This is a genomic window from Hyunsoonleella sp. 2307UL5-6, assembly GCF_047345485.1.
Taxonomy (GTDB): domain Bacteria; phylum Bacteroidota; class Bacteroidia; order Flavobacteriales; family Flavobacteriaceae; genus Jejuia.
Window position 1 is genome coordinate 1 of record NZ_JBLFEN010000004.1, and the last position, 115,343, is coordinate 115,343.

Below are 115,343 nucleotides of genomic sequence, written 5' to 3' on the forward strand. Positions count from 1 at the left end.
AACATTCCCAGGTGGCCCAACAAGTGATCCAAACGATCCATGTAGTCCAATCGGAATAGATACAACAGATACAGATGGTGACGGACTAACAGATTGTGAAGAAACCACAGGAATTGACGATCCGAGTACACCAGACGATCCAACAACATTCCCAGGCGGCCCAACAAGTGATCCAAACGATGCTTGTAGTCCAATCGGAATAGATACCACGGATACAGATGGTGACGGACTTACAGATTGTGAAGAAACCACAGGAATCGACGATCCAAGTACACCAGACGATCCAACAACATTCCCAGGCGGCCCAACAAGTGATCCAAACGATGCTTGTAGTCCAATCGGAATAGATACAACGGATACAGATGGTGACGGACTTACAGATTGTGAAGAAACCACAGGAATCGACGATCCAAGTACACCAGCAGATCCAACAACGTTCCCAGGCGGCCCAACAAGTGATCCAAATAATCCATGTAGTCCAATATCTAATGATTGTGAAGCTTCTATTAGAGTTATTAAGTTAGCTGATGTTAGAGGTACAACATTAGGCAGTTTAATAATCTATACAATTGAAGTAGAGAATACAGGTGATTTTGACTTAACGGGAATAGCATTAGTTGATAACTTTACTGATGCTAACGGAAATACTATCTCATTAACTGATGAACCTACATTTGTTGATGCAACACTGGGTAGTCCAGATGGAACATTATTAGTAGGCGAAATAGCAACATATCAGGCTAGCTTTATTATAAATCAAGAAGCTATTAATGCTGGAGGTGTAAGCAATAGTGTTCAGGTTACAGGAACTAATACAAGTGTTGGTACTGTATCTGATATAAGTGATGATGGTGATGATTTGGATGGTAATAGCACCGACGATCCTACATTCACAGAACTTGGTTGTTTAGTAGTATTTAACGAATTCTCACCTAATGGAGATGGTGTTAATGACACTTTAATTATAAACTGTATAGAGAATTTCCCTAACAATAAGATAGAAGTATACAACAGATGGGGTAATATAGTTTATCAGGAACGTAACTATAACAATGATTGGGATGGAACATCTAACGGAAGAGCTACTGTAAATACAGATGACAAATTACCACCAGGTACATATTATTATGTGTTGGATTTCGGTGATGGTTCAGAACCAAAAGTAGGATGGTTATATATAAATAGATAATAAGTAAACGAGCTAATAAAAATTAAAAAGATGATACAGAATACATCATTAATTAAAAGTTTAATTTTAGTAGTGTTTACTGCACTATTAAGTATAAAAACTAACGCACAACAAGACCCACAGTATACACAATATATGTATAATACTATGAGTGTTAATGCAGCTTATGCAGGACAAAGAGATGTTTTAAGCGCCACTGCACTTTATAGAACACAATGGGTTGGTATAGATGGAGCTCCAAAAACTGTAACATTTGGAATTCACTCACCATTGAGAAATGAAAGACTAGGTTTAGGACTAAATATTGTTAGTGACCAACTAGGACCAGCAGAAGAAACCAGTATAGATGTAAATTTTTCATATACTATACCAGTTAATGCTTCTGGAGATTTAGAGTTGTCTTTTGGTTTAAAAGGTGGTTTGCATTTATTGGATACCGATTGGAGTAAAGGTTTGTTTCAAAATCCCGATAGATTATTTAATGAGAATATCAATTTAATCTCACCAACTTTAGGGGCTGCATTGTATTTGCATTCTGATAGGTGGTATTTGGGGCTATCAGTACCTAATATGTTTACTACAGAGCACTATGATGATTTTCAAGAATCAATCGCAACAGAGCGTTTACACTATTTCTTGATAGGTGGTTATGTTTTTGATTTAAGTGCAAGCACTAAATTAAAGCCAGCGTTTCTTGTAAAAGGCGTTTCAGGAGCACCTTTAATTGCAGATTTATCTGTTAATGCTCTTTTTAATGATAAATTTACTTTAGGTTTAGCCTACAGATGGGATGACTCCGTAAGTGGCTTATTAGGTTTTCAAATTACACCAGGGTTATTTGCAGGGTATGCTTATGATGCTACAACAACAGCATTGAATAATTATAATAGTGGAACACATGAAATTATGTTAAGATTTGAATTACAGCAAATAGGTAAAATTTTATCACCAAGATTCTTCTAAAAAGCCAACTGATATGAAAAAAAGAATATATATACTATCTATAATTACTGTTTTTGTATTTGCAACGTCTTATGCTCAAAAGGGTAAAGTTTCAAATGCTATAAAAAAGTATGAAAAACTGTCTTACGTAGAGTCAAGAAATGATCTTTTAAAGTTAGCGAATAACGAGGGCGCATCTCCTGAAGTTCTAGAGAAGTTAGCTAATGCTTTTTACTTTAATGGTGAAATGAATGATGCTATAAATTGGTATAGCAAATTGATTGCTTTAAACCCACAAACAAACCCTGAAAATTATTTTAGGTATGCTCAGGCGCTTAAAGCAGAAAAAAACTATAAGGCTGCAGATGATGCTCTTAGAACGTTTGCGTCATTAAGACCAGACGACTCTAGAGGTTTAAAGTTTTTAAATAATTCAAATTATTTAGATGTAGTGGAAACCATGTCTCAAAATTTCACATTGCAGAATTTAGATATTAATACTGCATTTTCAGATTTTGGAGCTTCTTTGCACAATGGTAATCTTGTGTTTGCATCTTCAAGAGATCAAGATGGAAAAATTTACAGTTGGAATGCTCAACCGTTTTTAGATTTATTTGAATTGGATGCCGAAGGTAATGTTCAAGAAATCGTAGGCGATATCAATACAAAATATCACGAATCTTCCACTTCCTATACAAAAGATAGCACTACAGTTTATTTTACACGAAATAATTATTATAACGGTAAGTTTAAAAAGAATAGCGAAAATACGCATGCTTTAAAAATTTACAAAGCAACTTTAGTTGATGGAGCGTGGACTAACGTAGAGTCTATGCCATTTAATAATGACGAGTATAGTGTAGCACACCCAGCTTTAAGTGTAGATGAAAAGCATTTGTATTTTGCTTCAGATATGCCAGGAACTAAGGGTATGTCAGATATTTTTGTTGTTGATATAAATGATGACGGTACTTATGGAGCGCCATTAAACCTAGGGCCAAAAATTAATACAGAGGGTAGAGAAAACTTTCCTTTTATAAGTGATAAAGGTGTTTTATATTTTTCATCAGATGGACATTTAGGTTTAGGTGGTTTAGATGTTTTTATGATAGAAGCAGAAAATATCAAATCTGGTGTATTAAAAAACATTGGAAAACCTATCAATAGCCCAAAAGACGACTTTGCTTATATTATAGATGAAGCTACAAAAAAAGGATATATTTCTTCAAATAGACAAGGAGGAAAGGGTGATGATGATATTTATAGTTTTCAAATACCTGAATGCGAATATGATATAGAAGGTACAGTAGTAAATAAACGAACAAATGAGATTTTGCCTAATGCAATAGTCACTTTAAAAGATGAAAATAATAATATTTTAAAAACTTTAAATAGTGATGATAAAGGTAAATTTCAATTTAATTTAAGTTGTAAAGCGCAAACCTATATAGTTGAAGCACAAAAAGAAAAGTTTGAAGATGATTTTACAGATTTTATTGTAGATGCTAGCTCAACGGACGATTTAAAATTAAAATTATCATTAGAGCCTAGTGCTGCTAAAATTGGAACAGATTTAGCACTTTTATTAAATTTAAATCCAATTTATTTTGATTATGATAAATCATTTATTCGACCTGATGCAGAAATAGAATTAGCTAAGGTTATCAAATATATGCAAGAGTATCCTAGCGTAAAAATAGATGTAAGGTCTCATACCGATTCAAGAGGGCGAGATGCTTATAATTTATCATTATCTCAACGAAGAAACGCATCCACAAAGGCATATATCATAAATAAAGGCGGTATCTCTACTAACAGAATATCAGGAAAAGGCTATGGGGAAACGCGATTAACTAATCGTTGTTCCAACGGTGTAAAGTGTTCTAAAGAAGAACACCAAAATAACCGAAGAAGTGAATTTATTGTTGTAGAAAATTAATAATATTAACCATCAATTTATAAAGCACCTAAATATATTTTAGGTGCTTTTTTATTTATAACAGGGCGAAACAAGTAATATTTTGTTCGTATTTTTGTAAATTATGATATGAGTATAAATTGAGTTTAATTTACCAGTTTCACTATCAAATGATATCTTACCTCACTACTCATAAAAATTGACAGATGAAAGAAGAAAAAGTAATTCTTGTTAACGAACAAGATGAACAAATTGGTTTAATGCCTAAGCTTGAAGCTCATAAAAAAGCATTATTACATCGTGCATTTTCTGTATTTATATTTAATGATGATAATCACTTAATGTTGCAACAACGCGCTTTGTCTAAATATCACTCTCCAGGACTTTGGACTAATACATGTTGTAGTCATCAAAGAGATGGAGAAACTAATATTGCTGCAGGAAAACGACGATTGATGGAAGAAATGGGTTTTGTAGTAGATTTAAAAGAATCTATATCGTTTATATACAAAGCACCTTTTGATAATGGCCTAACAGAGCACGAATACGATCATGTTTTATTGGGAAAATATACTGAAGCTCCAAAAATTAATAAAGAAGAGGTTGCAGATTGGAAATGGATGCCTTTAGAAGAAGTTAAAACAGATATTTCACTAAATCCCGAACTATATACGGCGTGGTTTAAAGTCATTTTTGATAAATTTTACAAACATATAAATATAAATTCATGAGAGTAACAGTTAGTAGAAAGGCACACTTTAACGCGGCTCATAGACTATACAAGAAAGATTGGAATTTTGAAAAAAACGATGAAATATTCGGTAAATGTAATAACCCTAATTTTCATGGTCATAATTATGAGTTAATCGTTAGTGTCAACGGAGAAATAGATCCAGAAACTGGTTACGTAATAGATATGAAAGTTTTAAAAGATATTATTAAAAGTGAAGTAGAAGACGCTTTTGATCATAAAAACTTAAATATTGAAGTTCCAGAATTTAAAGATTTAAATCCTACAGCCGAAAATATTGCAGTAGTCATTTACGATAAAATGAAATCTAAATTAGATGGTGATTTAAAATTAGAAATTACACTCTATGAAACACCTCGTAATTTTGTTACTTATTCTGGAAACTAAATTATTTGGGCTATCCAAAAGTTAATAATATATATTTACAATAAATTAAAAATAGAATTATGGCAAGTATTAGGAATTTAAAAAAAGATATAAACTACGTGTTTGGAGATATTATTGAAGCGGTTTATGTTTGGGAATACGAAAATACAGATAAGGGCACTAAAAAAAGTGAAGCAATAATAGACGAAGCTATTGAAACATTTGATGAATTAATTGCTAAGGTAAATGATAGAAATGTTGATAATAAAAAATCACAATTAAAAACAGTAAATAAAGAATTGGAAGAAAAAGGAAGAGCATTAATTGAAAAAATTAACAATTTAGGTTAATTTTTATTGGAGATTAATTGCATAATATATAATACAAATTATATTTGCATCCATGAAAAAACGCCGATGTAGCTCAGCTGGCTAGAGCAGCTGATTTGTAATCAGCAGGTCGTGGGTTCGAGTCCCTCCATCGGCTCAAAAAAAAAGCCTCAAAACTAAGTTTTGAGGCTTTTTTTATTACTCTTCGTCTGCTCTTCGTAGTTCAATAAAATTATGTAATTCTTTACCGTATTTAGATGCTTTAATTTTGGGAGTAAGAGATTTATGTATAGTATCTAATAAATTTAAATTAGCATCATAAATTTCTGAAAGTGCCAGGTAAGGAGCTACTTCACTGTCTTTATTATTTAATGCAAAATTTACTGTTTGTAAATATTTACTTTTAAAAACACTTAATTCTTTTTTCTGAATAGACCTAAGTAAGGTTGTGTCTCCCACCTTTCCTGCTTCAAAACGTTCTTTAATTAAATCTAAATTTCTATTATTTAAACGCGATATTAGTTTTTGATAATCTTCTAAAACCTTTTGTTGTTCAGATCCTTTTATTTCAGCATCAGTTACAAAACGTTTTAAAGTGGTGTTAATTTCTATGATACCTTTATCTGCAAAAAAACTAATTCTTTCATCTTCCTTAGAATTTTTATCAAGATCTAAAATAAACAAATCAGGTTCATCTAAGTCGGCATATAATTCAAATTCAGAATTACCATTTACCAATACAGAATCTACAGTAACTAGAGTAGAATCAACAACCCGTTTAAGATAAACAGTTCCCTTCTTTAAATCTTTAATATTTGTTTTTACAACTAAGTCTTTAGAGGTATTTGAGCAAGAAAAGATAACTCCGATAAGGAATAGAATACTGTATGTTTTCATATTAATAAACGTATAATTAGGTGCGCAAATATCTTATAATTATTAAATATAAACTAACCGCCTGCAGCAATTTTCATTAGTTCTGCACATAACATGGCGCCGTATGTACCTACAACGTAACCAAAAACGGCTAATAATACACCAACTGTTGCTAGTGATGGATGAAATGCAGCCGCTACAACTGGAGCTGATGCAGCACCACCAATATTAGCTTTACTTCCAACTGCGAGAAAAAAGTAAGGTGCTTTAATAATTTTAGCTACTAAAAATAATAGAACAACGTGAATAAGCATCCAAACAATACCTACAAAAATAAGCCCTGGATTTTCTGCTATTTTAGTCAAATCCATTTTCATTCCTATGCTTGCTACAAGTATATAAATAAAAACGCTACCAATTTTACTGGCACCTGCACCTTCATAGGTTTTAAGTTTTGTAAAAGATGCTAATATTCCAATTATAGTGGCAATTGTAATCATCCAGAAAAATTGAGAACCAAAAGACGACATTGCAGAAGATGTATCTCTTACCGATTCAAAATTAGTAGTTAAAAATTTAGATATAGTATTAGCTCCAAAATGTGCAATACCAACAATAGTAAACGCAATACCTAAAATAATCATTAAATCGCTTAGCGTTGGCGTTCGAGAAATTTTATCTGTATACGTGGAAACACGATCCTTTAACTCTTCTATAGCACTTTTGTCTGCTTTTAACCATTTATCAATTTTTTCAGATTTACCAATACCTAATAGTAAGATTGCCATCCAAATATTTGCTACAACGATATCTACAATCACCATTCCTGCGTAGTTGTCTGTATTAAATTTATAAATTTCTAACATAGCAGCTTGGTTTGCACCTCCACCAATCCAACTACCAGCTAATGTAGCTAAACCTCTCCAAACTGCATCTGGTCCTGCACCACCCACAGTTTCTGGTGATATTATAGATATTAGTAAAATAGCTAGTGGTCCTCCAATAATTACGCCTACTGTGCCAGTTAAAAACATAATCAAAGCTTTTGGACCTAAATTATAGATAGCCTTTAAATCAATACTTAGCGTCATTAATACCAAAGCAGCTGGAAGTAAATATCGGCTAGCTATATAGTATATTTGAGATTTATGTTTAATTACCTCTCCAGCTTCGTTGGTTACCGACCATTCTGGAGAAATAATGCCCAAAGTGGTAAACGCTCCTGGAAGCATATACGCCATTAGTAATGCAGGAATGTACTTGTAGAATTTTTTCCAGAATCTATTAGAGCTTGTTGATGTATAAAAAACAAATCCTAGAGCTAGCATCAATAACCCGAATACAATAGTATCTTGTGTGAATATTGGTTGGTTTAACATTTAAAAATCTTTTTAAGATTCTAAGATAAATAAAATATAATGAGTAAGTGTTTTAGTTTGGCATAGTAGTTGTTTATATTAAATCGATTACAGTTCGAATACTAGTTTATTGAGTGGTTACTTTAAACTTTAGAAATGTAATTTCATATTTTGGTTGGTTAGTTTAGAAAAAAAGCATCCTTTTAAAAGGATGCTTTTTTCATGTAAACCATTAACAAAATACGTATTTCGTCGATGATTTTAGTTATATCGACGAAGTGTGTTAAAGAAATGTGTATTTTATCGATTAATTATGTTTTTAATCTTGATATTTCAATTCGGTTTATATATTTGAAGTGTACTAAATAATATACTTTTTAGTTCAATGGATTAATTAATTAATATTTGCATTATGATGTTGATGTGGAGACCCCAAATCTAGCACATAATATAAAAAGCAAATTAAGAAGAAACCGAGTTTGAGGGAACTCGGTTTTTTTGTGGAATAATCCGAAATGTTAGGTTAATTCTAGAGCCTATTTTTCTAGTTGTTTTTGGTATTTGATGTAACCATTTATCTTGTGTTAGCCCTTGCATTAATAGTAAACTACCGTGTTTTAATATTATTTTATGTTTTAAAGATTTGTCATCTTTATGTTTAAAATGAAACGGGCGTTCCTCACCAAAAGTAAGAGACGCAATTATTGGGTTTTTACCAAGCGATTTCTCGTTATCTGCGTGCCACCCATTGCTATCTTTACCATCACGATATAAGTTTGCTAAACAGCTAGTAAAAAAGACGTTTAATTGTAATTCTATACTATTTTTAATATCTAGAATAGCACCATCAAAGCGATTTGGATACATAGTGATATTACTATACGTATACGGTTCATTATTAACACCAAAAAAAGCAGTTAATCTAGGTTGATTATAAGTTTTTCCAAAAACTTTTATTTCATCTTGTTGCCATTTAATTTCAGACTTTAATTTTTTGAAATATGTATCTGCTTTATTTTTATCAAAAAAGTTAGGATAGTAGACAACATCTGCATCTTTCATATTTAAATTCTGAACGTCTAATAGTGCCATAGTTTTTATTTTCTAAATTAGCATAAATCATTTTTTTAATGAAATATAGTTTTACATTTTTATTACTGTTATTTACTTTTTTAAGTTATGCTCAATTACCAGAGGGTTTTAATTACGCTAAAAATGTTATTCCTGATATAGAGGTGGAATTAAGATATTTTGGAACTCATAATTTTGTAGGTCAACAAATAGATGGGTATACAAATAACTGCTTAATATTAACAGAGGAAACTTTAAGTGCTCTAAAAAAAGTTCAAAAAGATTTAAAAGGTAAAAACCTAGGGCTTAAAGTGTATGACGGTTACCGACCACAACGCGCTGTTAATCATTTTATACGTTGGGCTAAAAACTTAAGTGATACTATTAATAAAGCTGAGTTTTACCCAAATATTAAAAAAAAGAATTTATTTAAAGAAGAATATATAGCCTCAAGATCTGGACATACAAAAGGAAGTACCGTTGATATTACAATTATAGACTTAAGTACTAATAAGGAACTCGATATGGGTAGTATCTATGATTTTTTTGGTATGGAGTCTTGGGTGAATTTTAAGGGTGTCACTAAAAAACAAAAAGAAAATAGGGTGTTATTGCAAACTGTAATGTTAAAATATGGTTTTAGAAACTACGCAAAAGAGTGGTGGCATTTTACCCTAAAAGGCGAACCTTATCGCAATACATATTTTGATTTTATAATTGAATAAATTTTTTAAGCAATTTTAGTGGTATTTTAATCGTCAATCCTATTCTCATCAAATGCTGATGGTAAAAGCTTTGGTATAAATTTTACAACTAGTGGTAGCAGTAATGCGCCACCAGGCAGTAAAAAAATAGCTAAACTTGGTATAGATTTAAAAATATCTAATAGTTGTTCTTGTACTTTTTGTTGTTCTTCTTTATTTAAATCCCTCAAGGTTGATTGAGAAAGTAAAACCATGAGTTCTTTACTGTCTTTTAATTCTTGATATAACCTTTTACTATTTCTAGAAATTAATTTTGTAACTATTTTGCTAGAATTGTTGTAAAAACTTTGTACCATGTTTTTAGAGCTTAATAAAGCAATATCATTTTTATGTAATGTGTAAAATTGATTTACTGTTTTTATAGCTTGGTTTATTCTAGAAATACTCAAATTTAAATCATTACCTAATTTTTCTAAAAAATGTTGCTCTTCAACATCAATAGTTTGATCACTCCAAGTTGCCATACATGCTAAATCTAAAATGTAATAACGTTCTTCATTTGTAGATAGAAATAATATGGCTTTTTTATAATTTAAGTGTTTATGCTCGTTAAACCGAAGTGATGATTGAAATAATTTTATCAAACTCTCATCATAGTCGTTTTTTTCTTCCTTAGAGTTTAAAACATCTAACGAAATTGTAATAATAGAAGCTTCTAATTTCTTTATATAATTAATAGAAAATTTATGTTTCGCTAGATACCTTTTGTATGCCAATACATCTACATAAAGTAGTGCATTTATAATAAAGTAATTGAAGTTTTTAGTAAGAACATTTGCATCAATTTGAATGCGCTTATGTATAACATTTTCTAGTTGTTCGTGATTTTTTTTTCCTATTAACAAATCTTTAAAAAAAGAAGATTTTATATCACTTATTTCAGAATAAAATCCGATTATGCTATCTACAAAAGGTGTTCTGCTGTCAGAATTATAATGTGTGTAATATAAGGATGTGCAAAGATTTATTTTACAAATTTCTTCCTCAGTAAGATATCCTTTAGGTATTATTTGAGCAATACTATTTTGATTACTACCGTAAATAAACCCACAAGATCTTAAAGCATCATAAAATAGTTCTTCACTAAAATCTAAGAAGATATTATTTAAAGCTACTTCGCTTTCAAGTTTTTTTATCCAACCAGTTGCTGATGGGTTCATATACTTTATTAGGGAAATGTAAAAGTAAGCTTTTACTGGAAAATAATGCACGTTTTGTTCTTTAACATAATTTTAACAAAACCGCTAAAACCTTTTTTCCGTAAGTAGATTGAGAGTCAAAAATTAATAATATAAAATCTCAAAAAATCATGAAAAATTTAAAAACAGTTTTAGGAGTTGGAGTTTTAGCAATAGCTAGTTTCTTCGTAATTGCAGCAGATCATATCGATGCGCCTGCAGTAAGTGGTGGTACAAGTGATATCACCGATTTTTATGCCTTTCAAGGCGAAGACACTGATAATTTAGTATTTGTAGCTAACATTCAAGGTTTAATTAGTCCAGCAAACACAGCAAATGCGTCTTTTGACGAAAATGTTTTGGTGGAGTTTAATATTGATAACACAGGTGATAATGTTGAAGACCTAGTAATACAAGCCATTGCAAGAGATGGGCAAATGTACTTTTTTGGCCCGATAGCACCATCTCAAACAGGTTTAAATAGTACAATTGAAACTAACGCTACAGTTGGTGGTGTTGTAGATATTACTGCTTATGGTTCTAGTGCTACAATAGCAACAAATAACGGTATGAGCTTTTTTGCAGGACCAAGAGATGATCCATTCTTTATGGATTTTGCACAATATTCTGCAATTATTGGTGGTACTGCAACAGGGTTTAATGATCCAGGAGCTGATACATTTGCTGGATCTAATGTAATGTCAATTGTTGTAGAAGTGCCTAAATCTATGATAGGCGGTTCTGGAACTATTAATACTTGGGTAGAAAGTAAAACAAAATAATAATAGTTATAAATCTTATTAAAATATAAATTATGAAAACTTTAAAAATATATACACTAGCACTAACACTTTCATTTTTAGCATTTAATTGCTCAAATAATGATGACGATGCACCTACACAACCAGCAGGTCCTGATTTTTCTGGTACATATTCTCAAGAAGATCAAATGGGTAGACCAGCTGTTAACACAGTATTTGTGTCTCCTGCAAATAAAGATATGTATAATGTAACTGTTCCTTCTGAACAAAATGCTGCATTTCAGGGTATGTTTGAAGCTAATTTATTAGCCTTAAGTCCTGCTTATGCTAATGGTGGTACTAACGCTCTTGGGCAAGATGCTGCAACATTTACAGGTTTATTGGCAACTGATGTTTTAAATGTATCACTAGATGGCACTACAACATTTTTTGATGGCGAAAATGTCCTTACTGGTCGTGCGTTAGCTGATGATGTAATAACTGTAGAGCTACTACTAATTTTTGGTGGTGAAGATTTTAGTGAGAACCCAACATTATCTGATGACAATGTAGATGCTAACGATAAAACCTTTTTGAGCTCATTCCCTTACTTAGCCTCACCTTGGTAGTATACATTTCCGAGTATGCTGTATAAGCATACTCGGATTATTTTTTATTTCAAACATAAAACAAAATAACATGAAAACTTTAAACCTAATATTTTTTACACTGATATTATTTGTCTTTGGTTGTAAAACCAACACAAATACACCAGAATTAGTCTCAAATGTTGAAGACTATAAGCATTACTTACAAGTTAATGAAGATAAGATTTTGGGTGCTGCACAGCAAGATTATATGTTTTGGGAAAAAAAGCTAGAAAAAGAGCCAAATCAATTCCCTTATTTGGGAAAAGCTGCAGCATCTCAATCTCTTTTATTTAATAAAACAGGTAAAATTGAATATTTAATAACTGCTGAAAAAAAATTAATTGCCTTAAATAAAGCTACTAACTATAACAATTCTGGTTATTTAAGAGCTTTAGCTAGAAATTATATTTCTCAGCATAAATTTAAGGATGCCTTGGCATTATTAGAAAAAGCCGAAATTAATGGTGATAGATTAAAATCTACTCAAAAAATGTTATTTGATGTGTATTTAGAACTAGGTAATGTATCTGAAGCTAAAGTATACTTAGATAAAATTGAAAATTTTTCAGATTTCGATTTTTTAATTAGAAAGTCAAAATGGAGCGATCATAATGGAGATTTAGATAAAGCCATTCTTTATTTGGAAAAAGCTACTGAAATGGTAGAGGTTTCAAAAAACAAGGGCTTAATGCAATGGGCATACACTAATTTAGCTGATTATTATGGACACGCAGGACAAATAAAGGCGTCTTATAATAATTATTTGAAAGCTTTAAATTTAGATCCTAATGATGCTTATGCTAAAAAGGGAATAGCTTGGATTATATACTCGTATGAGAAAAATGCAGATGAAGCTTTACGTATTTTAAATGCAACTACAGCTAATTATTTTGCACCTGATTATCACCTACTAAAAGCAGAAATAGCAGAATTTAAGGGTGATACTGTATTAAAACAAAAAGAAATTGCAGCTTATAGAAAAGCAGTAGAAAATGACTTATATGGCGATATGTATAATAAATACAACGTATTGCTTTTTGCTGAAAATAAAACAAAAACGGCTACAGCTTTAAAAATTGCCAATAAAGAAATAAATAATAGACCTACAGCTCAATCCTACGATTTATTAGCCTGGACACATTTTAATCAAGGAGAAACTGCTGATGCTTTAGAGGTTATTGAAAATCACGTAGCAGGAAAAACTTTTGAGCCAGAAGTGTTATACCACATGGCCGAAATATATAAAGCAAACGGAAAATTAGATGTAGCGCAAGTATTGAAGAACGAACTTTTGGAAAGTAGTTTTGAATTAGGGCCAATAATCATTGAACATATTAAAAACATATAAAGCATTGATTAATAATCGATTGAGGGATTGGTTGTTATCATTTTAAACCTTCTTAAATGTTCGGTTTAAGTTTTTTGTTTGATTGGAACCTCCATTTGTAGAAATACATTTGGGGGTTTTTTTATTACTGTAATTGTTTGATATTTTTTTTTTTTTTTTTGATGTAGATTTCAAATGAATTTGGCAGTACTTTAAGAAAATTTATTTGTTGCAGAGTATCAAATAACTTATTTTTCTCTAGCGGGTGCAAGTTTATCTATTATAGGGTGATGTTCATTACTAGGATTATGAAATAAAAGGAATTTTATTTAAGATAATGTCACTGTATGTGGCTCCTAGTATATAATTTAAAATTTGGTAACTTCCCAAATAGGCTATAAATGCGATTTATCAACTAATTAGTTGTTAGTTATATAACTAGTCGTAAAACGTATTTATTTATTCATAATTTGAGTTGCCTTCCAAACATATTCTTTTCCAAATTCGCCAAAATAACTAATATAGTTTCCGTCTTTTGAAATTACCACAAAACTGCTACAAGGATAATGATATTGAAAAAAAAGTCTTTCAACAGTTTCTTCTGGGTCTTTATACCAAGTCAAAACTCCATTATATTTTTCTAAACCGTCATTATCTTTATAAAGATAAATCGGTTTAGTTTGAGCAACTTGATTTATTCCGTCTTCTAATTGTTTAAACCAAATTTTTCTTGATTCTTTAATAGTTGAGCCACTTGAATTACAATGGTCTTTTCCTGGATAATAAATTATAACTATTGGTTTAGTTGCATCTAATTCTTGATTTGTTTCTTTCTCAAGTAGAGATTCCAATAAAACTCTATTTGTTATTTTACCACGTTTTTCCCTTAAAGTCAGTTTTTTATGATGAATAGAATCTCCGGGAATATCTAATAATTTATTTGTAGAAAGAATTCGTTGAAACTTTGATTTGCTTATTTTTAAATTGTTTTCGTCGAAGTATTTAGTTTTAATATTAACAACTTTCGAGGAAGAACAGGAATAAATTAAAATTCCAAAAGTTAATATGTGTAGAATTTTTCTCATACATTTTGCAGTTCTAATAATTTACCCAAATCTGTAATATTCTAGAATAATTATGATGTGCTAACCACGCCTAAAGTATACAGTTGTTCCATAGTAGGAGTAGGGCTTCCACCAGCAGGTTCTAAAGTAATACCAAAAGCCTCACTTGTATTTACGTTTTTAATTTCAAAGATTTTGTTAGCATCTGTTTTAAAGTCGTCAATAGTACCTAAACTTGTAGGGGTAAGCGGGTTTAGTGTTAAAGACCATACTTGATACACCTTACCCTCTGGAGGATCTGGTAAACCTTCAACATCTAAAAAAATACGTTTTTCATCTTTATCCCAATATACTTTAGCATAAGTATCCGCAAAATTTCCTTGACCTGCCAAAGGTGTTTTTAAAATAGTATCATCTCGTAAAACAGAAATTAAAGTTTGTGCTTCTTCTAGGTTGTTTTTAGAAAACTCGATTTGTGTTTCTAACAAGGACTGTTGCGTTTCTGTAACCTGAATATCAGATTTTAATTGCTTATTTTGATTTAAAGACCAAAATAAACCTGCTGCTAAAACAATAGAAGCTGCCCAACCGGTATATGCAATCCAATTATATTTAGGTTTAGTAATAGGGATAACTTTAGTATCGTCTCTATCATTATCAATACCTAATTCTTGCTTAACTGTATTTAAAATGTGATTATTGTTGCGTTGAGATGTAGATGCTGTTAATGTAACAATTGCAGTTTCTATCTCTAAAACTTCTTGTAAAATTTCTGGGTGCTTTTGCATAAGCGTATACACTTCTGCATTTTCTTTTTCAGAAAGCGAACCAGCTACGTAGAGCTCTAAAATCCCAGATGATATGTACGCGTTAATATCCATTTTACTAGTTTAAAACTATATTTCTCAATTCTTTAATACAATTTCTATTGCGAGTTTTAATAGTTCCAATAGGCATATCTAATGCTTCAGAAGCCTCGCTTTGTGTGTATCCTTTAAAATATAATAACTCAATAACTTGCTTACACTTTTCAGCTAGTTTACTAACAAAAGTTTTTATACCTATAGCGTCAGTTGTGTTATCAAGATTATCATTGCTTTCAATTATATCTACGAAAAAAGTGGCATCTAGGTTTTGTTTTGTTTTTTTAAAGTTTTTAGAGCGGGTTTTATCAATAGCTGCGTTACGGGCAATATTTAGAATCCATGTAAAGAAGCGCCCCTTCTTTTTAGTATAACTATCAGATTTTTGCCAAATCTTAACAAATACATCCTGCATCACCTCTTCTGCTACATTATGGTCTCTTACAATATTGTATATCACACCGTGCATACTGTCACTATACATAGCATATAATTTTTCAAACGCTTTTACGTCTTTTTGTTGAAATTTGTTAACAAGCTGGTCTAAATTCATGTATAGTTTGTAATTATCACTAAAGTAACAAATAAAATACGAATATTAAGCTACAGGTTTTGCTAAATATTAAATTATAAATTATTCATTATAAAGCATACCTCTATGCGGTTTTAGGGCATCGCGCACAGGTTTCATTTGGTGTTCTAAAACAACCATAAACGCAATAGTGTGCATGTTATTAATTATTTCAAAACCTGTAATATTTAACTCTAGTTTTTCAATCTTGATATATTCTTTTAGATGAAACTCATGATGTTCCGCAATTTTTGTAGCATCAGGTCCTCTAAAATCCCATATTAGCTTTAGTTTTCGCATGTACTTTTTTTAGTTTTCAGAGAAATAAAAATAGTGTTTATCTCATAAACGAAATAAAATAAACTTAGTTTATTTACGTTTATTAAAACAACTTGTTTTAAAGCTATATATTAGTATTTTTGTATCTGTTTAAAAGTAAAATTTTATTATGACATTGAAGTATAACTCCTTAGTTTTTATATTATTTTTTTCTGTGTTTGCACTTGCCCAAACATCAAAAAAGCAGGTGCTATTTACTGTTGCTGATGATCCTGTTTATGTTTCAGAATTTTTAAGAGTTTACAATAAAAATTTAAATTTGGTTCAAGACGAGTCTCAAAAAGATGTTGATGAGTACTTAAAATTATTTACCAACTATAAATTAAAACTCAACGAAGCTAAAGCTTTGGGTTTACACGAAAAAGCATCATACAAAAGAGAGTTAGATACATATAAAAAACAATTAGCTAAAAATTATATAACTGATGCAAAAGTTACTGATGCACTAGTTAAAGAGGCTTATGCTAATATTTCTAATACTATTAAGGCTAATCATATCTTGGTGCGTGTTGTAGAAGGTGCTACACCACAAGATACTTTAAAAGCCTTTAACAAAATAAATGAATTGCGTGAACGGTCTATTAAGAATGGTTTTGAAAATGTTAGAAAAGAAGTACATAATGGCAAAACACTTTTTGGTGAAGAATTAGGTTGGTTTTCTGGTTTTAGAATGGTTTATAAGTTTGAGAAAGTGGCATTTAATACTCCTGTTGGAGACATATCTCAACCATTTAGAACGCGTTTTGGCTATCATATAGTTAAGGTTTTTGATAAGCGTAAAGCTAGAGGTGAGCGTACGGTAAAACACATTATGATAAAGACTAAACCAAAGGATACATTATCTGATGCTGAGACTAGAATAAGAGAAATATATAAAAAAATTGAACAAGGAGAAACTTTTGAAGATTTAGCAAAAGAATTTTCAGATGATACAAATTCCGCCCCAAGCGGCGGTTTATTAAAATCATTTTCTAGTGGGCAGTTAAGCGTACCAGAATTTGAAGAAGTAGCTTTTGCACTCGAAAATGAAGGGGATATGTCTAAACCTGTAAAAACTAATTTTGGGTGGCATATTATTAAATTAGTAAATAAAAAGCCAATAGGTTCTTTTGACGAATTAAAATCAGAATTAGAAGAAAAGGTAAGGCGTGATACGCGATCAAAATTAATAGATGACGCTTTAATTACTAAGCTTAAGGAAAAGTATAATATTACAAATCAAGATGTAGATTTAAAGTATTTTACATCTATTTTAAATGAAGATTTTTATCAGCGTACATGGAAATTGCCAGAGGGCTTTAAGAAAGAAACACAATTTTTAAAGATTGGTAATAAAATAGTAACAAATGAAGACTTTGGTAATTTTTTACTATCTCAACAAAAACGTACTAGAAGTAAAAAAGGGTTTGAAGAAATAATAAATACTGCTTACAATTCATTTTTAAGCTCTAACTTAAAAACCTATCAAGAAGAGAATTTAGAGTATGAAAATGAAGAATTTGCCCATGTTTTAGGAGAATATAGGGACGGATTATTATTGTTTGATTTAATGGAAACCACTATATGGCAATCTGCTAAAACAGATTCTGTAGCTATTAAAAATTTCTATAAAAATCATAAGCAAAACTATTTTTGGCCAATACGCATTAATGCAACGGTAGCCTCATCTTCAAATAAAAAAGTGATTAAAAAAGTAGCTAAATTGATGAGAGAAAAAATGGATATTGAAAATATTAAATCGTTGGTAAATACTAATGGCGAAGTTAATGTAATTTTCACTGTTGATACCATGGATGTAAATCATCAAGCACTACCTAAAAATTTCGATATACAGCAAAAAGGAGTTTCTAAAGTGTATAAACACAATAATGGTTTTATTGTTGCAAATGTTATGGAAGTATTACCAAAAACAGAAAAATCTTATGATGAGGTAAAAGGTTTGGTATTGAGTGATTATCAAACTCAAAAAGAAAATTTATGGCTCGAAGAACTTAGAGCAAAATATAAAGTGATTATTAATGAAGATGTCTTGAAGAAAGTTAAAGAAGAAATTAAAGGTTAACAGTGCGAATAAAATCCCTCTCAATACTATCAATTTTAATTGTTTGTGTAACATCTTGTAATTTTTATAAAGAAACAGATGAGCGTAAACCTATTGCAAGAGTTGGTGATAACTATCTATATCAGGATGATTTAGTGAGTGTATTATCAGATGCAGTTTCAGGACAGGATAGTACATTAATTGTTCAAAATTTTATTAAAGAATGGGCTACAGAGCAGCTATTAGTCGATGGCGCTCAGATTAATTTAAGTGAAAAGAAACAAAAACATTTCAATAAACTTATAGACCAATATAAAAATGATCTTTTTAGTAAAGCTTATTTAGAGGCACTTGTTAAGCGTAATTTAGATACAGCAGTAAGTAAAGCCGAGGCTGCTACTTATTATGAAGGAAATAAAGAAGCATTTAAATTAAATGAGGAGCTTATAAAATTTAGATACATTCATGTTGATAAAAATATAATAGACCTAAAAGGCATTAAAAAACGCTTTCAAGAATTTAATAGCAGCGATAAAATAGCTCTAGATTCTATGGCTATACAATTTAAATCTTACTCACTAAATGATTCCATTTGGGTTAAAATGAGTCAAGTTATTTCTAAAATACCAGGTGTTAATTCAGAAAATAAAAATCAACTGTTAAAAAAATCTAATTTTGTGCAACTCACAGACTCATTAGGAGTATATTTGATGCAAGTAAATCAGGTGTTGTTGCGTAATGATACTGCACCACTTGAGTATGTTAAGCCAATAATAAACCAAATAGTTATTAATAGGCGTAAGCTAGAACTTATTAAAAAATTAGAAAAAGATATTACAAAAGATGCGATTAAAAACAAGGAATTTGAAATCTACAATTAATAAAAAGTTAATATTCCTATTAATGCTTGTAACTGTATTTTCGATACAAGCACAAGAAATTATAGAAGATACACCAAGTGTTGATGCAAATGCGGAACAGCAAAATAAAGACATAGATTCTACGGGTGCATTTAAGGCTATAAAAATTGATGCTGTAGAAGGTGTTGTGGGAGATTATATTGTTTTAAACTCTGATATTGATAAGGAATTTTTACAACTACAAGCATCAGGTGTAGACACCAAAGAAATAACACGATGTCAAATTTTCGGTAAGCTTTTAGAGAATAAATTATACGCACACCAAGCTATACAAGATAGTATCATAGTTTCTGATGCTGAAATAAGAAATAGTGTAGATTATCAAGTACAACAGTTTTTGCAACAGGTAAATGGAGATATGGATCGTTTGTTAAGTCTCTACAATAAGGAAAATGAAGAAAGTTTGAGAGATGAAATGTATAAGGCGAATAAAGATATGATGTTGTCGCAACGCATGCAATCTAAAGTGATACAAGACATTGAAATAACACCAGAAGAAGTACGACAGTTTTTTAATAAAATACCTAAAGAAGAGCGCCCAAGTTTTGGTACAGAGTTAAAAGTATCCCAAATAGTAGTAGAGCCTAAAGTATCTTTAGAAGAAAAACAAAGAATATTAAACCAGCTAAAACAATTTAAAGCAGATGTTGAGGAAAACGGTGCAAGTTTTAGATCTAAGGTTATCCTGTATGGTCAAGATCCAGGTATAAAACAATCAGGATATAAATATACGTTGAATAGAAAAAAACCTAGAATGGTTAAAGAGTTTAGAGAAGCTGCATTTGCCTTACAAGAAGGCGAAGTGTCTGAACCTTTTGAATCAGATTTTGGATTCCATATCGTATATTGTGAAAAAATCAGAGGTCAAGAATACGATGTTAGTCACGTGCTTTTAATCCCCAAAGTTTCAGATGATGCTGTTATAGAAGCAAAGGAAAAATTAGAAAAAGTAAGACAGCAAATTGTTAGTGGCGAAATTACTTTTGAGAATGCCGCTAAAGAAATCAGTGATGATGAGACTACAAAATTTGATGGTGGTAAACTAATAAATCCAGAAACTCAAGATTATAATTTTGAATTAACGCGAATGGATCCTGAGTTTTACTCGCAAATTCAAGATTTAAAAGAAGGTGAAATAAGCGAGGTAGTAGGAGAAACAGATAGGTCTAATAAATTAAAGTTTAAGATTTTAACAGTATTTGATAGAACAGAAGACCACGATGCAGATTATGCGTCAGATTTTTTGAAAATTAAAGAACTAGCCTTAAACGAGAAAAAAATTAAAGCTATTGAGGATTGGCAAACTGAAAAAATTGATGCTACCTATATTAAGATAACTGGTAGTATGAGAGGTTGTGAATTTTCTAGTAATTGGTTAAAAAAATAATAGCCTATGTCTGATGTTGCTGCAGTACAACAATTTGTAAAAAAGTATAAGGATTTAAAACAAGAAGTAGCCAAAGTAATAGTAGGGCAGGATGATGTTGTAAATCAAATTTTAATTTCTGTTTTTTCTGGGGGGCATTCATTACTTGTTGGTGTACCAGGCTTAGCAAAAACCTTGATGGTTAATACTATTGCAAAAGCATTAGGATTAGATTTTAAGCGTATTCAATTTACACCAGATTTAATGCCTAGTGATATTTTAGGTAGTGAAATTTTAGACGAAGACCGTAACTTTAAGTTTATAAAAGGCCCAATATTTGCCAATATTATTTTAGCCGATGAAATAAATAGAACACCTCCTAAAACTCAAGCAGCTTTATTAGAAGCAATGCAAGAACGTGCAGTAACAGTTGCGGGACACCACTATAAATTAGATTTACCATATTTTGTATTAGCAACACAAAACCCTATTGAGCAAGAAGGTACATATCCTTTACCCGAAGCTCAACTAGACCGTTTTATGTTTGCAATTAATTTAGAATACCCTTCTTTCGATGAAGAGGTTAAAGTAGTAAAAGCCACAACCACTGATGTTAAGGTTGAAGTGAATGCTTTATTCTCAACTGCTGAGATTATAGAATTTCAAAATGTTATTAGAAGAATACCTGTAGCTGATAATGTTATTGAATATGCAGTTTCTATGGTAGGGAAAACTAGACCAAATAGTACTTCGGCGCCAGATATTATAAAACAATATATAGATTGGGGAGCAGGCCCTAGAGCATCACAAAACCTAATTTTAGCGGCTAAAACACATGCTGTTATAAACGGTAAATTTTCTCCAGATAACGAAGATGTTCAAGCTGTGGCAACCAGTATATTGAGACATCGTATTATAAAAAACTATAAAGCTGAAGCTGAAGGTATATCAGAAAAGCAAATTATTAAGAGTTTATTCTAGTGCAAACAAAATCATTTTGTTTTAGAGGGTTTAGAAATAAATCCATCTTTTAAATTATTACCCCTTAGTTGCGGTGTGTAATAGTAATAATCTTTAATATAGTCTACTTGTTGTTTGTTAACACACGGTAAATCACCATTGCCTGTTCCCCAAAAAAACACGTCTATATCTGGAGAATTATACTTAAAACCATCAATATTTTCTTTAGAGAAAGTTGTTGCAGTTTTAGTGCTTTCTTCTGGAATTAAAATATTTTTAAACTTAAAGTTGCTCGTTAAAATTAAATATTTATTAGAAGTAAAATTCTTTAAGTTTAAAGGAACTAGGATAGGAATAGCACTTAAAACTAAAGACGTATAAATAAGTATAGTACCTATTCGTCTTGATTTAAATATTCTTATAAATATCTGAAGTGATATTATAATAATAAAGACTATAAAAAATCGGTATTGTGGTGAATTTAACCACGCTAGCGTAAATTGTAAAACGGCTAATAGGTAGATAAGAAGTAACGGTTTCTTTGCTTTACTTTTCAGAATAAAAAATGGAAAAATAATCAGTAATAATAAAAACAACTTATTAAATACCCCATCTAGTTTAGGTATTTGCAACCAATATTTCAATTTTTCAAAAAAACTAAACTGAGATACGTCACTATCATTCATACCAGATTGATAGGTTCCTGTTTTATATAGCTGTAATAGCTCAGGAGGTAATTTCCAGTCTATACTTAAAAGATCAAAAGCTGCAGTTGGGTAAAATAAATGTCCAGATATAATGAGGTTTTTAAGTAAAAATAATCCTAAAACAGATGTAGAAAGTATGATATAGCGAGTAATATTCTCTTTTAAAATCTTAAAGTTTTTAATGAAAAGTATCAAAATTAAAAGCGCGAATACTATCGTTGTTACTTTAACAAAACATAAAAAAAGCACACTACTGAATAGGATATTGAATTTAGAAGCAGACATATTATCACCATTTACAAGATATTCATAAACAATGTAAGGTGCCATTAAAAAAATGATTAAATCCGGTGAAGGCGCATTAACAAACTGCATAAAAAATAAGCTGAATACTAGTATTAGGCCTATAAAAAAATCCTGTTTGTGTGATGCATTGCTAAGTTTTTCTACAAATAAAAATCCTAAAGTGATATAAATAAACCCGTTAATATCATTAAAAATATTTGCTATAAACGGGAAGTTAAAACCAGCTTGTAACGTATGCCATGACGAATTTTGCCCTAAGAATAAATGCAAATTTGCTAACCCTTTTACATAACCAAATTCATTAATCCATTTTATGGTTTGTATGTAATAAGATTCATTATCAATTAAATAGGGTTTTGTGGCGCTTTGTGTTAATACAATTATAAATAGTAAAACATATAATACCTTAAGTTTTTTATTAAACGTTTTTAATGTATTGTATACATCAATAAAATATGTGATAATTTGTATTCTAAAAATAAAAGTAAGTACACAATTCAATATTAAAATACTGATATAATATTCAATATTAATTCTAATAAAAAAAGCTGTTGTAGTAGTAATTAAGGTATATAGAAAAAGCCCTAAAACTTGATGAATAGAAAAATGACAGTCCTTTATATTTAGAAATTTTCTAAAAACAAACCCAAAATTAAGGCATGTTATCGTAATATAAATCCAGCTTAAAACTATAAAAAGCATTTTTATGTTTGGTTTGTTTCAAAGGTATCGATAAATCTTAAATTATTAATTTATTATAAATGTTCTCCTATTATTAAATAAAGAGCAATCATATTACGTAATTATGATACAATAGTAATTACGTATTATTACTTAGTTTTTATATGGTCTTTCCTTTTTCATCTATATATTAAATTTGTATTTTGCGTCGCTTTTTGAAGTAAAATTTAACATTGAAATCATCTTTTTATGAACTATAACGATTACATCAAGGAAATCGAAGAAAGAAAAGCTCTTAGCTTGCACCCTAAGCCAATTGACGGAGCTGAATTATTAAGCGAAATTATTTCGCAAATTAAGGATTCAGATCATCCACATAGAGCAGATTCTTTAAACTTTTTTATCTATAATGTTTTACCTGGTACCACAAGTGCTGCTGGTGTAAAAGCTGCTTTTTTAAAAGAGATTATTCTTGGAACATCTGTAGTTGAAGAAATTACGCCAACCTTTGCGTTTGAGCAATTATCGCATATGAAAGGTGGTCCTTCTGTAGACGTGTTGTTAGATTTAGCTTTAGGTGATGATGCAACAATAGCAGCAGAAGCAGCAAAAGTATTGAAAACACAAGTGTTTTTATACGAAGCAGATACTGAAAAATTAGAAAATGCTTATAAAGCTGGTAACGCAATAGCTAAAGAATTATTAGAAAGCTATGCAAAAGCAGAATTCTTTACAAAACTTCCAGAGGTTGAAGAAGAGATTGAAATAGTTACCTACATTGCTGGAGTGGGCGATATATCTACAGATTTATTGTCTCCAGGTGCTGATGCACATTCCAGATCAGATCGTGAGCTACATGGGCAATGTATGTTTGAGCATAATAAAGACATGCAAAATGAATTATTAGCGTTAAAAGAACAACATCCTAATAAACGTGTGATGTTAGTTGCCGAAAAAGGAACCATGGGTGTTGGGTCTTCAAGAATGTCTGGTGTAAACAACGTTGCATTATGGACGGGTATTTCATCTAGTCCCTACGTACCATTTATTAATATAGCGCCTGTAATTGCAGGTACTAACGGTATTGCTCCAATATTTTTAACAACTGTTGGTGTAACTGGTGGTATAGGTATAGATTTAAAAAATTGGGTAAAGCAAAAAGATGCAGATGGTAATACCATTGTTGATGCAGATGGCGAACCTATATTAAAAGAAGTGTACTCTGTAGCTACTGGCACAGTACTTACTATTAATACTAAAACGAAAAAATTATATAACGGCGATAAAGAATTAAAAGACATCTCTACTGCATTAACACCACAAAAAATGGAGTTTATTAAAGCAGGAGGGTCTTACGCAGTTGTTTTTGGTAAAAAACTACAAACTATTGCGTGTAAAATATTAGGTATAGAAATTCCACAAGTGTATGCGGCTTCTAAAGAAATTTCTATAGAAGGACAAGGATTGACGGCTGTAGAAAAAATATTCAATAAAAATGCTGTTGGCACTACACCAGGAAAAACATTACATGCGGGTTCTAATGTACGCGTTGAAGTAAATATTGTAGGTTCTCAAGATACTACAGGATTAATGACGTCTCAAGAGTTAGAAATGATGGCTGCAACTATTATTTCGCCAATTGTAGATGCAGGTTACCAATCAGGTTGTCATACGGCGTCTGTTTGGGATGATAAATCTAAAGCAAATATTCCAAGGTTAATGACTTTTATGAATGACTTTGGATTAATTACAGCACGTGATCCTGAAGGACAATACCACGCCATGACAGATGTTATCCACAAAGTGTTAAATGACATCACTGTTGATGATTGGGATATTATTATTGGTGGAGATTCTCACACACGTATGTCTAAAGGTGTTGCTTTTGGAGCAGATTCTGGTACAGTTGCTCTAGCATTAGCTACAGGCGAAGCTACTATGCCAATTCCAGAATCGGTTAAAGTTACCTTTAAAGGAAATATGAAATCTTTTATGGATTTCCGAGATGTAGTTCACGCTACTCAAGAGCAAATGTTAAATCAATTTGGAGGAGATAATGTGTTCCAAGGAAGAATAATTGAGGTTCATATCGGGACATTAACCTCAGATCAAGCATTTACATTTACAGATTGGACTGCAGAAATGAAAGCGAAAGCATCTATATGTATTTCTGAAGAAGAAACACTAGTAGAATCCTTAGAAATTGCAAGAGATCGTATCCAAATTATGATTGATAAAGGAATGGATAATGAAAAGCAAATGCTTAAAGGGTTGGTAGATAAAGCAAATACAAGAATTAAAGAGTTACAGTCAGGTTCTAAACCAGCTTTAAAACCAGATGCAGATGCGAAGTATTTTGCTGAGGTTGTTGTAGATTTAGATGAGATTGCTGAACCTATGATTGCTGATCCTGATGTAAATAACGAAGATGTTTCTAAGCGTTATACACACGATAATATCAGACCACTATCATATTATGGCGGTACTAAAAAGGTAGATTTAGGTTTCGTAGGGTCTTGTATGATTCATAAAGGCGATATGCAAATTTTAGCGCAAATGTTAAAGAATATTGAAACGCAACATGGTAAGGTAGAATTTAAAGCACCATTAGTTGTAGCACCTCCAACCTATAATATTGTTGATGAGTTAAAAGCTGAAGGCGATTGGGATGTATTACAAAAATACTCAGGTTTTGAGTTTGATGATAGTGCACCAAAAGGATTAGCACGTACTAAGTATGAAAATTTATTATACTTAGAGCGTCCGGGTTGTAACCTTTGTATGGGTAACCAAGAAAAGGCAGAACCTGGAGACACCGTAATGGCAACTTCTACACGTTTATTCCAAGGACGGGTTGTTAAAGATACAGGTGAGAAAAAAGGAGAATCGTTATTATCTTCTACACCAGTAGTTGTTTTATCTACTATTTTAGGAAGAACACCAACTATGGAAGAATACGAAAAAGCTGTTGAAGGTATTGTATTAACTAAATTAAAACCTTCTAAAAAGAAATTAGTAATGGCTTAATTCTACATCAAATTATATTACAAAAGCCCGAGTTTTTTATCCTCGGGTTTTTTTTATGGATTTAAAGTATCTGTTTTTAGTGTATTTTTATACCAATATGTTTGTAACATAATATAATAAGAAACGTCTATGTATAAGGTTTTAAAAAGGTAGTCTAATTTCGTATCTTAGTACACAGAAAATAAGAGTAATAACAACTAAAAATTTAAATCTATGGCATTTGATATTGACATGATAAAAGGAGTTTATTCCAAAATGGCTGAGAACGTTGATAAAGCGCGCAAAGTTGTTGGAAAGCCACTAACGCTTTCTGAAAAAATATTATATAATCACTTATGGGATGGAAATCCAACAACAGCGTTTGTAAGAGGAAAAGATTATGTAGATTTTGCTCCTGATAGAATTGCATGTCAAGATGCTACAGCTCAAATGGCACTATTGCAATTTATGCAAGCTGGAAAAGATAAGGTTGCTGTACCAACTACGGTGCATTGCGATCACCTAATCCAAGCCAAAGAAGGTGCAGCTACAGATTTAAAACACGCCAATACGGTGAGTAGTGAGGTGTTTAATTTCTTAGAATCTGTATCTAATAAATATGGTATTGGATTTTGGAAACCTGGCGCGGGTATAATTCATCAAGTAGTTTTAGAAAATTATGCATTCCCTGGTGGGATGATGATTGGTACAGATTCTCACACAGTAAACGCTGGTGGCTTAGGTATGGTTGCTATTGGTGTTGGTGGTGCAGATGCTGTTGATGTTATGGCTGGTATGGCGTGGGAATTAAAATTCCCTAAACTAATAGGAGTGAAGTTAACAGGTAAATTATCTGGTTGGACAGCTCCAAAAGATGTAATTTTAAAAGTAGCAGAAATTCTAACTGTAAAAGGTGGTACAGGTGCTATTGTAGAATATTTTGGCCCTGGCGCAACAGCGATGTCGTGTACAGGAAAAGGCACCATTTGTAATATGGGTGCTGAGATTGGTGCTACTACATCAACATTTGGTTATGATGAATCTATGGAGCGTTATTTAAAAGCCACTGATAGAGCAGATGTTGCTGAGGCTGCAAATGCAGTAGCGGCACATTTAACAGCAGATCCTGAAGTTTATGCGAACCCAGAAGCTTATTTTGATCAAGTTATAGAAATTAACCTATCAGAATTAGGACCATTATTAAACGGACCGTTTACCCCAGATTTATCTACAGAAGTAGGATCGGATATGACGGAGAAAGCTAAAGCAAACGACTGGCCAATAAAAGTAGAATGGGGATTAATTGGGTCTTGTACCAATTCTTCTTACGAAGATTTATCTAGAGCATCATCTATAGCGCAACAAGCCATAGATAAAGGTTTAAAAATGAAAGCAGAATTAGGCATTAATCCAGGATCAGAGCAAGTGCGTTTTACAGCAGAACGCGATGGTATCTTAGGTATTTTTGAAAATTTAGATGCTAAAATATTTACTAATGCGTGTGGACCATGTATCGGACAATGGGCACGATATTCAGATCCTAAAAATGCACCAAAAAATAGTATAGTACATTCTTTCAATAGAAACTTTGCTAAACGAGCTGATGGCAATCCAAATACACACGCTTTTGTAGCATCTCCAGAATTAACAGCTGCAATCGCTGTTGCAGGTCGTTTAGACTTTAATCCTTTAAAAGATAAGTTAATCAACGAAAATGGCGAAGAAGTTATGTTTGAAGAGCCAACAGGCTGGGAACTACCACCGAAAGGTTTCGCGGTAGATGATAACGGGTATTTAGCACCCGAGGCAGACGGTAGTCATGTAAATGTTGTTGTGAATGATGATTCAGAGCGTTTACAGTTATTAACACCATTTACACCACTTGGAGATACAATCACAGGAGCCAAATTACTAATTAAGGCTTTCGGAAAATGTACTACAGACCATATCTCTATGGCAGGCCCATGGTTACGATATAGAGGGCATTTAGATAATATTGCCAATAATACATTAATAGGTGCAGTTAATGCCTTTGGTAAGAAAACCAATTTTGTTAAAAATCAATTAACTGGAGAATACGGTGGCGTTCCAGATACTGCTAGAGCATACAAAGCAGCTGGTATAAAAACTGTAGTAGTAGGCGATCATAATTATGGCGAAGGGTCGTCAAGAGAACATGCTGCAATGCAACCACGCCATTTAGGTGTAGCAGCGGTTATCGTAAAATCTTTTGCGCGTATTCATGAAACTAACCTTAAAAAGCAAGGTATGTTGGGCTTAACGTTTGCAAACGAAGCAGATTATGATTTAATTCAAGAAGATGATACCTTTAACTTTATAGATTTAGATGCTTTTGCACCAGATACACAATTAACACTTGAAGTTGTGCATACCGATGGTAGCAAAGATACCATCAAATTAAACCATACGTATAATGCTGCACAAATAGCATGGTACAATGAGGGTTCTGCACTTAATTTAATTAAGAAGCAAAACGCTTAAATTATAATACACAATTACAAATAAAAAATCCAACGTGAAAGCGTTGGATTTTTTTATATTACCATACTAATTTCTTTTCAGTATCTCGTATGTATTAAACACCTAACTTGTTTGTTGATAGGTTTTATTCTTTTCTTTAAGTATAGCCAATTGTTTTTCTAAAAATGAAATGGCTTTTTCTGTTTTATAACTCGCTTTAGATGCAAATTTTTTTGCATCTTTTTTTAACTGGTGCTTACCAGATTTTGCCGCCTCAGATACATCTGCAGTAACCTCAGTAAAATCTTTAGTTATTTGGTCTTTTATATTTTTACCCTCTTTTTTTAGAGTGTCTCTAGTTACTTTTCCTTTTTCGGGGGCTAGCAATACACCTAAACCCGCGCCAATTAAAATGCCTAAGGCTATTGTTCCTTTGTTAATCATTGTTTTCTTTTTTTAATTAAACCTGTTTTACAAATAAGTAGTAAAAACTACTAATATGTTACAAACAAATTCAGTGCCAGATATTTACAGGGTTTAAATTTTAATTTGGGCGCCTGCCTACCTGCGGTATTGCAGGCAGGTTACCCTCCTAAGGTCGGGTCGGGCTTTCGGCAGTCGCTCCCTCCTTCGTCGGGGAGCTTCAACAAATGCCTCAATCCCTAACGCGGGCTAGTTTGCTAGCTTTGTTGTTTTTAAGTCAGTTATTTTATTAACTATTATAGTTTATCAAAGTTAATCCTTAATTAGTGGAGTTTGTTCTAAAAAATAAAGTTGTAGTAATATTTTAGAAACAGCTTGGTGTTTTAGAGTGTTGTACTAAATCCTAGCTTAGTAATTATGAGACTTTTTTTTAGTTAAGTTATACTGCATAATTTATCCAGTATGTTTGATAACGGTCTCGTGTATGATTTCGTTGCGTGTTTAAGCACTAAAGTTAGCAAATAAATCACAGATTAAAGTCCGTGAGGACTTTCGTAAGTAGGTCATATCTAGCAATGAATTATACACATTGTTACCTGCTGGCTTTTACTATTTCAGTTGTTTGGTCTGTTGTACTTTTCGTTTGTAATTCAATACTAAATGCTTCTAATTCTGTTTTTAAATTCATTTCCATTTCCAAATAGAATTTAGTAAAAAACTGTTTTTCGATATCATAATCGATTTGTCCTTTGCCAATTCCATCCAATTCCATTTCGTAATCTTTAGTTGCTGATTTTATGGTATAAACTTGGTCAAGGTCAAAATATCCAATTCCGTTTTCTACTTTTCTTAAAGTGTAAATTGAGTTAATTTCCATTTCAATTGTGACATCTGCAATTGGCATTGACATTGGGTTTTTCTGTTCAAAACTTTCTCCAACCCTAATCTTTCTATTCGGATATTTGATTTGATTCATTTGAGATTCCATTGCTGGAAGAAGAGTTTTCTTCTTTTCTTCTGACATTGTCAATGAATAAATAGAATCTATTTTTGTTTTTCCGTCAATTGATTTTCCAAAAAATTTGGTTCCACTTGTTAAGGTCGGATTATTAGATTCTAACAATTCTATGTCAATCGGAAATTCGTTTCCTTTCAGTGCACCTGTTTTAGAAATACTTTTTAAAAGACTTGTATCTTTTGTTGTTGTTGGATTTTCAACGCCGTTATTTTTTAAATTTTGAAGTATTTCGTCCGATGCAATGTATTTTACATTGTTTTCCGAAATTTGTTTTTGAGTCAGAGTGTAATTGTAATTTGGTAAGTAACCAACTTTAAAATCAATCTCTTCTTGACTTTTGCAAGACGTAATTGATATTGTCAATAAAATAAGCAGGATTGTTTTCTTCATTCGGTTTTTTCAGCTTGCAGGTAACTTTAAAATATAGTGTACCCTAGGATTAGTGATACAGAAGTGAATTCTGTACCCCAGGCTCCTTGCGCATTTAAAATATTTCTTTTAGGTGCGTATCTTAGTTCTAAATTATATTTTTCCTTATACTTACATCCAACACCCAGAGCTAGCGTAACTCCAGAGTTAATATCTAATAGGGTTGGAGTGCTACTATTTTCTTCAATAATTTCAATTAATGATGAGCTAATACCAAAAACACTAGTTGAAGTTGCAAAGAGTTTAAAATCATCATTCAGAAATATATAATATCTTAAGCCAAGGTTTACATCAATAGATGTATAGTCAATAGTTCCAAATACTTTTCTTCCACTACTTTCGTTTATAATTTTTTCTGCTTCTGATGAGAAATTTTGATATGTAGGTTCTACAATTAATGACCACTTATTATTGTTAAACCCCAAAATAAATTCTGCCTCTAGTCCTAATCTAAAAGAGGTTAGCCCTTTGCCAAAATCTAATTCTCTCCAAGGAACTTGCGCATTTCTTACTAAAAGAGAAGCGCTTCTTACACCAGGGCGTATGGTTAAATTAAATAAATCTTTTTTTTGTTTGATAGCGTAATTAGTAAACTCAGAATTAGTACATTCATTATAACCTATAAAGAAATTAACTAATTCAGTCTGTCTATAATTTATTTTACCAACCTGAGACATTGAGGTGTTTTCACATTTTAAGCTATTCCATAATTGACGTCTAAAAAAATTATTTTTAGAAACTTGTCCATCCTCAGTTAAATAATTTTTGAAGATCAATTGCTCTACATCATTTAAACCTTCATTAAAAAAATATCGTATTAAACCACTATCTTCATACAAATACAAATTTGCTTTTCCTTCTATTAATACTCTTAAAAATAGTTGTTCTTTGTTAAAAACCGGGTTTTTATCATACCCCATTTTATTAATATTAATGCTAGACCTGTCTATATTTACAGTGCGTCCAATATATTTTGATGTATTGTAAATCTCAAACTCTTTAACTGTACTAACAGTCTGGATTTTTTTCTCAGAATTCTCAGAAAGCTTATACTCAAATTCAGTTGGGTTACTTAACCAATCAAGATTTTTAATGAGACATTCTATTCTCTCGTTGGAATTATTAATATAGTAACCTTTTAAAAAGGTGTTTTGAGCAAAAATATTTAATCCAAGGATTAGAAATAGAAATAGCGTTGTTTGTTTAATCATTGTTATTTAGCGTAATAAAGAAAGGTGGTTTATAAATGAATTTTATAATCTTCCTTTTTTAATCATAATAGAAAGAAATAAAATAATGTACAAAATACATATTTTCTTTCAATTATAGTATAAGTTACGCACTCTAATGGTTCGTAAAATATAATCAGCTTAAATATTTCAATAAATATTATTTACGCATCACTTTAACATTCATCTCTTCAACTTTCTTATCCGAGAGTGGAGAAGGAGCATTAAACAGTAAATCTTCACTTGTGCCTGTTTTCGGGAATGCCATTACCTCTCTAATTGATGCTTTTTTCTCTAAAATCATCATCAATCTATCAACACCCCAAGCTATACCACCATGAGGTGGCGCCCCATAATGAAATGCAGTATACATGGTGCCAACACTCTTCATCATTTCTGCTTTAGAGTAGCCCATGTTTTTATAGGTAGCTTCTAAAATTTCAGGTTTGTGCGCACGTACAGAGCCACCGCCTATTTCGTAGCCATTTAATATTAAATCGTATTGTTGCGCTATAATGCTTCCAATTTCATCGTCTTTACCCTTCATATGTTTGTCTATATCATATGTAGCAGGCATTGAAAATGGATTGTGCGTAAACGTCCAGCGACCTTCATCTGTTTTTTCAAACATAGGGAAATCTATAACCCAAGCTGGTCTCAATTCTTTTGGATGTATCAGTTTAAGCATTGCACCCAATTCTTGCCTTACAGCATCCAGTGCTTTATTAGCAGTATCGTAATCTGCTGCAGAAAAGAATACAATATCACCAACTTTTGCGTTGGTAGTTGTAATAATATTTTTAGCAATGGCTTCACCTAAAAACTTGATAATAGGCGATTGTAAATCACTTTCGTTAACAATAATATAGGCTAAACCACCCAAGCCATTATCCTGTGCAATAGCGGTTAGTTTTTCAATTTGCCCTTTAGATAAACGCTTTTTACCCTGTTCTTCAGCAGAAACTTTTATACACTTTACAATACCACCCTCTTCAATAGGTTTGCTAAATACCTGAAACGTTGTTTCTTTTACAATACTGGTAATGTCTTGAAGTTTTAAGCCAAAACGTAAATCGGGTCTATCACAACCATAATAATCCATGGCTTCTTTATACGTAATCACTTCAAACGGATGTAAAATCCATTTTTTACCATAAATTTTAGTCACAATAGCATTAAACATTTTAGTGTTTAAATCTATAATATCTTGCATGCTAGCGTAAGCTACCTCAATATCTAATTGCGTAAATTCTGGTTGCCTATCACCACGAGAATCTTCGTCTCTAAAACAACGCGCTATTTGAAAATATTTTTCATAACCGCTTACCATTAATATTTGCTTAAATTGTTGTGGTGCTTGCGGTAGTGTATAAAAAGAACCTGCTTTTTTTCGTGTAGGTACAATAAATTCTCGAGCACCTTCGTCTGTACCTGCAGTAAGTATCGGTGTTTCTACTTCTATAAATTCTTGCTCGTCTAGAACATCACGCATCATTTTAATCACCTTATGGCGGTTTACGATAGCTTTTCTAACGGCATCATTTCTATGGTCTAAATATTTATATTGAAAACGTACACTTTCGTTAGTTTTATCCGCACGTTTTATTTCAAATGGTAGTGTTTTAGAAAGGTTTAAAATATCTAATTCTGAAGTTTCCAACTCAATTGTTCCGGCACGTAATGATGGATTGTAATCATCTGTTTTACGTTGCACAACTTCTCCAGTAACAGTAATAACAGATTCTGGTTTAAGCTTTACCAAATCATCAATATTCGGAAACGATTCTCTACTTAAACGCACTTGAAAAATTTCATGACTAGAATCGCGTAAATCAATAAACATTAACTCTCCATGATCTCTTACACTAGACACCCAACCGGCTAAAGTTACTTTTGTGCCAATAGACGCTTCACTTAAATCAGATGCTTTATGTGTGCGATATTCTTCTTTTATTACAATTGGAATTTCAGGTAGTATTTCTTCTTCAGAATTTTGATTTGAAGTTTCTGGTGTTGATGCTATTGCGTTAGCTGTAACTGTTGTATTTGCTGTATTGCTAGATGTTTCTAGTTGTTTTAAAATATGTTCTCTAATAACTTTACCAGAAGCGCCTTTACCGATAATACCAATAACTTTTCCAACAAGAATACCTGCTTTTCCCTGGTTTCCTGCTTTAATATCATTTGCTACAGCCTCGTTTTTAGAGATTACTTCAGCAATAGCATCATTAATTTTATCTTCTGAAATGGTGTTGGTTTCAAAATAACTGTTGTAATCAAAATCAGGATTTTCTAATAAAGATTTTATAGCATTTTGAGCCAAAACAGGTGTAACCTTACCGTCTTTAAACAAACTAAAAATTTCAACAATATCAGAGCTGTTTTTAATTTTAGAATATGCTTCAGGTTTTATGTTATTAGTTAATGTTTTAGCAACAAAAGAAGGATCTTTTATAACATTATTTATGGTGATAAAGGTTTCAGAACGTAATGCATCTCCCGTAAAAAACTTTGCATCTTGAGGTAAAACACCGCCTTTTATCAAGATAGATTCTACTGCAAAAGGTAATGTGCTTAAATCTACATCAATACTTTCTACCACATCTTTTATAGCTACAAATGGTAAATCGGGTTCAGAAATAAAACGATAATCTGCCTCAAACTCTTTTTTACGCATAGTTTTTGTCTGCTTTAAATCCGCATCAAAAAGTACCGTGGTTTGGTCTGGTCTAAAATCTTTATGTTTTATATAATAGTTAAGTTGTTTTTCAATCTCCTCTTTAAGTGCCTCAATCATAAACTTAAATGAGTTGAGGTTTTTAATTTCTGTACGCGGGTTTAGATTGTAGGTATGTTTTTTTCTAAGTGATACAGAAACATCAGATTTAAACTCTCCTTTCTCTAGGTTCGCTTCTGAAATCCCTAAGTTTTGTACAATACGCTGAATGTATTGCGCGTAAATTGAAGCATCTTCAATATGGCGGATACAAGGTTCTGTTACAATTTCAATAAGTGGTACACCAGCTTTGTTAAAATCTACAAGTGATACATTTTTTTCGTGCATCAATTTTGCAGCATCTTCCTCAATATGCACCTGCGTTAAGTTTACAGTAAACTGCGAGCCATCATTTCTATAACAAGACACTTGACCGTCAGGAATCACAGGATTATGAAACTGGGTAATTTGTATGTTTTTAGGATTGTCAGGATATTCATAATGCTTTCTGTCCCAAGAAATTACTTCATTTTCAAAAGTAGATTTTACAGCCTTACCAAAGTAAATTGCTTTTGTAATCGCTTCTTTATTTATAGAAGGTAAAACGCCCATTTGTCCTGTGCAAACAGCGCATATATTTTCATTGGGTGTATCTATTTCTTGATTAGCACAAGAACAGAACAACTTTGTTTTTGTATTTAACCGAACGTGTGTTTCTAGCCCGATTACTAGCTCTAATTCGTGGTGTTTAAGTAAATCGTTTAATTGCTCTAAATCCATTATATAGTGTATTTTAGGAAGTTAGCAAACTTCAAAACGAGTTCGTCATTATTTTTTGCAGCTGTAATTTGTAAGCCTGTTGGGGTGCCTTGTGGTATGGTAAGTGTAGGCAGTTGCGCTAAACTAAAACCAACGGTATAGGCATCAGATAGGTACATGGCTAAAGGATCTTTTAAACTATCACCAATTTTTGGTGGTGTGCTTGGTGTAACAGGAGAAAGAATGACATCAACAGTATTAAAATCTTTTTCGAAATTTTCAATAATTTGATCTCTTAGGTTTAAACCTTTCAAGTAAATTTCATCTGAAAACCCTTGAGATAGTACCTGATTTCCACCAACAATTCTTCGTTTAGTTTCTTCAGAAAAATTTTCAGAACGGGTTACCGCATAGGTTTCCTTTAAGTTTTCGGCTTCAATTCTATTGCCATAATTAGTGCCATCTAAACGCGATAGATTAGAGGCAGTTTCGGCCATAGCTAAAGTGTAATATGTGGAAACTAAAGTGTTAGATTCAAAGAAATCTAAAGCTTTTACAGCAATACCTTTAGCTTTTATTTTATCAATAGATGCTAAAAAGTCTGATTTTACTTGAGCATCAATAGCATCGTTTTCAATAAAATTTTTAAAATAACCAACAGTTTTTACACCTTCGGTATTTAAAATATTTTCTTTTAAAATTTCTTCTGAGGTATAAGTGGTTTGGTCTTTTACGTCTTTCCCACTAATAACATTTAAAATAATACGAACATCTTCGATAGATTTGGCAATAGGGCCAACACAATCCGTAGAGGAGGCATAAGCCATAAGGCCATATCGAGATACACGACCATAAGTGGGTTTTAAGCCATACACATTATTGTAACCTGCAGGTTGGCGAATAGAGCCACCAGTATCTCCACCAATAGAAAACACGGTGTAGTCTTTAGCTACATTTACAGCAGAACCACCGCTAGAACCACCACCAACTAATTGCGGATTTATAGCATTTTTAACCGCTCCAAAAATGGTGTTTTCACTAGATGAACCATGGCCAAAACTATCGCAATTTTCTTTTACTAGTGGAATTGCTCCAGCATCCAATAACTTTTGAATGGCCGTAGCACTGTAAGCAGATTTGTAGTTTTTTAATAAATTAGAACTTGCTGTAGTATATGTACCTTGTACCATATACACATCTTTAATTCCAAAAGGGATGCCTTCTAGCAGCCCAATAGTTTCCCCATTTGCTATTTTTTTATCAACCTTTGCGGCTAAGTCTAAAGCCTTTTTATCTAATACAGCATTTACGGTGTTGTGGGTGTTTTGCTGTAAAGCCTCTAGTTTTTGTTGCACTAACTGTGTGCACGTTATAGCCTTATCCACCAGTTGTTGGTGAATTTTATGTATTTGAGAATTCATAACTATTCTTCTATTACTTTAGATACTACTAAATAGCCGTTCTTTTCCTTTGGAAAGTTTTCTTTGATAATTTGCTTTTCTACAGATGGGCTATCTATTACCACATCGTCTCTTAAACTATCTAAAGACACCGCATTATTATGATTATTAAAAGAATTATTATTTGATGGATTGGCATTTTTAATCACTTCAAATAATTTATTCACTGCCTCTGATGGCTGCGCTCCTTTAATACTCGACAAAACGTCGACTGTCATAATTTTACTCATGTCTTTTTCTTTAAAATTTTTAGCAGGTAAAATTACAAAAGTTTTTATGCAGAATAGGGGTTTAGAGTGCTAAAGTTGGGTGGATAATTCTATTGCTTTGGAATATTCAAGATATTAACAATATTATTGTCAATTTTTATAGATATAGTATCTAATTATAGTAATATTGAAAGTGTATAAAATGCTCTAATACCATTATAATTTATAGATTTAGATGTTTTACATCTGTTATGTATGAAAATTAAGATGATTTAGGGTTATTTAAATTTTAGCTTATGTATCTTAGAATAAAAGGTAAATAGTAGTTTTTGTATAAACAAAATTAGTAATAAATGTTATTTGTATTTAGTTACAACTAGTATTTACCTCACGGAAATTTGATATTGTAATACGGCCATTCCTTTATAGTTTTTTTGTGCCAATGCAGTAGCATCAAAAATTGGGCGATGTTGATACCCTAAGCTAAATTTGTTGTTATGAGAGCCGTTAAGTAAAAAGTTTATTGTAAAATCGTAAACCGTCATGGTACTTTGTAAAGCATCCCAATTAGAGTGTTGTATGGCAATATTTGGCTGTATAATCATGGGTTGGTTTAGTATTTCAGTTTGTTTAAATGCATAACCAAACTGCATGTACCAAGTAATGCCAGTACCAATCATGGGGAATGCTACACCTGGGCCATTAAAATCTGTGCCGCCTCCTGTTGTTGGATTATTAGCACCAACGTTACGTATGTAGTTTGGACCAAAATCATAGTCAAAAAAACCTAAATATGATGTTATAGCATTACCGTTTTTAAGTGGTAAATTTAAAAACACATCTGCTGCAAAATGGTTAATATCAAAAAACGTTGTATTTGGTAGTTGTGCATCGCCATCACTCATGGCTTTTGCTTGATATTGATATCCTGCACCAATATTGCATACTTTTTTTGCTTGCATATAAGTACCTGTATGGTAAGCAGATTTATTAGATTCGTGCTCAAAAAACTGATACTTTACATATGTTGAAGTTTTTACTCTAGGTTTGCCGTTTGAAAAGTTGACTTCGCCATTAGGGATATTGGTTACTGCAAATGGCCTGTTAAAGGCAAGTCTGTAGTCAAAATTTCCAGTTTGCCCTTTTAGCCATACACCGAATAAGCGCCCTAAATCGTCATTTTTTTCTACAGAGTTTAGTGTGAATAGTGGCGTATCTAAACCCATCATGGTTTTAGAAGAACGAATGTTCCACCTATTTAGTCCTTGCCATCCAGACTTACCAACACCAACCTCTAGCCATTTGGTAAATTTATATTCTACATATAAATCTAAAACCTCAAGCGAAAAAGTTTTGTTTTTAAAATTATAATTATTGCCCCCAAAAATAGCGTATGCATAAATATTAGGGGTTATTTGAGAAGATACAGGTATGCGAAGTCTTCTAACTGATATATCTAGAAATTGCGAAGTGGGTTCTTCTACTATTAAAGACCCTTCATTTAAATCGGAATAGCGCAACCAGATTTGCGAGGTGATATTCCAATTAATTTTGGGTTTTTTAGTGCTTTTGTTTTGAGCTATTAAAAACAAGGGTGTTAAAAAAAATAAGAGTAAAATGGTTAAGTTTAGTACTTTAAAATTACGCATAGTTTTAAATTTACTGGTAATGTTTGTTACAAAATTAGGTTGAACTTTAATGCTAAAAAGTGATAAGTGTCATGTTTTGAGAACTATATTTTTTATCTAAAAAAACTTTGATAAAATGTTATTTTTTGATGTGAAGATAGGTGTTTCGAAAAAAGGCGATAATGCAAAAATTTGGCTTTATAGCAATCTTTTAGTGTATATGTTTTTAAGAGAGGGTTAAAACAGAATAAAATCAATTTTAAGGCACTTTTAAAACGATTTAAGCGACTTTTGAGTAATTAACAATTGTTGATAATTATTAAGACACCTCGTTAAAATGCTTTTTAAAGGGTTTTAAATTTTGTATATTTGTTTGTATTCAGAAGGATGCTATATGGCGTCTTTTTTTGTGTATAAAACTAGGTGCTGGCAAATAAAAATAATGCTGGTTTTAAGCTTTAATTTAGCAGATATGTACACTAGGGATTGTAGTGGATAGCCCACAGCCCGACGCAGGAGGAGTGAGGACTTGTAGCGAAACATTTATGTTCATGAATTCAAGACATGACATAAAATGCATGAATAAAAACTCGACCCTTTTTGTAACGCCCAAACTAATTTTGTGGTGTTTAAAAATAGTATTAAAAAACAAACTAAATAGATAATATGAGCGAAGGTAAAGAAGAATTTAACAAGCACAATTATTCGGCAGATAGTATACAGGCTCTGGAAGGTATGGAGCACGTGCGTATGCGTCCATCGATGTATATTGGTGATGTTGGTACTCGTGGTTTACACCATTTGGTGTACGAAGTTGTAGATAACTCGATTGATGAGGCTTTGGCGGGACATTGTAATAATATTACGGTGACTATTAATGAGGATAACTCTATTACTACCGAGGATGATGGACGTGGAATACCTGTTGGGATGCACAAAAAAGAGGGCGTTTCTGCACTAGAGGTGGTCATGACTAAAATTGGTGCTGGAGGTAAATTTGATAAGGATTCTTATAAGGTTTCTGGTGGATTGCACGGTGTTGGTGTAAGTTGTGTTAATGCACTTTCTGAACATTTAAAGGCAACAGTACATAGAGAAGGTAAAGTGTATGAACAGGAGTATGAGCGTGGTAAAAGTTTATATCCTGTAAAGGTTGTGGGTGATACCGATAAGCGTGGTACGGTTGTTACATTTAAGCCAGATGCTACCATTTTTAAGCAAACCTTGGAATATAACTATGATACTTTAGCAAGTAGATTGCGAGAGTTGGCGTATTTAAATAAAGGGATTACGGTACATTTAGTAGATAAACGTGCAAAGAAAGAAGATGGTGAGTTTGAGGGGGAGACGTTTCATTCTGAAAATGGATTGTCTGAGTTTATTAGATATTTAGACGCAACGCGCGAGCCTTTAATGAAAGAGGTGATTGCTTTTGAAGGGGAGAAAAATGGTGTACCTGTTGAGGTGGCGATGATTTATAATACATCGTACGCTGAGAATTTACACTCTTACGTAAATAATATTAATACGCATGAAGGTGGTACACATTTATCTGGGTTTAGAAGAGGTTTAACGCATACATTAAAGAAATATGCCGATGAATCTGGCATGTTAGATAAATTAAAGTTTGATATTGCTGGAGATGATTTTCGTGAGGGTTTAACTGCTATTGTATCTGTAAAAGTACAAGAGCCTCAATTTGAGGGGCAAACAAAAACAAAATTAGGTAACCGTGAGGTTTCTGCTTCTGTAAGTCAAGCTGTTTCTGAAATGTTAACGGATTATTTAGAGGAACATCCTGATGATGCTAAAACGATTGTGCAAAAAGTGATTTTAGCGGCACAAGCACGACATGCAGCGCAAAAAGCGCGTGAAATGGTGCAGCGTAAAACGGTAATGAGTATTGGTGGCTTGCCTGGTAAATTGAGTGACTGTTCTGAGCAAGACCCTGCAAAATGTGAAGTGTTTTTAGTTGAGGGAGATTCGGCAGGTGGAACCGCAAAACAAGGTCGTGATAGAGCATTTCAAGCTATTTTACCATTAAGAGGTAAGATTTTAAATGTTGAAAAAGCAATGTCGCACAAGGTTTTTGAGAATGAAGAGATTAAAAATATATTTACAGCGCTTGGTGTAACTATTGGTACAGAAGAGGATAGTAAGGCTTTAAATCTCTCTAAATTAAGATACCATAAAGTAGTGATTATGTGTGATGCCGATATTGATGGTAGCCACATTGCAACGTTAATATTAACCTTCTTCTTTAGATATATGAAGGAGTTGATTGAGAACGGACATATATATATTGCAACACCGCCGTTATATTTAGTGAAACGTGGTGCTAAAAAGCAGTATGCATGGTCTGACGAAGAACGCGACGGTATTATTGAAGAATTTGGTGATGGCTCTAAAATACAACGTTATAAAGGTCTTGGAGAAATGAATGCTGAACAACTTTGGGATACAACTATGAATCCTGAATTTAGAACGATGCGTTTAGTGCAAATAGATAATGGTACTGAGGCTGATAGAATTTTTTCGATGTTGATGGGTGATGAGGTGCCACCGCGTAGAGATTTCATTGAGAAGAATGCGATTTATGCTAATATTGATGCGTAAATAATATTATTTATAATTTACTAATAAATAACCCTGTTTCGAAAGACTCAGGGTTATTTTTTTGCATATAAAAATCGATAAAAAGCATTTTTTTTCGATTAAATGTTGTTTTCCGTGGTTTTTTTTATACATTTGTAAAACCAAATCAAAAACCATAATGAAAAAATTAACCACACTTTTTATTCTTTTCTTGTCAATTCTTAATATAAATGCACAAGATATTGATGCACTGTTGACCGCTGGTGTAGAAAATGCCGAACGTTTTGCAGATGATTATTTAAGGCCTGGTACAGATGGTTTAATGCACAGTATGAATGCAGGATGGTTTAATACCGCAGATGCTAAGCCTTTGGGTGGTTTTGAAATTTCGATAATTGCAAACGCAGCAAGTATTAATAACGAGCAAAAATCGTTTTTAATGACTATAGCCGATTATAATAGCGATCCAAATCAAGATTTTGAAATATCGTTTGCAGATAATGCAACAGATAAACAGGTTGCTACTGTACTTGGAGAAAACGATCCTAATGTAGACATTATCATAACTTTTGAAGACGCTATCTTAGGAGAGCAAACTGAAACCATAACGCTACCTAGTGGTATTGGCGAAGATACAGCGAACTTATTACCAACAGCATTTTTACAAGGTGCTTTAGGTTTGGGTAAAGGTATTGAGTTAAAAGCAAGATTTGTTCCTAAAATTGATACTGATGATGTAGATTTAAGTATGTACGGTGCAGGTATACAGTTTGATGTTACCAAGTGGTTACCAGCTGATAAGTTGTTACCAATTGCTATTTCTGGATTGGTGGCTTATACAAGGCTTGATGCTTCTTATGATTTAACCGAGACTTCAGGAATTAGTGGGAGCAATCAACGCTTAGAAAGTGATACAAACACATGGCTATTACAAGCTATAGTATCTACAAAATTACCAATAATTAATTTTTATGGCGGTATAGGTTATATTAAAGGAACATCAGAATCAGATCTTTTAGGAGAATACACAGTATCTAATGGGCCACTTTTTTCTCAAACAATAACAGATCCTTTTTCAGTATCTAGCGAAGTTTCAGCTGTTAGAGGTACTATCGGAACAAAATTAAAATTAGGTTTTTTTAGACTTAATGCAGAATATCACGTATCAGATTTTAATGCCTTTTCAGTAGGTGTAAATTTCGGATTTAGATAATATAGTATAAATAATTTTTCATAATAATTATTTAGTTTTTTTAGTTAGTTTTTATTTAATTTAGTTGAAAAGTGTAGCATTTAATGCTACACTTTTTTCTTTTATAATTCAATTGGTTATGGTGTATAATTTGAGTAATTTTGCAGGAGAAATATCATAAAATAAAACAAAACCTAGTTTTATGTTTATGATGTATAATATTTTAAATAAAAACAATCTAAACATAAAATTATGAAAGTTACCGTAGTTGGAGCAGGAGCAGTAGGTGCAAGTTGTGCCGAATACATAGCAATTAAAGATTTTGCATCAGAAGTTGTGTTATTAGACATTAAAGAAGGGTATGCCGAAGGTAAAGCCATGGATTTAATGCAATGTGCATCATTAAACGGTTTTGATACTAAAATAACTGGTGTAACAAACGATTACAGTAAAACTGCAAATAGTGATATTTGTGTGATTACTTCTGGAATACCTCGTAAACCAGGAATGACACGTGAAGAATTAATTGGTATTAACGCTGGTATTGTAAAAGCGGTATCTTCAAGTTTATTAGAGCATTCTCCAAATATGGTTCTAATTGTGGTAAGTAACCCAATGGATACTATGACGTATTTGGCACATAAAACATTAGATATACCAAAACATAGAATTATTGGTATGGGTGGTGCTTTAGATTCTGCACGCTTTAAATATAGATTAGCAGAAGCTATGGAAGCACCTATTAGTGATATTGACGGTATGGTAATTGGTGGGCATAGTGATAAAGGTATGGTACCATTAACAAGTCATGCTACCAGAAATAGTATTAGAGTTTCTGAGTTTTTAAGTGAAGAACGATTAGAGCAAGTTGCAGCAGATACTAAAGTTGGTGGTGCAACGCTTACAGGGCTTTTAGGTACTTCTGCTTGGTATGCTCCAGGTGCTGCTGTTAGTGGTTTAGTACAAGCTATTGCTTGCGACCAAAAGAAAATGTTTCCATGTTCTACATTTTTAGAAGGTGAATACGGTTTAAGTGATATTTGTATTGGTGTTCCAGTAATTTTAGGGAGAAACGGTATAGAGAAAATTGTTGATGTACCATTAAGTGATGCTGAAAAAGCACACATGCAAGCTAGTGCAGAAGGTGTTACAAAAACTAATGGATTATTAGAATTATAACATTTATTTATATTTTAAATACATTAAGGCTGTCAAATTAATTTGATAGCCTTTTTTTATGCTTTTTGATATGAGAAAATTATGTGTAGTACTGTTGTTGGTTTGTGAATGCTCGTGTCAATTTTTAGAACCCAAACAAGAATTTAGGTTTGTTTATGGTTTTGAGAACGAACTAAATGTTTCTAAAATGGAGCTAAGCAAAACAGTTGAAGTTATTAAAAAAAGACTAACTTATTTTGGAGTTGAGCACACTGTTAATTGTTTTACAAAAAATGAAATTGAGGTCAATATTAGGGCTAATGACTTGAATACAAAAAGAATAGATCAGTTGATTTCTAATAAAGGTAAACTTGAGTTTTGGGAATTATATAATAGAGATAGTATTTTACCATATTTTTTAGGAATGGATGTAAAGCAAGAGCATGGTAATACTTTGGGGAAAATAAAAAGTTTGGTGGTGTCTATAGATCGTCTAGGACGTCCTACTATTTCTAGGTTTTATAAAAAAGACACATCATATGTAAATTATGTTTTAGCTAAAGAAACATCAAGACATAATCTGCCAATAGTGTATAATAAAGTGAAGTTTTTATGGGGGCTTAGAGATAAAGAGAATACGGTCCCTTTATACGCTATAAAAACTAAAAACTTACTAAAACCACCTTTAAATGGTAGGGTAATTAATAAAGTTACTTATACCAAAGACAGTTTAGGTAAGCCAACTATAGTTTTAGAAATGGATAAACAAGGTACTTTAATTTGGGAGAGAATGACAACAAAGGCTTATCAAAATAAGACAAGTATAGCGATAACTTTAAACGGTGTAGTTTATTCTACACCACAGGTAACTAAAGGTCCAGTAAGAAAAGGTAAATTTAGTATTTCTGGAGGCTTAAACTTGGATGAAGCTCAAAATTTAGCCGCCATTTTATCATCTAGAACACCCATTCCTCAGTTAAAACTATTAGAACAATCCATCATTAAAAATTAATAACCTTTATTTCTTTATATTTGCCGCATGAATTTTAAAAAGTACATAGGGCTAATAGCTGTTATTATTGCTTTACTTGGTATTGCTAATCAACAAAACGTTGATGTGCATAACCAAGAAATTGTACTTCAATATAATGAAACAAATGCATCTGATGTAGATTCACAACGTACTATTTCAATTTTAAAAAGAGAATTAGCACAACTTGGTGTAACTAAGTTTAAAGTAATCGAAAATGATGGTGGCAGATTAAAAATCACCTATTACAGCAATACTGATGTAGCAGCAGTTAAGCGTGTGTTACTTAAAAAAATCAGAGCTGAACTTCATCCTTTAAATGATAAAGGTTTACCATTTCAATTCCCTGTTGATGGTGATACAGTAGCTTATAACTTAGATGTTAACGAAATTAAGCATGGAAATGAAACAGATTCTGGTCTTAATGGTATAGTCGTTTTAGAGTTAAAACCAAAAACGGATAGGTTTTCAGTACCTAAAACAGTAGCATCACCGTTTTATCAATATTCAGACAAAGAGACTGTAAGTTCAAGAGTTGCATTCAATCTTCATAAAAATACAATTCATGCATTAAATAATGCATTACAACAAATACCCGAAGTCAGAGCAGGACCTTGTTGTTAGTGGATTAATAGTTATATAAAATTCCACGTATACTTTCATATAGGTAGTATAAAAAATAGTGCCTACAAGTAGCTTAATAACTAGTAAGCTATTATCAATCTTAAAATTATAAAAAATTGTCAAATATAAACGCAAACTATATATTTGCGCGTTTAAAATTTTGACCATAAAAATCGAAAAATGCAAAATAAAGGAGTAGTAAAGTTATTTGCTATATTGTTTGGTTTGGTAAGTATATACCAACTATCATTCACATTTAAAGCAAATCAAATAGAAAAAGAGGCTGAAGAGTTAGCCATTAGTAAATTCCCTGAAACCGAGGACGATTATCGTGCAAAAAGAGGTTTAGAAGAAATTAATTATTTAGAAGCAAAGGCAACGGATACGGTATTTGATATTCTAGTATCAGAATATACGTATAATGAAGTAAAGCAAAAGGCAATGAATCTTGGTTTAGACCTTAAAGGTGGTTTAAACGTAATTCTACAAGTATCTGTAAAAGATATCTTAAAAGGATTAGCTAACAATACCAAAGATCCTGTTTTTAATACAGCTTTAGAGAATGCGTCTAAGCTTCAAGAGGACAGTCAGAATACATATTTAGAAGATTTCTTTATTTCTTTTGATGCTATTAAAGGTGATAAAAAATTAGCATCTCCAGATATTTTTTACACAAAAGCTTTAGATGGAGAAATTGATGGTACAATGTCTGACGAAGACGTACAGGGCATTATAGAAACTAAAATAGATGAGTCTATAGTTTCAGCGTTTGAAGTATTACGTAAACGTATTGACCAGTTTGGTGTAACACAACCAAATATTCAACGTTTAGGAAACTCAGGTCGTATTCTTGTAGAGTTACCAGGTGTAAAAGACATAGAACGTGCTACAGGATTATTACAAAGTACAGCACAGTTAGAATTTTGGGATACCTTTAAAGGAGAGCAATTCGGACAATTTATTGGACAAGCAGATGAGGTTTTAAAAGGTTTAGTTGATACAAAACAAAATGTAGAAGATACCGAGCCACAAGATGAAGAAGATGCAACTGAAGATAAAATTGATGAACTTTTAGGAGAAGCTGCTACAGATTCTACAGAAGTTGATTTAACATCAAACAGACCCTTAATTAGTTTAATTAGAGGTGCGGGATATCCTGGAGGACCAGTTATCGCTACTTTTGAAATTAAGGATAAAGAAACTGTGCTTGAGTATTTAAATAAGCCTCAGGTTAAAGCATTATTACCAGCAGATATGCGTTATGCTAAATTTGTATTTGGTAAGGAAGAAAAAAATAGCGAGTTAGTAGATTTATATGCGCTAAAAGGTAATAGAGATGATACACCAGAGTTAAGTGGTGCTGTAGTTACAGATGCAAGAAGGGCTTATGGGTCTACTGGAGAGCCAGAAGTATCTATGCAAATGAATAGCAAAGGTGCTAAGATTTGGGAAGAAATGACGGGTAGAGCTTATCAACAAGGAGGGCAAATTGCCATCGTTTTAGATAACACGGTATATTCTGCTCCTGGTGTTACAACCGGTCCAATATCTGGTGGTAACTCATCAATTTCAGGTAATTTTACATTAAACGAGGCTGTAGATTTAGCAAACGTATTACGTGCGGGTAAATTACCAGCTTCTGCTGATATTATTCAAAGTGAAGTAGTAGGGCCATCACTTGGTCAAGAAGCTATAGATAGTGGTACAACGTCTTTCTTAATTGCTTTGGCATTAGTATTAATTTGGATGGTTTTTTACTACGGTAAAGCAGGTGGTTTTGCAGATCTTGCCATGTTGTTAAACATTTTATTAATCTTTGGTATCTTATCAGGGTTAGGCGCAGTATTAACCTTACCAGGTATTGCAGGTATTGTATTAACTATAGGTATGTCGGTTGATGCCAACGTACTTATTTTTGAGCGTATTAGAGAAGAACTAGCCAAAGGAAAAGGCCAAAAAGAAGCGGTTAAAGATGGTTTTAGTAATGCATTATCATCAATATTAGATGCAAACATTACTACAGGTTTAACAGCATTAATCCTATTTATATTTGGTACAGGGCCTATTAAAGGTTTTGCAACAACCTTATTAATTGGTATTGCTACATCATTATTTACTGCAATATTTATCACTAGACTATTAGTGGATTGGTATACAAATAGAGGCGGGGAACTTACATTCTCAACAGCAATTACTAAAAATTTATTTAGAAATATCAATATCGAATTCTTGAAAAAACGTAAGGTAGCTTACATCGTTTCAGGAGCATTTATTCTATTAAGTTTAGGCTCTTTATTTACAAATAGTTTAGATCAAGGTGTAGATTTTGTTGGTGGTAGAACGTACCAAGTGCGTTTTGCACAAGATATGAATGCATCTGAAATTACAGATGTACTTTCAGATCCTGCAGTTTTTGGTAGTGCAAACGCTAAAACATTTGGAGACGCTAACCAGTTAAAAATTACAACTAAATACAAAGTAAACGAAACTGGTGCTAAGATAGACGAAGAAATACGATCTTCATTATTCAATGCATTACAGCCTTATTTTGAAGGTATGACTTATGAAGATTTTATAAGTGATGCAGAAGATAAAACAATCGGTTTAATGCGTAACGATAAAGTAAGCCCTACCATTGCAGATGATATCAAAAAAGCATCATTCTGGGCAATTTTAGGTTCATTAATCGTAGTATTCTTATATATATTATTCCGATTTAAAAAATGGCAATATTCACTAGGTGCAGTAGCAGCCGTATTCCACGATGTATTAATCGTGTTAGGTATCTTCTCATTAACCTACAAATTTATGCCATTTAACATGGAAATAGATCAAGCATTTATTGCAGCAATTCTAACAGTAATTGGGTATTCATTAAATGATACCGTGGTAGTGTTCGATAGAATTCGTGAATTCTTCAACGAGCATACAAACTGGGAATTTAACCGTGTAGTAAACGCATCATTAAGCAGTACATTAAGTAGAACTTTAAATACATCATTAACTACATTAGTTGTGTTATTATCCATTTTTATATTTGGTGGCGATTCTATTAGAGGATTTATGTTCGCCTTAATTGTGGGTGTTATCGTAGGTACCTACTCATCGTTATTTATTGCAACGCCAATAATGTACGATTCAGTAAAAAAATTAGAAGGAAACAAGAAAAACTAACTTAAACTATTTCTTTTTAATAAAGCCTGTAACTATAAGTTGCAGGCTTTTTTGTTTAGCATTTTATAACAAAAGTGGGATTATAATAATTATTTGGGCGTTACCCCACTTTGGCGCTAAGGCGCCCAAAGTGCGGTCGAGCTTTCCACTATATCTTTTGTTTTTTATCATTTTTGTTAATGTAGAAATGTATAATGCCATTAACTCATACTTCCAGTAACAGTCCGCATAATTAGTTAAAAACAAAAGGATGCCGTTTCAATCTCTAACGCAACCATCCGCCAAAGCAATTACTTAATTATATATATATCATATCAATTAGAGAGATTTCCATTTTTAAAATTCGAAATCGTTTCGATAGTTTGATGTTTTAAGAGATTTAGTTATACACTTTTAAGAAACCTTTAAGATGAAAACGGGAAACAATCTTCTAATACTTAATAACTTCGCAGAAACAAACTAAGCTTATCATTACATTTTATACAAATACGTTTAAAACACTTTAGTAAAATGAATTTTAAGAACCAACTCAAACTAATTTTAGTAACCATTATTTGCACGCTTGGGCACCTGCTTTCTGCTCAAAACATTGAAATTAAAGGTAAAGTTATTGAAGAAGTTAGCAAACAGCCTTTAGCTTATGCTACTGTAACACTTTTTGATACTACAACTAAAGCAACCCTTACAGGTGTTATTACTACCGACGATGGGAGCTTTAAAATAGAAACCGATGCTACGCAATTTTATCTCCAAATCAGTTTTATGGGCTTTGTTACAAAAACCATAACTCAGTTTGATATTAAAAGGGCTAAAGTAGATTTGGGTACTATTATTTTAAAAGAAGATGCCGCACAATTAGCTACAGTTCTTGTAGAAGCCGAAGTGTCGTCTTCCCAATTTAAGCTTGATAAACGTATATTTAATATAGGTAAAGATTTAAGTAGTACGGGCGCTAGCGCTTTAGAAGTTTTAAATAATGTGCCTTCTGTGAATGTGGATATTGAAGGCGCAGTAAGTTTACGTGGCAGCTCTGGAGTACAAATTTTAATAAACGGAAAACCTTCAATTTTAACTGATGATGGTGGCGCTTTAGGTAGTATTACTGCCGATATGATTGATAGAATAGAAGTTATAACTAACCCATCTGCAAAATATGACGCTGAAGGTACTTCGGGTATCATAAATATTGTGATAAAAAAGGACGACCGTAAAGGCATAAATGGCGCAGTAAGTGTAAATACAGGATTGCCAGATAATAACAGTATTGGTATAAGTTTAAATAGGCGTTCAGAAAAGTTTAATTTGTTTACACAATTAGGTTTAGGGAGGCGAGTATACCCAAGAGACTCTGAAAATACTAATGAAGATATAGAAACTGGAACATCTATACTAAGTAAAGGCACAGATTTAAGAGTAGAGAAATTTTATAATATTACTTTAGGCACCGACTATTATATCAATGCTAATAATGTATTAACCCTATCAGGAAATTTTGCTTATGAGATTGAAGACCAACCCTCAGATATTAGGTTTACATCTATAGATGGTACAAATACTGTAACTTCAGAATGGAACCGTACCGAAACTACAGAAGCTACAAACCCAAAGTGGCAATATGAGTTAGTATATAAACGCGATTTTACAGACCATGAAGATCACGATTTATTAATAAGCGCTACAGGGCGTTCTTTTTCAAAAGATTTAACCTCACTTTTTCAAGATACTACCATTTCTGGTACTCAAGATAGAGACGATACCCAAAATACAAGGACCGATTATGGCTCTAATAACTACACCTTTAAGGTAGATTATACAAAACCATTTTCTGATATTTGGACGCTCGAAACTGGTGTACAATACCAAATAGATGATATTGGTAACGATTTTGAAGTACAGGATTTAGTGGATGGTGAATTTGTTACAGATTTAGGGTTAACCAATAATTTTGAGTTTGATCAAAATGTATTAGGTGTATATCTTATTGGAGGCTACGAATATGAAAAATGGGGTGTAAAAGGTGGTTTACGTTTAGAGCAAACCGATTTAACAACACGATTAGTTACCACAAATCAGTTAAACGATCAGCAGTATACAAATGTATTTCCAAGTATTCATACCAGCTACAAGGTATCTGATGCAGTATCACTTCAAGCAGGGTATTCTGCACGTATTAATAGACCAGGAATGCGCGAGTTAAATCCGTTTTTTAATATTAGAAACAATTTTAATATTCGCCAAGGAAACCCTAACCTTATGCCAGAGTTTACAGACTCCTATGAAATCACAAGTATTTTTGACATCGGAAAAACATCATTAAATTTTGGCGTGTATCACCGTTACACCACAGAAGTTATTGAGCGTATCTCAACTTTCGAAAACAATATTAATACCAGTATGCCAGAAAATGTTGGTACAAATAGTACTTTAGGTATTGAGTTTAATACCAAGTATCGTCCTGCAAAATGGTTAACTTTTAATGTAGATTTTAATTACAACCAATTTGATAGAAAAGGAACTTTTAATACTGCAATTTTCGACTTTAATGGCAACCAATGGGGTTCAAAGCTTATGGCTAAATTTGATTTACCAGCCGATATAGATTTGGAAGCTGTCGGTAACCACAGGTCTAAAGTTAAAACAGTTCAAGGTGCGCGAAGTGCTAATACGTTTTTAGATATTGGTGTTCGTAAAAAGATATTTAAAGATAAAGGTGTTATCAGTTTAAGTATTAGAGATGTTTTTGCTTCTCGCTTCTTTGAAACCTTTATAACTCAAAACAATTCTAGAGCATCAAGTTTTAGCCAACGTGGTAGATTTGTAGCTATTGGTTTTAGTTACGGTTTTGGCAAAGGCGAAGCCATGGAATATTCTGGTGGCAAAAGGCGTTAATATGTTAAATTAACAGCTGCTCATTTTTTTCAATAATAATATATAAATAATCACCTAAATCATTCTCATAAGATTTTATTATTGTGTGTATTTTACCGCTAGAAATATCTTGTTTTAATTTTGCTAAACCTTGTGATACTTCATTTTTATTTGCTAAATCAGAAAATGATGAAATACCATGGCGTATGCCTTCATCAAAATACAATTTAGCATCATGCTTGCCACAATACAAGAATTTATCTTCTAAATTTGGACTAACAAAATAATTATGAGTTTCCTTTAGTTGAAGTCCAGATAATTCTGTAGCTTTTCTTATAAAATTTAAAGTAGGCATTTGTTTAATAGCATCTTTTAGCATTTTAGGAAAGTAATGATTAAGCCAATAGCCTTTCATTTGTTTAGGAGTTGATGTAAAAAATACGATACGTCCCTTTGGCTTTAAAATTCTTTTTAGTTCTATAAACGCTTTGTTTAAATCTGTCCAATGATGTATAGTGAGAGAACCAATAATGCCTTCAATTGAAGCATTATTCAATCCAGTATGTTCTGCACTACCAATACGCCAATCAATTGAGTTATTCAATAATTTTGCTTTTTCTAGCATTAATTCAGAAGGGTCAATACCTATAAAAGAAAACCCTTGTTTTGATAGCGCATTTGTATAATTACCAGTGCCACAGCCTATATCTAAAAATACACCTCTAGTATTAGGGTTTAAATGTTTAATGAGTTGTTGAGTAAGATACTTATCAGCGTTTCGTGTAGAATTATAATCAATACCAATATGGTTGTATTTTGCACTCATAGTGAATGTGTTTTTTGCTTATTGTAAAGTAATAGAATCAATCAATAACTCAAAAGGTTCTGCTTTTTTGTTGGCAAATAAAAATCCTATTTCAGCAATAGTATCATGTGAGAAGTTTGGTAAATCTAGATGTTTACCTCTAAATTTAGGTTGTAAATCTGTTAAGTTAATTTCAATAGTTTCCCATATTCCAGAGGTCATAAAATGTGTAACGTACGAGTGTTTATCATTTACATTATGTTTTACTCTAAATTGGTAGCGTTTGCCATCACCTTTAAAACGTAAAGTTATTTTACTAAATCCGGTTACGTTAATGGTTTTAGAACGATTACGTACAGAAGAAAATCCACCATTATTTTCTAACGAAATAGTACCATAAAACAGCCCATTGCCTTGGTCGTCCAGTTTAAATGCGCCAGAAGATACGCCACCCATTACAGCATCGTCAATAATAATCCAGTTGTCTATAGTAGTTGTATTAAAATCAAAAATTGAAGGTGTTTGCATGATTTAATTGGTTTATTTTACTTTTGGGTAATTATGTTTAAGGGTAGTTTTTGTTTTATATATTATCAGATATCCTTGAATTTTAATACTTAAACAAGATCAGTGCATGTAATTTATATCCGAAATTAAACGAATATAGTTGAAATTTTTTATGAAAACAACACATCCTCAATAGATATTCTAACTAAAACCACTGTTAATAACATCAATTTAATAGTTTAAAAACTATTCCTGAATAACTATTTTAATTTTGTAAATTTGCCTGCGTTTATAAGCGCAACATGACGACCAAAACTAAGTACATTTTTGTAACCGGCGGGGTTACATCTTCACTAGGAAAAGGCATAATAGCCGCATCTTTAGCCAAATTATTGCAAGCACAAGGGTATAGAGTTACCATTCAAAAGTTAGATCCTTACATTAATGTAGATCCAGGAACTTTAAATCCTTACGAGCATGGTGAGTGTTATGTTACCGAGGATGGTGCCGAAACCGACTTAGATTTAGGCCATTACGAGCGTTTTTTAAATGTACCAACAAGTCAAGCCAATAACGTTACTACTGGGCGTATTTACCAAAGTGTGATTCAAAAAGAACGCGAAGGTAAGTTTTTAGGAAAAACGGTTCAAGTTGTACCTCATATTACAAACGAAATAAAACGACGTGTACAATTACTAGGTAAATCTGGTGATTTTGATATTGTAATTACAGAAATTGGTGGTACTGTAGGAGATATTGAGTCTTTACCATACATTGAAGCTGTAAGGCAATTACGTTGGGATTTAGGAGAACACAATGGTTTAGTTATACATTTAACTCTTGTGCCGTATTTATCAGCCGCTGGAGAATTAAAAACAAAACCTACACAACACAGTGTAAAAACACTTATGGAAAGTGGTGTGCAGGCCGATATATTGGTGTGTAGAACAGAGCATGACTTACCAAAAGATTTACGTAGAAAGTTAGCTTTATTTTGTAATGTAACTGTAGATTCTGTAATTCAATCTATTGATGCATCTACTATTTATGATGTGCCAAACTTAATGTTGAAAGAAGGTTTGGATAAAGTAGTTTTAAATAAACTAGATTTAGAAAGTGCTAAACCAGATTTACAAAACTGGAATAAGTTTGTACACCGTTATAAGAATCCTAAAACCGAAATTAATATTGGTTTAATTGGTAAATATGTAGAGTTACAAGATTCATACAAATCTATTTTAGAAGCTTTTATTCATGCTGGAGCTGCAAACGAAGTAAAAGTAAATGTAGAGTCTGTACACTCAGAATATTTAAATGACGAAAACGCTGGTTTAATGCTTGAGCATTTAGATGGTGTTTTAGTGGCGCCTGGTTTTGGAGAGCGTGGTATTGAGGGAAAAATTTCTGCCGTAAAATATGTGAGAGAACAACATATTCCATTTTTAGGAATTTGTTTAGGAATGCAAATGGCAGTTATAGAGTTTGCGCGTAATGTATTGAATTTACAAAATGCAAACTCATCTGAAATGGATCCTGATACTTTGCATCCCGTTATTGATTTAATGGAAGAGCAAAAAACAATTAAAAATAAAGGCGGTACTATGCGTTTAGGTGCTTGGGATTGTGCACTTATGCCTGATAGCAAAGTTGCAAAAATCTATAATGAAGAGCATATTAGCGAACGTCACCGCCACCGTTATGAATTCAATAGTGATTATAGATATCAAATTGAAAAAGGCGGTATGCAAGCCACTGGTTTAAACCCAAAAACCGATTTAGTTGAAATTGTAGAAATTTCAGAGCATCCTTGGTTTATTGGCGTGCAGTATCACCCAGAATATAAAAGTACAGTGGCAAATCCGCACCCATTATTTGTAGGCTTTGTAAAAGCAGCATTAAAACATAAAAATTCTAAATAAGTGTCATTGTGGCATTTTGTTGTACATTGGACAACTTTTTGACACTCAGTAAACCATCCGCTACATCTAGGATGTTTAATTTAAAATTATGGAAGAAAAGAAGTTAGATATTAACTCAATTATAGGTTTTGTTCTCATTTTTGGAATAATGATTTATATGTTTTGGCAAAATAAACCAACGCCAGAAGAATTAGCAGCCGAAGAACAAGCAAAACAAGAGCAGGTTGAAGCTGAAAAAAAAGCCAAAACAGATAGCCAAACTCTAGTAACTTCTGCAGAAGACTACACATCTGCTAAAGATTTAGATTCTGTAGGACTTGTTCAATTAAAAAATAAATTTGGGATTTTAGCGTATTCTGAAACGCTAGCTACAGGTGATAACCAAACCGAGGTTGAAACTGATGTTTTTAAATTAACATTTAATCATAGAGGTGGTTATTTGTCAGAAGTAAAGCTAAAGCAATTTGTAGATTACGATTCTGTACCTATTTATATTATAAAAGATAACAATGCCCTTTTTAATTTAGATTTTGGTACTACAGATAGTAGAGTTATTAATACAAAAGAAAGATATTTTCAACCTACAGTATCTAAAAATGGTGAGAATACTATTGTTTCAATGAAATTTAAAATCACTGAAAGTAAATTTTTAGAGTATAGGTATGAGCTAAAACCTAACGACTACATGATAGATTTTAGTGTGAAGTCTCAAGGTTTGGGTGATGTTATTAATAGCTCGCAAGCCATTAATTTAGATTGGAAACTAAAAGGCTATCGCCATGCTAAAAGTATTTCATATGAAAATAGATATACTGATATTCACTATGAACATGATGGCGGTAATCCAGACTACACAGGTGCTCGTGATGCAGACGAAGATTTAAATGATGTGGCTTGGATAGGGTATAAGCAACATTTTTTCTCATCGGTTTTATTAACTGATGCACCTTTTAAAACTGCAAAAATTACCACTCAAAATTTAGTGGAAGATGAAGAAATAGATACTGTTTATACCAAAATGTTTACTTCTAAAATAGCTTTAGAATTAAAAGGAGGCGAATTAAGCGAATCTATGGATTGGTACATTGGTCCTAATGATTTTAATATTTTAAATAGTTATGATAGAAATTTAGATGAAATTGTACCATTTGGCTGGGGTATATTTGGTTTAATAAACCGTTATGTGTTTATGCCTCTATTTAGCTTCTTGGGCGGGTTTTTACCCTATGGGATAGCTATTGTGGTTATGACGGTTTTAGTAAAAATACTATTATCTTTTGTCCAGTATAAGCAGTTTTTGTCTCAGGCAAAAATGAAGATTTTAAAGCCAGAGTTAGATGCGATAAGAGAGAAGCATAAGGGTAATAAAATGAAAGCGCAACAGGAAACCATGGCCTTACAAACCAAAGCAGGCGCAAGCCCAATGGCAGGTTGTTTGCCTGCTTTAATACAATTGCCAGTATTCTATGCGCTGTTTCAATTTTTTCCTTCGGCCTTCGATTTAAGGCAAGAGCCTTTTCTTTGGGTAGACGATTTATCGTCTTATGATACCATAGCAGAATTACCATTTCATATCCCATTTTATGGAAGTCACGTAAGTTTGTTTCCAATTTTAGCGTCTATCGCAATTTTCTTCTATATGCGTTTAACAACAGGACAGAACATGCAATCGCAGCCACAACAAGAAGGTATGCCAGATATGGGTAAAATGATGAAGTACATGATGTATTTCTCTCCTATAATGATGTTATTCTTCTTTAATAACTATGCATCCGGTTTAAGTTTGTATTACTTTATTTCAAACGTTATTAGTATAGGTATCATTCTAGTAATTAAAAATTATATTCTTGATGAGGATAAAATTCACGCTCAGATTCAAGAGAATAAGAAGAAGCCGAAAAAGCAAAGTAAGTTTCAAACTAAAATGAAGCAAATGATGGAGCAAGCAGAACAGCAAAAGCAAATGCAACAAAAAAAGAAAAAGTAAAATATAAGGCTGCCATCTGGCAGCCTTTTTTATGTATAACAAAATGAATTAAATAACGTTAGTAGATGAGATACTATAATTTTAATTTAAGAATGAAAAAGCTGGTTGTATTTAGTGTATTGATTTTTGTTACGCAATACATAGTTGCCCAAAAAATCAATCAATATGATGCCAATGGAAAACGCCATGGTATTTGGACAAAATCATTTAAAGAAACCGATGTTATGCGCTACCAAGGTTCATTTCATCACGGAAAAGAGATAGGACTTTTTAAATTTTATAAAAACGTAAAAGGTGTAGCAGTTTTATCAGCAACTAGACAGTTTAATGACAGTACCGATGTAGCCGAGGTTAAATTCTTTACTTCAAAAGGAAAATTAATAAGTGAAGGGAACATGCGAGGTAAACTATACATTGGCTCTTGGAAGTTTTATCAAAAAAAATCAGACAAACTATTAATTTCAGAATTTTATAATGACGAAGGGCAGCTAGACGGTAAACGCTTTGTATACTATAATAATGGCGAAATAACTGAGGAAACTACATATAGAGAAGGTGTTTTGCACGGTAATGCTACATATTATTCTTTAAAGGGTGTGTTGTTAAAAACCTTAATTTATGAAAATGGAGCGCTTCATGGAGAAGCAAAATTTTATAATCCTAAGGGCAGTTTACTTGCAGAGGGTGTTTATAGAAAAGGAAAAAAACATGGTATTTGGAAGTATTATGAAAACGATACGCTTAAAGAGACCAAAGATTATACTATAAAAGGTAAATATAACCCTAAAAAAAAAGCCCCTTGATTTCTCAAGGGACCATTTTCATAGACAATTTTTTACTAACTATAAACTAAAAATCTGCCTATTCTAAACAAACCAAACTAAATTATTGTGCCGCTGGTAACAACACTTTATCTATAACATGAACAACACCATTGGTTGCATGTACATTTAATAAACTTGGAATTAAACCTGCAGCAGGATTACTCATAGCTGCGTCTTGTACGGTAAGGGCACCTAGGTTGATACCTACATTTTGATCATTCAACATTTCTACATCTCCATCTACTAAATCACTTGAAAACACATAAGCATTAGCCTTTACAACGTGATGCGTTAATATACCTGCAACTGCCATAGGATCTGTATTATTTATGGTATCAGCATCCAAACCTGCTGCTAAAAAAGCTGCATCTGTTGGTGCAAATACTGTATATGGGCCATCACCATCAAAGAAATCACCCAATCCTGCTCTATTTAAAGCTGTAGCTAGTAATGTAAATTCTGCTGGATCAGCTGAAGCAAAACCAGCTACTATTTCGTTTATAGATTGTGTTGGAGGTAATAATACTCTATCTATGATATGAACTACGCCATTAGATCCTGCAATATCAACATCTGTTACTGTTGTTGTTCCATTAATTACTACTCCGTTTCCTGCATTTGTTAAAAAGAAGTCTCCTCCTAAAGTTGTAATAGCAGCTGCTGATCCATTTGTTGAAGGTAAATCGGCTGCATTAACAGTGCCGTCTACAACATGATAGGTTAGTACAGCATCAGCACCATTTACATCAGTAACACCTGCTGCTTCGAAAGCTGCATTTGTTGGTGCAAATAATGTAATGCCGTTACCACTTGGGCCATTTCCTAATAATACAGATAAAACACCAGTATTTGCATTTTCAACCGCAGCTATTAAAGTTGTAAAGTTATTATTAAAATATGCTGGAGCAACTATAGTACCTACAATTGGTGCTATTGAAGGTGGAACCATAACATCAGATATAATATGCACAATACCGTTAGTAGCTGCAGCATTTACTGCTATAATTTGAGCACCTTCTATAAATACACCAGTATTGTCTGCAGTAATGGTAGCTGTTTCTCCACTAAACATATCTAAAGGACCAGGACTTACTAATTCTGCTGGAATTGCAGCGTTAGCATGAACATGGAATTCTAGAACTTCTCTCAAAACATTTTCAGGTACATCATCAATATCTTCCTGACCAATCGCAACTAATAAATTATCAAAAGCACTATTAGTAGGTGCAAACACGGTAAATGTACCGTCATTACTCAAAGCGTCTACTAGATCTGGATATTTTGTTAAAGCATCAACTAATGTTGTTAAATCTGATGAAGATTGTGCTATTTCCACAATACTATTGGTAGGTACAAAAGGTTGTATATCGTTATCGTCATCGCTACATGATAGGATGCATATAGAAACTAAAAATAGTATCAATATTTTTTTTGATGTCATTAATGTTCTCATAAGTTTTCTGTTTAATTTTATTTTGTTCAACAAAAATAGATAATAATTAAACAAAATACCAAATTTTGTTTCATAAAAAAATGTAAAAATTAAACAAAACATGTTCTTTATGCATTTCATCGGTGATTTTAGTAAAACTATAATTTAGCAAAATACGTATCTTTGCATCTTCAAAATTAGTCATATTTATAAATGAAAAGAGTAGTTTTAGGGCTTTCAGGTGGTGTAGATTCTAGTGTTGCGGCTTACGTGTTAAAGCAACAAGGGTATGAAGTTATTGGTTTATTTATGAAAAACTGGCACGACGATTCTGTTACTATCTCAGATGAGTGCCCTTGGTTAGATGACAGTAACGATGCTATGTTAGTAGCAAATAAATTAGAGATCCCTTTTCAAACGGTAGATTTAAGTGAGCAATACAAAGCGCGTATTGTTGATTACATGTTTAAGGAGTACGAAAGAGGCAGAACACCAAACCCAGATGTATTATGTAATAGAGAAATTAAGTTTGATGTTTTTATGAAGATTGCTTTAGAGCTTGGTGCAGATTATGTAGCTACAGGGCATTATTGTAGAAAAGGAACTGTTAAACAAAATGGACAACCTATATATCAATTACTTTCTGGAGTTGATACCAATAAAGATCAATCTTATTTTTTATGTCAGTTATCCCAAGAACAATTGGCAAAATCGTTATTTCCAATAGGTGAGTTAACCAAACCAGAGGTAAGGGCAATAGCCACAAAATTAGATTTAGTTACTGCAGAAAAAAAAGATTCGCAAGGTTTATGTTTTATTGGTAAGGTAAAATTACCTGAGTTTTTACAACAACAACTTAAACCAAAAGAAGGTGAAATTATTGAAATTTCAGAATCTGAAGCCATATATAAAGTTTCAAAAAATAAATTTGTCTCTAAAGAAGCAGAGCTAAACTATTTATCAAGACAAATTGTTTATCATAAAGACAACGGTAAAGTAGTTGGTAAACATCAAGGGGCGCATTATTTCACAAAAGGGCAACGTAAAGGTTTAGCTGTTGGTGGTACACCAGAGCCGTTATTTGTGATTGATACTGATGTTGAAGATAACATTATATATACAGGCCAAGGAAAAAAACATCCAGGTCTTTTTAAAAAAGCGCTTTTTATTACTAATGACGAACTTCATTGGGTAAGAAAAGATTTGGCACTACAAGTTAACGAAACAATGCAGGTTAGTGCGCGTATTAGATATAGGCAAGCTTTACAAAAGGCCACGTTACACAAAGTGGAAAAAGGACTGTATATTGAGTTTGAAGACATGCAATCTGCAATAACCGAAGGGCAGTTCGCTGCTTGGTATATTAAAGACGAGCTTATAGGTTCTGGAGTTATTTCGTAACTTAGTAATTCCAAATCCTTTGTTATGAAACGTATATCCTTTGTTTTTATATTATTTCTTTTACCTCTTTTTATACAGGCCCAAGAAGATGCTTGGGTGTTTTTTTCTGATAAAGAAAATGTTGATGCTTCTATTGCAAACCCGATTTCCATATTAACACAAAAAGCAATTGATAGAAAGAACAGGCACGGAGTAGCCATCGATGCTCGTGATGTGCCCGTAAATGAAAATTATATTTCTCAGATAAAAAATAGTGAGGGACTTACTGTTTTAGCTAAATCTAAATGGTTTAATGCGGTTCATGTTCGAGGTACACAAACGGCTATTGAAGCGCTTGATAATTTGAATTTTGTTGCTGATATTGAATTTGCCGATAGGAGTTTAAACCAAACAAAAACAAACCAACAAAAAACTAAATCTAAGTTAGAAGGTGTTTTAGCAAATTTTAATTATGGTAATGCAGCCAACCAAATAGAAATGTTTAATGGTGATGTGTTACATGCCCAAGATTATACAGGTTCTGGAGTAACTCTAGCAGTTATGGATGCTGGTTTTCCTAACGTACATATTATGTCTTCATTTCAGCGTTTAAGAGATGCTAAGAATATTCACGGTACTTACGATTTTGTAAATAGAGATGTTAATGTTTACACGGGCACTAGTAGTAGTCATGGTACTTTAGTATTGAGTGATATGGCTGCTTATGTTGAAGATGAGTTTGTTGGTACAGCGCCAGATGCATCTTATTATCTGTTTATTACTGAAGATGCAGCTAGTGAAACTCCAGTAGAGGAGACGTATTGGGTTGAAGCCGCAGAACGTGCAGATAGTTTAGGTGTAGATATTATTAATACATCCTTAGGCTATTCTGATTTTGATGGTTCTAAATACGATTATACACAATCTGATATGAATGGCGCAACCACTTTTATTACAAGAGGCGCAAATATTGCTTTTGAAAAAGGATTGTTGATGGTGACTTCTGCCGGAAATTCAGGTAATTTTGGAGTAACAGCTCCTGCAGATGCTCCTAATGTACTTTCTATTGGTGCGGTAGATGCTTCTGGGAATTACGTATCGTTTAGTTCTGTAGGTACGTCTCATCAACCTACACAAAAACCAGATGTGGTTGCACAAGGTGGTTTAAGTTATGTTATCAATGAATTTGATGTAATAGGTAGAGCAAATGGGACATCATTTAGCGCGCCTATTTTAGCTGGTGGAATTGCTTGCTTATGGCAAGCGTTTCCTGACATGACGAATGCTGAAATTATGCAAATAGTTAGAACATCTGCTTCTCAATATAATAATCCAGATAACTTTTTGGGATATGGTATTCCAGATTTACAAATCGCTTTAAATACAGCACTTTCTAATGAAGATATTGCGCAAAATAATAATATTATATCCATGTATCCTAACCCTGTTGATGATGTACTTTACATAGCATTTACTTCAGAAGTTAAAAAAGCAAATATTGCTATATATGATGTGTTAGGCAAGTATATAGCTTCTTACGCAGTATCTAATGAAAATAATAGTATAGATGTATCTCCATTTTCAAAAGGTATTTATATTGCTCAGCTACAAACTAATGATGTTATAAAAACTTTAAAAATTATAAAACAATAATGTCTAATCGCGTTGTAGATCTTTTTAGTATTAAACATCCTATTATTCAGGCTGGTATGGTGTGGAATAGCGGGTGGCGATTAGCATCTGCTGCTAGTAATTCAGGTATTTTGGGTTTGCTTGGGGCAGGTTCTATGTATCCTGAAGTATTGCGGGAGCATATTATAAAATGTAAAAAAGCTACCAATAAGCCTTTTGGTGTAAATGTACCTATGTTATATCCAGATATTGAGAAAATTATGGATATTATAGTAGAAGAAAATGTAAAAATTGTATTTACCTCTGCTGGAAATCCTAAAACTTGGACAAAGTGGTTGCAAGACAAAGGCATAACAGTGGTGCATGTAGTAAGCAGTGTAAAATTTGCTTTAAAAGCAGAAGCTGCGGGTGTAGACGCTATAGTCGCAGAGGGTTTTGAGGCTGGTGGACACAATGGTAGAGACGAAACTACAACACTTACACTAATACCAATGGTGAAGGAAAAAATTAAAGTGCCTTTAATTGCAGCAGGAGGTATAGCTACTGGTAAAGCTATGTTAGCATGTATGGTTTTAGGTGCAGATGGTGTACAAATTGGTAGTAGGTTTGTAGCTAGCGAAGAAAGTTCTGCTCATAGCGCATTTAAAAACAAAGTTTTAGAAGCAAAAGAAGGAGATACACAGCTTACCTTAAAAGAGTTAGCGCCCGTGAGACTTCTAAAAAATAAATTTTATAATGATGTCCAAGAGTTATACAATAAAGGTACTACTGTAGAAGAACTAAAAATTTTATTAGGTAGAGCACGTGCTAAAAAAGGAATGTTTGAAGGAGACTTGGTAGAGGGTGAATTGGAAATAGGACAAGTTTCTGGGGTAATAGATACCATAAAACCTGTACAGGTAATAGTAGAAGATATTATAGCAGAGTTTAACGCAACTAAAGCAAATATTCAGCATATTTAGTTTTAAAAAAGAAACATACTTCACACTGTAAAACTAAGTGGAACGCTTACTTTTGTTTCATGAAATTACAAAACTATACCAAAGAGTTTACATACAATTGGAAGCTAGCCGCACCTGTTATGTTGGGCATGTTAGGACATACATTTGTAAGTTTTGTAGATAATATTATGGTGGGGCAATTAGGTACTGCAGAGTTAGCAGCAGTCTCTTTAGGTAATAGTTTTATGTTTATAGCCATGTCTTTAGGTATTGGGTTTTCTACAGCAATAACACCGTTAATTGCAGAAGCGGATGCAGAACAGAATTTTAAAACAGGAAAATCATTTTTTAAACATGGCTTGTTTTTATGCACCATACTAGGTGTTTTATTGTTTTTATTGGTGTTTTTTTCTAAGCCATTACTATATGTTATGAAACAACCTGCAGAGGTAGTAGCATTAGCTATTCCTTATCTAGAATTAGTGGCAGTTTCATTAATTCCGCTTATAATATTTCAAGGGTTTAAACAATTTAGTGATGGCTTGTCTATGACAAAACAACCTATGTATGCTACACTTTTGGCTAACATAGTTAACATTGGTTTAAACTATGTTTTAATTTTCGGGAAATTTGGTTTTCCAGAATTAGGTATCGTTGGTGCTGCTTATGGTACACTAGTGTCTCGAGTTGTTATGGTTGCTTATTTATGGTTTTTACTACAACAAAACCAAGCATCACAACACTATGTTTCTAAACTAAAATTGTTTGTTTTAGATAAAGTGGTGCTAAATAAAATATTTAATTTGGGGATGCCTAGTGCAATGCAAATGTTTTTTGAAGTTGCCATTTTTACAGCTGCCATTTGGTTAAGTGGTTTGTTGGGTAAAAATCCGCAAGCGGCAAACCAAATAGCACTTAATTTAGCTTCAATGACGTTTATGGTTGCTATGGGTTTAAGCGTTACTGCAATGATTCGTGTAGGAAATCAAAAAGGGTTAAAGCGTTACAATGAATTAAGGCGAATAGCACATTCTATTTTTTTATTCGGACTTCTTTTCGCTATTAGTTTTGCGCTTATGTTTTTGTTTTTTCACGAACAATTACCAAAAATATATTTAGATTATAATGATACTACTAACGCTTTAGACAATAAAGAAGTACTAGCAATCGCATCAAAGTTACTATTGGTAGCCGCTATATTTCAAATAAGTGATAGTATTCAAGTTGTGGTTTTAGGGGCTTTAAGAGGGTTACAGGATGTAAAAATCCCCATGCTTTTAATATTTGTAGCTTATGGAATGGTTGGTTTTCCTGTGTCTTGGTTTATGGGTAAAGCCGATGCCTTAGGTAGCGTTGGTATATGGTTTGGTTTATTAGCAGGATTAACAGTGGCTGCAATTTTATTGTATATTCGGTTTAATTATTTGACTAAAAAGTTGATTATGCTAAAGTTGTAAGTGCTCTTATAGTGCCCTAAGTATTTAAAGTTGAATAATAATAATGACTAATTAGCTATTTTATTGATAAATCTAAAACTTTAAGTATTTTAGACACCTATAAATCATTATTCAAAAATGACACTCCCAAAATTCATACTAGGCGATAATACAGCATTTCCTAATGCAATATTTGTAATTCATACAGAATTTCCAAGATTTATTATAAACTTAGAAAATGATACTGTGGAATGGTTTGAAGATTTTGATGCTGAAGATCAAAAAGAACTAGAGATGGAAACAGAACACGCGATAAAATTGGCAACTGATTTTTATGATGCCGAAATTGCTAAATACGACGAATAAGCTTTGTTATGATTGATCAAGTTCTAGAATACGATACTCAGTTATTTTTATTTTTGAATAATTTGGGTTCTCAACCCTGGGATGGCTTATGGCTAGCGATTACCAATAAATTTATTTTTGGTCCAATTTTAGGATTGCTTTTAATCTTTTTTTTTCAAAAGAAATTTGGTTGGAAAGGCGTATTGGTTTTAATGATTATATGTGCTTTAATGATAACATTTACCGATCAAATTACCAACGTATTTAAGCGTGGTTTTCAAAGAGCTAGACCTTGTGGGAATGCTAATATTTTTGATGATATGCGATTTATGGCAGTGCGCTGCGGTAAATACGGATTCTTCTCAGGGCATTCCTCAAATTCTATGGCAGTTGCCATTTTTGGAGGTTTATTATTAAGGCAGTATTACAAGAACATTATTTATGGTTTAATAGTGGTGAGTTTTATTGTAGCCTACAGTCGTATTTATTTAGGTGTACATTACCCTTTAGATATTGTTTGTGGTTTAACCTTTGGCGCAATATCTGGATATATCTTTTACAAATTGGCTCAGTATTTTTTAAAGCGATTTGAGTTACAGTAGCAGCTTGCTTTCTTAAGAATATTAATATTTAAAAACAGTAATACACTAAGTAAATTTCAAACTTAAAATATACTCTGCTGCTGCAAAAGGTGTTGTTTTATTAGTCTCTATTAATTTTAATTGGTTTTCTAATTCTTTTTTGATGTCTGAACGGTTAAAAAAATCTGATTTTAACTGGTTTTCAATAGTTTGAAGCACCCAAAACTTATTCTGTTCTGTTCGTTTTGTATCGAAATAATTATTGTTTTTAGTGAGTTTTAAATATTCTGAAATTTCTTGCCATATCTTACTAATACCTTCATTATTTAAAGCACTACATAATGATACTTTTGGCGTCCATCCTGAGTTTTTTTGTGGGTATAGGTGTAATGCTCTATTAAATTCCAACATGGCTAATTTTGCAGCTTTTTGGTTATCACCATCTGCTTTATTGATAGCTATAGCATCTGCCATTTCAATAATACCACGTTTAATACCTTGTAGCTCGTCGCCAGCACCAGCTAACTTTAGCAATAAAAAAAAGTCTACCATACTATGTACCGCAGTTTCGCTTTGGCCAACACCCACGGTTTCAATAAGTATAACATCAAAACCTGCTGCTTCGCATAGTATAATGGTTTCTCTTGTTTTTCGCGCTACACCACCAAGCGAATTACCAGAAGCAGATGGTCGTATATAAGCGTTTTTGTCGTTTACCAAAGCTTCCATTCTGGTTTTATCTCCAAGAATACTACCTTTTGTAAGTGAACTACTCGGGTCTATAGCTAATACAGCAACACGTTTTTTTTGAGCAGTTAGGTATGTACCAAAAGCTTCAATAAATGTACTTTTACCAACACCAGGAACACCTGTAATACCAATGCGAATTGATGTGTTTGCATGTGGCAAACAGTGTTTTAAAATAGTATTTGCTTGTTGTTGATGCTGCGCATTAGTGCTCTCTACAAGTGTTATAGCACGACTTAGATGAGTTATATTTTGATTTAATAACCCATTAACTAACGTGTCTGTATGGAGTTTTTTAGTGCGTTTAGATTTGAATTTTAACATAGAAGATGGATTGATAATTTCCGGATCGGAAACACCATCTGTAGTTTTTAAAGCTGTATTTTTTTTGTTTTTCAAGATTAATTGTAATAAATCTCTAAGATAATATTTTAATCGAAAAGAATTCCTCGACGCTCTGCGTCGGGGTTTCCGTTGAAATTGCCATCCCGAACTTGTTTCGGGATCTAGATAACATAATTTCGGTTTTTTGACCAAAAAGTCAAAAATGAAACGAGCGAAATACCTCTATGGTTCTGCTTTGAGGATAGTTCGTTTCAAGAAATTATTTTATTTAACCCCTCGTGCGTTTTGAATAAATTCTGTAAACTCAACTAAACGTTACAAATAAGTATAATTTGTATTGCGCATTAGAATTTCAATCTATAAAGGATTAAAGAGTTCTCGGTACAATGTTTTGTGCCTTAAAATCACCAGAACTGACGGAAACTATAATTTTGATACATCATATAGTATTGGGATTATAATTTACATGAATTTCAGTGTTTATATCAAAAACCTATATTAACTATCGTAACGGCACCTTAATTAAAACATCATCCCATGCCATGGTCATATAAAGCTTATCTGTAGAGTTATCAAAAGCTATGGTAAACTGCTCTACAGTAGTCTCTAAATTTTCAACGTTAGCATTGTAGTTTGCTGCATCAAACTCTGGCTCTCTTAGTGGTTTATGTGTAACATGGTCTACACCCCAAGGGTATTGTTTAGAGTTGAAAATCACCGTCCACATGGTGTCGTTTGGTATTGTCCAAAGTGTATATTTACCTGCTTCAATAGTTGTGTTTCCTATATGAAGAGGTTGGTTGGTTTCAAAAGTAGTAGCCTCGTTAGCGCCTGTTCTCCAAACTTCTCCGTAAGGTACTAAAGCACCAAAAACTTTTCGTCCGCGTTTTGACGGACGATTGTAAAACACATTTAGTTTTAAATCGTCTACCTTAAAAGCTACATTTTTTTTGGGACTTTTTCGTTGTTGTAAACCATCGTTAAAATACGAATAGGCAAAAATACCAACTGCTGCTAAGAGTAATAAAATAATGATACGCTTTAAAAAGGTGTTCATGAATTGAGAGTTTTTTGCGATGCAAAGATACTTTATAGCTTAGTATTAGTGAAGTAGAACGTTGGTTTATTTAGGTTTGTTGTTATGTGCGTAAATAGGTTGGGAACAACTTTAGATTTAACTCTGTTAATGGATTAGGCATTTATCCTAATCACTTGAATTTGTAGAGAAATTCAGCTATATTCGTTCCTGTCTGCCAACTGGCAGGTAACTTTGGATATAATTCACCTGTGCTGAACTTGTTTCAGTATTAAAACGACCATGCTAGTTGTGTATAAGTACGACAGAAAATGGATATACTACTAACAAAATTAAACTCAGTCCTACCTATTTCATTAGAAGAACAACTTTTAATGAAAAACAATATGCATTTAGAAATTATTAAAAAAGGGGAAATTTATTCAGAACGAGGGAAAATTTGTAGAAAGTTAGGTTTCGTATTAGAGGGTGTCTTTAAAGTTGTTAGAACTAATTCTAATGAAGATGAATTTATACAATATTTTACTACCGAAGGGCATTTTGCTGTAGACATAGATAGTTTTACTAATAAAACTCCTTCAAAAGAATATATAAAAGCGTTAACAAAATGTTCTGTTGTAACAATAACAGACAATTCCTTTAAATTATTTGAAGACAAAGTTGCTAATTTTTCAAAAATAATAAGTTCAATTAAAGAGCAAGCATTACTTGAAAAATATAACTTAAAAAGCGAAATGTTTGTGGATGATGCACAAACAAAATACAAGAAATTAATACAACGACACCCATCAATAGTTCAACGTATTCCTCAAAATCAAATTGCATCCTTTTTAGGGATCACACAATACACCCTTAGCAGAATAAGAGCAGTAAAGTGATTTTTTGTCATAGGGCAAACTTTTTGTTTGCTCATTACTCTAGTTTTACTCCAGATTAATAAAACTAGAGTAATGAACAAATTAAAAAACAAAACAGCAATTGTTACAGGTGCTTCAAAAGGTATTGGAGCTGAAATAGCAAAATCGATAGCTAGAGAAGGTGCAAAAGTTATCGTTAATTATTTTTCAGACCATAATGGAGCTGAATCTGTTGTGAAAACGATTACTGAAAACGGAGGTACTGCAATAGCTATAAAAGCTAATATCACAAAATCAGAAGATGTAAAAATTCTATTTAAAAAATCCAACAAAGCATTTGGAAAGCTTGATATACTAGTAAATAATGCCGGGGTATATAATTTTGAACCTATAGAAGTTGTTACCGAAAAAGCATTTTACCATCAATTTAACACTAATGTTTTAAGTACAATAATCTGTATTCAAGAGGCTTTAAAAAGTTTCAATAAAAATGGTGCTAGCATTATAAATATTAGCTCTATTGCTAGTGTTAAACCTACTCCTATGTCTGTAGTCTATTCTGCTAGTAAGAGTGCTGTAGATTCAATTACTCAAACATTATCAAAAGAATTAGGAGCAAAAAACATTCGTGTAAATTCAATTTTACCTGGTCCAACTCAAACAGAAGGAAATCAAATTGCAGGTACAGATATAGAAAATTTTGTAGTCGCAAATACATCATTGGGGAGAATTGGACAACCCAAGGACATTTCAGAATTAGCTGTCTTTTTAGCCTCTGATGATTCTTCTTGGATAACAGGACAAAAAATAGGTGTTTCAGGAGGTTTTGAATGAAAAATAAACAATGAGAAAATCAACAATAAAAGAAATAAAAGAACGCTTTGATAATGATGTCGAAAGATTTTCAAATCTAGATACGGGGCAAGTAGCTACAATTGATGCAAAAATATCTCTTGAACTTTTAACAGAAACTTCTAAAAGAATTGCACCTAATGCTAAAAATTTATTAGACATAGGTTGTGGGGCAGGAAATTATAGTTTAAAAATGTTAACTAAAATAGCTGACCTAAACTGTACTTTGGTTGATTTGAGCAAACCTATGTTAGATAAAGCAAAGGAAAGAGTATCCGCTAAAACAAACAACAAAGTGAAAACCATCCAAGGAGATATTCGAGAAGTAGATTTGAAAGAAAATAGTTTTGATATTATATTGGCTGGAGCGGTGTTGCATCATTTGCGAGATGATAATGACTGGGAAACAACGTTTACTAAGCTATATCGCTTACTTAAACCAGGTGGGTGTTTAATGATTTCGGATTTAATAACTCAAGAAACCGATGCTGTTAATGAGTATACTTGGGAACGTTATGGTGATTATCTAGAGAGTATAGACGGAAAGGAATACAGGAAAAAAGTTCTAGATTATGTAGAAAAAGAAGATTCACCTAGGTCAATGACTTATCAGTTAGAATTAATGAAAAAAGTAGGTTTTAAAAAGACGGAAGTTTTACATAAGAACATGTGCTTTGGTGCTTTTGGAGGTATTAAATAAAAACCGATACAGAACAGTATAAAACATATAAGGCATTTGGTACTTAACCGAATGTCCCTTTTACTTTTCAAAGTCGCCAAACATAAAATTTGGCATTTTTAACAATAAAGATAAAAGCAAAATATTATATTAGACTTTTTAACAAACCCGAACTTATTACTTATAACTTGCCCTTCGTTTCTTATATTAAAGTTTAACCAACCTTCACAAAAATAAAACTACTCTTCAGGCTTACCTTTAAGTTAGCAAATACACCCGCGTTAGGGATTGCAGCGGCATCCTTTTTAAAGATAAAGGATAATAAATTTAATGTTGATAGCTACTTTAACAGATAGCTACGTCGCTCACTCCTCGCTATGACGCTTTAAAAGACCTGCCTACCTGCGATACAGCAGTTAGGTAGGCGCCCTAATTTGTAATTTTAAAAAAAAATTATAAGGTTTTGCAACACTTTGTGTTTTCAATCGTCTTTTAAGTGAACCAATCAAGAAAACCAAACGTATAGTATGTTTCAAGTTGACATTATAGAACAATGTAAACAGAACAATCGTAAGGCACAAATGCAGTTGTACAACCAGTACTGCAACGGGATGTACATTGTGGCAAAGCGATTTTTGAAAGATGCTAATGATGCTGAAGATGTGGTGCAAGAAGCCTTTATTAAGGCGTTTACCAAATTGCATCAATATAAGGCTGAAGTAACATTTGGAGCTTGGTTAAAACGTATTGTGGTTAATAAAAGTATCGACCTTCTGAAATCAAAAAAACAACAGTTGGTAGAATTAAATGAGGTGCACCTTAAAGTGGTTGATATAGACGATAACGACAAATGGTTGGTAGACGATACCATTACGGTAAACGATGTAAAACAGGCAATTCATCAACTGCCTGAAAAGTACGAGTATGTAGTAATGCTGTATTTAATTGAAGGGTATGACCATCAGGAAATTTCGGAAATTTTGAATATTACCGAAGTGGCATCTAGAACACAATTATCCAGAGGTAAAGCAAAATTACAAGAACTATTAAAGATAAAAAGCAATGGCACGAGATATTAGAGACTTGTTTAAAAATGAAACGCTGAAGCACGAAGACTTGCCAAAACATCATGACCTACGTTTTCTTGAAAAATTAGAGGCGGCTCTTCCTGAGGAGAAAAAAACAACTATTTCGTTTAATTGGCTAAATATAGCGGCTAGTATTATATTACTTATTGGCTTAAGTTTTGGCGCATATAAAGTTATGATGCCAAATGTTGAAACAGCTGTTGAGGTAGCCAATACCAAAGAAACTGTTAAAACTAAAACTTTAGGTGATGTATCTCCAGATTTAAAAAAGGTAGAAGATTATTATTTGGCTAGTATAAATGCTGAATTATCTCAAATAAAGCCAACGCCTGAGACCAAAGCTATTTTTGATGGGTATTTAGAGCAGTTAGAGGCTTTAAACAAGGAGTATGATAAATTGTCCTTAGAGCTTACTAAAAATGGTATTACAGAATTAACAATTACTGCATTGATAGATAATTTAAGATTTCGTTTAAACTTATTGTATCGTTTAAAAGATCAATTAAAAACCTTAAATGGTTCTGAGGAATTAACTGGAGGAACCGCGTCATCAATTTAATAAAATCAAAAAATGAATATGAAATTTATAAAAATAAAAATAGTATTACTCACTTGTTTAACTATGGCAACATTGGGAGCGCAAGAAAAAGTAACCAAAGTATCGCAAAGTTTTAAAGTAGATAAAGATGTTGTTATCGATTTAAATACAAGCCAATGCAATATCGTTTTCGATACTTGGAATAAAAATGAAGTAAGTATAGAATCGTATGTAGAAAGCGATGTGCTTACTAAAAAAGAGCTAGAAGAAGTTGCTAAAACTTGGCGTATAGATATTGATGGTTCTACAAAATTAGTATCTATAAATACATCAGGTGGACATGCATCCCATTCCTACAGTTTTAATGCTCATGGGGATTATTCTGACGAGGTACAACGCGCATTACAAAACTTGAAGTTTGAACTAGCCGATTTACCAGATTTGAATTTTGATTTTGGTAATGTTCATATTATGGAGCTTCCTGAGATGCCAGAAATACCAGAGGTGCCAGAACTTCCTGAATTGCCAGAGTTGCCAGAAGGTGCTGGAACCATTGCTTTTGATTATGAAGCCTATAAAAAAGATGGTGATACATATTTAGAAAAGTGGTCTGAGAAATTTGAGTCTAAATATGGAGAAGACTACGCCAAAAAAATGGAAGCATGGGGAGAGAAGTTTGGTGAAGCCTGGAGCGAACGTTTTGGAAAGGATATGGAAGCTTGGGGAGAAAAATTTGGAGAAGCATGGGGCGAAAAGTTTGGAGAAAAAATGGAAGCTTGGGGCGAACGCTTTGCAGCACAAATGGAACGAAAAGTAGAACAACGAGAAAAGCAAGAGGAATTAAGAGTTAAAATGATTGAAAAGCGAGCAGCATTACGAGAAAAACAGGCTGGGTTAAGAACTAAAATGGCAGAAAAGCGTGCAAAATTAGCAGAACAGCGTACTAAACAAAATAATAAGCATTCGCACTTAAAGAAAACTATAATTATTAAAATGCCTAAGAAAGGAAAGGTGAAAGCAGATGTACGCCATGGAGAACTTGAGTTTGCATCAATTTTAGATGATGTGCAGGCAGATTTATCGCATACCATATTTAAAGCAGAGGGCATTAATGGAAGCAGTACTTCCATTAATGCAGCTTATGCACCGGTATATATAAATAATTGGAATTTGGGTGAGCTTAACTTAAACCATGTAAAACAGGCAGAATTAACAACAGTAAAACATGTGATTTTAAATTGTACATCGTCTAATGTTACAATAGGTGATGTGATGCGTAGTGCTATTATAGATAGTAATATCGGTGATGTAAAAATTTTAAACGTTGCAGATACCTTCACTAACTTAAATTTTATTCTACAAAACAATAAGGCTTATGTTTTAATGCCAGATGTAGATTATAATATGAATTACAGAGGTACAAATTCTTATTTAGAACATCCCAATAATACAAGTGATGGTAAAGATGTTAACTCTTTTTCTATGAGTAACAGTGAGAGTAATAAAACTGTTACTGTTAATGCAAAATACAGTAAAGTTATTATGGAGTAAACGATACCTGTTTAACTCTAAACATGTTATATAATTCGTTTCTTTTTCTTCTATATCTCATTTAAAATAAAACCGTAGCTAAGGCTATGCTTAGAATTTTAAATTTCACATAAATAAATAATTTAAATTAGCTGTACGACAGTTTAAAATTAAATTTGTATTCTTAGCTTTGAAGAAATGTAAGTTTTAATGACCTCAAGTAAATTTTTAGATGTTTTAAAAAATATCAGTCCTAAACCTCTTCGCGTTATAGATGCTTCTATTCCTATAGCAAAATATACTTCTTTAAACCTATCAAAAAATAATCCAGATGTACAAGATATAAATGTGTCTTCATCTTGTGAGTTTTCAAAATACATCTCTTCTTATTTAAAAAAACATAACGCTTTAGTAGCTTTTGGTGGTTATAATGAAGTAAGAACTATCTATGACAGGAGTACTTATTTTGATGTTGATAATCAAAATAAACGTAACATTCATTTAGGTATGGATTTTTGGTGTGCTACTGAAACTCCTATTTTAGCACCTTTAGACGGTACAGTACATAGCTTTAAAAATAACAGGAATTATGGTGATTATGGGCCAACTCTAATTTTAGAGCATCATAGTTTCGAAGTTAATTTTTTCACACTCTATGGGCATTTAAGTTTAGCGTCTATTGAGGATTTAAACGTTGGAGATACCGTTACACAAGGTGAACAAATTGCAACTTTAGGTGATACTTCAATAAATGGTGATTATCCACCGCATTTACATTTTCAAATTATAAAAGATATACAAGATTATTTTGGAGATTATCCTGGAGTGAGCGCTAAAAGCGATTTACCTTTTTATTTGGAGAATTGCCCAAACCCAGAAGTTTTATTATGGGGTTAGATGGCGCGCGTAAGTTTTGTGATTATTTTTGAATGTTGTGGAAATAAGGATAGTAGCTTTTCTTGTTCTGGCATTTCAAAATCTCTAAAATCAAACCCAGGAGAAACGGTACAACCTAAAAGCGCATAACTATTTTTTGATGAAACTTCTGCTGCAAACCAATGTGTTGCTGGAACTACAAATTGCAAAACTTCGTTATCTCTAATTGTATTTCCAATCTTAATTTTTGAATAGTCGCCCTCTGGAGAAATTACGTGTAATGTAAGTGTGGTACCTTTATAAAAATGCCACATCTCGTCTTGGTTTATCCGATGAAATGCTGAAAACGTATCTGAGGGTAATAAAAAATAGATACCTGTACAATAATTTCTATCACCGCTAAACTCAGCACTTAAATTTGCTTTAGAAATTACACCATTGCTTCTATACGTTTCTTTAAAATAACCGCCTTCGGGATGAGGTTTAACTGTAAATGTTCAATAATTTTTTTTACCTCCTTCATAATTGCGACTATTTCTTTTAGTTCTGTTTAGCAATTTCTTTACGCATTTGTTTGATAGTTAGTGTACTACCGTCGTGGCTCCAACCAGGTGGTCCAAAAGCATACATAAATTTATGATACGGGTTTGAGCTTTTCTTCATGTCTCTCCAGATATCTTTGTATTCATGTGTTAAGATAACCAAAGGATTGTATGAATTTGGTGGACTAGTAACACCGTAAGCAATATCAATATCTTCATCTAACGCCTTCCAAGTGCCAAATACTTTGTCAAAAATATTTAAAAACCCACCATGGTTTTTGTCCATGTATTCTAGGTTTTTAGCGTGGTGAACTTGGTGCATGGTATGCGTATTAAATATCTTTTCAATAATTCCAAGTTTAGGCACGTAGGTCGTGTGTAGCTGAAATTGCCATAATGCTTCTATGCCCAAACATACAATTACCATTTCTGGAGGGAAACCTACAGCTGGCAACCACATATAAAATAACGGCTTGTATAAAATTGTAAACCAGCCATTTCTAACGGCTGTACCTAGATTAAAATTATCGGAAGAATGGTGTACAATATGTGCTGCCCACAAAAAACGAATCATATGGTTTTGCCTGTGAAACCAGTAATATGTAAAATCATCTAAAAACTGGCATGCCAACCAAACGGGCCAAGAATAACCAAAAGATTGCCAACCCATAATGTTAGTTCTTACGCCATCCACCATAGGGTTAAACAATTCATATAAATAATTAAAAATAATAATTGCAGAAATTGTTTTAATAAGTGGTGCTAAAACTACAGAGCCTAAACCCATTGTAATACTAGAAGCTAAATCTTTCCAGTTGTATAAAGTATCGTGGTCATGCGTTTTACTATAAGTAAGTTCAACTAATATTAAACCTAAAAAACAAGGTATGCCATATACTAATGGGTTAGTAAAATCCATGTGTTAATTTTATTTAAAGCGAATAAGATATTTTTTGATGTTGCCGAAGATATGGATTCTATTGCGGAATTCTACTGTTATTTGTATATAGTGTGCATAACTAATTTAATGATGCCGTAATTAAGAGCTACTTAAGTATTTGATTTAAATCACATAATACCTAGACGTAGTAATTTAATTTTAAGAACTTTTTTGAAGATGAAGTTAGTTCGATTAATTACAGTATAAAATTTGATTTTTTTATAAAAAAAATCCCAATAACTAATTTTAGTTATTGGGATTTTAAATTATAAATAAGACTACTTTTTGAATAAAAAGTATTTAATCTTCAATTAAAACCCATTCACCTTTTGCAAGTAAAGGTTCTGCTTGTTTGTATTTTAAAGTTTTGTTTTCGCCATTCATAACGTGTTTTATAGTTACACGGTCGTTACGTCCAATTTTTGGTTTATCACGTACAATGGTTTCTATAACTTGTTGTTGCTGGCGCTGTGTGTTACCAGCGGCTCTGTTTTGTGCAGAACGTTCATCTAAATTAGGAATTTCTTCTTTAGAAGTCTCTACTTTTTCACGTTTTCTAGCTCTCGCTTCTTGTATTGTGTCTTGTGTTTCTTGCGGTAATTCACCTTTAAATAAGAAAGAGATAACATCTTTATTCACCTCGTCAATCATAGCTTTAAACAATTCAAACGCTTCAAACTTATAAATTAATAAAGGATCTTTTTGCTCATGTACTGCTAATTGTACAGATTGTTTTAGCTCATCCATTTTACGTAGATGTGTTTTCCAAGCATCATCAATAATGGCAAGCGTAATATTCTTTTCAAAGTCGGTAATTAACTGTTTACCATCGGTTTCATATGCTTTTTCTAAATCTGTTACTACATTTAAACTCTTTGTGCCATCAGTAAATGGTACTACAATACGCTTAAATTTATCACGCTGATTTTCGTATACATTTTTAATTACAGGAAATGCTAATTCAGCATTACGCTCCATTTTTTCTCTGTAGTGCTCAAAAGCAAGTTTGTATATTTTCGAAGTTATATCTTGTGCTGATAATTTTTCGAATTCTTCTTGAGATATAGGCGCACTCATGGAGAAGTAACGAATCAATTCAAATTCAAAATTCTTATAGTCGTTAGCACCTTTATTGGTTTCTGCAATACCCTCAGAAGTATCAAAAATCATGTTTGCTAAATCTACACGAAGACGCTCACCGTTTAGGGCATTATAACGACGTTTGTACACCACTTCACGTTGTGCATTCATAACGTCATCATATTCTAATAAGCGTTTACGAACTCCAAATTGATTTTCTTCAACCTTTTTCTGTGCGCGTTCAATGGATTTTGAAATCATAGAATGTTGAATGACTTCACCTTCTTTTAATCCCATTTTATCCATCATTTTCGCGATACGTTCACTACCAAATAAACGCATTAAATTGTCCTCTAAAGATACATAGAATTGAGAACTACCAACATCTCCTTGACGTCCTGCACGACCACGTAACTGTCTATCTACACGACGCGAATCATGACGTTCTGTACCCACAATGGCTAAACCACCTGCAGCTTTTACCTCGTCAGATAATTTAATATCGGTACCACGACCCGCCATATTTGTTGCTATAGTTACCTGCCCGCTTCTACCAGCTTCATCAACTATTTCTGCTTCTTTTTTGTGCTGTTTTGCATTTAATACATTGTGCGGTATTTTACGAATGCTTAACATTTTACCAAGTAACTCAGAAATTTCAACTGATGTTGTACCAATCAATACTGGACGACCAGCTTGCGATAATTTAGTAACCTCATCTATAACTGCATTATATTTTTCACGTTTGGTTTTATATACTAAATCTTCTCTATCATCACGGGCTATTGGGCGGTTTGTTGGTATTTCAACAACATCTAATTTATAGATCTCCCAAAATTCTCCAGCTTCTGTAACCGCTGTACCCGTCATACCAGATAGTTTGCGGTACATTCTAAAATAATTTTGTAATGTAACAGTAGCAAAGGTTTGTGTAGCATCTTCTATCTTTACATTTTCCTTAGCTTCAATGGCCTGGTGTAACCCGTCAGAATAACGACGCCCATCCATAATACGCCCCGTTTGTTCATCAACAATCATTACTTTATTATCCATAACCACGTATTGCGTGTCTTTTTCAAATAAAGCGTAAGCTTTTAATAACTGGTTTAGTGTATGTATACGTTCAGACTTTACACCAAATTCTTTAAATAACTCTTCTTTAAGTTCAGCCTCTTTTTCTTTTTCAAGATTTTGCTCTTCAATTTTAGCAACTTCAATACCTATTTCTGGCATTACAAAGAAATCAGGATTATCCTTACCAGAAATGTACTCAACACCTTTATCAGTTAATTCAATCTGGTTATTTTTTTCTTCAATTACATAGTATAAATCCGCATCTACCTTTGGCATTTCGCGGTTGTTATCTTGCATATAGAAATTCTCAGTTTTTTGAAGTAGCTGTTTTACACCTTCTTCAGATAAAAACTTAATTAATGCTTTATTTTTAGGAATACCGCGATATACACGTAGTAATTGAATGCCACCTTCTTTATCATCACCAGCCTTAATTAATTTTTTAGCTTCTGCTAAAACACCAGTTAAATACTTGCGTTGTACAGAAACTATATCATCAACTTTTGGCTTTAACTCATTAAATTCATGACGGTCTCCTTTTGGTATTGGTCCAGAAATAATTAAAGGTGTACGGGCATCATCCACTAATACAGAATCTACTTCATCTACAATTGCATAGTGATGCGGTCGTTGCACTAAATCTTCAGGAGAGTGCGACATGTTATCACGTAAATAATCAAAACCAAATTCGTTATTTGTACCGTAAGTAATGTCTGCATTATAAGCTTTTCTTCGGGCTGCAGAGTTTGGTTGGTGGTAATCTACACAATCCACACTCATACCATGAAACTCAAAAATAGGAGCCATCCACGCGCTATCACGTTTTGCTAAATAATCATTAACAGTAACCAAGTGTACACCTTGTTCTGCAAGTGCATTTAAGTATACAGGTAATGTAGCTACAAGTGTTTTACCTTCACCAGTTTGCATTTCGGCAATTTTACCTTGGTGTAAAGCAATACCACCAATAAGCTGCACATCATAGTGTATCATATCCCAAGTAATGGGTTTTCCTGCAGCATCCCAAGAATTTGCCCAAGTAGCATGTTCGCCATCTAGGGTAACGTATGTTTTTTCACCAGATAGTGTTCTATCAAACTCATTAGCGGTAACCTTAATTTCGGTATTATGTACAAAACGTTTTGCGGTTTCTTTTACTACGGCAAAAGCTTCGGGTAAAATGTTATTTAAAATATCTTCGGTAACTGTATAAGCCTCATCTTTAAGTTTGTCTATTTGCTCATAAATATCTTCACGAACATCAATGTCTTCAGTATTTTCAGCCTCTTCTAGTAAGTTGGCCATTTGTGTGTCAATAGCTTTTCTAGCTTCAGCAATTTTTGCTTTAAATTCAACAGTTTTACCTCTTAATTCATCATGCGATAATCTTTCAAGAGCACTTTCAAACGTTTTAATCTCATCAACTAAAGGCGATATTGCCTTTACATCTTGTTTCGATTTGTCTCCAACAAATACTTTTAAGACCGAATCTAAAAATCCCATACTATAATATTTTTATATTTTAACTAGGAAAATCCTAGGTTTTGTCATTTATCTACACGCTATTATACCATTTCTAATTTAAAATTACCATAATAAAACGTTCTTTTTTCCTTTCTATTTCAGAATAAAATGTAACCGTAACTTAGGCTATGGTTAAATTTCTTTTTTCATATAAAGAAAAAAATTATCATTTTGTTTTATCATAAATTTCAAATAAGAACTGATTTTAAAAGCGACTTTCAAAGATACATTTTGTTCAACTTTTTTCTACTGCATAGGACAAAAAAAAAGCCTCAAATCGAGACTTTTTAATCTATGCTGCTATGCTTTATATTTAATATTCATCTTCATTCCAGAGGTAATCCTCGTCGGTTGGATAGTCAGACCAGATTTCCTCAATCGAATCGTACGAGTCTCCCTCGTCTTCAATAGACTGTAAGTTTTCTACAACTTCCAAAGGTGCTCCCGTTCTAATAGCGTAATCTATCAATTCGTCCTTTGTCGCTGGCCATGGTGCATCACTTAAATATGATGCTAATTCTAAAGTCCAATACATTTCTTAATGTTTAATTTTCTGCAAAAATAATTTTTTAGTTTAAACACGCAAGAAAAAAGTGAAATATTTAATCAATAATTAAAAGAACATATCTCTTTGTACTCAAAACACTCGAAATTATTTCCGCTTTGTTAATAATAACGTAACATAACAGCTTTTTTTAAATAAGCTGTAAATTTAGATTCTAATAAGATTAATACTTCTCAGGAATCCATTTAATTTCATTTGCTTGTAAATCAGAAGACAATTTTCGTGCCAACACAAAAAGGTAGTCAGAAAGGCGGTTTAGGTACCTTAACGCATTAGCCTCAAAAGGTTCTAAATCGTTTAAAGCTGAGGCTAAACGTTCTGCACGCCTGCAAACACAACGTGCAATATGACAGAATGACACCGTTTGATGCCCGCCAGGGAGTACAAAATGAGTCATTGGTGGTAAAGCTGCATTCATCTCGTCCATTTCTTGTTCTAATAGTTCAATATCGGTAGCTTTTATTTTTTCGATATTTAAACGCTCTTTTCCATTTTTTAAAATAGCTTTTTCAGGATCGGTTGCTAAAATAGCACCAACTGTAAAGAGTTTATCTTGTACAACCATTAATAATTCTTTGTAATGTTGGTTGATGTCTTGGTCTCTAATTAACCCCAAATGCGAGTTTAACTCGTCAACGGTTCCATAACTATCAATTCTAATGTGGTGCTTAGGTACACGCGTACCACCAAATAGTGCGGTAGTACCTTTATCGCCTGTTTTTGTGTAAATTTTCATTTTTTTCTTAGCAAAGGCGAATCAACGCCATGTTTTAATCAAATTTAAGAGAAATCTAGGGAAAGCACTAATTCAAAGGATAATTTTTGAGATATTTAGACATCAGTTTTGTGTATGTCATTATCTTTCTTCATACAACTACGTTTAAACATGGTATCTCTATGTTTCTTTTCTCGCCGTTTACTTAAAGTGTTAGAAACCAATCTTATCAAAACAAAAATGATAGATAGTATAAGTATTGTTCTCATTTAAATACATTTTTTTCTTCTTATTAAAGTCGCCCTTAAACGTTTTACGTTGTTTTATGGGTTTAGCCAAAAAAAAGTGATATTAGTTAAAACTGATAATAATCTGTAGTAACATAATTGTAATTTTATTTAAAGTTAAGAATTTAAAGCGTCTTTAATAGAAAAAAAATTACATTTGTTACTCTCTTAATTATTGCCTTTATGAGGAAATTTTATGTGTTAGTTTTCTGTGTTTTAGCGGCTTCTGATTATTTAGAAGCACAATCTTATATGGGTTTTACTTCAGATAATTATAGTGGTGTAAATGCCGTTACCCTAAACCCAGCAAATATTACTGATTCGCCATATAAATTAGATATACATCTAGCAGGTATAAGTGCGTTTGCGAGTAACGACTATTTTGGAGTTAATGTGTTTGATGCGTTAAAAAGTGGCTATAATTTTAGCTCAGCGCCCACACAATCACCATCAAATAATAATAGAGGTGCCGGTAATTTTGATGTTTTAGGGCCGTCATTATTATTTAATCTTAACGCAAATAGTACACTAGCAATTTTTACTAGAGGACGCCTTTTTTTTAATGCTGACGATATTAGTGGTGCAAGTATATCGTCTATAAATAATGATACTACTGGAGATTTTAATATTGATGAAGACAGATTTAATAGTCTTGGAAATGCTTGGACAGAATTTGGACTAGCTTACGCCAGAACTATTTTAAATAATAAGCAAAACAAGTTGAAAGGAGGTATATCGTTAAAATATTTAAAAGGACAGGGAAGTGCATATGCTTTTGGAGAAGATTTTAGTATTACTTATGATGCGGATGGTACAGATTTGGGTGGTGGAGAAACCACAGGGCGTATTGCTTCGTCAGGGACACTAAACTATGGGAGGTTTGAAGAGTTTGATGCCGATAATTACAACTACGAATCACCAAGTAATTCTAGTGGTTACGGAATAGATTTTGGTTTAACTTATGATTGGAACCCTAATGGTTTTTCGGGAAACGGTGTAAACGATTATAAATTGCGAATTGGTTTAAGTGTTACAGATATTGGATTTGTTAATTATAAAGATGGTATTCGCGAAGCTTATGGTATTAATAATGCAGGCGAAAGTGAGGCTGACTTTGATGATGCGGAAAGCCTTGGTGAATTTTTAAATGAGTTTTATGTGTTGGGTGGCTCTGGTATTGGTTATAAAATAGATTTACCATCTGCACTTCATGTAAATTTAGATTGGAATTTAAACTCAAAGTTTTTTATAAATGTTAATACTGATGTATCGTTAATATCTAAAACTAGAATAACAGCAAACCGAATTACAAATACCGTATCGCTAACGCCACGATACCAAAGTAAGTGGTTTAGTTTTTATGTACCATTAAGTGTTGTACAGCGTAATGGATTAAGGTTGGGTGCTGGCCTTCGAGCAGGACCTTTGTATATAGGTTCTGGATCAATAATTTCTGCATTAGCCAGTGATAATAACCAACACGCTGATGTATATGCAGGATTAAAAATACCCATTTACAAAAATACGCCTAAGGATACAGACGAAGATGGTATTATTGATAAAAAAGATAATTGTCCTAAAGAATTTGGACCATTAGAAAACAATGGTTGCCCATGGGGTGATAAAGATGAAGACGGTATTTTAGATCATGAAGATACATGCCCTGATGAAGTAGGCCCTATTGAAAATAAAGGCTGCCCATGGAAAGATACTGATGGTGATGGTATTCTCGATAAAGACGATAATTGTATTGAAGAAGCAGGTACTATACCAAATAATGGTTGCCCCGAAGGAGAAGTTACAGAGGAGATTCAAAAAACGTTAAATGCTTTTGCAAAAACTATTTTGTTTGATTCTGGTACTTCAATGATAAAAACTGAGTCTAATCAGGTTTTAGGTGAAATTATTGCCATTTTAAATGAATATCCAAGTGCTGGATTTACAATAGAAGGGCATACGGATAGTGTTGGTAAAGAAACATCAAATTTTGTGCTTTCTGAAGCTAGAGCTAATGCGGTGAAAGACTTTTTAGTAAGTAATGGTATAGATTCTAATAGATTATTAACTGTTGGATATGGAGAAAGCAAGCCTATTTTTAGTAATAAAACAAGCTACGGAAGATCAAGGAATAGAAGAGTAGAAATTAATTTGATAGATTAGCCTAATGTCTTAAAACATTTAAGTCCTTATTACAAAATGCTCTTTTAATTGTTCTTTTCTAAAGAAAACAATACCCCAATAAAACGTATCAACAGTTACGGTTACTTTAGGGTGTTGCTTAATAACCTCCCAAGCTTCCGTCATACCTTTAGACCAGTAAATATCATCAAAAATAAATACTGAATCGTTATGTGCTTTATCTATTAACATTTCAAAATACATAAGTGTAGCCTCTTTTTGATGATTGCCATCAAAGAAAATCAAATCAAATTTTGGGTGTTTTAGTTTAGGTATAATTTCTAAAAAATCACCTGTAATCACATCTATATTTTTAAGGTGTAATTGCTGAAAATGATGTTTAGCGTATTTTGAAATTTCTGGGCAACCCTCAATAGTTGTAATTATAGCATCAGGATTACTTAAAGCCAACACGTGTGTTGCTACTCCTAACGATGTGCCAAGTTCTAATATTGAGTTTGAAGCAAAGTGCTTATTAATTCGATACAGAAGTCTAGCATTTTTTTTGGAAATAGAAACATGTTTTACAATATCAGAAACTTGTCTTGATTTTGATTTTAGTTTGTGGCTACCAGCACCAAAATCGGTAACAGTAATATTATCATTTGTCTGTTTTAAGCGTATTCTAAAGTCTATACTCTTGTTATAATCATGATACTTTTTTTTATCGTAAAAACAGGTGGTAATTAAGTTGTAAATAAACGGAGAATGAACACCATGTTGGTTAGTAGATTTAAAAATGAATTTTATGTACTGTTTAATCTGATAAAACATTTTAATCTAATTAGCCTTCTAATTTTGCCGATAATTCAAACCAACGCTCCTCTTTACGTTCTATAGTATCAATAATTTTTTGTAAATCGTCAGAAAGTGTATTAATCTCATCTTGTGTTAAATCAGGATTATTAAATTTACTTTCTAATTCTCTTTTGTCAAATGCTAAGCTATTTAGTTTACTTTCAATATTTCTTAGCTCTTTGTCTTCATTAAAACTTAGTTTAGAGGCTTCGTTTTGTTTTTTAGAGTGTTTTTCTTTTTTAGTATCAGTATTTGCTGTGTTTGAAATTATAGGTTGGCTATCTTCATAAACTCTATAATCTGAGTAGTTACCAGGGAAATCTTCAATAACACCTTCACCTTTAAAAACAAATAAATGGTCTATTACTTTATCCATAAAATACCTGTCGTGCGTTACAACTATAACACAACCAGGAAAATCTAAAAGAAAACTCTCTAAAACATTTAGTGTAACAATATCCAAATCGTTTGTAGGTTCATCTAAAATTAAAAAATTGGGATTTTGAATTAAAACAGTACATAAGTACAAGCGTTTACGCTCGCCACCACTCAATTTTTCAACATAATCATATTGCTTTTTTCTGCTGAATAAAAATCGTTCTAGTAGTTGTTGGGCACTAATTTGTCGCCCTTTTTTTAATGGAATATAGTCTCCAAATTCCTTTATAATATCAATAACCTTTTGTTCTGGTTTTATGTTAATACCGTTTTGTGTATAATACCCAAATTTAACAGTGTCACCTTTAATAACCTTACCAGAATCTGGTTGTGCAGTTTGGGTTAAAATATTAAGAAATGTAGTTTTTCCTGTACCATTTTTACCAATGATACCAACGCGCTCGCCTTTTTTGAAAGTATATTCAAATTTATCGAGTATGGTTTTATCTTTAAACGCTTTAGAAACATTATGAAACTCTAAAATTTTGCTTCCTAAACGTTCCATATTTAATTCTAACTGGATTTCATGGTCGTTTCTACGTTGGTGCGCCCTATGTTTAATATCGGCAAAATCATCAATTCTAGATTTAGATTTTGTGGTTCTAGCTTTGGGTTGTCGGCGCATCCAAGTAAGCTCCTTTTTAAAAAGTTGCTTTGCTTTATTGGTTTCTACAGCTTCTCGCTCAATTCTAGCATCTCGTTTTTCTAGGTAGTATGAATAATTTCCTTTGTAACTGTATAGTTCACCTTCATCTAGCTCAATAATTTCATTACACACGCGCTCTAAAAAATAACGATCGTGTGTTACCATAAAAAGAGTGATGTTTTCTTTTGCAAAAAACGCTTCTAACCACTCTATCATTTCTAAATCTAAATGATTAGTTGGTTCGTCTAAAACGAGTAAATCTGGTTTATTAATTAAGGCATTTGCTAATGCCAAACGTTTTTTTTGTCCACCAGAAAGGGTGCTTACTTTTTGACTTAAATCATCAAGTTTTAACTTAAAAAGAATTTGTTTGTAAAGGGTTTCGAAATCCCAAGCTTGGTGAAGATCCATAGCATCAAATGCGGCTTGGTAGTTTTCGGTATCTTCAGGGTTTAAAAGAGCTTTTTCATAATTAGCAATAATTTTTAAAATAGGATTTTCGCTAGCTAAAATAGTGTCTTCAATAGTAAGTGTACTGTCAAACTTTGGGTCTTGAGATAAAAAAGACACTTTAATATCTTTACGGTAAATAATATTTCCAGAGTCTGCAACATCAGTTCCAGATAGTATATTTAATATAGATGTTTTACCTGTTCCATTTTTTGCAATAAATGCTATTTTTTGATCTTTATGGACACTAAATGAAATATTTTCAAAAAGTGTAAGTTCTCCATAAGACTTTGTTATGTTTTCTACAGTTAAATAATTCAATAGATATTGTTTTTAGAAATATTAGATAAAAACCCAAAAAATCCGATTAAAGTTTTGTTATTCACGATGAAAGGTTATATTTGTCATATCTCAAACCCCTTGAAATGAAGCAATTTGTTTGTTTTTATCTACTAATTTTTGGTATCTTATTTAATTCTTGCATCTCAAATAAAGATGTAGTGTATTTGCAGGATAAAGGTACAACTGTTGATGCTACTGCGCAAATACAAAGTATGTCTGCACCTTACAGAGTGCAAGTAAATGATATACTTAGTATTAGTATAAAATCTACCGATAAAGAACTTAAGGAGCTGGTAGAGATTTTTCAACCAACTGAGCAGTCTAGCGGTCTTATAAATGCTGAGAGTTTATATTTTAGTGGTTTTACGGTAGACTTACACGGAAATATTGAGTTTCCGATACTTGATAAAATAAATGTATTAGGTTTTACTACAGATGAAATTGAAGAAAAAGTAAAACAAGCACTTTTAGACAAATATTTAAAAGATGTATCAAAAATATTTATAACTGTGAAATTGTCTGGCTTAAGATATACTGTTACAGGTGAAGTATCTGGTGGCGGTGTGCTAACCCTGTTTCAAGATCGTGTAAATATTATTGAAGCACTAGCAAATGCTGGTGATATAAAAGATACTGGAGATAGAACTGATGTTTTGGTAATTAGACAATACCCAGACGGCCAAAAAATACACCATATAGATTTAACAGACAAGGTTGCTATGACCTCACCTTACTATTTCATACAACCCAATGATATGATTTTAGTTAAGCCGCTTAAAAGAAAAGCACTTGGTGCAGGACAAACCGCTTCGCAAACCATAACTACTTTAGCTAGTATTTTTTCTGTATTAGTATCAACATACCTGTTAACACGCCCCAATAACAACTAAAATTTTTTATGAACAACGAGTTTGATATTGTAGATTCTAGTCCAGCTTTTGATATTAAGGCGTTTTTATTTAAGGCCTTAAGTTATTGGAAGTTGTTTGTGCTATGTGTTAGTATTGGGCTCTTTATTGTTTATCAGCAAAATATTAGAAAGCAACAATCTTACAAATTAAGTACAAAAATATCGTTACAAGAGGACAAAAACCCTCTGTTTTCATCTAATACTAGTCTAACCTTTAATTATGGAGGTATTTCAGGTAAAATACAAACTATAATTAATACACTTCAATCTAGAAGTCTTCATGAACAAATAGTAGATAATTTGCAATTTTATGTAACCTATTTAAAAGCATCTCGTTTTAGAAAGGATGATATTTATAAAAGCGCCCCATTTAGATTTGAGATTGACACTACGTCGTATCAAATTTTAAATTCGCCCGTTAAAATTAGCTTTAAAGAAAATAACCAGTTTGATTTAGAGTTTAATTTTATTGCTAACAGGGTAACAGCTCAAAAATATTCAAACCAAGCTACTAAAATAATAGATGTTCCTTTGGGTGTAACTAAAACAACCCATGCGATAGGAGAGTTTATTAATCTTCCTTATTTTAAAGGACAATTTACAATAGCAGAAGAGCGTAGCACGAAACCTGGAGATGTTTTCTATGTAAATCTTTTAGCTTTTGATGCTGTAGTAGCAAGTTATAGAAGTAAGTTACAAATAGGAAACCCTAGAAATTCTTCCATAATAAATTTAAGTATGGTAGATAATAATACCAAAAAAATTGAAGATTATTTAAATGAAACAGTAAGGGTGTTAACTAAAGAACAGCTTACAAGAAAAAACCAGTTTGTAACTAATACTATTAAGTTTATTGATAGCCAATTAAGTAGGGTAAAGGATTCATTGACAGGTAATTCAGATGCTTTAAACAAGTATCGTTCTAAAATAGGTGTTTTTAATTTAGATCAGGAAAGTGAATTGTTAACTCAAAAATTATCAGATTTAGAGTTAAAACAAGATGATGTTAATAGAAAAAAAGCTTATTACAGTAGTTTAAAATCATACTTAGAGACTAGTAGGTCGTTTACTGAGTTGCCAGCACCTTCTGTGGCAGGAATTGATGATAGTAACATTTTGAGCAATATATCAAAAATTAATACTTTATCTGTTCAAAAAGCTAAATATGAAGCTACCATACAACCAGGAGCTTCTATTTTTGATGAGTTGAATACGCAAATAGAAGGCTTGAAACAAGTGCTTTTAGAAAATATTAAATCTTCTACAGCTGGTTTAGACAGAGAACTTAATGTGATAAATGGCAGAATATCAAAACAGAGAAGCCAGTTTAATAGGCTGCCGAAAGATCAACAAAATTTGTTGGATATACAGCGTCAGTATTTGCTTAACGAAAAAACTTATAATCTATTTTTATCTAAGCGAGGCGAGGCGGATATTATAAAAGCAGCCACGGTATCAGATATTATATGGATAGATTCTGCCAAAAATACTGGTGCACAACCCATTGATTTAAAATTGAGTTCTAGATATATATTTGCTATAGCAGGAGGATTAATACCACCATTGTTGCTCGCACTTCTAGTCACATTTTTTGATACTAGAATTCGAAACCCACAAAATTTAGAAAATTTAACTAGTATACCATTATTAGGTGTTGTAGGTAAAAACTCTTTAGACAATAACTTAGCAGTACATAGAAAGCCAAAATCTGCAGTTGCAGAAGCTTTTAGAGCCATACGGTCTAGTTTGCAATACATGTATAAACAGCATGATATAACTAGTACTAAAACGGTAATGGTAACTTCATCTGTAAGTGGGGAAGGCAAAACATTTTGTTCTATAAACATAGCTACAGTTTTTGCTCTTGGCGAAAAAAAAACAGTATTATTAGGTTTAGATTTAAGAAAACCAAAGATTTTTGGTGATTTTGATATTGAGAATGATATTGGAGCGGTTAACTATTTAATTGGTCAAAAAACTTTAAAGGAGGTAACCCAAAAAACAAAAGTAGAAAACCTTGATGTTATTACATCAGGACCAATACCTCCAAATCCTTCGGAATTACTAATTAGTGATAAGATGGACGAAATGATTTTAAAGCTAAAAGATACATACGATTACATCGTTTTAGATACACCTCCGGTTGGCTTAGTTGCAGATGCTCTTGAGTTAATACAATATGCAGACGCATCATTGTATGTAATAAGGCAAGATTACACTAAAAAAGAAATGTTAAGTCTTATAAACGATAAACATAAAAAAGGTGAAATTAAAAATTTAAGTTTAGTGTATAATGGTTTTGATAACAAAGGAGGCTATGGTTATGGCTATGGTTATGGCTATGGTTATGGCTATGGTAATTATACAAACGGTTACCACGAGGATGAAAAGAAAAAGCTCTCATCTATTAATAAGATAGTTAAATTTCTTAATCCATTTAAATAAAAAATCATTCAAAATTAATACCTATAAACTTGAAAAATGAAAGCTTAAAATCAGAGTGGTTATACACTATTTCTCCCAAAGGAAAATTCATCGATTTTAATTTTAAGGAGATATGGCGTTACCGTGACTTACTCTTTTTATTTGTTAAGCGAGATGTTATAATCTTATACAAACAAACAGTTTTAGGGCCATTATGGTATTTAATACAACCACTAATTACATCTGTAATTTTTACAATTATTTTTAACGGTATCGCAAATATAAATATAGGTGATAATGTACATCCGTTTTTGTTTAATTTAGCGGGTATAACTATATGGAATTATTTTGCAGAATGTTTAAAAGGCACTAGCGACTCATTTAAAAAAAATCAAAATATTTTTAGTAAAGTTTACTTCCCTAGGGTAATTATGCCTTTAACTGTAGTTATTTCAGGCTTATTAAAATTCGCAATCCAATTTTTAATATTTATAGGATTTTATGTGTTTTTTGCATTTCAAGATAAATCAGGAACTTTAGATTTTAATTTAGTATTACTATTTCCTGTACTTGTTATATTAATGGGGTTATTAGGTTTAGGGTTAGGAATGATTATATCGTCTATGACAACAAAATACAGAGATCTTACCTTTTTAGTAGGTTTTGGTGTGCAGTTGCTTATGTATATTTCGGCAGTAATGTACCCAATACAAGATGCTGTTAAAAAAATTGAGAATAGCTTTCCTAAGTCTGCTTCTTTTATCAATCCAATAATAGAAAATAATCCTTTAGCGCAAACGGTAGAAACATTTAGGTATCTGTTTTTTTCTCAAGGAGATTTTTCATATAAAGGTATATTAATAACTTTTTTAGTTACTATATGTATTGCATTATTAGGTTTAGTAGTATTTAATAAAACAGAAAAGAGCTTTATTGATACCGTGTAATTATGACAGATATAATTTTAAAAGCCGAAAACATATCTAAGCAGTACAGACTAGGACTAGTTGGTACAGGTACTATCAGTCACGATTTAAATAGATGGTGGCATAAAATTAGAGGTAAAGAAGACCCTTATTTAAAAGTAGGAGAGCGCAATGATAGAAGTACAAAAGGAGCTTCTGAGTATGTGTGGGCATTACAAAATATAGATTTTGAAGTTGCTAAGGGAGAGGTTTTGGGCATTATTGGTAAAAATGGAGCTGGTAAATCTACACTGCTAAAAATTTTATCTAAAGTTACTAGTCCTACAACTGGCGAAATTAAAACTAGAGGGCGTATAGCTTCTTTATTAGAGGTAGGAACAGGTTTTCATGGAGAAATGACTGGTAGAGAAAATGTTTATTTAAACGGTGCTATTTTAGGCATGACTAAAAGAGAAATAACCTCTAAAATAGAAGAAATTATAGAATTTTCAGGCTGTCAACGTTATATTGATACGCCTGTAAAACGCTATAGTTCTGGTATGACAGTAAGGTTGGCTTTTGCTGTAGCTGCTTTTTTAGAACCTGAAATATTAGTAATTGATGAGGTTTTAGCAGTGGGAGATGCAGAATTTCAAAAAAAGGCTATAGGCAAGATGCAGGATATAAGTAGAGGTGACGGTAGAACCGTTTTATTTGTTAGCCATAATATGGCATCAGTAAAAAGTTTATGTTCAAGAGCAATAGTTCTAGAGAACGGCGTAGTTGGTTTTAGTGGCACTACTGAAGCTAGTATAGACTATTATTTAAAAGGAGAAAAAAATAATTTTTTACAAACAAAATTTGGGAATAGAAAGGGAACAGGTTTAGTGAAAATTAATAAAGTTGACGTTTTTGGTGAAAACAAAAACGTAAAACCACAATCAGGAAAACCATTGACAATACGTTTTCAGTTAGACAATCCAAATAAAGTTAAGGCTCAAGATATAGATTTTGATATACGAATTGACGATAATTTAGATCAAAGAATTTCTTGGTTAAGTACTAGATTAGTAAAAAAAGACACTAAGAACAATTTAAAATATGTTGAATTTATTATTGATAATTTACAGTTAAATAATGGCATATATACTGTAACCACGCATATTACAGTTAAAAATATAATTTCAGACTGGATACAAAAAGCATTTACATTCGAGATAAATCAAGGCGACTATTACAATAATGGTTATTTTGTGCCTGTGCTTCAAGGTAAAACTTTGCTAGATTTTAAAGTAAAATTGCACTAGGTTTTCACAATAGATATTTATAATGTATAGATAGTGATGATAAAAAAAATAAAAAAAATAATAAAAAGACAAAACCATCTCCAACTAGTAACTAATTTGCATTTAAAAGAATTAGAATGGGCCAATATTTACCACGACAGTATTAGAGGAAAAAAAAGCCTAGAAAACCTCCCTTTAAATATTGGTAGGTGGGCAGGAAATTATGCTTTTTTTTATGTGTTAAATAGAGTGTTAACAGATTTTAAACCGAAAAAAATATTAGAATTTGGTTTAGGAGAATCTACAAAATTTATTACAACTTTTATAGATAACTATATACCTGAATCTTCACTTAAAACTATTGAGCATGATGCACAATGGAAAAAAATATTTTTACAAAATTTAGAAACCAAAATAAATATAGATATTGAAATTTTAGAGCTAACAGAATGTGTTATAGATGGGTGTAAAACTAATACTTACCTAAACATAAAAAACGTAGTAGATAAAAACTATGATTTGTATATTATTGACGGCCCGTTTGGTTCTATTAATTATTCTCGGTATGATATAGTTAATCTCTTAGATAATATGAATAGCGAAAGCGAATTTATAATCATAATGGATGATTATAATAGACCAGGCGAAAAACAAACAGTTAAGGTAATTAAAGATAAACTCTTATCTAAGAACATTGAAATTCATACAGCTGAGTATGTTGGTAATAAAAGTTTGTATGTAATTGCAACTAACAAATATAAATACGCAATAAGTTTATAATTTAATTTGATTATTGTAATTTTTAACGATTTATATAATTATTATTTGTGGGTTCTAATACTATTTTTCCTGAAGTTTCTATAATAATTCCTACTTACAATAAGTCTGCATTAGCTATTGAAACTTTAAATAGTATTGCAAGCCAGAGTTATGATAATTGGGAATGTATTATTGTGGACGATGGTTCTACAACAGAAGATTTTACAGCCCTGGAATCATTTGCAAAATTAGACAAACGATTTTCGCTGTTTAAAAGACCATTAAATACTAAAAAAGGGGCCAATGCTTGTAGGAATTACGGCTTATCTATTTCCAAAGGAGACTATATACAATTTTTTGATAGTGACGATGTAATGCTAGAAAACTGCTTAAAAGGTAGAGTTAAAGCTATAGAGGCAACAACTCTAGATTTTGTGGTTTTTTCAATGGGTATATATCATAATGATGGCTTTAAAAATGACGACACACCAGATGTAAAGGTTAACGATTGGAAAACTGCTTTAGGTGAATTTATTGGTGAAAGGCGATTGCCTTGGAATCTACAACGCACACTGTACCGAGCGTTGCTAATTAAAGAACGATTACTATTTAATGAAAACTTAAGCAGATTTCAAGATGTAGAATTTAATATCAAACTGTTAAGCCAACTAAAACCTAAGTTTAAAATTTTTAATAAAATAGATTGTGTTTATAGAAGGGCAAATTCTAACAACCCGAGAAATAAAAGTTTTAATAAACATGTATTTCATTCTATGCCTATTTTTTTAGAATCAATTCATACTCAAATACCTGTTGATATTTTAGAACAAAAAAGGGGTAATATGCAACTATGGTTGTTAAATTTAATAGGTTTGTATGCTGATAATTCAGTTGAAAAAAGCCAATTAAATAAAGTAATTTGTGTTGCAGAGGGAAAATTACATTTAAATTCTAAACAGAAAATCATATTGAAACTTCTTTTTTTAAGTAAAACAAAATTGAAAGGAATAAAAGGTGTGGTAAGGCTAAATTCTTATCTTAGAAAAAAATACCTAAAACTGATGGCATAAGTTTTAGTAAACCACAACTTTTGAGTAAAATTATAACGTGAAAAAAATAATAAGAGTAATACGAGAACAGATAAAACTGCAAAGATTATCTTATTTGCAATTAAAAGAATTAGAGTGGGCTCATATTTTTCATGATAGTATTCGTGGTAAGGAGCCCTTGCAAAACCTACCATTAAATATTGGTAGATGGGCAGGTAACTATGCTTTTTTTTATGTGCTAAATCGCATACTTTCTGATTTTAAACCTAAAAATATTTTAGAATTTGGATTAGGAGAATCCACAAAATTTACGTCTACGTTTATCAATGCCTATTTAGATGAGTGCCACCATCTTGTTATAGAGCATAATAAAGAATGGAAAACTCTATTTACCGAAAAATTTGCTTTGTCCAGAAAATCAGAAATAAAAATTTTAGATTTAGTAGAAAAACAACACAAAGGCTTTAACTATAAAAGCTATGGTACTATTGAAAATCAAATTACTAAAACTTTTGATTTATATATTGTAGATGGACCTTTGGGCAGTCCTAGATATTCAAGGTTTGATATTGTAAGTTTAGCACAAAAGTTTAGTTCACACGATCAATTTATTATACTTTTTGATGATTACGAACGGCATTCAGAAAAAGAAACAGCTCAAGAATTATTGGATCTACTAGAAAAAAACAATATTCCTGTAAAAACAAAAGAATTTATTGGCAATAAAAGCGTACTTGTAATAGCAACAAGCAACTACAAGTATATAACTTCGGTTTAAATTGAAAACTCAGCTCGTCTCAATAATAATACCAATTCTCAATAGGGCATCAATTGTGGTAGCTACTTTAAATTCTATACAAAACCAAACCTATACTAATTGGGAATGTATTATAGTTGACGATGGCAGCACTGATGAAACAGAAAATATCATTTTAGAATATTATTTAAAAGATAAACGAATACAGTTTTTTAAAAGACCTGTACATTTACAAAAAGGCGCAAACAGTTGTAGAAATTATGGGTTTACCTTAGCCAAAGGCGATTATATTAATTGGTTTGATAGTGATGATGTTATGACACCAACATTTTTGGAAGAAAAAGTACGCGCCTTTACATCCGTTAATGACGCCGTAGTACACAGAAATAACTACGCTAATTATAATTTAACCGAATTTAGAGATAGCAAATTCACCTATAATAATAGTAAAAGTTTTTTTTACAATTATGCTATGGAACGTATAGAATTGCAAACCTGTTGTTTTATGTGGAGACACAGTTATCTAAAGAACAAAAAGTTGTTTGACGATACAGTAATGCGTTATCAAGATAATGAGTTTCACATTCGTATGTTGGCTTTAAAACCTAAATTAGCTACACTAGATACTGTTTTGGCAACTATAAAAAGTGGAAACGGACATAAAAGTCAAATAAGTGCCAAAGTTAATTTAACAAAAAAAAAGCTCTACGATGTGTTTTACTATCGTTATCAATGCTTAAAACTTGGAAAAGACTATAATTTAGATGTGGATGCAGATTTCAATAAAACTATTGCAAAAAAGGCACTTTGGGCATTTTATGCAGGTTTAAAATTTGAAAAAAATGCGTTTAAAAGACTTAAAGATTCTATACAGTATTATTTGAAAATACAATACGTGTACTCTAGTCCGCAATTAACTTACACAGACGCTTTGAAGTCTCAGTTTTACATCTTAAAAATAATTATATTTAGATAATGGTTTCCATCATCATCCCTACATATAATAGAGCACACGTTATTGAAGAAACTATAGATTCTATTAAGGCACAAACTTATACAGATTGGGAATGTATTATTGTAGATGACGGTAGTACAGATAATACCTTTGAATACTTAGGGATATTATTAAAAGATGATGATAAATTTCAAATATTTGAGAGACCAAAAACTATAACTAAAGGCCCAAGTGCATGCAGAAATTTTGCGTTTTCTAAAGTAAAGGGTGATTATATACAGTTTTTTGACAGTGATGATATTATGCACCCAGAGCATCTTAAACTAAAAATGGATGCAATAAAACAAAAAGATTTAGTTGTTTGTAAGTTAAGTACATTTTCGGGAGATTTTAACGCAGATTTTTTTTTAAATGAAGCAGTTATTCCAGATATAAAACAACCTGATAATGTGTTTGAAGCTTTTGTTACAGGAGATTTTCCAATGATGATGGTGGCACCGCTTTGGAAAACAGAGTGTTTAAAACCATATATGCCAATTAGAGAAGATTTGCATATTCTTGAGGATCATGAGCTCTATGCTAGAGCGCTTTTTAAAAATAAAACAGTAGCTATAGTTAATCAAGTATTAATTTATTATCGTGTTGGTGCAGCATCATCCACAAACAGCTTTTATTCAAATGTAGATTATGGATTAGCCTCTTATTTTGAAGCTAAAACTACAGTATTAAAACTATCGCAGGCTAACCCTGTAAAGTTGTCTGTTTTAAAAATGACTTTAGGCTTTTTTAGACAAGCACTTGCAGAACGTAATTTTAATGCTGCCAATTCATGTTTGCGCTTTGTAAAAAACAAAAAACTATGTTATAATTTTAATTTGAAGTTGAAATGCTTGCGCATATACTTTTTTTATGGAATTTTTAAAATTATAAGAAAAGGAGATACTAAATTTAAACCATTATTTAAGTTATAATGAAGATTTTAATGGTTGCCATACCAAACCATCACTTTTTTCAATGGGTAAACCAATTGAAGGATTCTGGGTATAAGGTATACTGGCTTGATGCAAATGATGATGGTGTATTATCTCAACGAATACCATGGGTAACACAAATTAAATCTTGGAAACAAAAGTGGAACTACCCGTTTAGGCAAACTATTAAAAAGGCATTTCCTAAACTTTACAACACGATACAAAACCACAATCAAAATAGTTTAGCACGTGTTTTAGAGCAAAGTATTATTAATATAAAACCAGATATAATACACTGTTTTGAAATGCAATTAACAGGATTTTATATACTTCCCGTAATTGAAAAAAATAATATACCATTTATGTATTCTTCTTGGGGTAGTGATGTGTATTATTATAAAAAAAGAGGCACAACTGATGCTGAGGTAAAGCGTTTTATGAATAGAGTAGATGTGTTAATATCTGACTGCAATAGAGATGTTAAAGCGCTTAAAACACTAGATTATAATAAAACGCATTATGTGCATCCCGGTAATGGAGGGCTTGCTTTAGATATGCATAAAGTAATGTTACAAAAAGATAGAAAACTAATAATTTTTAAAGGTTATCAATTTGATTCTGGAGAGGCATTACAAGTTGTTAAGGCTATTGAAATACTACCTTTAGAATTAATTAAAAATTTAGAGTTTCATGTTTATAGTGCAGATAAAGAAGTAGAGGCTTATATAAAAAACTCAAAAAGTATCAAGCAATTATCATTTGTAATACACCCAAGACATAAGAGACTTAAACATGAAGATTTATTACAGCTTATGGGCAAAAGCATCATACATTTAGGAAATAACCTATCCGATGGCATGCCAAATTCACTCTTAGAAGCTATGGGTATGGGAGCTTTCCCCATTCAGTCTAATCCTGGTGGGGCTACTGCCGAGGTTATTAAACACGGTGTTAATGGTTTTTTAATTGAAAACCCTTTGGATATTAAAGCAATTTCAAAATTAATTGAAGCTGCTTTAAAAAATTCAGAATTAAGAAAAAAAGCCCAAGATTATAATATAGCGTTTATTGAAAATAATTACAAACGCAGTATCTTACAACCAAAAATCATCCAATTGTATAAAGACACGTTCTCTCACCACAAGCGCTAAATGGAAATATCGTTTTTAATAGTAACTAAACACAGGGCGAAGGATATAGCTTTTACCTTAGATAAATTACATACTTTAATTGATGTATCCAAACAAGAGGTACTCGTATTTATAGATGGTTGTAGTGAAACAGAGGCTTTAGTAAATAATTACAGTTGGGTAAAATGGACAATTTCTAAAGAAAGTGTGAGTGCATCACCAGCTAGATATGAGTTATATAAAAAAGCAAAAGGTGATATTTTTATTGGTTTAGATGATGATGCGCACCCAATAAGTCCAAATTTTATTCTCTCAGTTAAAGATTGTTTTAAACATGATGCTAAACTTGGTGTTATAGCATTTCAGGAAGTAAGAGGTTTGTATCTATCTGATGTAAAAGCTATAGAAAACTCGCAAAAATTAAGTGCACATTTGGCAAGCGATTTTGTAGGTTGTGGTTTTGCTATTAAAAAGAAAGTGTATGATGCCACTAGTGGTTTCCCTGTTTGGATGGATATTTATGGAGAAGAGAGTGCTGTGGCTATAGAAGTTTTAAATTTAGGATATACCATTTTGTATTATCCCGAAATAAAAGTAAATCACAGAGTAAATGTTGAGCTACGTAAGTTAAGAGGTAAAAATTATTACAGGTTTGAAAGACAACTTAAAAACAGTATTAATTTTTACTTGGTGTATTATAGACATCCATTTAGAAAAATAGCTAAAGTATTATGGCATAATTTTACAAAATATGCCTTAAAGGATAGTAGATATTTTAGAGCCTACTTTAAGGCGGTATTTAAAACTATATTTGGTTTAGCAAAGGTTTTAAAATATAGAAAACCTGTAAACCAAGAGACTATCAAACAAAAAACAGACTTACAAGGTTTAAGGTACTAAAAATCAATAATAGATGGTTTATGCTAGTTAAAATATGTAGATATTACTCATATCCTGATATAAAACGACAAACACCAAAGCAGTCGTTTAAATGGGAAGATATTACGTTTACAGAGGACAATATCGATACATGTGATTTTTTAGTGATTTTAGATTATCCAAAAACCGATATTTCTATAAAAGTTAATCCTAATAATATTTTACATCTGTGTTTAGAGCCTGCTAATGAAGTTTCTAAATATAGGCAGTATGCTAACAAAAAGGCCTCGGTTATTTATAATCAAATAAACCAAGGTGGTAAATATGTGTTAGAGCAACCCGCTTTACCTTGGCATTTAGATAAAGATTATGATTTTTTTAAACAACTACAAGCTAAAGATTTAAAAAAAGAAGATAAGATAGTATGGGTAACTAGTAATCAGCGTACATCTATTCAACATAATAAAAGAATGGATTTTTTAGAATCTATATCTGATGTACCACAAGTATATTTGTTTGGTAGAGGTATAAAACCTATCGAGAATAAATGGGATGTTATGAAAACATCAAAATATGCCATTGCTTATGAAAACTTTAAAAGCGATTATTATTGGACCGAAAAAATAGCAGACTGTTTTTTAAGTTATACCGTGCCTTTGTATTTTGGGTGTAATAACATTGATGACTACTTTCCAAGTGAAGCAATAATACAAATAGATCCAAAAGATAAACATATTAAGCAGTTTTTAAAAGAAACAGTAGTTTCAAAAGTTTATAACACTAAATTAGAAGCTCTAAAAGAAGCGCGTGAGTTGGTTTTGGATAGATATCAATTATTTCCTTTTTTAAGTAAAAAAATTAATGAAATAGTATTAACAAAAGGAAAATCTACGTCTGATATCAAAACACCTATCCACTTAAAAGGCGGTAATGCTTACTACGATAATTATCCTAAATCGTTAGAAATTCAACGATTTTTAAGAAAGTTGAAACATAAATTTAAACATTAGAGCCGTATTCCTAAATGTTATTTAATTCTATAGATTTTGCCATTTTTCTCCCAATAGTTTTTATACTCTATTGGTTTGTTGCGCAAAAGAATTTAAGATTACAAAATATACTTTTAGTTATAGCAAGCTATCTATTTTATGGGTGGTGGGATTATCGGTTTTTAGCTTTAATCATATTTAGTTCTTTAGTAGACTATACAATTGCCATAAGGCTAAACAAAGAAGAGAAGAGTAAAATTAGAAAACTTTTACTTTGGACGAGTGTGTTTGTAAACATCGGATTTCTAGGTTTTTTTAAATATTATAACTTTTTTGTGGAAAATTTTGTGTCGGCGTTTTCGCTTTTTGGACAACATATTCAACCAAATACCTTAAATATTATTTTACCTGTAGGTATCAGTTTTTATACGTTTCAAACGTTAAGTTATACTATTGATGTTTTTAAACGAAAACTAGAACCCACAAAAGATTTGGTGTCTTTTTTAGCTTTCGTTAGTTTTTTTCCTCAATTAGTAGCTGGCCCTATAGAACGTGCCTCAAACCTGTTGCCCCAATTTTATAAAAAACGGGTGTTTCACTATTCAAAAGCTATTGATGGCTGCAAGCAAATTCTTTGGGGATTATTTAAAAAAGTTGTTATCGCAGATAGTTGTGCAGCATATTCAAATTTAATATTTAATAATTCTGAAGATTATTCTGGAAGTACATTATTTTTAGGTGCACTATTCTTTACATTTCAAATTTACGGTGATTTTTCTGGGTATTCTGATATTGCAATTGGTACAGCTAGGTTATTTGGTTTTAACTTAAAACAAAATTTCGCATTTCCATATTTTTCTAGAGATATTGCAGAGTTTTGGAGACGATGGCACATATCTCTATCTACTTGGTTTAGAGATTATTTGTATATACCATTAGGCGGTAGTAGAGGTAGTTTGTGGCAAAAAATTAGAAATACGTTTATCATTTTTATTGTAAGTGGTTTTTGGCATGGTGCCAACTGGACGTTTATATTTTGGGGTATACTGCACGCTTTTTATTTTTTACCTTTATTATTAGCTAAACGAAACAGAAGCCATCTAAATAGTGTAGCGCAACACAGTATGTTTCCAAGTTTTAAAGAACTTTTTAGTATGCTTATTACATTTTTACTTATAGTAGTGGCTTGGGTGTTTTTTAGAGCAGAAACAATAACCCACGCCTTTAGCTTTTTACAAGGTATGTTTTCCAATACTTTATTTTCTATGCCAGCAATAAGACCTACAGATGTTATTGTATTGGTTTTTGTTTTTATAAGTGTTGAATGGATAGGTAGGTCTCAGCAATACGCTATGGCTACGTTATTCCAAAAAAAATCAAGAATAATAAAATGGGGTTTTTATATGATTTTGATAGCGTTAGTTTTAGTGTTTAGTAACGAATCATCTCAAGAATTTATCTATTTTCAATTTTAAATGAAACGTTTTTTAATACATATAAGCTTATTTGGGTTACTGTTTTTTTTAGTTGAAAAAGGGACATACTTTTTACTTAATAATGCTAAAAATAATCTAGAAGATAAACGTTTAGAATATGTTTTAGAAGGGCAAATGCAAAAGGATATTATAATTTTTGGATCTTCTATAGGCGCTGGTAATATATTGGCTGGTGAGATTGAAAAAGTACAAAGTTTAACAACATATAATTTGTCGTATCACGGCTCTGATGCTGTATTTCATAAATTTTTATTAGAAACTTTATTAAAATACAATAAAGCCCCTAAAAAAGTTATTTTAGTTATAGATAATCCATTTTATTTTAAAAAGGGAGCGCTAAAGTTTAGAAATGATGTATTAAAGCCACTATCAAAATACAACTACGTAAATCATCAACTCATTGAAAACCAAGAACAATCATACTACAGTAAGTTTTTGTATTTAGGGCGTTTAGATAAAGATATGATTCGCTTTAAAAGAAAGAAAGAAAATAATAGAAACCCTTTGGATGATTTTGGCTCACAACCGCTAATAAATTTAGAACGACACCCTTTAGAAATTGAGGTTTTAAAAGATAATTATAGCTATAAAGTTGAAGAGCCATTAAAAGTTGAAGCTTTTAAAACGATTCAACAGCTATGTAAAGAAAATGATATTAAGTTAGTATGTGTGTTTACGCCTAGTTTTAGATCGCATAATACAGTTTTTATAAAGCGTTTTGAAACGTTGATAAACAAAGATGTAAGTAGTGTATTTGTATATGATATATCTAATCCTGCTTATACGAGCAAATCAAATTATTTCGACAATGCACACTTAAATTACAAAGGCGCAAAAATATTTACTTTTGAATTAAATAACTACCTATCTACTCTTAAATAAAAGCTTATAAATTAAAAAATACTAGGCGCTATCTTTCTCAATACATCTGATAGTAAATTACTATCAGTAAGAATAAATTTAGCTTGATAACACAGCAGTAATATTAAGTTGATGTTTACAATTAGTTCTGGTTTTATTTTTATGTTAAATTCCTGAAAGTTTTCAAGCAATTGATGAAAAAATAAAATCCCTAAAAATATAAATGCAGTGTACCATCGTACTTCTAAACTTGTTAATACTACAAAACATAACAAAAAGGTGTAACACCAAAAGAAAAGAAAAAACGACTTGTTGAATTTTAAATTTTCATTTAAACCATTACCTTTTTTCAACATATAAATACTAAACCCAAGTATTATAAACAGCCCTAAACCAAAAAATCTAAATAAAATACTATGTAGTGTAAACCACAGGTCGTTAAAAAATTCCTTTATACTATAATTCCAGTTAAACGTTATACTTTCAATAAAGGTTTTAGGTAAATTATCGCTGCCATTTTCCTCGATGTATGTTTCAAGTTCTTCCCATGTAAGTCTGGTGTGTTCAGGAATTTTACCTTCATAAATATGTAGTTGAGATACGTAATTTAGTTGCGCCCATGTTAATCCATTCTTAGGATCTTTATTTACATCAGAAAGTAATTTGTTTTTGAGTAATGATGGCGCATGTAAACAAAAACCAACACTTAGTGCTATGATGCCAACTATAAAAGTGGTTTTAAAATCTTTATAGAGAAAGAAAATGTAACCAGGAAGTATAATAAATGCAGAAACTCGTGTGCCAATTATTAAACCAATTGTAATACCTAAAAGTATAACGTATTTAATTTTTTTTGATTTTTTAATATTATAAAGCAGAAGCACAGAATAAACAATGAGTAAATGCAAAAAATCGTCGTTTATACCTTGCCAAAAAATTCTATAGCCTAAAAAATTTAATATTAATACTAAGCTAGAATACAGATAAACGTCTTTAAGTTGTAATTTGTATTTGGCAAAGTTATAGAGTAAAATTAGTGTAAGAATAGTGCAAATTAAAGATACCAATCTTAAGCCGTATAAAGGGTTGTCAAAACACAACGTAAAAGGGTAGCTAATACTATAAAACGATGGAGAAATGCTACCGTTGCTCCATGCTGTTATAAACCCATTGGCTTTTATTTGTCCTAAAGCTTCTAAAAAGCTACGTTCATCACCATATGGCACATATAGCCTCATAAAAGTTTCAGAACGTAACACAACATATAGCAATGTTGAGATAGCACTTAAAACAAGTAACTTTTTAGTAGTCCAGAAAGTGGTTTTAAAAACCCTATGCATTCAAAGTTATTTGCTCAAAAATAAACAAAAAAAGCAACGGCTTTTCTAAATGTTTTAATTTGATAAATCTAACAATGAAAAATGTTACTAAAGAAATAGAGCATAGTAGATTTACTTTTAAAATAACTACCTTTTATCCTTAAAAACACTACTTTCATCCGAAAAAAAATGTATTTTAGCGATTATTACTGAAGATTCAATGCTTAGTAACTATGAAAAAAATAGGTTTTATCCCTTTACGAAAGAACTCTAAAGGTATTCTTGGAAAAAATAAACGTAAAATGGTGGGTAGACCACTTTTTACGTGGGTTTTGGGAGAAGCAATACATTCTAATTTAGATATTGTTTATGTGTATACTGATGATGATGCTATTATTAGTTTTATTGAAAAGGAATACCATTACACCAATAAAATAAAGGCTTTAAAGCGTTCAATAGCTTCTGCTACCGATACAGCTTCTACTGAAAGTGCTATGATAGAACTAGCTGAAAAGCTGTCGTATAATTTTGATGTGTTTTGTTTATTACAAGCTACTTCGCCATTCACTAAAGCTAAGGATATTGATAGCTGTTTAAATGAAATTTTAAAAGGAAAAGATTCTGCCCTTACAGTAGTTAATACACATAGATTTGTTTGGAATGAAGATGGAACTCCCGTTAATTATGATCCCACAAAACGTCCTAGAAGGCAAGATTTTAAAGGTCTTTTAATAGAAAATGGCGCAGTATATACATGTACTAAAGAGGTATTGTTAAAACACAAAAACAGGTTGGGCACACATACAGGTATTGTAAAAATGCCAGAAGAGAGTTTACACGAAATAGATTCGGAACAAGATTGGATAGTTGTTGAAAACCTATTAATGGAACGCCAAAAGCGTAATAAACAGCCTGCTGAAATAACACATCTTGTTTTAGATGTTGATGGTGTATTTACTAATGGTACAATAAGTTACACAAAAGATGGCGAACACACTAAAGACTTTGATATGCGCGACGGTATGGGACTAGAGATTTTAAGGCAATTTGGAGTTGAGGTTATGGTGATGACCAGCGAGCAATCTCAATTAGTAGCTAAACGCATGAAAAAACTGCAAATAGCTCAAGTTTTTTTAGGTGTTAAGGATAAATATACATTGTTGCAATCTCTTGCAAAAAAACAAAAATTTTCATTAAATAATGTAGCTTACGTAGGCGATGATGTTAATGATATGACTAATATTTGCAGTGTAGGTTGGTCTCTTGCACCAAATAATGCGATGACTGAAATAAAACAACTTGCAGATGTGGTATTATCTAAAAACTCAGGTGCAGGTGCTATTAGAGAAGCCTGCGAATTTATTATAAACTATAACAAACGCTTTTAGGCAAATAAATATGGATACCTACAAAAAACCCTATGTTATTGCAGAGATTGGTTGTAACCACAAAGGTGATATAAACATCGCAAAAGAGCTTATAAAAGTGGCTAAAATATTTTGTAATGCAGATGCTGTAAAGTTTCAGAAGCGAAATAACAAAGAGCTATTAACTGAAGCACAGTATAATGAACCGCATCCAAATCCAGCCAATTCCTATGGAGACACTTATGGTGCTCACAGAGAGTTTTTAGAGTTTAATCTTCATCAACATGGAGAATTAAAAGCATTTTGCGAAGAAATAGGGATAGACTATTCCACTTCGGTTTGGGATTTAACTTCTGCAAAAGAAATAGCTTCATTGCATCCAAAATTTATAAAAATACCCTCAGCATGTAACAATAATATTAAAATGCTAGAATGGTTATGCAAAAATTATAAAGGTGAATTGCATATTTCTACTGGTATGACTACTAAAGATGAAATAGACGATTTAGTGTCACTTTTCAAAAAACACAATCGCAATAAAGATTTGGTATTATACAATTGTACATCAGGTTATCCAGTGCCTTTTGAAGATGTATGTTTGTTAGATATTAACATATTAAAAGAAAAATATGGAGACGATGTAAAACATATTGGTTTCTCTGGCCATCATTTAGGTATTGCTGTAGATATTGCAGCCTTTACCTTGGGGGCTAATATTATAGAGCGTCATTATACTTTAGATAGAACTTGGAAAGGTACAGACCATGCTGCTTCTTTAGAACCAATGGGACTTAGAAAGCTATCGAGAGATTTAACAGCAGTACACGATGCACTAAATTTTAAATCGAAAGATATTTTGCCAATAGAACAAGAACAGCGAGACAAGTTAAAAAATAAAAAAGGGTAATCCCCTTTGTCCTGCTTACATTTCCCCGAAGGGGAAAAGTAACACGTTAAAATTAATGAGTATAAAAACCCCATAAGAGTAATTAGATACAGAGGCTCTTTTCGAGTTTATGTAGAGTGTAGCTTAAGTAGAGTGCGGTGGGGCAAGGATTTAAAAGTAGAAGTAAACAATGAATAACAAAAAAGTTTTTGTTTTTTTTCCAGATGGTGTTGGCTTACGAAATTTTGCTTTTACCGATTTTAAAACTATTGGCGAAAAAATGGGTTTTGATATAACCTACTGGAACAATACAGTTTTTTCATTAGAAGATAATTTAGGATTTAAAGAAGTTAAGATAGAAAATCATCAATTACACCCTTTAACACCCATTTATTCTAGGGCTAGAAAACGGTGCGAATTAAATGTGTCTAGAGATAAATTTAAAGATGATGTTTATCCAACCTATAAATTTCCATTTCATTATAATTCAGTAAAAAATATATTTAAAAGTTTATATACAAAACTTTTAATAGGTGTGTATTCTTCTGAAAAAGGTGTAGTAACTATTCGAAAAAAAATAAATGCTTTAGAACGCAAAAATCCTAAATATGCGTATTGTAAAGCACAGTTAGAAACACATAAACCAGATTTAGTTTTTTGTACCACACAACGTGCAACCCAATCTATAAGCGCCTTATTAGCAGCGAAAGATTTGGGCATACCAACAGTGGCTTTTGTGTATTCTTGGGATAATGTACCTAAAGCTATGCAAGTTGTAGAGACCGATTATTACTGCGTTTGGAGCGAGCACATGAAGCAAGAGGTATTGCAATATTATCCGTTTGTAAAAGAACATCAAGTGTTTGTAACCGGTACACCGCAGTTTGAACCGCATTACGATGAAAGTTTAAGGTTAAGTCGCGAAGAATTCTTCAACAACTATAATTTAAACATCAATAAACAATACATTTGTTATTCTGGTGATGATGAAACCACATCACCACTAGATCAATATTATTTAGAGGATTTGGCAAATGCAGTTAGAAATTTAAATAATGAAGGTTACAATTTAGGGATTATATACAGGAAATGCCCTGTAGATTTTACAGCTAGATACGATGCTGTAATTGAAGCGAATAAAGATATCATCGAAGTTTTAGACCCTATTTGGAAACAAGTAGGCAGCCAATGGAACCAAGTTTTGCCAGCAAAAGAGGATTTTAAAATGCTGTATAATGTTTGTGAACATAGTGCTTTTGTAACCAACGTGTGTTCTTCTACGGTTTTCGATTTTGTAGCACACAACAAATCGTGCATTTATTATAATTACGAGCAACCTCAATTAACAAAAGGCATACGGGATATTGGTCAAAATTACAAATACGTTCATTTTAGAAGTATGCCCAGTGATAGAGCTGCCATATTTTGTACAGATAAAAAGGACTTGCAATATTTGGTAAAGCAAATACTAGATGGTAAATTATCAAATATTGAAGAAGGGAAAAAATGGTACGAAATAATAGTTGGTAAAACACCAACATTAGCTTCGAAGAATATTTGGAAATCTATTAGCACAATTTTGAATTAAATATATATTGAATAACTACTATAATAAAATAAAGGATAAGTTTTTAGTACAAGACCAATCGCTTTTTAGGTTTGGAAGTATTGGAGATGGTGGTTATCATTTAAAACCAGAAACTATTACTGCGTCTCACCTTTTGTTTAGTGGTGGTATATCTTCTAATTTAGAATTTGAATACGATATCTTTAGGTTTAATAAAGCTATAGAAATCGTAATGGTAGATCCTACAGTTTCGGGCTACAAGTTGTTAATTAAAGGATTAGCAAGATTGTTTTTTAAAAAGCCAGAAAAAATACGATATTTATTTAATGCACTAATTTTTAATTATCTTGTTAAACAGAAACGCTGTAGCCATTTAAAATTGTGGTTAAAAAAGCCTGAGCGTATTTTTGAACTTATTGAACAAAACACTAATTCTGATAGTAATATATTGCTAAAATTAGATATAGAAGGTGGTGAATATGATTTTTTAGATGAAATAGCAGCGAATTTATATAGGTTTTCAGGTTTAGTTTTTGAGTTTCATGATTTACACAAACATCATCAAAAAGTTTATGATTTTATAGAAGCCTGTACAGCACAATTTAATCTAGTGTTTATCGATGAAAATCCTTCGGGAGGTTATAATGGTAAAGACCAGCCAAAATGTATCGAGGTGAGTTTAGAACGAAAATAATATAGTATTAATGAGTAGCCAACACCCAGAAATATCATTTGTAAGTCCTGTTTACAGAGCCGAAAATATACTTCCAGAACTTGTTTCTGAAATTCAAAAGGTGATGATGAAAATAAAAAAAAGCTATGAAATTATTTTTGTGGATGACAGAAGTCCTGATGATAGTTGGTTAGTAATGAAAACATTGTCATCTAAATTTCCTGAAGTGAAGAGTATAAGACTAAGCCGAAATTTTGGGCAACATCCAGCAATAATGGCAGGTTTGTCTCAAGCCAATGGAAATTGGGTTGTTGTTATGGATTGCGATTTACAAGACCAACCTAAAGAAGTAGAGAAATTATATAACAAAGCATTACAAGGGTTTGACGCAGTTTTGGCACAACGAAAAAAGAGAAAAGACAAATTTCTAAAAAAACTTTCTTCAAAATTATTTGCTAGATTTTACGGTTATTTTACAAATACTAATTACGATCATTCAGTTGCCAATTTTGGTATTTATAAAGCAAAAGTTATTACTTCAATATTAAGTGTAAAGGATTACATAAAGTTTTTTCCGCTTTTTGTAAAGTTTGTCGGTTTTAACGTTACAGCTATTGAAGTTGAGCATTGTAGAAGAGAGGATAATACATCATCATACTCTTTTTTTAAATTAGTATCATTAGCATTTAATACTGTTATATCCTTCTCTAATAAACCCTTAAAACTTTTTGTGAAATTCGGAATGCTAATTTCTGTATTATCATTTTTATTCGGAACCTATACACTTATCAAATATTTTAAAGGAGATATTAAAGTTTTAGGTTATAGTTCATTAATCATATCAATTTGGTTTTTGTCAGGTTTAGTAATAACTATAATAGGTGTTGCAGGTATTTATATTGGAAAAATATTTGACCAATCTAAAAATAGACCAGTTTATATAATTGATGAAGTGCTATGACAATAAGACGGTTGGATTGGGATTCAGACTTTTTCAATATTGAAATTGGCGAAATTCAAGAAAATAAATTCAAGACTTATAATAAAGATGCTAAAGCTTTTAAACTAATTTATTATAAATCAAGTAAAATTGATGGTTTTAAAATTGATGGTTTTAAAGAAACTTATACCGGAACTAAAGTAGTTTATTCAAATTATAACTTAAAAAGTAGCACTATTAAAAATGATTTTGTTATTCCAGTTAGAACTATAAAATATGATGATGATTTGTATCGGTTAGCATTTCAAAGCGGCCATTACAGTAGGTTTAAGAAAGACGTAAATTTTTCAAAAGCACAATTTGAATCTCTATATAGAGTTTGGGTTGATAATTCTATTAAAAAAGGCTATGCCGAAGACGTTTTAGCATATCATGAAAACAATACTATTAAAGGTTTTGTAAGTTATAGCATAATCTCTAATTACGAGGCTGTAATTGGTTTAATAGCAGTTGATAAACTGTCAAGAGGTTTAGGGATAGGAAAGGCATTAATAAATGAAGTAACACGATTACTACAAAAAAAAAATATTTCTACTTTACATATTCCAACGCAACATGAGAATCTTGTTGCTTGTAATTTTTACAATAAAATGGGTTTTACAATTAGTAGTAAACAAGTTATTAAACATTTTTGGAAACTATGATACCTTTCAATAAGCCCTATTTTACAGGAAAAGAAACAACATACATAGAAGATGCCGTAAAACGAGGTATGATTTCTGGTAATGGCTACTATACAAAAAAATGTCAAGCCTATTTTCAAGAGTCTTTTGGCTTTAAAAAGGCGCTATTAACAACATCTTGTACCGATGCGTTGGAAATGTGCGCTATGTTAGCCAATATACAACCAGGTGATGAAGTTATAGTACCTAGTTATACTTTTGTGTCTTCAGCTTTAGCTTTTGTAAGACAGGGGGCGAATGTAGTTTTTGCCGATTCTAAAAAAAATCATCCTAACATAGATGAAACTAAGATAGAAGCTTTAATCACCAATAAAACTAAAGCTATTGTAGTGGTGCATTATGCTGGAATAGCCTGTAATATGGATGTAATTATGGCTATTGCCAACGCACATAATCTATTGGTGATTGAAGATGCAGCACAAGCCATTAGTTCTAAATACAATGGTAAATACTTAGGTAGTATTGGGCATATGGCTACTTTTTCATTTCATGAAACAAAAAATATAATTTCTGGTGAAGGTGGTTTACTAGCAATTAATGACGACCGTTTTATCAATAGAGCAGAAATTATTTGGGAAAAAGGAACAAACAGAGCGGAGTTTTTTAGAGGAGAAGTTAACAAATACGGATGGGTAGATACAGGATCATCATTTTTGCCATCAGAGATTATTGCAGCATTTCTTTGGGCACAAATTGAAAATATTAATGTTATCCAATATAAACGTTTAGAGCTATGGCATCATTATAATATTGCTCTAAAAGAGTGGGCAAAAACACAAAGCATCCAATTAATGCCAGAGCCTAAGACTGAAACAAACAATGCACATATGTTTTACTTGGTTTGTAAGAGTATGGGACAACGAGACGCTATTATTAACTTTTTGAAGTCAAAACATATTCTGTCGGTTTTTCATTATTTAAGTTTGCATAGTAGTCAATATTATAAGGACAAGCATGATGGTAGAGCTTTGCCAAACAGTGATAAATTTTCAGAACGCTTATTGCGTTTGCCTATGTTTTATGAGTTGGATGTAGTTGAAGTAGTAGAAGCTTTAGTTTCGTATAAAACATCTTGATAAGTGAAAATAGCCTTTTTAACACCAGAATACCCACACCCAAAAGTAAATACCAGTGCTGGTATAGGTACTAGTATAAAAAACTTGGTAGAGGCCTTGGTTGCAAAAAACATAGAAGTTACGATTTTTGTGTATCATCAAGAAAGTTATACTGTAATTAAAGAAAAAGGAGTTACCATTCACTTAATTGCTAAAAAATCTTATAAATATTGTACTTGGTATTTTTATAGAAAACATCTTCAAAATTATATTAATGCTGTTATAACAAGAGAAAATATTAGTATTATTGAAGCGCCAGATTGGACAGGTATAACAATGTTTACAAAGTTTAGTGTACCATTAGTAATTCGTTTTCATGGTACCGATGCCTATTTCTGTAAATTAGAAAAGCGAAAACAGAAATTTAAAAATTTTGTTTTCGAAAAAATGGCATTTAAAAAGGCGTCTGCATACATATCTCCAACCAATTTTACTAAAGAAGAAACAGCAAAACTATTTAGCTTAGCACCAAATAAAATAAACGTAATAGCTAATGGTATAGATTTAGAAAATTTTCAAAATAAGACTCCAAATATGTTTACGCCAAAAACTTTACTCTACATTGGCACGGTAATTAGAAAAAAGGGCGTTTTAGAGTTAGCTAAAGTCTTTAATAAAGTCATAGAAAAAGAGCCTAATGCTAAATTGATACTAATAGGAAGTGACGCTGTTGATATAAGAAAAGGTGTATCAACTTATAAATTGATGCAAGACATATTTTCAGATAAAGCCAAAGCAAGTACAAATTATCTAGGAAAAGTATCTTATGCTGAAATTACTACTCATATTAAAAACGCTCATGTGTGTGTATTTCCAAGTTTTGCAGAAACATTTGGGATGGTTACGGTAGAAAGTATGGCACTACAAAAACCTGTAGTAAACACAAGTATAGGTTGGGCGCAAGAGATTATTGATGATGGTGTTAATGGCTATTTACTACACCCAAAGGAAACTGAGCTGTATGTTGAAAAAATAATAACGCTTTTTGATGATAGAGATTTGAGTGTTAAAATAGGTAAATCTGCAAGAAAGAAAGTTGAGAAAAAATTTAACATTGATCTTATAGTAGAAGAAAATATTAGTTTTTACAAGAAGGTAATTTCTAAAAATAATTATTAAATGAGTATTAAAGCGCTAAAACAGTTTTTAGGTAAAACGAAAAACAGCATTAAGCTTTTTTTGTATTATGTGCGCTACTTTAATTTAAAACAATCCAAAACTAAACAAATTGTAGTTTGTTTTGATGGTGTGTTTTCTCATGGCGGATTTGTAGATCGATTAAAAGGTATAGTATCTTGTTACCAAATTGCAAAGGTATTAGGGTATGATTTTAAAATTTTATTTGATAATCCTTTTAAATTAAATAGTTTTTTAGAACCTAATGCAATAGATTGGAGCTATAATAGAAACGCCATAAAATGTCACCCCACAAAGACTAAATTCATGTATTTAATAAACGATTTTGGGGCAAACCCTATGGAGCTAATAGCAAAATCTTCGGCAAATACATTTTATATGTATACTAATATTGATTATTCTAAAACCATATTCCCCAGCTTAAATCAAAAAGAATTAGAACACAATTGGCGTAATAGTTTTAACGAATTATTTAAAAAAAGTAAATTTTTAGAGCAAGAACTTAATACGCTAATAGCGAAGCCATATATTGCATTTCATACCCGTTTTACAACTTTAATGGGAGATTTTGTAGATACTACAACCAAAATATTAACAGTTAAGGAACAAGAGGTGTTGAGTAAAAAAGTAGTAAAAATTATTAATAAAACTAGTAATCAATATAAGCTAGAGGCATATCTTTTTTCAGATAGTATTAACTTTATAAATTATGTAAAAACTAATACTGATATTAATATAATTGAAGGTGTTCCTCTTCATATGGATAATTTTGTAAATTCTAAAGCGCCTAACGGACATTTAAAAACTTTGGTAGATTTTTTTATGTTGTCTAAAAGTGAAAAGGTTTATTTTGTAAAAGTAAACCCAATGTATAATAGTAGTTTTTCTAAGTATGCTGCTATAGTTGGCAACTCTGTATTTGAATGTTTAGAAGAATGATAATTATTGCACATCAACATAACAAAACTCTAAAAGTTTTAAATAGTGATATGCAAGAAATTGATATGTCTAGCACTATTGTATCCCCTACAATTATGCTAAAAAGAGTGTCTCAAAAGTTTCCAAATGCATTAATAGTTTGGTGTCATATCAATTACTTAAATGATTTAAATATAAAAGCACTTTCCAGTATTTTTCACCATAAGCGAATTTTAGCCACTTTCACCCCTCAAAAAGATAGTTTTTTACAAAAAAAAATAGGGTATATAGAGCGTTCTTTTTTCATAAAGATTAATAAAAAAATTAGTTATCCCACATGGTTGATGAGCAGTAATGTTGGAGGGGTTTATGCTGAAATAATCAATACTTTAAATTCTGATTTAAAATTTAATACTGATTTAGATTATTTTTTGAATTCTTTAGCAAAACGGTATATGGTAGAAGGATTATTTTGTTATTCTGAACCAAACTTACTACACAAAAACGTAGAGCCTAAAACTAAGATAGTGCAAGCGTCAACCTATTCATACTTTAAATTTACAAAGCAACATTATAAATGGGTTTGGGTTTGGTTTCTTTTTGGATGTTACTTAATTTATGAAAAGCGATTGAAACTTTTTCCACTTTTAAAATCGTTATTTTACAAACAACTGCATGTAGATTTTAATTTAGAACAAATAGAAATCAAATCAAATAATAAAATATTAAATAAAAAATCAATTGATGTTATTATACCCACAATTGGTAGAAAAAAATATTTATATGATATTTTAAAGGATTTATCTCAACAAACACTTATGCCAAAAAAAGTTATTGTAGTAGAACAAAACCCTACAGAAGACTCTATTTCTAAGCTAGATTATTTAAATAATGAGAATTGGCCCTTTAAGTTAAAACATGTTTTTACCAATAAAACAGGAGTATGTAATGCTAGAAATATAGCTTTAGAGTATATTGAGAATGAGTGGGTTTTTTTTGCAGATGATGATATTAGAATAGGGTTTGACTTTTTCGAGACATCTTTTCATGAAATTTTAAATTATGGAGTTAGCGTAGCAAGTTACGCGTGTTTATTACCAAAACAAATACAGACCTATCTTAAAACACACCAAACTACGGTTTTTGGAGCTGGGTCTAGTATGGTTAAAAGTAGCGTTTTACAAGGCAAGAGGTTTAATATACTATATGAACATGGTTTTGGAGAGGATAACGATTTTGGAATGCAATTACGAAATAAAGGACACGATATTATTTATTTTTCAGATATAAAAATAACACATTTAAAAGCACCAATTGGTGGTTATCGCACAAAAATAAAACAACCTTGGGAAGACGATGAAATACAACCCAAACCATCACCAACCATTCAATTATTATATCAAACTTATTTTACCAAACAACAATTACTTGGCTATAAGTTATTATTAGGTTTACAAAGTTATAAAAATGGACAAGAACGAAATCCATTTAAATTTGCGAATCATTTTAAAAAGCAATGGCAACAAAGCTTAAATTGGTATGCTAAACTTCAGACTAAATTATAATGCTAAAATTATTTACAGATACTAGCTTTTTAACTGAACAATATAGGCACGAGGTATTTCCTTTACTATTTGATTTGGTATTTAAAAAGCACGAAAATTTATTAAATAATTATAGTATTATTAAAGAGGTTTCTATTGCCGATATTGTTGTTTTTCCAATAGACTATACATCGTTTTTAAAACACAAACTGGCGTTTTCTGTATTAAATAATGCTGCAAAAGCGTATCAAAAACCTATATGGATTTATACGGGTGGCGATTTTGGTTTTACTAATTATATACCAAATACATATACGTTTAGGTTGGGAGGTTTTAATAGTAAGTTAAATGAAACTTCATTTATACTTCCTTCATTTATTAACGATCCTTATACAACTTATTTAACTACGTCTTTCTCGCCTTTAAAAAAAGAAGATAAACCGTCTGTTGGTTTTGTAGGTCATGCTCAATCGGGTATTTTTAAATATATTAAGGAGTATAGTAATTTTTTAAAATTAAAATTAAAAAGAGTTTTTAATAGGGTTTTAGTTGATAAACAAGCCTTTTATCCATCAAGCATAAAAAGAGCAAAATACTTGCAGCAGCTTAATTTGAATAAGGCAATTAATTCAAACTTTATATGGCGAAATAAATACCGAGCAGGCTCAGATTCTACTTTAAAACAAAATGAAACATCAAAAGCGTTTTATGCTAATATTTTTGAAAATGGATATACATTCTGCTTACGAGGTGTTGGAAATTTTTCTGTTAGATTCTATGAAACATTAGCTGTTGGGCGAATTCCTGTTGTTGTAAATACAGATTGTAAATTTCCGCTACACAATAAAATTGATTGGAATAAGCATTGTTTGATAATTAATGAAAATAATAAAAAAAGTGTAGCACAACATATCATAGAGTTCCATCAAAGCTTATCTAGTAAAGAGTTTGAAGACATACAACGCTCAAACAGAGCGTTATGGTTAAATACCTTACAACGCGACATGTACTTTTTGCAGGTTTACGAAGATTTTAAATCAAAATTAAAATAATGGCAGCTTTTTCAGTAATTATATGTACGTATATGCGGCCTAAAAGCTTGTTAAGGGTATTACAATCTGTAAAAACTCAAACGCACTATCCTGATGAAATTATAATAGTAGATGGCTCAAAAAATAATGAGACTGAAGAAGCACTTTTTAAGTATGAATTTAGAAACCTTAAATATTTTAGAGTTAAAGCGCTTAATAGAGGCTTAACAAAACAACGTAATTATGGTATAGAAAAAGCAAGAGCTACATCTAATATTATGTGTTTTTTAGATGATGACGTAATTCTAGAAAGTGATTATTTCGAGCAATTAATAAAAACTTATGAAATGTACCCAAACGCTATGGCGGTAGGTGGTTATATTACAAATGAAGTTGCTTGGGAGAATTCTGATAAGCGTGATAGTAATCAAAAATTTTATTATGATGGATGGATGCGTAATGAACCTTTTAGATATAAAATAAGACAGAAATTTGGGTTAGCACCAGATACTAATCCTGGGTATTTACCAACATTCAGCCATGGGCGATCAGTAAGTTTTTTACCACCTTCGGGTAAAATATACGAGGTTGAACAAATTATGGGTGGCGTATCTAGTTATAAAAAACATGTTTTTAATACTTTAAAGTTCTCTACTTATTTTGAAGGTTATGGCCTGTATGAAGATGCTGATTTTTCCTTAAGAATTGCTAAAATTGGTAAGTTATATATAAACACAAATGCCCGTTTATCTCACCATCATGATGGCTCTGGTAGACCAAACCAATACCATTATGGTAAAATGGTGGTACGTAATGGGTGGTATATATGGCGCGTAAAATATAGTAACCCAAATGTAAAGGCTAGAATAAAATTTTATGCAACATCGTTTTTGCTCACACTTATTAGAGGTAGTAATGTGTTAACTTCAAAAGAAAAGAAAAAAGCCTTTACAGAGACTTTAGGTAGAATTACTGGATGGTTTTCGCTTATATTTAACAAACCTAAATTACAGTAATGCGTTTTTTAATCATCACTCATGTTTTACATAAACCTAAAAACAACTTATGGTTTGCCTACGCGCCATATGTACGCGAGATGAACTTATGGTTAAAATACGTTGATGAGGTTGAGATTGTTGCGCCAATGATTAAAAATACCCCAACTGTAATAGAAACTGCTTATCATCACTCTAAAATAACCTTTACTAAAATACCATCAATTGCTTTTGTTACACTAGGTAAAAGTATACTATCAGTAGTATCAATTCCTTTTATTCTTTTAAAACTTATACAAGCTTGTAATAGGGCAGACCATATACATTTGCGCTGCCCAGGAAACATTGGTTTATTGGGGTGTTTTGTGCAAATATGCTTTCCAAAGAAATTAAAAACGGCTAAATATGCTGGCAATTGGGATCCTAAATCCAAACAGCCTTTAAGTTATAAGGTTCAAAAAAATATATTGTCTAATACGTTTTTAACTAAACGTTTAACCGCTATTGTTTATGGTGAATGGAAAGATCAATCTAAAAATATAAAA

The 115,343-nt window shown here is 31.9% G+C and carries 97 protein-coding genes and 1 tRNA gene (1 of these 98 running past the window's edge); 68 read left to right on the forward strand and 30 right to left on the reverse strand.

The features are described from left to right. The 7 genes from ACKGJY_RS08105 to ACKGJY_RS08135 form a co-directional block, all read left to right on the forward strand. Window positions 1-1,189: gliding motility-associated C-terminal domain-containing protein (locus tag ACKGJY_RS08105; RefSeq protein ID WP_413973378.1), on the forward strand; the 1,189-nt coding region annotated here is incomplete at its 5' end. A gap of 30 nt (window positions 1,190-1,219) precedes the next feature. Next, window positions 1,220-2,152, forward strand: a complete 933-nt coding sequence (locus tag ACKGJY_RS08110; protein WP_413973379.1) for a type IX secretion system membrane protein PorP/SprF — start codon at window positions 1,220-1,222, stop codon at window positions 2,150-2,152. Between the two features lie 13 nt (window positions 2,153-2,165). Beyond that, window positions 2,166-4,070, forward strand: coding sequence for an OmpA family protein (locus ACKGJY_RS08115; RefSeq protein ID WP_413973380.1), 1,905 nt, complete (start codon window positions 2,166-2,168; stop codon window positions 4,068-4,070). Window positions 4,071-4,255: 185 nt separating this feature from the next. Further along, a complete protein-coding gene (idi, locus tag ACKGJY_RS08120; RefSeq protein ID WP_413973381.1) occupies window positions 4,256-4,780 on the forward strand; it encodes an isopentenyl-diphosphate Delta-isomerase in 525 nt (174 codons plus the stop codon). After that, window positions 4,777-5,187, forward strand: coding sequence for a 6-pyruvoyl trahydropterin synthase family protein (locus tag ACKGJY_RS08125; protein ID WP_413973382.1), 411 nt, complete (start codon window positions 4,777-4,779; stop codon window positions 5,185-5,187). The genes idi and ACKGJY_RS08125 overlap by 4 nt, the downstream gene beginning before the upstream one ends. A 59-nt stretch (window positions 5,188-5,246) precedes the next feature. Beyond that, on the forward strand, window positions 5,247-5,516 hold the full coding sequence (locus ACKGJY_RS08130; protein ID WP_413973383.1) for a hypothetical protein: 270 nt from the start codon (window positions 5,247-5,249) through the stop codon (window positions 5,514-5,516). 62 nt (window positions 5,517-5,578) lie between these two features. Further along, window positions 5,579-5,652 (forward strand) — tRNA-Thr (locus tag ACKGJY_RS08135). 41 nt (window positions 5,653-5,693) lie between these two features. On the opposite strand, the gene ACKGJY_RS08140 is transcribed toward ACKGJY_RS08135, so the two are convergent. From ACKGJY_RS08140 to ACKGJY_RS08150, 3 genes are all read right to left on the reverse strand, one after another. Beyond that, window positions 5,694-6,392: a DUF4369 domain-containing protein gene (locus ACKGJY_RS08140; RefSeq protein WP_413973384.1), complete on the reverse strand. Its 699-nt coding sequence runs from the start codon at window positions 6,390-6,392 to the stop codon at window positions 5,694-5,696. 53 nt (window positions 6,393-6,445) lie between these two features. Beyond that, window positions 6,446-7,750: a DUF819 domain-containing protein gene (locus tag ACKGJY_RS08145; protein WP_413973385.1), complete on the reverse strand. Its 1,305-nt coding sequence runs from the start codon at window positions 7,748-7,750 to the stop codon at window positions 6,446-6,448. Between the two features lie 441 nt (window positions 7,751-8,191). Beyond that, window positions 8,192-8,821 (reverse strand): alpha-ketoglutarate-dependent dioxygenase AlkB family protein, encoded by a 630-nt coding sequence (locus tag ACKGJY_RS08150; RefSeq protein WP_413973386.1) that lies wholly within the window; start codon window positions 8,819-8,821, stop codon window positions 8,192-8,194. Between the two features lie 38 nt (window positions 8,822-8,859). Here ACKGJY_RS08150 and ACKGJY_RS08155 point away from each other — a divergent pair, with 38 nt between their 5' ends. Beyond that, window positions 8,860-9,525: a M15 family metallopeptidase gene (locus ACKGJY_RS08155; protein WP_413973387.1), complete on the forward strand. Its 666-nt coding sequence runs from the start codon at window positions 8,860-8,862 to the stop codon at window positions 9,523-9,525. 26 nt (window positions 9,526-9,551) lie between these two features. Here ACKGJY_RS08155 and ACKGJY_RS08160 read toward each other — a convergent pair whose 3' ends face one another. Then, a complete protein-coding gene (locus tag ACKGJY_RS08160; protein WP_413973388.1) occupies window positions 9,552-10,724 on the reverse strand; it encodes an LETM1-related biofilm-associated protein in 1,173 nt (390 codons plus the stop codon). A gap of 149 nt (window positions 10,725-10,873) precedes the next feature. On the opposite strand from ACKGJY_RS08160, the gene ACKGJY_RS08165 reads away from it, so the two are divergent. The 3 genes from ACKGJY_RS08165 (at window position 10,874) to ACKGJY_RS08175 (ending at window position 13,480) form a co-directional block, all read left to right on the forward strand. Beyond that, on the forward strand, window positions 10,874-11,524 hold the full coding sequence (locus ACKGJY_RS08165; protein ID WP_413973389.1) for a DUF4331 family protein: 651 nt from the start codon (window positions 10,874-10,876) through the stop codon (window positions 11,522-11,524). A gap of 32 nt (window positions 11,525-11,556) precedes the next feature. Then, entirely contained in the window at window positions 11,557-12,111 is a 555-nt protein-coding gene (locus ACKGJY_RS08170; RefSeq protein WP_413973390.1) for a DUF4331 family protein, read from the forward strand. A 70-nt stretch (window positions 12,112-12,181) separates the two neighbouring features. Next, window positions 12,182-13,480, forward strand: a complete 1,299-nt coding sequence (locus tag ACKGJY_RS08175) for a tetratricopeptide repeat protein (protein ID WP_413973391.1) — start codon at window positions 12,182-12,184, stop codon at window positions 13,478-13,480. Between the two features lie 434 nt (window positions 13,481-13,914). Here the strand turns inward: ACKGJY_RS08175 and ACKGJY_RS08180 are convergent, their stop codons facing one another. The 4 genes from ACKGJY_RS08180 to ACKGJY_RS08195 all read right to left on the reverse strand — a co-directional run bounded on the left by ACKGJY_RS08180 (window position 13,915) and on the right by ACKGJY_RS08195 (window position 16,257). After that, window positions 13,915-14,544, reverse strand: a complete 630-nt coding sequence (locus ACKGJY_RS08180; RefSeq protein WP_413973392.1) for a hypothetical protein — start codon at window positions 14,542-14,544, stop codon at window positions 13,915-13,917. Window positions 14,545-14,594: 50 nt separating this feature from the next. After that, window positions 14,595-15,404 (reverse strand): anti-sigma factor domain-containing protein, encoded by an 810-nt coding sequence (locus tag ACKGJY_RS08185; RefSeq protein WP_413973393.1) that lies wholly within the window; start codon window positions 15,402-15,404, stop codon window positions 14,595-14,597. Between the two features lie 4 nt (window positions 15,405-15,408). After that, window positions 15,409-15,939: an RNA polymerase sigma factor gene (locus ACKGJY_RS08190; protein WP_413973394.1), complete on the reverse strand. Its 531-nt coding sequence runs from the start codon at window positions 15,937-15,939 to the stop codon at window positions 15,409-15,411. Between the two features lie 81 nt (window positions 15,940-16,020). Further along, on the reverse strand, window positions 16,021-16,257 hold the full coding sequence (locus tag ACKGJY_RS08195; RefSeq protein ID WP_413973395.1) for a hypothetical protein: 237 nt from the start codon (window positions 16,255-16,257) through the stop codon (window positions 16,021-16,023). A gap of 148 nt (window positions 16,258-16,405) precedes the next feature. On the opposite strand from ACKGJY_RS08195, the gene ACKGJY_RS08200 reads away from it, so the two are divergent. From ACKGJY_RS08200 to ACKGJY_RS08215, 4 genes are read left to right on the forward strand one after another with little or no spacing between them, the layout of a single operon-like run. Continuing rightward, on the forward strand, window positions 16,406-18,358 hold the full coding sequence (locus ACKGJY_RS08200; protein WP_413973396.1) for a peptidylprolyl isomerase: 1,953 nt from the start codon (window positions 16,406-16,408) through the stop codon (window positions 18,356-18,358). A gap of 2 nt (window positions 18,359-18,360) precedes the next feature. Further along, window positions 18,361-19,218 (forward strand): peptidyl-prolyl cis-trans isomerase, encoded by an 858-nt coding sequence (locus ACKGJY_RS08205; RefSeq protein ID WP_413973397.1) that lies wholly within the window; start codon window positions 18,361-18,363, stop codon window positions 19,216-19,218. After that, window positions 19,202-20,644, forward strand: coding sequence for a peptidylprolyl isomerase (locus tag ACKGJY_RS08210; RefSeq protein WP_413973398.1), 1,443 nt, complete (start codon window positions 19,202-19,204; stop codon window positions 20,642-20,644). Before ACKGJY_RS08205 ends, ACKGJY_RS08210 begins: the two co-directional genes overlap by 17 nt. 6 nt (window positions 20,645-20,650) lie before the next feature. Beyond that, window positions 20,651-21,604, forward strand: a complete 954-nt coding sequence (locus tag ACKGJY_RS08215; RefSeq protein WP_413973399.1) for an AAA family ATPase — start codon at window positions 20,651-20,653, stop codon at window positions 21,602-21,604. Between the two features lie 11 nt (window positions 21,605-21,615). Here the strand turns inward: ACKGJY_RS08215 and ACKGJY_RS08220 are convergent, their stop codons facing one another. Next, window positions 21,616-23,298 carry an LIC_10190 family membrane protein gene (locus ACKGJY_RS08220; protein ID WP_413973400.1) on the reverse strand — a complete coding sequence of 561 codons (1,683 nt, stop codon included), beginning with the start codon at window positions 23,296-23,298 and terminating at the stop codon, window positions 21,616-21,618. Window positions 23,299-23,526: 228 nt separating this feature from the next. Between ACKGJY_RS08220 and ACKGJY_RS08225 the strand changes: the two genes are divergently transcribed. Both ACKGJY_RS08225 and ACKGJY_RS08230 read left to right on the forward strand, forming a co-directional pair. Next, a complete protein-coding gene (locus ACKGJY_RS08225; protein ID WP_413973401.1) occupies window positions 23,527-26,304 on the forward strand; it encodes a bifunctional aconitate hydratase 2/2-methylisocitrate dehydratase in 2,778 nt (925 codons plus the stop codon). Between the two features lie 213 nt (window positions 26,305-26,517). Then, the gene (locus ACKGJY_RS08230) at window positions 26,518-28,785 is read left to right on the forward strand and encodes an aconitate hydratase (RefSeq protein WP_413973402.1); all 2,268 of its coding nucleotides are present in this window, start codon (window positions 26,518-26,520) and stop codon (window positions 28,783-28,785) included. Between the two features lie 102 nt (window positions 28,786-28,887). Here the strand turns inward: ACKGJY_RS08230 and ACKGJY_RS08235 are convergent, their stop codons facing one another. The 7 genes from ACKGJY_RS08235 to ACKGJY_RS08265 all read right to left on the reverse strand — a co-directional run bounded on the left by ACKGJY_RS08235 (window position 28,888) and on the right by ACKGJY_RS08265 (window position 38,656). Continuing rightward, window positions 28,888-29,208: a YtxH domain-containing protein gene (locus ACKGJY_RS08235; RefSeq protein ID WP_413973403.1), complete on the reverse strand. Its 321-nt coding sequence runs from the start codon at window positions 29,206-29,208 to the stop codon at window positions 28,888-28,890. Window positions 29,209-29,779: 571 nt separating this feature from the next. Continuing rightward, window positions 29,780-30,595, reverse strand: coding sequence for a hypothetical protein (locus tag ACKGJY_RS08240; RefSeq protein WP_413973404.1), 816 nt, complete (start codon window positions 30,593-30,595; stop codon window positions 29,780-29,782). Window positions 30,596-30,621: 26 nt separating this feature from the next. Beyond that, window positions 30,622-31,845: a tRNA modification GTPase gene (locus tag ACKGJY_RS08245; protein WP_413973405.1), complete on the reverse strand. Its 1,224-nt coding sequence runs from the start codon at window positions 31,843-31,845 to the stop codon at window positions 30,622-30,624. A 178-nt stretch (window positions 31,846-32,023) separates the two neighbouring features. After that, a complete protein-coding gene (gene gatB/aspS / locus ACKGJY_RS08250; protein ID WP_413973406.1) occupies window positions 32,024-35,359 on the reverse strand; it encodes a bifunctional amidotransferase subunit GatB/aspartate--tRNA ligase AspS in 3,336 nt (1,111 codons plus the stop codon). Beyond that, the gene (locus tag ACKGJY_RS08255) at window positions 35,359-36,759 is read right to left on the reverse strand and encodes an amidase family protein (protein WP_413973407.1); all 1,401 of its coding nucleotides are present in this window, start codon (window positions 36,757-36,759) and stop codon (window positions 35,359-35,361) included. The genes gatB/aspS and ACKGJY_RS08255 overlap by 1 nt, the downstream gene beginning before the upstream one ends. Before the next feature lie 2 nt (window positions 36,760-36,761). Further along, entirely contained in the window at window positions 36,762-37,028 is a 267-nt protein-coding gene (locus ACKGJY_RS08260) for a hypothetical protein (protein WP_413973408.1), read from the reverse strand. A gap of 362 nt (window positions 37,029-37,390) precedes the next feature. Further along, window positions 37,391-38,656, reverse strand: a complete 1,266-nt coding sequence (locus tag ACKGJY_RS08265) for a porin (protein ID WP_413973409.1) — start codon at window positions 38,654-38,656, stop codon at window positions 37,391-37,393. Between the two features lie 645 nt (window positions 38,657-39,301). Here ACKGJY_RS08265 and gyrB point away from each other — a divergent pair. The 7 genes from gyrB (at window position 39,302) to ACKGJY_RS08300 (ending at window position 51,297) form a co-directional block, all read left to right on the forward strand. Then, a complete protein-coding gene (gene gyrB, locus ACKGJY_RS08270) occupies window positions 39,302-41,251 on the forward strand; it encodes a DNA topoisomerase (ATP-hydrolyzing) subunit B (protein ID WP_413973410.1) in 1,950 nt (649 codons plus the stop codon). Between the two features lie 157 nt (window positions 41,252-41,408). Beyond that, window positions 41,409-42,443, forward strand: coding sequence for a DUF6588 family protein (locus ACKGJY_RS08275; protein ID WP_413973411.1), 1,035 nt, complete (start codon window positions 41,409-41,411; stop codon window positions 42,441-42,443). A 231-nt stretch (window positions 42,444-42,674) separates the two neighbouring features. Then, window positions 42,675-43,601, forward strand: a complete 927-nt coding sequence (locus ACKGJY_RS08280) for a malate dehydrogenase (RefSeq protein ID WP_413973412.1) — start codon at window positions 42,675-42,677, stop codon at window positions 43,599-43,601. A gap of 70 nt (window positions 43,602-43,671) precedes the next feature. Beyond that, window positions 43,672-44,592, forward strand: coding sequence for a SecDF P1 head subdomain-containing protein (locus ACKGJY_RS08285; RefSeq protein ID WP_413973413.1), 921 nt, complete (start codon window positions 43,672-43,674; stop codon window positions 44,590-44,592). 27 nt (window positions 44,593-44,619) lie between these two features. Further along, a complete protein-coding gene (locus tag ACKGJY_RS08290) occupies window positions 44,620-45,234 on the forward strand; it encodes a hypothetical protein (RefSeq protein ID WP_413973414.1) in 615 nt (204 codons plus the stop codon). A gap of 180 nt (window positions 45,235-45,414) precedes the next feature. Next, window positions 45,415-48,408, forward strand: coding sequence for a protein translocase subunit SecDF (secDF, locus tag ACKGJY_RS08295; RefSeq protein WP_413973415.1), 2,994 nt, complete (start codon window positions 45,415-45,417; stop codon window positions 48,406-48,408). A 510-nt stretch (window positions 48,409-48,918) separates the two neighbouring features. After that, the gene (locus ACKGJY_RS08300) at window positions 48,919-51,297 is read left to right on the forward strand and encodes a TonB-dependent receptor domain-containing protein (protein WP_413973416.1); all 2,379 of its coding nucleotides are present in this window, start codon (window positions 48,919-48,921) and stop codon (window positions 51,295-51,297) included. Between the two features lie 4 nt (window positions 51,298-51,301). Here ACKGJY_RS08300 and ACKGJY_RS08305 read toward each other — a convergent pair whose 3' ends face one another. Then, entirely contained in the window at window positions 51,302-52,102 is an 801-nt protein-coding gene (locus ACKGJY_RS08305) for a class I SAM-dependent methyltransferase (RefSeq protein ID WP_413973417.1), read from the reverse strand. 18 nt (window positions 52,103-52,120) lie between these two features. Then, window positions 52,121-52,609, reverse strand: a complete 489-nt coding sequence (locus ACKGJY_RS08310) for a CIA30 family protein (protein ID WP_413973418.1) — start codon at window positions 52,607-52,609, stop codon at window positions 52,121-52,123. Between the two features lie 281 nt (window positions 52,610-52,890). Between ACKGJY_RS08310 and ACKGJY_RS08315 the strand changes: the two genes are divergently transcribed. The 3 genes from ACKGJY_RS08315 to ACKGJY_RS08325 all read left to right on the forward strand — a co-directional run bounded on the left by ACKGJY_RS08315 (window position 52,891) and on the right by ACKGJY_RS08325 (window position 57,297). Then, a complete protein-coding gene (locus ACKGJY_RS08315) occupies window positions 52,891-54,507 on the forward strand; it encodes a CTP synthase (protein WP_413973419.1) in 1,617 nt (538 codons plus the stop codon). An 88-nt stretch (window positions 54,508-54,595) separates the two neighbouring features. Beyond that, window positions 54,596-56,494 (forward strand): membrane protein insertase YidC, encoded by a 1,899-nt coding sequence (yidC, locus tag ACKGJY_RS08320; RefSeq protein WP_413973420.1) that lies wholly within the window; start codon window positions 54,596-54,598, stop codon window positions 56,492-56,494. A gap of 92 nt (window positions 56,495-56,586) precedes the next feature. Beyond that, window positions 56,587-57,297, forward strand: coding sequence for a toxin-antitoxin system YwqK family antitoxin (locus ACKGJY_RS08325; protein ID WP_413973421.1), 711 nt, complete (start codon window positions 56,587-56,589; stop codon window positions 57,295-57,297). An 82-nt stretch (window positions 57,298-57,379) separates the two neighbouring features. Here the strand turns inward: ACKGJY_RS08325 and ACKGJY_RS08330 are convergent, their stop codons facing one another. Then, the gene (locus tag ACKGJY_RS08330) at window positions 57,380-58,771 is read right to left on the reverse strand and encodes a fasciclin domain-containing protein (protein WP_413973422.1); all 1,392 of its coding nucleotides are present in this window, start codon (window positions 58,769-58,771) and stop codon (window positions 57,380-57,382) included. A gap of 192 nt (window positions 58,772-58,963) precedes the next feature. Here ACKGJY_RS08330 and mnmA point away from each other — a divergent pair, with 192 nt between their 5' ends. The 6 genes from mnmA to ACKGJY_RS08360 all read left to right on the forward strand — a co-directional run bounded on the left by mnmA (window position 58,964) and on the right by ACKGJY_RS08360 (window position 65,086). Beyond that, the gene (gene mnmA / locus ACKGJY_RS08335; protein WP_413973423.1) at window positions 58,964-60,151 is read left to right on the forward strand and encodes a tRNA 2-thiouridine(34) synthase MnmA; all 1,188 of its coding nucleotides are present in this window, start codon (window positions 58,964-58,966) and stop codon (window positions 60,149-60,151) included. A gap of 24 nt (window positions 60,152-60,175) precedes the next feature. Then, a complete protein-coding gene (locus ACKGJY_RS08340; RefSeq protein ID WP_413973424.1) occupies window positions 60,176-61,783 on the forward strand; it encodes a S8 family serine peptidase in 1,608 nt (535 codons plus the stop codon). Next, window positions 61,783-62,724 (forward strand): NAD(P)H-dependent flavin oxidoreductase, encoded by a 942-nt coding sequence (locus ACKGJY_RS08345; RefSeq protein ID WP_413973425.1) that lies wholly within the window; start codon window positions 61,783-61,785, stop codon window positions 62,722-62,724. Before ACKGJY_RS08340 ends, ACKGJY_RS08345 begins: the two co-directional genes overlap by 1 nt. A gap of 59 nt (window positions 62,725-62,783) precedes the next feature. Continuing rightward, window positions 62,784-64,160: an MATE family efflux transporter gene (locus ACKGJY_RS08350; RefSeq protein WP_413973426.1), complete on the forward strand. Its 1,377-nt coding sequence runs from the start codon at window positions 62,784-62,786 to the stop codon at window positions 64,158-64,160. A 117-nt stretch (window positions 64,161-64,277) separates the two neighbouring features. After that, window positions 64,278-64,505 (forward strand): hypothetical protein, encoded by a 228-nt coding sequence (locus tag ACKGJY_RS08355; RefSeq protein WP_413973427.1) that lies wholly within the window; start codon window positions 64,278-64,280, stop codon window positions 64,503-64,505. A gap of 8 nt (window positions 64,506-64,513) precedes the next feature. Next, window positions 64,514-65,086, forward strand: coding sequence for a phosphatase PAP2 family protein (locus ACKGJY_RS08360; protein ID WP_413973428.1), 573 nt, complete (start codon window positions 64,514-64,516; stop codon window positions 65,084-65,086). 45 nt (window positions 65,087-65,131) lie between these two features. On the opposite strand, the gene meaB is transcribed toward ACKGJY_RS08360, so the two are convergent. Next, window positions 65,132-66,211 (reverse strand): methylmalonyl Co-A mutase-associated GTPase MeaB, encoded by a 1,080-nt coding sequence (gene meaB, locus ACKGJY_RS08365; protein WP_413973429.1) that lies wholly within the window; start codon window positions 66,209-66,211, stop codon window positions 65,132-65,134. Between the two features lie 448 nt (window positions 66,212-66,659). Further along, window positions 66,660-67,214, reverse strand: coding sequence for a DUF2911 domain-containing protein (locus ACKGJY_RS08370; protein WP_413973430.1), 555 nt, complete (start codon window positions 67,212-67,214; stop codon window positions 66,660-66,662). Window positions 67,215-67,504: 290 nt separating this feature from the next. Here ACKGJY_RS08370 and ACKGJY_RS08375 point away from each other — a divergent pair, with 290 nt between their 5' ends. From ACKGJY_RS08375 to ACKGJY_RS08405, 7 genes are all read left to right on the forward strand, one after another. Then, on the forward strand, window positions 67,505-68,071 hold the full coding sequence (locus tag ACKGJY_RS08375) for a Crp/Fnr family transcriptional regulator (RefSeq protein WP_413973431.1): 567 nt from the start codon (window positions 67,505-67,507) through the stop codon (window positions 68,069-68,071). 72 nt (window positions 68,072-68,143) lie between these two features. After that, the gene (locus ACKGJY_RS08380) at window positions 68,144-68,884 is read left to right on the forward strand and encodes an SDR family NAD(P)-dependent oxidoreductase (protein WP_413973432.1); all 741 of its coding nucleotides are present in this window, start codon (window positions 68,144-68,146) and stop codon (window positions 68,882-68,884) included. Window positions 68,885-68,894: 10 nt separating this feature from the next. Next, the gene (locus ACKGJY_RS08385; RefSeq protein WP_413973433.1) at window positions 68,895-69,602 is read left to right on the forward strand and encodes a class I SAM-dependent methyltransferase; all 708 of its coding nucleotides are present in this window, start codon (window positions 68,895-68,897) and stop codon (window positions 69,600-69,602) included. A gap of 506 nt (window positions 69,603-70,108) precedes the next feature. After that, a complete protein-coding gene (locus ACKGJY_RS08390; protein ID WP_413973434.1) occupies window positions 70,109-70,660 on the forward strand; it encodes an RNA polymerase sigma factor in 552 nt (183 codons plus the stop codon). After that, complete coding sequence (locus ACKGJY_RS08395; protein WP_413973435.1) at window positions 70,644-71,228, forward strand: hypothetical protein; 585 nt, start codon at window positions 70,644-70,646, stop codon at window positions 71,226-71,228. Before ACKGJY_RS08390 ends, ACKGJY_RS08395 begins: the two co-directional genes overlap by 17 nt. A gap of 18 nt (window positions 71,229-71,246) precedes the next feature. Then, a complete protein-coding gene (locus ACKGJY_RS08400) occupies window positions 71,247-72,758 on the forward strand; it encodes a hypothetical protein (RefSeq protein WP_413973436.1) in 1,512 nt (503 codons plus the stop codon). A gap of 189 nt (window positions 72,759-72,947) precedes the next feature. Continuing rightward, complete coding sequence (locus ACKGJY_RS08405) at window positions 72,948-73,634, forward strand: peptidoglycan DD-metalloendopeptidase family protein (RefSeq protein WP_413973437.1); 687 nt, start codon at window positions 72,948-72,950, stop codon at window positions 73,632-73,634. On the opposite strand, the gene ACKGJY_RS08410 is transcribed toward ACKGJY_RS08405, so the two are convergent. The 6 genes from ACKGJY_RS08410 to ACKGJY_RS08435 all read right to left on the reverse strand — a co-directional run bounded on the left by ACKGJY_RS08410 (window position 73,631) and on the right by ACKGJY_RS08435 (window position 80,322). Continuing rightward, window positions 73,631-74,044, reverse strand: coding sequence for a cupin domain-containing protein (locus tag ACKGJY_RS08410; protein WP_413973750.1), 414 nt, complete (start codon window positions 74,042-74,044; stop codon window positions 73,631-73,633). The two genes, ACKGJY_RS08405 and ACKGJY_RS08410, sit on opposite strands and share 4 nt — an antisense overlap. Window positions 74,045-74,153: 109 nt before the next feature. Further along, entirely contained in the window at window positions 74,154-75,074 is a 921-nt protein-coding gene (locus tag ACKGJY_RS08415) for a sterol desaturase family protein (protein WP_413973438.1), read from the reverse strand. 321 nt (window positions 75,075-75,395) lie between these two features. Continuing rightward, complete coding sequence (secA, locus tag ACKGJY_RS08420) at window positions 75,396-78,752, reverse strand: preprotein translocase subunit SecA (RefSeq protein WP_413973439.1); 3,357 nt, start codon at window positions 78,750-78,752, stop codon at window positions 75,396-75,398. 334 nt (window positions 78,753-79,086) lie between these two features. Continuing rightward, window positions 79,087-79,308, reverse strand: coding sequence for a DUF2795 domain-containing protein (locus ACKGJY_RS08425; RefSeq protein WP_019387375.1), 222 nt, complete (start codon window positions 79,306-79,308; stop codon window positions 79,087-79,089). A gap of 193 nt (window positions 79,309-79,501) precedes the next feature. Beyond that, window positions 79,502-80,074, reverse strand: a complete 573-nt coding sequence (locus ACKGJY_RS08430) for a cob(I)yrinic acid a,c-diamide adenosyltransferase (RefSeq protein ID WP_413973440.1) — start codon at window positions 80,072-80,074, stop codon at window positions 79,502-79,504. Between the two features lie 95 nt (window positions 80,075-80,169). After that, window positions 80,170-80,322 carry a hypothetical protein gene (locus ACKGJY_RS08435; protein ID WP_413973441.1) on the reverse strand — a complete coding sequence of 51 codons (153 nt, stop codon included), beginning with the start codon at window positions 80,320-80,322 and terminating at the stop codon, window positions 80,170-80,172. A 201-nt stretch (window positions 80,323-80,523) separates the two neighbouring features. Here ACKGJY_RS08435 and ACKGJY_RS08440 point away from each other — a divergent pair, with 201 nt between their 5' ends. Next, complete coding sequence (locus tag ACKGJY_RS08440) at window positions 80,524-82,500, forward strand: DUF5723 family protein (protein WP_413973442.1); 1,977 nt, start codon at window positions 80,524-80,526, stop codon at window positions 82,498-82,500. Between the two features lie 18 nt (window positions 82,501-82,518). Here the strand turns inward: ACKGJY_RS08440 and ACKGJY_RS08445 are convergent, their stop codons facing one another. Together ACKGJY_RS08445 and ACKGJY_RS08450 are read right to left on the reverse strand one after the other, a co-directional pair. Continuing rightward, a complete protein-coding gene (locus tag ACKGJY_RS08445) occupies window positions 82,519-83,292 on the reverse strand; it encodes an O-methyltransferase (protein ID WP_413973443.1) in 774 nt (257 codons plus the stop codon). 10 nt (window positions 83,293-83,302) lie between these two features. Beyond that, entirely contained in the window at window positions 83,303-85,171 is a 1,869-nt protein-coding gene (locus tag ACKGJY_RS08450) for an ABC-F family ATP-binding cassette domain-containing protein (RefSeq protein ID WP_413973444.1), read from the reverse strand. A 104-nt stretch (window positions 85,172-85,275) separates the two neighbouring features. On the opposite strand from ACKGJY_RS08450, the gene ACKGJY_RS08455 reads away from it, so the two are divergent. The 14 genes from ACKGJY_RS08455 to ACKGJY_RS08520 all read left to right on the forward strand — a co-directional run bounded on the left by ACKGJY_RS08455 (window position 85,276) and on the right by ACKGJY_RS08520 (window position 100,584). Then, a complete protein-coding gene (locus tag ACKGJY_RS08455; protein WP_413973445.1) occupies window positions 85,276-86,082 on the forward strand; it encodes a polysaccharide biosynthesis/export family protein in 807 nt (268 codons plus the stop codon). A gap of 8 nt (window positions 86,083-86,090) precedes the next feature. Continuing rightward, a complete protein-coding gene (locus ACKGJY_RS08460; protein ID WP_413973446.1) occupies window positions 86,091-88,547 on the forward strand; it encodes a polysaccharide biosynthesis tyrosine autokinase in 2,457 nt (818 codons plus the stop codon). A gap of 29 nt (window positions 88,548-88,576) precedes the next feature. Continuing rightward, the gene (locus tag ACKGJY_RS08465) at window positions 88,577-89,473 is read left to right on the forward strand and encodes an ABC transporter permease (protein WP_413973447.1); all 897 of its coding nucleotides are present in this window, start codon (window positions 88,577-88,579) and stop codon (window positions 89,471-89,473) included. A gap of 2 nt (window positions 89,474-89,475) precedes the next feature. After that, a complete protein-coding gene (locus ACKGJY_RS08470; protein ID WP_413973448.1) occupies window positions 89,476-90,738 on the forward strand; it encodes a polysaccharide ABC transporter ATP-binding protein in 1,263 nt (420 codons plus the stop codon). Between the two features lie 96 nt (window positions 90,739-90,834). Then, complete coding sequence (locus tag ACKGJY_RS08475; protein WP_413973449.1) at window positions 90,835-91,497, forward strand: hypothetical protein; 663 nt, start codon at window positions 90,835-90,837, stop codon at window positions 91,495-91,497. A gap of 47 nt (window positions 91,498-91,544) precedes the next feature. Continuing rightward, window positions 91,545-92,546, forward strand: a complete 1,002-nt coding sequence (locus ACKGJY_RS08480) for a glycosyltransferase family 2 protein (protein WP_413973450.1) — start codon at window positions 91,545-91,547, stop codon at window positions 92,544-92,546. Between the two features lie 37 nt (window positions 92,547-92,583). Further along, window positions 92,584-93,303, forward strand: coding sequence for a hypothetical protein (locus tag ACKGJY_RS08485; RefSeq protein WP_413973451.1), 720 nt, complete (start codon window positions 92,584-92,586; stop codon window positions 93,301-93,303). 1 nt (window position 93,304) lies between these two features. Further along, window positions 93,305-94,258, forward strand: coding sequence for a glycosyltransferase family 2 protein (locus ACKGJY_RS08490; RefSeq protein ID WP_413973452.1), 954 nt, complete (start codon window positions 93,305-93,307; stop codon window positions 94,256-94,258). Continuing rightward, the gene (locus tag ACKGJY_RS08495) at window positions 94,258-95,208 is read left to right on the forward strand and encodes a glycosyltransferase family 2 protein (protein ID WP_413973453.1); all 951 of its coding nucleotides are present in this window, start codon (window positions 94,258-94,260) and stop codon (window positions 95,206-95,208) included. The genes ACKGJY_RS08490 and ACKGJY_RS08495 overlap by 1 nt, the downstream gene beginning before the upstream one ends. After that, on the forward strand, window positions 95,208-96,359 hold the full coding sequence (locus ACKGJY_RS08500) for a glycosyltransferase family 4 protein (RefSeq protein ID WP_413973454.1): 1,152 nt from the start codon (window positions 95,208-95,210) through the stop codon (window positions 96,357-96,359). Before ACKGJY_RS08495 ends, ACKGJY_RS08500 begins: the two co-directional genes overlap by 1 nt. Continuing rightward, entirely contained in the window at window positions 96,360-97,238 is an 879-nt protein-coding gene (locus ACKGJY_RS08505; protein WP_413973455.1) for a glycosyltransferase family 2 protein, read from the forward strand. Window positions 97,239-97,258: 20 nt separating this feature from the next. Continuing rightward, window positions 97,259-98,227: a glycosyltransferase family 10 domain-containing protein gene (locus tag ACKGJY_RS08510; RefSeq protein ID WP_413973456.1), complete on the forward strand. Its 969-nt coding sequence runs from the start codon at window positions 97,259-97,261 to the stop codon at window positions 98,225-98,227. 14 nt (window positions 98,228-98,241) lie between these two features. Then, window positions 98,242-99,681 (forward strand): MBOAT family O-acyltransferase, encoded by a 1,440-nt coding sequence (locus tag ACKGJY_RS08515; protein WP_413973457.1) that lies wholly within the window; start codon window positions 98,242-98,244, stop codon window positions 99,679-99,681. After that, window positions 99,682-100,584 (forward strand): hypothetical protein, encoded by a 903-nt coding sequence (locus tag ACKGJY_RS08520; RefSeq protein ID WP_413973458.1) that lies wholly within the window; start codon window positions 99,682-99,684, stop codon window positions 100,582-100,584. Window positions 100,585-100,595: 11 nt separating this feature from the next. Here the strand turns inward: ACKGJY_RS08520 and ACKGJY_RS08525 are convergent, their stop codons facing one another. Further along, window positions 100,596-101,903 (reverse strand): ArnT family glycosyltransferase, encoded by a 1,308-nt coding sequence (locus tag ACKGJY_RS08525; protein WP_413973459.1) that lies wholly within the window; start codon window positions 101,901-101,903, stop codon window positions 100,596-100,598. A gap of 212 nt (window positions 101,904-102,115) precedes the next feature. On the opposite strand from ACKGJY_RS08525, the gene ACKGJY_RS08530 reads away from it, so the two are divergent. From ACKGJY_RS08530 to ACKGJY_RS08590, 13 genes are all read left to right on the forward strand, one after another. Beyond that, entirely contained in the window at window positions 102,116-103,270 is a 1,155-nt protein-coding gene (locus ACKGJY_RS08530; protein WP_413973460.1) for a cytidylyltransferase domain-containing protein, read from the forward strand. A 10-nt stretch (window positions 103,271-103,280) separates the two neighbouring features. Further along, window positions 103,281-104,156, forward strand: a complete 876-nt coding sequence (locus tag ACKGJY_RS08535) for an N-acetylneuraminate synthase family protein (protein ID WP_413973461.1) — start codon at window positions 103,281-103,283, stop codon at window positions 104,154-104,156. 169 nt (window positions 104,157-104,325) lie between these two features. Then, window positions 104,326-105,723, forward strand: a complete 1,398-nt coding sequence (locus ACKGJY_RS08540) for a UDP-glycosyltransferase (protein ID WP_413973462.1) — start codon at window positions 104,326-104,328, stop codon at window positions 105,721-105,723. A 7-nt stretch (window positions 105,724-105,730) separates the two neighbouring features. Further along, a complete protein-coding gene (locus tag ACKGJY_RS08545; protein ID WP_413973463.1) occupies window positions 105,731-106,396 on the forward strand; it encodes an FkbM family methyltransferase in 666 nt (221 codons plus the stop codon). Window positions 106,397-106,406: 10 nt separating this feature from the next. Next, window positions 106,407-107,336 (forward strand): glycosyltransferase family 2 protein, encoded by a 930-nt coding sequence (locus ACKGJY_RS08550; RefSeq protein ID WP_413973464.1) that lies wholly within the window; start codon window positions 106,407-106,409, stop codon window positions 107,334-107,336. Continuing rightward, window positions 107,333-108,019 carry a GNAT family N-acetyltransferase gene (locus ACKGJY_RS08555; protein ID WP_413973465.1) on the forward strand — a complete coding sequence of 229 codons (687 nt, stop codon included), beginning with the start codon at window positions 107,333-107,335 and terminating at the stop codon, window positions 108,017-108,019. The genes ACKGJY_RS08550 and ACKGJY_RS08555 overlap by 4 nt, the downstream gene beginning before the upstream one ends. Further along, the gene (rffA, locus tag ACKGJY_RS08560; protein WP_413973466.1) at window positions 108,016-109,134 is read left to right on the forward strand and encodes a dTDP-4-amino-4,6-dideoxygalactose transaminase; all 1,119 of its coding nucleotides are present in this window, start codon (window positions 108,016-108,018) and stop codon (window positions 109,132-109,134) included. The genes ACKGJY_RS08555 and rffA overlap by 4 nt, the downstream gene beginning before the upstream one ends. 3 nt (window positions 109,135-109,137) lie before the next feature. Then, complete coding sequence (locus ACKGJY_RS08565; RefSeq protein WP_413973467.1) at window positions 109,138-110,292, forward strand: glycosyltransferase family 4 protein; 1,155 nt, start codon at window positions 109,138-109,140, stop codon at window positions 110,290-110,292. Next, complete coding sequence (locus ACKGJY_RS08570) at window positions 110,293-111,249, forward strand: hypothetical protein (RefSeq protein ID WP_413973468.1); 957 nt, start codon at window positions 110,293-110,295, stop codon at window positions 111,247-111,249. Continuing rightward, the gene (locus ACKGJY_RS08575; RefSeq protein ID WP_413973469.1) at window positions 111,246-112,793 is read left to right on the forward strand and encodes a glycosyltransferase family 2 protein; all 1,548 of its coding nucleotides are present in this window, start codon (window positions 111,246-111,248) and stop codon (window positions 112,791-112,793) included. The genes ACKGJY_RS08570 and ACKGJY_RS08575 overlap by 4 nt, the downstream gene beginning before the upstream one ends. After that, window positions 112,793-113,824 (forward strand): hypothetical protein, encoded by a 1,032-nt coding sequence (locus ACKGJY_RS08580; protein ID WP_413973470.1) that lies wholly within the window; start codon window positions 112,793-112,795, stop codon window positions 113,822-113,824. Before ACKGJY_RS08575 ends, ACKGJY_RS08580 begins: the two co-directional genes overlap by 1 nt. Further along, complete coding sequence (locus ACKGJY_RS08585; RefSeq protein ID WP_413973471.1) at window positions 113,824-114,819, forward strand: glycosyltransferase family 2 protein; 996 nt, start codon at window positions 113,824-113,826, stop codon at window positions 114,817-114,819. Before ACKGJY_RS08580 ends, ACKGJY_RS08585 begins: the two co-directional genes overlap by 1 nt. Continuing rightward, on the forward strand, window positions 114,819-115,343 hold the 5' end (the start) of the coding sequence (locus ACKGJY_RS08590; RefSeq protein ID WP_413973472.1) for a glycosyltransferase family 4 protein. The gene runs 594 nt beyond the window's last position; 525 of the gene's 1,119 nt are visible here — the first part of the coding sequence; it begins with the start codon at window positions 114,819-114,821; its stop codon lies off the right edge, out of view. The genes ACKGJY_RS08585 and ACKGJY_RS08590 overlap by 1 nt, the downstream gene beginning before the upstream one ends.

What these genes read in the sequence shown, in the direction of transcription:
- ACKGJY_RS08110 (WP_413973379.1), top strand. Translation starts at nt 1,220, where the DNA reads ATGATACAGAATACATCATTAATTAAAAGTTTAATTTTAGTAGTGTTT.
- ACKGJY_RS08115 (WP_413973380.1), top strand. Translation starts at nt 2,166, where the DNA reads ATGAAAAAAAGAATATATATACTATCTATAATTACTGTTTTTGTATTT.
- idi (WP_413973381.1), top strand. Translation starts at nt 4,256, where the DNA reads ATGAAAGAAGAAAAAGTAATTCTTGTTAACGAACAAGATGAACAAATT.
- ACKGJY_RS08125 (WP_413973382.1), top strand. Translation starts at nt 4,777, where the DNA reads ATGAGAGTAACAGTTAGTAGAAAGGCACACTTTAACGCGGCTCATAGA.
- ACKGJY_RS08130 (WP_413973383.1), top strand. Translation starts at nt 5,247, where the DNA reads ATGGCAAGTATTAGGAATTTAAAAAAAGATATAAACTACGTGTTTGGA.
- ACKGJY_RS08140 (WP_413973384.1), bottom strand. Translation starts at nt 6,392, where the DNA reads ATGAAAACATACAGTATTCTATTCCTTATCGGAGTTATCTTTTCTTGC.
- ACKGJY_RS08145 (WP_413973385.1), bottom strand. Translation starts at nt 7,750, where the DNA reads ATGTTAAACCAACCAATATTCACACAAGATACTATTGTATTCGGGTTA.
- ACKGJY_RS08150 (WP_413973386.1), bottom strand. Translation starts at nt 8,821, where the DNA reads ATGGCACTATTAGACGTTCAGAATTTAAATATGAAAGATGCAGATGTT.
- ACKGJY_RS08155 (WP_413973387.1), top strand. Translation starts at nt 8,860, where the DNA reads ATGAAATATAGTTTTACATTTTTATTACTGTTATTTACTTTTTTAAGT.
- ACKGJY_RS08160 (WP_413973388.1), bottom strand. Translation starts at nt 10,724, where the DNA reads ATGAACCCATCAGCAACTGGTTGGATAAAAAAACTTGAAAGCGAAGTA.
- ACKGJY_RS08165 (WP_413973389.1), top strand. Translation starts at nt 10,874, where the DNA reads ATGAAAAATTTAAAAACAGTTTTAGGAGTTGGAGTTTTAGCAATAGCT.
- ACKGJY_RS08170 (WP_413973390.1), top strand. Translation starts at nt 11,557, where the DNA reads ATGAAAACTTTAAAAATATATACACTAGCACTAACACTTTCATTTTTA.
- ACKGJY_RS08175 (WP_413973391.1), top strand. Translation starts at nt 12,182, where the DNA reads ATGAAAACTTTAAACCTAATATTTTTTACACTGATATTATTTGTCTTT.
- ACKGJY_RS08180 (WP_413973392.1), bottom strand. Translation starts at nt 14,544, where the DNA reads ATGAGAAAAATTCTACACATATTAACTTTTGGAATTTTAATTTATTCC.
- ACKGJY_RS08185 (WP_413973393.1), bottom strand. Translation starts at nt 15,404, where the DNA reads ATGGATATTAACGCGTACATATCATCTGGGATTTTAGAGCTCTACGTA.
- ACKGJY_RS08190 (WP_413973394.1), bottom strand. Translation starts at nt 15,939, where the DNA reads ATGAATTTAGACCAGCTTGTTAACAAATTTCAACAAAAAGACGTAAAA.
- ACKGJY_RS08195 (WP_413973395.1), bottom strand. Translation starts at nt 16,257, where the DNA reads ATGCGAAAACTAAAGCTAATATGGGATTTTAGAGGACCTGATGCTACA.
- ACKGJY_RS08200 (WP_413973396.1), top strand. Translation starts at nt 16,406, where the DNA reads ATGACATTGAAGTATAACTCCTTAGTTTTTATATTATTTTTTTCTGTG.
- ACKGJY_RS08215 (WP_413973399.1), top strand. Translation starts at nt 20,651, where the DNA reads ATGTCTGATGTTGCTGCAGTACAACAATTTGTAAAAAAGTATAAGGAT.
- ACKGJY_RS08220 (WP_413973400.1), bottom strand. Translation starts at nt 23,298, where the DNA reads ATGCTTTTTATAGTTTTAAGCTGGATTTATATTACGATAACATGCCTT.
- ACKGJY_RS08225 (WP_413973401.1), top strand. Translation starts at nt 23,527, where the DNA reads ATGAACTATAACGATTACATCAAGGAAATCGAAGAAAGAAAAGCTCTT.
- ACKGJY_RS08230 (WP_413973402.1), top strand. Translation starts at nt 26,518, where the DNA reads ATGGCATTTGATATTGACATGATAAAAGGAGTTTATTCCAAAATGGCT.
- ACKGJY_RS08235 (WP_413973403.1), bottom strand. Translation starts at nt 29,208, where the DNA reads ATGATTAACAAAGGAACAATAGCCTTAGGCATTTTAATTGGCGCGGGT.
- ACKGJY_RS08240 (WP_413973404.1), bottom strand. Translation starts at nt 30,595, where the DNA reads ATGAAGAAAACAATCCTGCTTATTTTATTGACAATATCAATTACGTCT.
- ACKGJY_RS08245 (WP_413973405.1), bottom strand. Translation starts at nt 31,845, where the DNA reads ATGATTAAACAAACAACGCTATTTCTATTTCTAATCCTTGGATTAAAT.
- gatB/aspS (WP_413973406.1), bottom strand. Translation starts at nt 35,359, where the DNA reads ATGGATTTAGAGCAATTAAACGATTTACTTAAACACCACGAATTAGAG.
- ACKGJY_RS08255 (WP_413973407.1), bottom strand. Translation starts at nt 36,759, where the DNA reads ATGAATTCTCAAATACATAAAATTCACCAACAACTGGTGGATAAGGCT.
- ACKGJY_RS08260 (WP_413973408.1), bottom strand. Translation starts at nt 37,028, where the DNA reads ATGAGTAAAATTATGACAGTCGACGTTTTGTCGAGTATTAAAGGAGCG.
- ACKGJY_RS08265 (WP_413973409.1), bottom strand. Translation starts at nt 38,656, where the DNA reads ATGCGTAATTTTAAAGTACTAAACTTAACCATTTTACTCTTATTTTTT.
- gyrB (WP_413973410.1), top strand. Translation starts at nt 39,302, where the DNA reads ATGAGCGAAGGTAAAGAAGAATTTAACAAGCACAATTATTCGGCAGAT.
- ACKGJY_RS08275 (WP_413973411.1), top strand. Translation starts at nt 41,409, where the DNA reads ATGAAAAAATTAACCACACTTTTTATTCTTTTCTTGTCAATTCTTAAT.
- ACKGJY_RS08280 (WP_413973412.1), top strand. Translation starts at nt 42,675, where the DNA reads ATGAAAGTTACCGTAGTTGGAGCAGGAGCAGTAGGTGCAAGTTGTGCC.
- ACKGJY_RS08285 (WP_413973413.1), top strand. Translation starts at nt 43,672, where the DNA reads ATGAGAAAATTATGTGTAGTACTGTTGTTGGTTTGTGAATGCTCGTGT.
- ACKGJY_RS08290 (WP_413973414.1), top strand. Translation starts at nt 44,620, where the DNA reads ATGAATTTTAAAAAGTACATAGGGCTAATAGCTGTTATTATTGCTTTA.
- secDF (WP_413973415.1), top strand. Translation starts at nt 45,415, where the DNA reads ATGCAAAATAAAGGAGTAGTAAAGTTATTTGCTATATTGTTTGGTTTG.
- ACKGJY_RS08300 (WP_413973416.1), top strand. Translation starts at nt 48,919, where the DNA reads ATGAATTTTAAGAACCAACTCAAACTAATTTTAGTAACCATTATTTGC.
- ACKGJY_RS08305 (WP_413973417.1), bottom strand. Translation starts at nt 52,102, where the DNA reads ATGAGTGCAAAATACAACCATATTGGTATTGATTATAATTCTACACGA.
- ACKGJY_RS08310 (WP_413973418.1), bottom strand. Translation starts at nt 52,609, where the DNA reads ATGCAAACACCTTCAATTTTTGATTTTAATACAACTACTATAGACAAC.
- ACKGJY_RS08315 (WP_413973419.1), top strand. Translation starts at nt 52,891, where the DNA reads ATGACGACCAAAACTAAGTACATTTTTGTAACCGGCGGGGTTACATCT.
- yidC (WP_413973420.1), top strand. Translation starts at nt 54,596, where the DNA reads ATGGAAGAAAAGAAGTTAGATATTAACTCAATTATAGGTTTTGTTCTC.
- ACKGJY_RS08325 (WP_413973421.1), top strand. Translation starts at nt 56,587, where the DNA reads ATGAAAAAGCTGGTTGTATTTAGTGTATTGATTTTTGTTACGCAATAC.
- ACKGJY_RS08330 (WP_413973422.1), bottom strand. Translation starts at nt 58,771, where the DNA reads ATGAGAACATTAATGACATCAAAAAAAATATTGATACTATTTTTAGTT.
- mnmA (WP_413973423.1), top strand. Translation starts at nt 58,964, where the DNA reads ATGAAAAGAGTAGTTTTAGGGCTTTCAGGTGGTGTAGATTCTAGTGTT.
- ACKGJY_RS08340 (WP_413973424.1), top strand. Translation starts at nt 60,176, where the DNA reads ATGAAACGTATATCCTTTGTTTTTATATTATTTCTTTTACCTCTTTTT.
- ACKGJY_RS08345 (WP_413973425.1), top strand. Translation starts at nt 61,783, where the DNA reads ATGTCTAATCGCGTTGTAGATCTTTTTAGTATTAAACATCCTATTATT.
- ACKGJY_RS08350 (WP_413973426.1), top strand. Translation starts at nt 62,784, where the DNA reads ATGAAATTACAAAACTATACCAAAGAGTTTACATACAATTGGAAGCTA.
- ACKGJY_RS08355 (WP_413973427.1), top strand. Translation starts at nt 64,278, where the DNA reads ATGACACTCCCAAAATTCATACTAGGCGATAATACAGCATTTCCTAAT.
- ACKGJY_RS08360 (WP_413973428.1), top strand. Translation starts at nt 64,514, where the DNA reads ATGATTGATCAAGTTCTAGAATACGATACTCAGTTATTTTTATTTTTG.
- ACKGJY_RS08370 (WP_413973430.1), bottom strand. Translation starts at nt 67,214, where the DNA reads ATGAACACCTTTTTAAAGCGTATCATTATTTTATTACTCTTAGCAGCA.
- ACKGJY_RS08375 (WP_413973431.1), top strand. Translation starts at nt 67,505, where the DNA reads ATGGATATACTACTAACAAAATTAAACTCAGTCCTACCTATTTCATTA.
- ACKGJY_RS08380 (WP_413973432.1), top strand. Translation starts at nt 68,144, where the DNA reads ATGAACAAATTAAAAAACAAAACAGCAATTGTTACAGGTGCTTCAAAA.
- ACKGJY_RS08385 (WP_413973433.1), top strand. Translation starts at nt 68,895, where the DNA reads ATGAGAAAATCAACAATAAAAGAAATAAAAGAACGCTTTGATAATGAT.
- ACKGJY_RS08390 (WP_413973434.1), top strand. Translation starts at nt 70,109, where the DNA reads ATGTTTCAAGTTGACATTATAGAACAATGTAAACAGAACAATCGTAAG.
- ACKGJY_RS08395 (WP_413973435.1), top strand. Translation starts at nt 70,644, where the DNA reads ATGGCACGAGATATTAGAGACTTGTTTAAAAATGAAACGCTGAAGCAC.
- ACKGJY_RS08400 (WP_413973436.1), top strand. Translation starts at nt 71,247, where the DNA reads ATGAAATTTATAAAAATAAAAATAGTATTACTCACTTGTTTAACTATG.
- ACKGJY_RS08405 (WP_413973437.1), top strand. Translation starts at nt 72,948, where the DNA reads ATGACCTCAAGTAAATTTTTAGATGTTTTAAAAAATATCAGTCCTAAA.
- ACKGJY_RS08415 (WP_413973438.1), bottom strand. Translation starts at nt 75,074, where the DNA reads ATGGATTTTACTAACCCATTAGTATATGGCATACCTTGTTTTTTAGGT.
- secA (WP_413973439.1), bottom strand. Translation starts at nt 78,752, where the DNA reads ATGGGATTTTTAGATTCGGTCTTAAAAGTATTTGTTGGAGACAAATCG.
- ACKGJY_RS08425 (WP_019387375.1), bottom strand. Translation starts at nt 79,308, where the DNA reads ATGTATTGGACTTTAGAATTAGCATCATATTTAAGTGATGCACCATGG.
- ACKGJY_RS08430 (WP_413973440.1), bottom strand. Translation starts at nt 80,074, where the DNA reads ATGAAAATTTACACAAAAACAGGCGATAAAGGTACTACCGCACTATTT.
- ACKGJY_RS08435 (WP_413973441.1), bottom strand. Translation starts at nt 80,322, where the DNA reads ATGAGAACAATACTTATACTATCTATCATTTTTGTTTTGATAAGATTG.
- ACKGJY_RS08440 (WP_413973442.1), top strand. Translation starts at nt 80,524, where the DNA reads ATGAGGAAATTTTATGTGTTAGTTTTCTGTGTTTTAGCGGCTTCTGAT.
- ACKGJY_RS08445 (WP_413973443.1), bottom strand. Translation starts at nt 83,292, where the DNA reads ATGTTTTATCAGATTAAACAGTACATAAAATTCATTTTTAAATCTACT.
- ACKGJY_RS08455 (WP_413973445.1), top strand. Translation starts at nt 85,276, where the DNA reads ATGAAGCAATTTGTTTGTTTTTATCTACTAATTTTTGGTATCTTATTT.
- ACKGJY_RS08460 (WP_413973446.1), top strand. Translation starts at nt 86,091, where the DNA reads ATGAACAACGAGTTTGATATTGTAGATTCTAGTCCAGCTTTTGATATT.
- ACKGJY_RS08470 (WP_413973448.1), top strand. Translation starts at nt 89,476, where the DNA reads ATGACAGATATAATTTTAAAAGCCGAAAACATATCTAAGCAGTACAGA.
- ACKGJY_RS08495 (WP_413973453.1), top strand. Translation starts at nt 94,258, where the DNA reads ATGGTTTCCATCATCATCCCTACATATAATAGAGCACACGTTATTGAA.
- ACKGJY_RS08500 (WP_413973454.1), top strand. Translation starts at nt 95,208, where the DNA reads ATGAAGATTTTAATGGTTGCCATACCAAACCATCACTTTTTTCAATGG.
- ACKGJY_RS08505 (WP_413973455.1), top strand. Translation starts at nt 96,360, where the DNA reads ATGGAAATATCGTTTTTAATAGTAACTAAACACAGGGCGAAGGATATA.
- ACKGJY_RS08510 (WP_413973456.1), top strand. Translation starts at nt 97,259, where the DNA reads ATGCTAGTTAAAATATGTAGATATTACTCATATCCTGATATAAAACGA.
- ACKGJY_RS08515 (WP_413973457.1), top strand. Translation starts at nt 98,242, where the DNA reads ATGTTATTTAATTCTATAGATTTTGCCATTTTTCTCCCAATAGTTTTT.
- ACKGJY_RS08520 (WP_413973458.1), top strand. Translation starts at nt 99,682, where the DNA reads ATGAAACGTTTTTTAATACATATAAGCTTATTTGGGTTACTGTTTTTT.
- ACKGJY_RS08525 (WP_413973459.1), bottom strand. Translation starts at nt 101,903, where the DNA reads ATGCATAGGGTTTTTAAAACCACTTTCTGGACTACTAAAAAGTTACTT.
- ACKGJY_RS08530 (WP_413973460.1), top strand. Translation starts at nt 102,116, where the DNA reads ATGAAAAAAATAGGTTTTATCCCTTTACGAAAGAACTCTAAAGGTATT.
- ACKGJY_RS08535 (WP_413973461.1), top strand. Translation starts at nt 103,281, where the DNA reads ATGGATACCTACAAAAAACCCTATGTTATTGCAGAGATTGGTTGTAAC.
- ACKGJY_RS08540 (WP_413973462.1), top strand. Translation starts at nt 104,326, where the DNA reads ATGAATAACAAAAAAGTTTTTGTTTTTTTTCCAGATGGTGTTGGCTTA.
- ACKGJY_RS08550 (WP_413973464.1), top strand. Translation starts at nt 106,407, where the DNA reads ATGAGTAGCCAACACCCAGAAATATCATTTGTAAGTCCTGTTTACAGA.
- ACKGJY_RS08555 (WP_413973465.1), top strand. Translation starts at nt 107,333, where the DNA reads ATGACAATAAGACGGTTGGATTGGGATTCAGACTTTTTCAATATTGAA.
- rffA (WP_413973466.1), top strand. Translation starts at nt 108,016, where the DNA reads ATGATACCTTTCAATAAGCCCTATTTTACAGGAAAAGAAACAACATAC.
- ACKGJY_RS08570 (WP_413973468.1), top strand. Translation starts at nt 110,293, where the DNA reads ATGAGTATTAAAGCGCTAAAACAGTTTTTAGGTAAAACGAAAAACAGC.
- ACKGJY_RS08575 (WP_413973469.1), top strand. Translation starts at nt 111,246, where the DNA reads ATGATAATTATTGCACATCAACATAACAAAACTCTAAAAGTTTTAAAT.
- ACKGJY_RS08580 (WP_413973470.1), top strand. Translation starts at nt 112,793, where the DNA reads ATGCTAAAATTATTTACAGATACTAGCTTTTTAACTGAACAATATAGG.
- ACKGJY_RS08585 (WP_413973471.1), top strand. Translation starts at nt 113,824, where the DNA reads ATGGCAGCTTTTTCAGTAATTATATGTACGTATATGCGGCCTAAAAGC.